Source organism: Psychrobacter sp. AT9 (genome assembly GCF_047272965.1).
Taxonomy (GTDB): Bacteria; Pseudomonadota; Gammaproteobacteria; order Pseudomonadales; family Moraxellaceae; genus Psychrobacter; species Psychrobacter glaciei.
Window position 1 is genome coordinate 1,441,247 of sequence record NZ_JBKOTW010000001.1, and the last position, 115,343, is coordinate 1,556,589.

At 43.0% G+C, this 115,343-nt stretch carries 80 protein-coding genes, 3 pseudogenes and 1 other annotated feature (2 of these 84 running past the window's edge); of the genes and pseudogenes, 42 read left to right on the forward strand and 41 right to left on the reverse strand.

Annotation, left to right across the window (positions count from 1 at the left end; all coding sequences use genetic code 11):
• The 5 genes from hisC to ACMFL8_RS06215 form a co-directional block, all read left to right on the forward strand.
• Window positions 1–1,054 carry the 3' portion of a histidinol-phosphate transaminase gene (gene hisC / locus ACMFL8_RS06195; protein WP_413190389.1) on the forward strand. 77 nt of this gene lie to the left of the window's left edge, so the window shows 1,054 of its 1,131 coding nt (coding positions 78–1,131); its start codon lies beyond the left edge, outside the window; the stop codon is at window positions 1,052–1,054.
• Between the two features lie 157 nt (window positions 1,055–1,211).
• On the forward strand, window positions 1,212–3,503 hold the full coding sequence (locus ACMFL8_RS06200) for a bifunctional prephenate dehydrogenase/3-phosphoshikimate 1-carboxyvinyltransferase (RefSeq protein ID WP_413191377.1): 2,292 nt from the start codon (window positions 1,212–1,214) through the stop codon (window positions 3,501–3,503).
• Window positions 3,504–3,764: 261 nt separating this feature from the next.
• On the forward strand, window positions 3,765–4,727 hold the full coding sequence (gene rarD / locus ACMFL8_RS06205) for an EamA family transporter RarD (RefSeq protein WP_189585068.1): 963 nt from the start codon (window positions 3,765–3,767) through the stop codon (window positions 4,725–4,727).
• 50 nt (window positions 4,728–4,777) lie between these two features.
• Window positions 4,778–5,215, forward strand: coding sequence for a dihydroneopterin aldolase (gene folB / locus ACMFL8_RS06210; protein WP_413190390.1), 438 nt, complete (start codon window positions 4,778–4,780; stop codon window positions 5,213–5,215).
• A gap of 67 nt (window positions 5,216–5,282) precedes the next feature.
• Window positions 5,283–5,738, forward strand: coding sequence for a 2-amino-4-hydroxy-6-hydroxymethyldihydropteridine diphosphokinase (locus ACMFL8_RS06215; protein ID WP_413190391.1), 456 nt, complete (start codon window positions 5,283–5,285; stop codon window positions 5,736–5,738).
• A gap of 40 nt (window positions 5,739–5,778) precedes the next feature.
• Here ACMFL8_RS06215 and ACMFL8_RS06220 read toward each other — a convergent pair.
• Window positions 5,779–5,859: pseudogene (locus ACMFL8_RS06220) on the reverse strand (IS5/IS1182 family transposase); the annotation flags it as partial.
• Window positions 5,860–6,169: 310 nt separating this feature from the next.
• Here ACMFL8_RS06220 and ACMFL8_RS06225 point away from each other — a divergent pair.
• Both ACMFL8_RS06225 and ACMFL8_RS06230 read left to right on the forward strand, forming a co-directional pair.
• Window positions 6,170–11,266: an ESPR-type extended signal peptide-containing protein gene (locus tag ACMFL8_RS06225; RefSeq protein ID WP_413190392.1), complete on the forward strand. Its 5,097-nt coding sequence runs from the start codon at window positions 6,170–6,172 to the stop codon at window positions 11,264–11,266.
• Between the two features lie 194 nt (window positions 11,267–11,460).
• The gene (locus ACMFL8_RS06230) at window positions 11,461–11,826 is read left to right on the forward strand and encodes a transposase (protein WP_413190393.1); all 366 of its coding nucleotides are present in this window, start codon (window positions 11,461–11,463) and stop codon (window positions 11,824–11,826) included.
• Between the two features lie 611 nt (window positions 11,827–12,437).
• Here the strand turns inward: ACMFL8_RS06230 and cysE are convergent.
• The 9 genes from cysE to ACMFL8_RS06275 form a co-directional block, all read right to left on the reverse strand.
• Window positions 12,438–13,349: a serine O-acetyltransferase gene (gene cysE / locus ACMFL8_RS06235; RefSeq protein WP_413190394.1), complete on the reverse strand. Its 912-nt coding sequence runs from the start codon at window positions 13,347–13,349 to the stop codon at window positions 12,438–12,440.
• 195 nt (window positions 13,350–13,544) lie between these two features.
• Entirely contained in the window at window positions 13,545–14,411 is an 867-nt protein-coding gene (locus tag ACMFL8_RS06240; protein WP_413190395.1) for an RNA methyltransferase, read from the reverse strand.
• Window positions 14,411–14,791, reverse strand: a complete 381-nt coding sequence (locus ACMFL8_RS06245; protein WP_413190396.1) for an Hpt domain-containing protein — start codon at window positions 14,789–14,791, stop codon at window positions 14,411–14,413. Before ACMFL8_RS06245 ends, ACMFL8_RS06240 begins: the two co-directional genes overlap by 1 nt.
• A gap of 72 nt (window positions 14,792–14,863) precedes the next feature.
• Window positions 14,864–18,601, reverse strand: coding sequence for a DNA polymerase III subunit alpha (gene dnaE / locus ACMFL8_RS06250; protein ID WP_413190397.1), 3,738 nt, complete (start codon window positions 18,599–18,601; stop codon window positions 14,864–14,866).
• A 289-nt stretch (window positions 18,602–18,890) separates the two neighbouring features.
• Window positions 18,891–20,339, reverse strand: a complete 1,449-nt coding sequence (locus tag ACMFL8_RS06255; protein WP_413190398.1) for an alanine/glycine:cation symporter family protein — start codon at window positions 20,337–20,339, stop codon at window positions 18,891–18,893.
• Between the two features lie 89 nt (window positions 20,340–20,428).
• Entirely contained in the window at window positions 20,429–21,925 is a 1,497-nt protein-coding gene (locus ACMFL8_RS06260; RefSeq protein ID WP_413190399.1) for an aldehyde dehydrogenase, read from the reverse strand.
• 106 nt (window positions 21,926–22,031) lie between these two features.
• Entirely contained in the window at window positions 22,032–22,913 is an 882-nt protein-coding gene (gene dapA, locus ACMFL8_RS06265; protein ID WP_413190400.1) for a 4-hydroxy-tetrahydrodipicolinate synthase, read from the reverse strand.
• Window positions 22,914–23,017: 104 nt separating this feature from the next.
• The gene (locus ACMFL8_RS06270; RefSeq protein ID WP_413190401.1) at window positions 23,018–24,265 is read right to left on the reverse strand and encodes an NAD(P)/FAD-dependent oxidoreductase; all 1,248 of its coding nucleotides are present in this window, start codon (window positions 24,263–24,265) and stop codon (window positions 23,018–23,020) included.
• A gap of 130 nt (window positions 24,266–24,395) precedes the next feature.
• A complete protein-coding gene (locus ACMFL8_RS06275; protein WP_413190402.1) occupies window positions 24,396–25,418 on the reverse strand; it encodes a proline racemase family protein in 1,023 nt (340 codons plus the stop codon).
• 303 nt (window positions 25,419–25,721) lie between these two features.
• Here ACMFL8_RS06275 and ACMFL8_RS06280 point away from each other — a divergent pair, with 303 nt between their 5' ends.
• The 6 genes from ACMFL8_RS06280 to ACMFL8_RS06305 all read left to right on the forward strand — a co-directional run bounded on the left by ACMFL8_RS06280 (window position 25,722) and on the right by ACMFL8_RS06305 (window position 33,818).
• Window positions 25,722–26,015: a hypothetical protein gene (locus ACMFL8_RS06280; RefSeq protein ID WP_413190403.1), complete on the forward strand. Its 294-nt coding sequence runs from the start codon at window positions 25,722–25,724 to the stop codon at window positions 26,013–26,015.
• A gap of 91 nt (window positions 26,016–26,106) precedes the next feature.
• Entirely contained in the window at window positions 26,107–26,922 is an 816-nt protein-coding gene (locus ACMFL8_RS06285; RefSeq protein WP_413190404.1) for a TnsA endonuclease N-terminal domain-containing protein, read from the forward strand.
• Window positions 26,906–29,008 (forward strand): Mu transposase C-terminal domain-containing protein, encoded by a 2,103-nt coding sequence (locus ACMFL8_RS06290; protein ID WP_413190405.1) that lies wholly within the window; start codon window positions 26,906–26,908, stop codon window positions 29,006–29,008. Before ACMFL8_RS06285 ends, ACMFL8_RS06290 begins: the two co-directional genes overlap by 17 nt.
• Before the next feature lie 22 nt (window positions 29,009–29,030).
• The gene (locus tag ACMFL8_RS06295) at window positions 29,031–30,704 is read left to right on the forward strand and encodes an AAA family ATPase (RefSeq protein WP_413190406.1); all 1,674 of its coding nucleotides are present in this window, start codon (window positions 29,031–29,033) and stop codon (window positions 30,702–30,704) included.
• Window position 30,705: 1 nt separating this feature from the next.
• Window positions 30,706–32,253: a TnsD family Tn7-like transposition protein gene (locus tag ACMFL8_RS06300; protein ID WP_413190407.1), complete on the forward strand. Its 1,548-nt coding sequence runs from the start codon at window positions 30,706–30,708 to the stop codon at window positions 32,251–32,253.
• Window positions 32,250–33,818 carry a Tn7-like element transposition protein TnsE gene (locus tag ACMFL8_RS06305; protein WP_413190408.1) on the forward strand — a complete coding sequence of 523 codons (1,569 nt, stop codon included), beginning with the start codon at window positions 32,250–32,252 and terminating at the stop codon, window positions 33,816–33,818. The genes ACMFL8_RS06300 and ACMFL8_RS06305 overlap by 4 nt, the downstream gene beginning before the upstream one ends.
• 43 nt (window positions 33,819–33,861) lie before the next feature.
• On the opposite strand, the gene ACMFL8_RS06310 is transcribed toward ACMFL8_RS06305, so the two are convergent.
• From ACMFL8_RS06310 to ACMFL8_RS06320, 3 genes are all read right to left on the reverse strand, one after another.
• The gene (locus tag ACMFL8_RS06310; RefSeq protein WP_413190409.1) at window positions 33,862–34,482 is read right to left on the reverse strand and encodes an AbiV family abortive infection protein; all 621 of its coding nucleotides are present in this window, start codon (window positions 34,480–34,482) and stop codon (window positions 33,862–33,864) included.
• A gap of 136 nt (window positions 34,483–34,618) precedes the next feature.
• Window positions 34,619–35,548: a TIR domain-containing protein gene (locus ACMFL8_RS06315; RefSeq protein WP_413190410.1), complete on the reverse strand. Its 930-nt coding sequence runs from the start codon at window positions 35,546–35,548 to the stop codon at window positions 34,619–34,621.
• Entirely contained in the window at window positions 35,538–35,840 is a 303-nt protein-coding gene (locus ACMFL8_RS06320; RefSeq protein WP_413190411.1) for a hypothetical protein, read from the reverse strand. The genes ACMFL8_RS06315 and ACMFL8_RS06320 overlap by 11 nt, the downstream gene beginning before the upstream one ends.
• 202 nt (window positions 35,841–36,042) lie before the next feature.
• Here ACMFL8_RS06320 and ACMFL8_RS06325 point away from each other — a divergent pair, with 202 nt between their 5' ends.
• The 4 genes and pseudogenes from ACMFL8_RS06325 to ACMFL8_RS06340 form a co-directional block, all read left to right on the forward strand.
• Window positions 36,043–38,073, forward strand: a complete 2,031-nt coding sequence (locus tag ACMFL8_RS06325; RefSeq protein WP_413190412.1) for a site-specific DNA-methyltransferase — start codon at window positions 36,043–36,045, stop codon at window positions 38,071–38,073.
• A 47-nt stretch (window positions 38,074–38,120) separates the two neighbouring features.
• Window positions 38,121–41,075, forward strand: coding sequence for a type III restriction-modification system endonuclease (locus tag ACMFL8_RS06330; protein ID WP_413190413.1), 2,955 nt, complete (start codon window positions 38,121–38,123; stop codon window positions 41,073–41,075).
• Window positions 41,076–41,148: 73 nt separating this feature from the next.
• On the forward strand, window positions 41,149–43,911 hold the full coding sequence (locus ACMFL8_RS06335) for a TrlF family AAA-like ATPase (RefSeq protein WP_413190414.1): 2,763 nt from the start codon (window positions 41,149–41,151) through the stop codon (window positions 43,909–43,911).
• A 169-nt stretch (window positions 43,912–44,080) separates the two neighbouring features.
• Window positions 44,081–44,850: pseudogene (locus ACMFL8_RS06340) on the forward strand (IS3 family transposase); the annotation flags it as partial.
• Window positions 44,356–44,472: a sequence feature (AL1L pseudoknot), on the forward strand. (Overlaps the previous pseudogene by 117 nt.)
• Window positions 44,851–45,173: 323 nt before the next feature.
• Here ACMFL8_RS06340 and ACMFL8_RS06345 read toward each other — a convergent pair.
• Entirely contained in the window at window positions 45,174–45,743 is a 570-nt protein-coding gene (locus ACMFL8_RS06345; protein ID WP_413190415.1) for a transposase, read from the reverse strand.
• 507 nt (window positions 45,744–46,250) lie between these two features.
• Here ACMFL8_RS06345 and ACMFL8_RS06350 point away from each other — a divergent pair.
• The 6 genes and pseudogenes from ACMFL8_RS06350 (at window position 46,251) to ACMFL8_RS06375 (ending at window position 52,050) form a co-directional block, all read left to right on the forward strand.
• On the forward strand, window positions 46,251–47,777 hold the full coding sequence (locus ACMFL8_RS06350; RefSeq protein ID WP_413190416.1) for an aldehyde dehydrogenase family protein: 1,527 nt from the start codon (window positions 46,251–46,253) through the stop codon (window positions 47,775–47,777).
• A 97-nt stretch (window positions 47,778–47,874) separates the two neighbouring features.
• Entirely contained in the window at window positions 47,875–48,903 is a 1,029-nt protein-coding gene (gene adhP / locus ACMFL8_RS06355; RefSeq protein ID WP_413190417.1) for an alcohol dehydrogenase AdhP, read from the forward strand.
• A 184-nt stretch (window positions 48,904–49,087) separates the two neighbouring features.
• On the forward strand, window positions 49,088–49,414 hold the full coding sequence (locus ACMFL8_RS06360; RefSeq protein ID WP_060995664.1) for a DUF779 domain-containing protein: 327 nt from the start codon (window positions 49,088–49,090) through the stop codon (window positions 49,412–49,414).
• 262 nt (window positions 49,415–49,676) lie between these two features.
• Window positions 49,677–50,645, forward strand: coding sequence for an IS4 family transposase (locus tag ACMFL8_RS06365; RefSeq protein WP_227523112.1), 969 nt, complete (start codon window positions 49,677–49,679; stop codon window positions 50,643–50,645).
• A 22-nt stretch (window positions 50,646–50,667) separates the two neighbouring features.
• A pseudogene (locus ACMFL8_RS06370) lies at window positions 50,668–51,123 on the forward strand (DDE-type integrase/transposase/recombinase); the annotation flags it as partial.
• Between the two features lie 381 nt (window positions 51,124–51,504).
• A complete protein-coding gene (locus ACMFL8_RS06375; RefSeq protein ID WP_413190418.1) occupies window positions 51,505–52,050 on the forward strand; it encodes a helix-turn-helix domain-containing protein in 546 nt (181 codons plus the stop codon).
• 10 nt (window positions 52,051–52,060) lie between these two features.
• Here ACMFL8_RS06375 and ggt read toward each other — a convergent pair whose 3' ends face one another.
• Window positions 52,061–54,007, reverse strand: a complete 1,947-nt coding sequence (gene ggt / locus ACMFL8_RS06380; RefSeq protein WP_413190419.1) for a gamma-glutamyltransferase — start codon at window positions 54,005–54,007, stop codon at window positions 52,061–52,063.
• A 261-nt stretch (window positions 54,008–54,268) separates the two neighbouring features.
• On the opposite strand from ggt, the gene ACMFL8_RS06385 reads away from it, so the two are divergent.
• The 3 genes from ACMFL8_RS06385 to ACMFL8_RS06395 are packed head-to-tail and all read left to right on the forward strand — an operon-like array spanning window position 54,269 to window position 58,955.
• Window positions 54,269–56,344 carry a hypothetical protein gene (locus ACMFL8_RS06385; RefSeq protein WP_413190420.1) on the forward strand — a complete coding sequence of 692 codons (2,076 nt, stop codon included), beginning with the start codon at window positions 54,269–54,271 and terminating at the stop codon, window positions 56,342–56,344.
• A gap of 44 nt (window positions 56,345–56,388) precedes the next feature.
• On the forward strand, window positions 56,389–58,026 hold the full coding sequence (locus tag ACMFL8_RS06390) for a hypothetical protein (RefSeq protein WP_413190421.1): 1,638 nt from the start codon (window positions 56,389–56,391) through the stop codon (window positions 58,024–58,026).
• 44 nt (window positions 58,027–58,070) lie between these two features.
• The gene (locus tag ACMFL8_RS06395) at window positions 58,071–58,955 is read left to right on the forward strand and encodes an exonuclease domain-containing protein (RefSeq protein ID WP_413190422.1); all 885 of its coding nucleotides are present in this window, start codon (window positions 58,071–58,073) and stop codon (window positions 58,953–58,955) included.
• Between the two features lie 121 nt (window positions 58,956–59,076).
• On the opposite strand, the gene ACMFL8_RS06400 is transcribed toward ACMFL8_RS06395, so the two are convergent.
• Window positions 59,077–59,613 (reverse strand): Spy/CpxP family protein refolding chaperone, encoded by a 537-nt coding sequence (locus ACMFL8_RS06400; protein ID WP_413190423.1) that lies wholly within the window; start codon window positions 59,611–59,613, stop codon window positions 59,077–59,079.
• A gap of 267 nt (window positions 59,614–59,880) precedes the next feature.
• Here ACMFL8_RS06400 and ACMFL8_RS06405 point away from each other — a divergent pair, with 267 nt between their 5' ends.
• The 6 genes from ACMFL8_RS06405 (at window position 59,881) to ACMFL8_RS06430 (ending at window position 71,250) form a co-directional block, all read left to right on the forward strand.
• The gene (locus ACMFL8_RS06405; RefSeq protein WP_189585106.1) at window positions 59,881–60,579 is read left to right on the forward strand and encodes a response regulator transcription factor; all 699 of its coding nucleotides are present in this window, start codon (window positions 59,881–59,883) and stop codon (window positions 60,577–60,579) included.
• A gap of 14 nt (window positions 60,580–60,593) precedes the next feature.
• Window positions 60,594–62,195 (forward strand): sensor histidine kinase, encoded by a 1,602-nt coding sequence (locus tag ACMFL8_RS06410; protein WP_413190424.1) that lies wholly within the window; start codon window positions 60,594–60,596, stop codon window positions 62,193–62,195.
• Between the two features lie 429 nt (window positions 62,196–62,624).
• Window positions 62,625–68,633, forward strand: a complete 6,009-nt coding sequence (locus ACMFL8_RS06415) for an ESPR-type extended signal peptide-containing protein (RefSeq protein ID WP_413190425.1) — start codon at window positions 62,625–62,627, stop codon at window positions 68,631–68,633.
• Window positions 68,634–68,897: 264 nt separating this feature from the next.
• A complete protein-coding gene (locus ACMFL8_RS06420; protein WP_413190426.1) occupies window positions 68,898–69,962 on the forward strand; it encodes an energy transducer TonB in 1,065 nt (354 codons plus the stop codon).
• 257 nt (window positions 69,963–70,219) lie between these two features.
• Window positions 70,220–70,810 carry a MotA/TolQ/ExbB proton channel family protein gene (locus ACMFL8_RS06425; protein ID WP_352309963.1) on the forward strand — a complete coding sequence of 197 codons (591 nt, stop codon included), beginning with the start codon at window positions 70,220–70,222 and terminating at the stop codon, window positions 70,808–70,810.
• A gap of 38 nt (window positions 70,811–70,848) precedes the next feature.
• Window positions 70,849–71,250: an ExbD/TolR family protein gene (locus tag ACMFL8_RS06430; protein WP_413190427.1), complete on the forward strand. Its 402-nt coding sequence runs from the start codon at window positions 70,849–70,851 to the stop codon at window positions 71,248–71,250.
• Window positions 71,251–71,519: 269 nt separating this feature from the next.
• Here ACMFL8_RS06430 and ACMFL8_RS06435 read toward each other — a convergent pair whose 3' ends face one another.
• The 5 genes from ACMFL8_RS06435 to maiA form a co-directional block, all read right to left on the reverse strand.
• Window positions 71,520–72,677 carry a HupE/UreJ family protein gene (locus tag ACMFL8_RS06435; protein WP_413190428.1) on the reverse strand — a complete coding sequence of 386 codons (1,158 nt, stop codon included), beginning with the start codon at window positions 72,675–72,677 and terminating at the stop codon, window positions 71,520–71,522.
• On the reverse strand, window positions 72,674–73,918 hold the full coding sequence (locus ACMFL8_RS06440) for a tetratricopeptide repeat protein (RefSeq protein ID WP_413190429.1): 1,245 nt from the start codon (window positions 73,916–73,918) through the stop codon (window positions 72,674–72,676). Before ACMFL8_RS06440 ends, ACMFL8_RS06435 begins: the two co-directional genes overlap by 4 nt.
• A 76-nt stretch (window positions 73,919–73,994) precedes the next feature.
• Complete coding sequence (locus ACMFL8_RS06445; protein ID WP_210540578.1) at window positions 73,995–74,276, reverse strand: hypothetical protein; 282 nt, start codon at window positions 74,274–74,276, stop codon at window positions 73,995–73,997.
• 27 nt (window positions 74,277–74,303) lie between these two features.
• Entirely contained in the window at window positions 74,304–75,809 is a 1,506-nt protein-coding gene (locus tag ACMFL8_RS06450; RefSeq protein WP_413190430.1) for a DUF4331 domain-containing protein, read from the reverse strand.
• Window positions 75,810–76,582: 773 nt separating this feature from the next.
• The gene (gene maiA, locus ACMFL8_RS06455; protein WP_413191378.1) at window positions 76,583–77,230 is read right to left on the reverse strand and encodes a maleylacetoacetate isomerase; all 648 of its coding nucleotides are present in this window, start codon (window positions 77,228–77,230) and stop codon (window positions 76,583–76,585) included.
• A 130-nt stretch (window positions 77,231–77,360) separates the two neighbouring features.
• Between maiA and ACMFL8_RS06460 the strand changes: the two genes are divergently transcribed.
• Window positions 77,361–78,215 carry an IclR family transcriptional regulator gene (locus tag ACMFL8_RS06460; RefSeq protein ID WP_413190431.1) on the forward strand — a complete coding sequence of 285 codons (855 nt, stop codon included), beginning with the start codon at window positions 77,361–77,363 and terminating at the stop codon, window positions 78,213–78,215.
• Between the two features lie 79 nt (window positions 78,216–78,294).
• Here ACMFL8_RS06460 and ACMFL8_RS06465 read toward each other — a convergent pair whose 3' ends face one another.
• From ACMFL8_RS06465 to ACMFL8_RS06485, 5 genes are all read right to left on the reverse strand, one after another.
• Entirely contained in the window at window positions 78,295–79,347 is a 1,053-nt protein-coding gene (locus ACMFL8_RS06465) for a TRAP transporter substrate-binding protein (protein ID WP_413190432.1), read from the reverse strand.
• 35 nt (window positions 79,348–79,382) lie between these two features.
• Window positions 79,383–79,958 (reverse strand): VOC family protein, encoded by a 576-nt coding sequence (locus ACMFL8_RS06470; RefSeq protein WP_010197491.1) that lies wholly within the window; start codon window positions 79,956–79,958, stop codon window positions 79,383–79,385.
• 124 nt (window positions 79,959–80,082) lie between these two features.
• Entirely contained in the window at window positions 80,083–81,384 is a 1,302-nt protein-coding gene (gene fahA, locus ACMFL8_RS06475; protein WP_413190433.1) for a fumarylacetoacetase, read from the reverse strand.
• A gap of 273 nt (window positions 81,385–81,657) precedes the next feature.
• Window positions 81,658–82,854 carry an aromatic amino acid transaminase gene (locus ACMFL8_RS06480; RefSeq protein ID WP_413190434.1) on the reverse strand — a complete coding sequence of 399 codons (1,197 nt, stop codon included), beginning with the start codon at window positions 82,852–82,854 and terminating at the stop codon, window positions 81,658–81,660.
• A gap of 259 nt (window positions 82,855–83,113) precedes the next feature.
• Complete coding sequence (locus tag ACMFL8_RS06485) at window positions 83,114–84,043, reverse strand: LysR family transcriptional regulator (RefSeq protein WP_240216024.1); 930 nt, start codon at window positions 84,041–84,043, stop codon at window positions 83,114–83,116.
• 170 nt (window positions 84,044–84,213) lie between these two features.
• Between ACMFL8_RS06485 and hppD the strand changes: the two genes are divergently transcribed.
• The 5 genes from hppD (at window position 84,214) to ppc (ending at window position 91,908) form a co-directional block, all read left to right on the forward strand.
• Window positions 84,214–85,314 carry a 4-hydroxyphenylpyruvate dioxygenase gene (gene hppD, locus ACMFL8_RS06490; protein WP_189585156.1) on the forward strand — a complete coding sequence of 367 codons (1,101 nt, stop codon included), beginning with the start codon at window positions 84,214–84,216 and terminating at the stop codon, window positions 85,312–85,314.
• A 173-nt stretch (window positions 85,315–85,487) separates the two neighbouring features.
• Complete coding sequence (gene phhA, locus ACMFL8_RS06495) at window positions 85,488–86,450, forward strand: phenylalanine 4-monooxygenase (protein WP_413190435.1); 963 nt, start codon at window positions 85,488–85,490, stop codon at window positions 86,448–86,450.
• A 281-nt stretch (window positions 86,451–86,731) separates the two neighbouring features.
• A complete protein-coding gene (locus tag ACMFL8_RS06500; RefSeq protein ID WP_413190436.1) occupies window positions 86,732–87,073 on the forward strand; it encodes a 4a-hydroxytetrahydrobiopterin dehydratase in 342 nt (113 codons plus the stop codon).
• 92 nt (window positions 87,074–87,165) lie between these two features.
• Complete coding sequence (locus ACMFL8_RS06505; protein ID WP_413190437.1) at window positions 87,166–88,554, forward strand: Na+/H+ antiporter NhaC family protein; 1,389 nt, start codon at window positions 87,166–87,168, stop codon at window positions 88,552–88,554.
• 573 nt (window positions 88,555–89,127) lie between these two features.
• On the forward strand, window positions 89,128–91,908 hold the full coding sequence (ppc, locus tag ACMFL8_RS06510) for a phosphoenolpyruvate carboxylase (protein ID WP_413190438.1): 2,781 nt from the start codon (window positions 89,128–89,130) through the stop codon (window positions 91,906–91,908).
• A gap of 187 nt (window positions 91,909–92,095) precedes the next feature.
• Here the strand turns inward: ppc and ACMFL8_RS06515 are convergent, their stop codons facing one another.
• Window positions 92,096–92,629, reverse strand: a complete 534-nt coding sequence (locus ACMFL8_RS06515) for a peroxiredoxin-like family protein (RefSeq protein WP_010197534.1) — start codon at window positions 92,627–92,629, stop codon at window positions 92,096–92,098.
• 279 nt (window positions 92,630–92,908) lie between these two features.
• On the opposite strand from ACMFL8_RS06515, the gene ACMFL8_RS06520 reads away from it, so the two are divergent.
• A complete protein-coding gene (locus ACMFL8_RS06520; protein ID WP_194619714.1) occupies window positions 92,909–93,517 on the forward strand; it encodes a TetR/AcrR family transcriptional regulator in 609 nt (202 codons plus the stop codon).
• Window positions 93,518–93,691: 174 nt separating this feature from the next.
• Here the strand turns inward: ACMFL8_RS06520 and ACMFL8_RS06525 are convergent, their stop codons facing one another.
• The 14 genes from ACMFL8_RS06525 to nirB form a co-directional block, all read right to left on the reverse strand.
• Window positions 93,692–94,345, reverse strand: a complete 654-nt coding sequence (locus ACMFL8_RS06525) for a DsbA family oxidoreductase (RefSeq protein ID WP_413190439.1) — start codon at window positions 94,343–94,345, stop codon at window positions 93,692–93,694.
• 521 nt (window positions 94,346–94,866) lie between these two features.
• On the reverse strand, window positions 94,867–95,673 hold the full coding sequence (locus ACMFL8_RS06530; protein ID WP_413190440.1) for a sterol desaturase family protein: 807 nt from the start codon (window positions 95,671–95,673) through the stop codon (window positions 94,867–94,869).
• 24 nt (window positions 95,674–95,697) lie between these two features.
• Window positions 95,698–96,339, reverse strand: coding sequence for a CDP-alcohol phosphatidyltransferase family protein (locus ACMFL8_RS06535; RefSeq protein WP_189585181.1), 642 nt, complete (start codon window positions 96,337–96,339; stop codon window positions 95,698–95,700).
• 49 nt (window positions 96,340–96,388) lie between these two features.
• A complete protein-coding gene (locus ACMFL8_RS06540; protein ID WP_413190441.1) occupies window positions 96,389–97,033 on the reverse strand; it encodes an ATP-binding cassette domain-containing protein in 645 nt (214 codons plus the stop codon).
• A gap of 87 nt (window positions 97,034–97,120) precedes the next feature.
• The gene (locus ACMFL8_RS06545; RefSeq protein ID WP_413190442.1) at window positions 97,121–98,890 is read right to left on the reverse strand and encodes an ABC transporter permease; all 1,770 of its coding nucleotides are present in this window, start codon (window positions 98,888–98,890) and stop codon (window positions 97,121–97,123) included.
• Window positions 98,887–100,194 (reverse strand): ABC transporter substrate-binding protein, encoded by a 1,308-nt coding sequence (locus ACMFL8_RS06550; protein ID WP_413190443.1) that lies wholly within the window; start codon window positions 100,192–100,194, stop codon window positions 98,887–98,889. The genes ACMFL8_RS06545 and ACMFL8_RS06550 overlap by 4 nt, the downstream gene beginning before the upstream one ends.
• Before the next feature lie 51 nt (window positions 100,195–100,245).
• Window positions 100,246–102,432 carry an FAD-dependent oxidoreductase gene (locus tag ACMFL8_RS06555; protein ID WP_413190444.1) on the reverse strand — a complete coding sequence of 729 codons (2,187 nt, stop codon included), beginning with the start codon at window positions 102,430–102,432 and terminating at the stop codon, window positions 100,246–100,248.
• Between the two features lie 178 nt (window positions 102,433–102,610).
• The gene (locus ACMFL8_RS06560) at window positions 102,611–103,021 is read right to left on the reverse strand and encodes a hypothetical protein (RefSeq protein WP_194619700.1); all 411 of its coding nucleotides are present in this window, start codon (window positions 103,019–103,021) and stop codon (window positions 102,611–102,613) included.
• A 239-nt stretch (window positions 103,022–103,260) separates the two neighbouring features.
• On the reverse strand, window positions 103,261–104,043 hold the full coding sequence (locus ACMFL8_RS06565) for an SDR family oxidoreductase (protein WP_413190445.1): 783 nt from the start codon (window positions 104,041–104,043) through the stop codon (window positions 103,261–103,263).
• 34 nt (window positions 104,044–104,077) lie between these two features.
• Window positions 104,078–105,010 (reverse strand): SDR family oxidoreductase, encoded by a 933-nt coding sequence (locus ACMFL8_RS06570; RefSeq protein ID WP_413190446.1) that lies wholly within the window; start codon window positions 105,008–105,010, stop codon window positions 104,078–104,080.
• The gene (locus tag ACMFL8_RS06575) at window positions 105,003–105,896 is read right to left on the reverse strand and encodes a bile acid:sodium symporter family protein (protein WP_413190447.1); all 894 of its coding nucleotides are present in this window, start codon (window positions 105,894–105,896) and stop codon (window positions 105,003–105,005) included. The genes ACMFL8_RS06570 and ACMFL8_RS06575 overlap by 8 nt, the downstream gene beginning before the upstream one ends.
• On the reverse strand, window positions 105,893–107,296 hold the full coding sequence (locus ACMFL8_RS06580) for a flavin-containing monooxygenase (RefSeq protein WP_413190448.1): 1,404 nt from the start codon (window positions 107,294–107,296) through the stop codon (window positions 105,893–105,895). Before ACMFL8_RS06580 ends, ACMFL8_RS06575 begins: the two co-directional genes overlap by 4 nt.
• A gap of 320 nt (window positions 107,297–107,616) precedes the next feature.
• Complete coding sequence (nirD, locus tag ACMFL8_RS06585) at window positions 107,617–107,976, reverse strand: nitrite reductase small subunit NirD (RefSeq protein ID WP_413190449.1); 360 nt, start codon at window positions 107,974–107,976, stop codon at window positions 107,617–107,619.
• 162 nt (window positions 107,977–108,138) lie between these two features.
• Entirely contained in the window at window positions 108,139–110,748 is a 2,610-nt protein-coding gene (gene nirB, locus ACMFL8_RS06590) for a nitrite reductase large subunit NirB (protein ID WP_413190450.1), read from the reverse strand.
• A 594-nt stretch (window positions 110,749–111,342) separates the two neighbouring features.
• Here nirB and ACMFL8_RS06595 point away from each other — a divergent pair.
• The 3 genes from ACMFL8_RS06595 to ACMFL8_RS06605 form a co-directional block, all read left to right on the forward strand.
• Complete coding sequence (locus tag ACMFL8_RS06595) at window positions 111,343–112,854, forward strand: NarK family nitrate/nitrite MFS transporter (protein ID WP_149408266.1); 1,512 nt, start codon at window positions 111,343–111,345, stop codon at window positions 112,852–112,854.
• A 2-nt stretch (window positions 112,855–112,856) separates the two neighbouring features.
• Window positions 112,857–114,938, forward strand: a complete 2,082-nt coding sequence (locus ACMFL8_RS06600; RefSeq protein WP_413190451.1) for a protein kinase domain-containing protein — start codon at window positions 112,857–112,859, stop codon at window positions 114,936–114,938.
• Between the two features lie 76 nt (window positions 114,939–115,014).
• A protein-coding gene (locus tag ACMFL8_RS06605; RefSeq protein WP_413190452.1) for an NAD(P)/FAD-dependent oxidoreductase crosses the window boundary here: on the forward strand, window positions 115,015–115,343 show its beginning. Its footprint extends 1,132 nt past the window's final position; only the first 329 of its 1,461 coding nucleotides appear in the window; the start codon lies at window positions 115,015–115,017; the stop codon falls past the right edge of the window.

Genomic DNA, 115,343 nt, shown 5'->3' on the forward strand with positions numbered 1-115,343 from the left:
TTATCAAACGGGCAAGCCGATTGAAGAGTTGACTCGCGAGTACGGCATCTCAGATGTGGTGAAGCTTGCTAGCAACGAGAATCCAATGGGCTGCTCACCGCGAGTGACGTTGGCAGTGACAGAGCAGCTCGGTCAGCTGGCGCGTTATCCTGATGGCAATGGTTATTATCTAAAGCAAGCACTGGCTGACTTCAATGATGTCAATATCGATCAGATTACATTGGGCAATGGCTCTGACGACTTGCTCGATATCTTGGCGCGTAGTTTTGTGGGTGCCAATGATGCTATCGTTTATAGTCAGTATGCCTTTGTGGTCTATTCGATGCTGGCAAAAATGCAAGGTGCTACAGATATCGAAGTGCCCGCCCATCGATTCGGTCATGATTTAAAGGCCATGAGTCAAGCGGTTCAAGACAACCCTAATACCAAGATTGTCTTTATTGCCAATCCTAACAACCCAACTGGGACACAGCTTGAGCATAAAGAGCTGCGCCAGTTTGTTGCCAGTGTGCCAAGCTCGGTATTGGTGGTATTGGATGAAGCCTATATCGAATACAGCCCTGAAAGTAATAATAGGGCACTCATAGATCAATTTGACAATGTGATCATCGTCCGTACTTTCTCTAAGGCTTATGGACTAGCAGGTCTGCGGGTTGGCTATGCGCTAAGCTCGGTAGCAGTGGCAGAGTTATTAAACCGTATTCGTCAGCCATTTAACGTCAGTCGAATTGGGTTAGCGGCGGCGGCAGCAGCACTTGCTGATCAAGATTTTATCGAAAAAACTCGTCTGATGAATGATGAGCAAATGCGCTGGCTAGAGAAGCAGTTTGACGCATTAGGGTTGGGTTTTATTAAATCACATGCCAACTTTATAATGGTAGAGATGGATGATGAAGATGCGCTATTGATCAATCAGGCGTTGCTCGAGCAAGGGGTCATCGTACGGCCACTGGTAGGTTACGGCTTACCCACTTGGTTGCGCATTACGGTAGGCGTCGCAGAAGATAACATGCGCTTGATTGATACCTTGCGTTCTATCTTGACCGATGATTAAGCGCATCAATAGATGTTTTTTCAGTCAAGTTAATGATCTTAATTAGCCATTAAATTTTATAACGCTAAGATTGGCTTTACCCAAACTTATCCTAGTGTGTTCAACGAGAAAAGCCGTGAGTAGTCAGAAAAAAAATAAACGTCAACCGTCTCCAAATATTCAGCTACCTATGTTTAGACAAGTTTGCGTGATTGGGCTTGGTCTTATTGGCGCCAGTTTTGCGCAAGCCATTAAAGACAGTGGCTTAAGTGAGCGTCTAGTAGCGGCAGACAGGCATGTACCCAGTATTACTGAAGCCATTGAGCATGGTTTGTTAGATGCTGGTAGTGCTAACCTACAAGACGTCATCGGTGGCAGTGATTTAATTATCATTGCAGTCCCAGTACAGGCCGTCGAAGCAGTATTTGTTGACATTAAACAGGCAATGGATGACGAGCAGCTTGCCACTGATTGCATCATGACGGATGTCTGTAGTACTAAGGTCAACATCATTGATGCAGCCAGGACAGTATTTGGCTCGCTGCCGACAGGACTGGTGCCCGCGCATCCGATTGCTGGGGCTGAAAATTCAGGGTATCATGCTCGCCGCGCCAATTTATTTGTCAATCATAGCGTGATTATCTGTGAGCTACCTACCACAAGCAATGTAGCCATCACCAAGCTGCGGCTACTATGGGAAGCGGTGGGCGCAAATGTTATATCGATGGATGCTAATCACCATGATCGCATATTGGCGCACACCAGTCATTTGCCGCATTTGCTTGCCTTTAATTTGGTTGAGCAGTTGGCAAGCCATGATGATAATTTAGATATGTTTCGTTATGCAGCAGGTGGATTTCGTGATTTTACTCGTATCGCTGCTAGCGACCCTAAAATGTGGCACGATATATTTTTTGCCAATCAAAGCGCCATTGTGAGCGCCCTTGATGAGTATGGTGTCTACTTACAGACTATGCGCCAGCTTATCATTGATAAAGATTCAACCGCCCTGATGGGACTTTTGGGCCGCGCGCAAGCCGCACGGCGACATTTTGGCCATATGTTAGCCAGCACCCCTTATACGGATACTTCTGCCATGTCAGCTTCTTATATTATTACGCCTAGCAATACTGTCTCTGGCACCATTGCCATCCCTGGTGACAAATCCATCTCGCATCGCAGCATCATGCTGGGCAGTCTTGCCACAGGCGTGACGAATGTTACAGGATTTTTGGAAGGGGAGGATGCGCTTGCCACATTGCAGGCGTTCCGTGATATGGGTGTGAGCATTGAAGGCCCTGATAAAGGAAGATTAACCATTCATGGTGTTGGTATGAATGGCTTAAAGCCAAGCAAGACACCTTTATATATGGGCAATTCAGGCACCAGCATGCGCCTGCTGTCGGGTATCTTGGCGGCACAATCATTTGATAGTGTGTTGACGGGTGATACTAGCTTAAATAAACGCCCGATGGAACGGGTGGCAGCGCCGCTACGCACCATGGGTGCTGTGATTCAAAGTACAGGTCATAGTGGCACGGCACCGCTCAGTATCACTGGTCGTGATACGGTCGGCAAGCCACTCCAAGGCGTTGAATATGACATGCCAGTCGCGTCTGCACAGGTGAAGTCTTGCTTGCTGTTAGCAGGACTGTGGGCAGAAGGTACGACAACGGTCACACAGCCTGAAGTCAGTCGTGACCATACCGAACGTATGCTATCCGCCTTTGGTTATCCGGTGACCGTTGATGGCAATCGTATCAGCGTTGAAGGCGGCGGTACATTGACAGGTGGTGATATCGCTGTGCCTGCTGACATATCCTCTGCGGCCTTCTTTATGGTAGCCGCTGCTATCAGTCAAGGTAGTGAGCTGACCTTGACGCAAGTGGGTATCAACCCGACACGTACGGGTATTATTGATATCTTAAAGCTCATGCAAGCAGATATTAGCTTGAGTAATGAAACTCACGTTGGCGGCGAGCCAGTCGCTGATATTACGATTCGTGGTTCAAACTTGGTCGGTATTGAGATACCAGAGCATCTCGTACCGCTAGCGATTGATGAATTCCCTGTATTGTTCATTGCTGCCAGCTGTGCGCAAGGTCGTACGGTGTTAACTGGTGCTAAAGAGTTGCGCGTTAAAGAATCTGATCGTATTGCAGTGATGGCAGAAGGGCTACATACGCTCGGCATCGACTGTACCGTTACGGATGATGGACTAATCATCGAAGGTCAAGGTATTGGAAGTGAGAATGGTGATGTCAATAATAGCCAGCCTGTATTCGGTGGCGGTCACATTACGTCTCACCATGACCATCGTATTGCCATGAGTTTCTCTGTTGCCAGTCTGCGTGCCTCAAAGCAAATTACCATCGAAGGGGTTGAGACGGTCAATACCAGCTTCCCAGGATTTGCTGAACTTGCCAACCAAATTGGTATGTCTATCGAAGTGGATGCTGGCGCTGAATAAATCATTGAGTGCTGATTAATATTCTTCTATGATTTGCACTGTAAAATATAAACAGATGGTGGCTAGCTGATCAAATAGCCACATTAGCCTAAAAACTTAATCTAACATCGTTAGCAATGTACTCATGTCACTATTGGCATGAGTACATTGCTTTTTAATTTATAATCTCACTGTAGTAACCCTGCGTTCTCGCCACTAAATCGATAATAATACTCAGAATTAGGTGAGGGCGCGCTTTGCTCTAAAAAGTTGTCCTATATTATGACTACCCAAAATGTCATCAAAAAACCCGTTGCCCCGATAACCACAACCAGACGCGGCATTATCACTGCGCTTATTGCGTTTTTTATCTGGGGCGGATTTCCGTTATACTTCAAACAATTATCCGATTATGATGCGACTGAGATCATTGGTCATCGCATCATATGGACATTCCTATGTCTATTGATTGTGCTAGTAGTCACTAAGCGCTGGCAATGGATTGAAACGCTCAAACAAAACCCAAGATGGATAGCGCTGTCATTGATATCTGGTTTGATTATCGCAACTAACTGGCTGACCTATGTATGGGCGGTCAATCATGACCGTATTCTTGAGGCCAGTTTAGGATACTTTATAGGGCCATTGGTAGGTGTTGCGCTATCGATGATTCTATTCAAAGAGCGCTTACGACCTTTGCAGTGGGTGGCTATTGGATTTGCACTCTTGTCTGTCGTGATCCAAGTGGTGATGATTGGCAGTCTGCCGTGGATATCATTGATTTTGGCATTTAGCTTTAGTACTTATGGCACTATTCAACGGCAAACCCCGTTGACAGCTGTCGATGCGATGTTTGTCGAAACAGCGATGCTAGTACCTTTATGTCTTTGGTGGTTTTGGCAGTCCGATGTGGTCAGTCATCAACTGAGCTTTTGGTTTAGCTCAAACATCTGGCTACTGATGATCGCAGGGCCGATTACGTTGATACCGTTATTATTGTTTAATAAATCTACCAAACTCGTCGCTTATAGTATTCTAAGTTTTATGAATTATTTAACGCCGACCTTTATTTTCTTCTTGGCAGTGTTTTATTATAACGAGCCATTTGATTTAAAACGCTTGGCAGTCTTTGGCTTGATTTGGCTAGGCTTGCTGTTATTCAGCATTGACTTATGGCGTCATCGTCCAAGTAAAGCGTTAAAAGCCGCGCGTCTGCGTGAAGAGGCTTTGAAACAAGTTAAATAAAGTTTGAATTGAATCTCTGAATTAAAAATGTAGCAAACAAGGATGGAAGCATGTTTCATACTGAATCTGATGTGGTATTTGTAAAAGGTTTAAAAGTCGAAGCCGTTATCGGTGTTTACGCGTGGGAGCGGGCGATCACGCAGCCGCTGCTGATTGATATTGCGCTTGAAACCGATATTAGCCGTGCTGCTGTATCAGATGATGTCAATGATGCGCTAAATTATAAAGCGGTCTGCGATGATGTCAGCGCGTGGTGCAAAGATATTCAAGCAAAACTGCTTGAGCATTTGGCTGGGCAAATTTCTGATAAGCTGCTTGCAAAATACGCTTGTCATAAAATAACGTTAAGCGTTGCCAAGCCGACTGCTATTGCGCAAGCGGATGCAGTTGGCGTTCAAATCACGCGCTATGCGTCAACGTCAACAGATGAGCTAGCTATCAAAGAAGCTGCCAAAGAAGCTAATAATAGCCAAGCCGATGATGTATAAAACATCGATGCATTTGAATTTGGAAAGGCTAACACAATGCGCACCTGAGACTTTGCAGGCGCAGCCCGTGGTAGATATAATAGTAGCGCTGGGTAGCAATTATCAAGCCGAAAAATATCTGCCACTTGCTCTAGAGTGTTTGGCAACGCTAGGTCAGATACGGCTATCTACTGCTTTTCAAAACCCTGATTTCACCGCAACCTTAGAACAACCAAAACCTGATTACACCAATCAATGTGTACATCTCATACTAGCAACACCGATGAGTCTGCATCAACTACAGCAAACCTTTAAAAACCTTGAAGGAGATTGTAATAGATGTCGACAGACTGATTCGAACCAAGTACGGCGAGTGACAATGGATATTGATATTTTGCTAATCAAGTTGGCTGAAGAAAAAAATAGCCTAAGCAAGAGGTATATCTCTAAACCAACGTCTAATTGGACTGTAATGGCCGATCGCTATCCATTTAAAGCACATGAGGGAGCAGGGATTAAAGAGCTTGCAGTGATTGGTGTTTGAAGCGGCTGAAATGCTATTCAAGTATGAGACCTGCTTGCCAATGTAAAATGACTGGCGCTTTTAAGGTATGTCGCTTCTTTTTTCCACTGTAGTAGTCGCTTTGGTTTTTTGGTTGTTCAATGCCTATTCATGCATCATCAAATATGCCCTAATATAGGTGGTTCTTTTATTGCAGTCTATTTTAGGTGGTCTATTAATAGGTTTTTGGCACCTTTTAGGTGGTTCCGATAGGGTATACCCTATTTTCCTAGTAATAGTTCAGTAACTTCTATCCAAAAATTATTTAATATTCAAAAAAATCACAACCCTATCTCAAAATATAACTATAACTAACAGTAACTTACCGTTCATCGGAATATTGTAATAAAACTTTACATATATATTGATAATAAAGTTTAATAAGCCAAAATAACCAAAATTTTGGACTAACCATGAACCACGTATTCAAAAAAATCTGGAGCAAGTCACTAGGCTGTATCGTAGTGGTCGCTGAAAACGCCAAGAGCGCAGGCAAAACTAATAATATCTCAGGCAGCGTAGCGCCGATTAGCAACCAAAGTCAGCTACCCCAATTAGCGCTAAAAGCATTGGTCGTGAGTATCATGGCGGTAGGTAGCGTTAATACTTGGGCAGGCGTGGTCTGTACGACGACAGGTACGACTGCATTCCCAGCTTCGACAGCAACTGGTGAAGACTCAGTATCTTGTGGTTTAAATAACAAAGCTTCTAGTTCAAACACAAGTGCTGTGGGTATTCAAAACACAGCTTCTGGTCAACGCGCCAGCGCTATAGGTATTCTAAATATCGCTTCTGCTCGGGGTAGCAGTGCGTTAGGTAATAATAACGAAGCTTCAGCTGAGTTAAGTAGCGTATTCGGTAGTAACAGCCAAGCCACCGCTACAGGTGCCACTGCAATCGGCAATGACTCACTAGCAGATGTAGCTAATACCGTTTCAGTCGGTAAAGCAGGCTTCGAGAAGCGCATTACTAATGTCGCTACCGCCGTCAATGCTACCGATGCTGCTAATAAAGCTTATGTCGATAGTTCAATCAATAAAGATAACTTCGCTAGTAATGCTAGCGATGCCGCTTTAGGCTCAGCGAGTGGCGGGGCTTACGTCACTCAGACTACTAATGGACGTATTACTAGCGTCGCAGGCATCACAGTCACTACCGCTGCCACAAGTGCAGGCACTAGCATAAACGATATCGACTCCTTTACCGTAAATGGTGTCCAAGTCACTGACGCAACCAAAATAGCCGCGTTCAAAAATGCCGCTAGCAAAGGCGGCAATATCGCTATTGGTAACGGACGTACAGCGGTAGGGGTGAAAAACGTAGCGACTCAAGCAAATAGCAATGCAGTTGGCTCTAACAACCAAGCCTCTGCTGCAAATAGTAATGCAGTTGGCACATTCAATATTGCATCGGCCAATAACAGCAGTGCAGTCGGTTATGCCAACACCGCTATCGCTGATAACAGCAGCGTATTTGGTAGTAACAGCCAAGCCACCGCGAATAATGCCACTGCTATCGGTAATAACTCATTAGCAGATGTGGCTAATACCGTCTCAGTCGGTCGCGCAGGTAACGAGAAACGCATCACCAATGTCGCTGATGCTACTAACGCTACTGACGCCACTAATAAGCGCTATGTCGATGGTAAGTTTGTCGGTACAGGCCAAAATAGCGTATCGGTAGGACTAGATAATACTGCGAGTAACAATCAAAGTGTGGCTTTAGGTAGTGATAATATTGCTTCTGGTCAGTTTAGCAGCGCAGTAGGTAACTCAAACGTTAGTGTAAAAGAGTATAGCAGTGCATTAGGTTCTATTAATACGGCTTTTGGTGTGTACAGCAATGCAATAGGTGTTTTCAATTCCGCTACAGGTAATGAAAGTAGTGCCATTGGCTTCAACAATAAGTCTGAGTCTAGAGAAAGTAGCGCTATAGGATATCAAAACACATCATCTGGTGTATCTAGTAGCGCGGTTGGTTATAAGAACAAAGCTTTTGCTGAGCTAAGTAGCGTTTTCGGTAGTAACAGCCAAGCCACCGCTGCAAATGCGACTGCTATCGGTAATAACTCATTAGCAGATGTCGAAAATACGATCTCAGTCGGTCGTGCAGGCTTCGAGAAACGCATCACCAATGTCGCTGATGCTACTAATGCTACCGACGCCACTAATAAGCGCTATGTCGACAGCGCTTTATCTACTGCTATCGCCGCCTCAACGGTGACCGATAATTTCGCTAATACATCATCCAATACCGCATTAGGCTCTACCTCTGGCGTTGCTTACCAGACTAAAACAGATGCTAATGGCAAAATAACAGAAGTGGCTGGCATCACCGTAACAACGACGGGTGCAGGTACGAGCATCAATGATATCGACTCCTTTACTACAAATGGTCAAGTGGTCACTGATGCTACTAAAGTCGCTGCCTTCAAAAACGCCGCTAGTAAAGGTGGTAATACTGCCATAGGAGATATCAGTACTGCCATAGGTTCTAATAATACCGCTTCAGGTAATCGTAGTATTGCGGTGGGACAATCTAATACATCATCTAAATTGTATAGCAATGCCATAGGTTCTAATAATACCGCTTCAGGTAATGGTAGTATTGCGGTAGGTGTTTTTAATACGGCTTCAGGTGGTAGTAGTAGTGCGGTGGGTAGTAGGAACGAGGCTTCTGGTGTTGCTAGCAGCGCCGTCGGCTTCAATAATAAAGCTTCGGCTGAGTTAAGCAGCGTATTTGGTAGTAACAGCCAAGCCACCGCGAATAATGCCACTGCTATCGGTAATAACTCACTAGCAGATGTGGCTAATACCGTCTCAGTCGGTCGCGCAGGTAACGAGAAACGCATCACCAATGTCGCTGATGCTACTAACGCTACTGACGCCACTAATAAGCGCTATGTCGATGGTAAGTTTGTCGGTACAGGCGCAGGTAGCGTATCGGTAGGACTAAATAATACTGCGAGTAATAACCAAAGTGTGGCTTTAGGTTCTGATAATGAAGCATCAGATTTCGCAAGTAGTGCTGTAGGTTTTGGAAACGTAGCGTCGGGTATAACTAGTAATGCCTTTGGATTTCGAAATACGGCAGCAGCTGAAAACAGCAGCGTATTTGGATTTGGAAATGAAGGGTTGGGTAAGGGTAGTAGTGCCATAGGTTTTGGAAATAGAGCTTCGGGTGAGGGTAGTATCGCCGTAGGTTTTCTCAACACAGCGTCGGGTGAGGGTAGCAGCATATTTGGTAGCAATAGTACAGCCACGGCAAAGAATGCGACTGCCATCGGTAATGATTCGATTGCAAATGAAGTCAATACGATCTCTGTCGGTCGTGCGGGCGTTGAAAAGCGCATTACCAATGTCGCCACTGCTACTAACGCTACCGACGCCGCTAATAAACAATATGTGGATAATGTTAGTACAACAGTAGCTGGTATTAATACTCGTGTTGGCACTAACGAGACGGCTATCACAACTGTAGGCAATCGCGTTGGCGTCAATGAAACTGCTATCACTAACGTAAACACTCGCGTAACGGGCGTTGATGATCGCGTCACTGGCATTAATACTCGCGTTGGTGCTAGTGAGACGGCTATTACAGGTATTGGTACACGCATTGACGGTGTAGATACGACGGTAGCTGGTATTAATAACCGTGTTGGCACTAACGAGACCGCTATCACTGGCATTGGTACACGCATTGATGGGGTTGATACGACGGTAGCTGGTATTAATACTCGTGTCGGTACTAACGAAACCAATATAACTAACATTGGCAATCGTGTTACTACTAACGAAACCGCTATCACTAGCGTAAACACTCGTATAACGGGTGTTGATGATCGCGTCACTGGTATTAATAACCGTGTTGGCACTAACGAGACCGCTATCACTGGTATTGATACACGCATTGATGGGGTAGATACGACGGTAGCTGGTATCAATACTCGTGTCGGTACTAACGAAACCAATATAACTAACATTAGCAATCGGGTTAACACTAATGAAACGGCTATCACTAGCGTAAACACTCGTATAACGGGTGTTGATGATCGCGTCACTGGTATTAATACTCGCGTTGGCACCAATGAAACAGCAATTACTGGTATTGGCACACGCATTGATGGGGTTGATACTGCTGTTGCGGCTGTCGGTAACCGTGTCAGTGCTAATGAGACAGCTATTACGGCTGTAGACAATCGGGTCAATACCGCCGAAACCGCTATCAATGGGATTAATAATCGCGTCAAAGAAAACCGTACTGATATCGACAATCTAAAGACCAATGTAAGCGGTCTTGCAAATGCCGTTGTGTACGATGATGCTACCAAAGATACTTTAACTCTAGTAGGTGCTAACGGCACGAAAGTGACCAATGTTACCGATGCGACTTTGAGTACTACCTCCACCGATGCAGTCAACGGTAAGCAGCTATTTGCGACTAATCAAAGAGCCATACAAGATGCCGCTACCGCTCAGGCATATACCAATCAGAGTGCAGCAGATACGCTAACCGCTGCAAACACCTTTACCAATCAAAGATCTACGGATACTTTAGCGTCAGCGCAAACTTTTACTAATCAAAAAGCAGTAGAGGCGGTCAACACCTCTAGAGCCTACACCGATGATAAATCAGCGGCTGCCGTGACGGAGTCTAAAGATTATGTGGACACTCAAGTAGCTAGCATACAACAAGGTCAGGCACAAAGTAGCAAGTACATCAGAGTGAATTCAACTGAGACATCAGCAGAGGCTAGTGGCAGCAATGCAGTTGCTTTGGGACCAAACGCATCAGCGCAAGGTAATCAATCCATCGCTATGGGTGATGGCGCAGTAGCCAGTGGCAATCAAGCCATTAGTATCGGTACGGGTAACCAAGTCACTGGTAATCGCTCAGGGGCTATAGGCGACCCAAGCGTAGTCAGTGGTAATAATAGCTACAGCTTAGGTAATGATAATACCGTCTCAGGCGACAATACTTTTGTCGTAGGCAATAACGTCAATACTGCTGCTAAAAACGCGGTTGTATTGGGTAATAACTCAGCATCCACCCGTGATAATACGGTCTCTGTTGGCTCAGCGACCAATCAGCGTCAAGTCACTAATGTCGCTGCAGGTACAGCCGATACAGATGCTGTCAACGTGGTGCAATTACAATCAGCACAGAACAACGCCGTAGCGACCTCCAAAACCTATACGGATAGCAAATTGGCTGGCTTTAATGAGTCGTTCAACAATTATGTGAGCGATAATGAAAGTCGTTTTCGTGAAGTCGATGAACGCTTTGATCGTCAAGGCGCTATGAGTGCTGCGATGTTGAATATGGCGACCAGCACCTCAGGCTTGCAAGGACAGAATCGTGTCGGTGTAGGCGTAGGCTTACAAGGGAATGAGCAGGCGGTATCATTAGGCTATCAGCGAGTCTTAAACCCAAATGCTAGCGTTAGCTTAGGCGGTGCCTTTACCAAAGATGAAAGCTCAGGTGGCGTCGGTTTTGGCTTTAGCTGGTAAGCTATAGAGAATAGACAATTTAAAAAAGGGACTCTTCCAAAAAAGAGCCCTTTCCCAAATTCTGTATCATTGCTTATAATTCACTAACAGGAGAATAAGCAATGACTACTTAAACTGACATCAAAGTACTGGCTGAGCAAATAGCTAGCAGCATGAACAGCTTTGATGACGTCAAAGACTTTCAAAAGTAGCTCATGCAATCGTGTATCGACACTGACCTTGAAGCTGAGATGGAAAACTACCTTGGCTATTCTAACTATGAAAAAGCTATAGAACCAAATAAGCGTAATGGGCACACTAAAAAAACCGTCCGCAGTGATACCGACGAGCTTGAAATGTTTATCCCAAGAGACCGCGACAGCAGTTTTGAGCCTGTACACGTTAGTAAGCCTCAAACCCATATCTCAGGTCTTGATGATAAAACTGTATTCTTTTACGCCAAAGTTCAAACGACCACTGAGATTGTTGATATTATTAAAGACATATACGACGTTGATATATCAAGCTCTCTTGTCTTAAGAGTCGCAGATAACGTATCAAAGGATATCACTGCTTGGTAGAACAGGTCTCTAAGCAATGTTTATCCCATCGCCTATTTGAACTGCATTGTCGTCAAAGTACGCTAAAATAAGCAAATCATCAATAAGGACATTTTATCTATGGCGCTGATATTCTTGAGATAGCAGGGGCTAACCTTGCGCATTTCGAAGTAATCTGGGGCGATAAATACCTACTAGAACTTAAAATAGTCTCAGTAGCAGCCTGTTGAATGTATTGCTAATCTGCTAGATTCCAGTGTGAGTAGCTGGCATAGACGTATCGAGTACGAGACCTTTATAGCGCATCGATCACGAGTATAATATGTATACTATGAAGTACACTGTGACTATTTTAGTAAGTTAAAATGCTGACAACATGATTCTACAGCTTTATATTCAAACCCTCACTAGGAAATCCACCCATCATTCCCATAACAAACGTTATGTCCATTAGCCACTACCTTCTGCTTTTTAGCATGAATTTTATCCTTTATCCATTACGCCAAAATATCTCAAAATAAAAGCTGGGCAATATAAATGCCCAGCCTACATCATATCAGTTAACACAACTTTAGCGCCTTTCTTGATGTATAACGCGCCCGTACCTTTTGTGTTCTCAGCAAATATCTCAGCTATTTTTCCTCATCATTAATGTCATCTACATCAGCACGATCAATCACATCTAAATCTTCTAAGCACAGTTTATCGTATTGTTTTTTGCAAAAATCAGGATCGATCTGGCACATTGCTGATTGTAATTGGTCTAGGCGGTTTTCTGATTGCTGAATGTGTTCGAGCATTTTAGCAAAGGCTTCAGCGACAGGGTCTTGTGAAGAAGGGTCTATACCATAAGCTTGAAAGGCTGTGGCACGTGCGGCACTGGTCGTATTGCTTTCAATATTGTCTTTATTTATCTTACCCGTTTGAGCCGCTTTTTCTTGTTGTTTGGCATCTTGCACTTTGGTCGCAATAGGATTGCCTTTTTCATCATGATAGTCTGAAATCATACGAGCCGCACTACCGACCATCGTGGCGTTTGCTGGTACGGGTTTGACGACCACGGCATTGGAGCCAATTTTAGCATTTTTGCCAACAGTAAACGGCCCCAATACTTTTGCCCCAGCACCGACCGTCACGCCATCTTCTAGGGTAGGGTGACGCTTGCCGTTATTTTGCGAAACGCCGCCGAGGGTGACGCCATGATAAAGCGTGACATCATTGCCGATTTCTGCCGTTTCACCAATAACCACACCAACGCCATGATCAATAAAAAAGCGCTTACCGATTTTGGCAGCCGGATGGATTTCAATGCCGGTGATGATGCGCGAGCCGTAAGAAATAACGCGAGCTGCCAGCTTTTGGTCATGTTGCCACAGATAATGCGCACCGCGATGCAAAATAAGTGCATGGATGCCAGGGTAAGTCAGTAATACTTCTACGCTATTACGCGCTGCAGGATCACGGGTAAATACCGCATCAATATCTTCTGTTAGGTCTTTTTTGATGCTGGCAAGAGATTTGAACAGTTTGGCTGGCAATGACATAGAGCGTCCTATCTATTCGTCGGTAGAGTGTCGTTGCTAAAACAGCGATGCCTCTAATCTGTGGTCGTAAAGTTCGGATAATAAGGAATACATGTTTTCGCTAAGCTTCTGCAAGTTATAACAGCTTTATACTGCAAAATATAGTAAAAAGCTGTCAAATAAAGGTGAGCTGATAAACAATAACAATGATTTGTTTTAGTCTTTTGAGAGTTTGGCAATCAAAGCGCTCAATAGCTGATACTCTTTTTGATCAAGCTGTAAACGCGAGCCAAGTCTAGACAGTCGTGAGGGCAACGATTTTAAATGCTCGCTATTTGCTAGACCACGGTGCACCATCAGGTCAGTGGTACGCTGAGTAAGCTGTTGCAACTGCTGCTGAGTAATAGCAGGCTCATCCCATTGCTGACGTAAATGCACATCAAGTGTTGGTTGAGTAGTAGCACTCAAATTATTATCTAAATCATTTGCTGTCTGAATATGCGTTTGGGCATAAGCAAAAATAAAGCTGGCAATCACTTGCACGGCTGAGGCGACATTTAAAACAGGATAAGCAGGATTGGCATCGATTTGAATATGATAATCAGCACAAGCCAACTCTTCGTTGGTTAGACCACGATCTTCACGTCCAAACAAGATAGCGATGTTTGGTTTATCGTTTCTATGAGCGCTTTGGTTATCGTCGGTATGGTTGCTTGTAGTAAAAGCAGATTGTTTATCAAGAAAATCGCACATGATTTTGGCGGCTTGCGTGGGTGTCACCACAGGGCGCGGTAAGTGACGGCTGCGACTGCTGGCCGCGAATACCAACTGACAGTCTCCAATAGCAGACTCTAGTGTGGGCGCTATCAAAGCTGATGACAATACCTCACTGCCGCCTGCTGAATGAGAAACACTGGTTTCATCGATTGGCAGTTTGGGATCTACAACGGTTAAACGCGACAGACCCATAGTATGCATTGCCCGTGCTGCCGAGCCAATATTGGCAGGCAAAGTCGTATTGACCATAACCACTTGTAGGCAATCAAGGTAGTCATTTACTGCTCGTGCAGAGTCGTTACTCATTATTGTCCCAATCTCTGATTAATTTCTTGTTCAGCACGGTGTAATGCAATGGCAATCTCTTCAATAAGTACAGCTTGCTCACCGACACGGCGTTCACGGCAGCGCTCTTGTAATTGACAGCTCAAACTTATCAGCTGAGTGGTGCCCAAGTTGGCACTAGCGCCTTTTAGAGCGTGAGCTATTTCAAAGCCAGCGACATCATCGCTTTGTTGTTGAGCCGTTCGCAAGTTTGTGATGCGCTGTTTACTATCAGTGATATAAACCTGTATCAAATCGGCAAAATCTTCTTCTAGCAAGTCACGCATGTCTTCGAACTGTTCGTGATTGATAATCTCTTCGTCAGTTTGCCCAATCATATTATTATTTGTGGTTTTGTCCATGGTTACTGTCCAATTTTTAAAAGTTAAAGCAATAAGATTACTATAATGAAGTTTTGAAAAGTAAGGTACGTCTTAGCTGTAATGGAAATGTAAGTTGTCTTCGCTCAGCATGTTTTTTAACTGCTGCAAATTATCATCGTTAGGGTAGACGCGCCAATGCTCGGATAGCCCCACATTAGCGATGCCAAATTCCTCATAAATGCTCAGTCCCAGTGGCAGACAATTATCATTAATGGAGGCGTCAGTATTGCTCAAAGCATTATTGGCATAACTTTGACCAGCATGGTTTTGATGGATACCGTTCTGAAGCACATCTTGGTTCATGTCATTTTCTAGCGCCAATAAATCATTGCCATTTTCATCAAACAGACTTCCGCCCATTGCAGCATCGTAACCACTATTGCCATTGAAGCTGCCACTTTGCTCGTCTTGCTCGTTGTCATAAGACATTTTTGGTGCTGGAATAATACTGGCTTGTGCAGACTTAAGTAACGGTTGCAGACGTGTCAGTAAATTAATATCGCTACCATGAATCTTAATACTGATCTTCTTCATCCATCTTAAACGTGCATCTACCATACTCATCGCATTATCAAGGCGCGCAAACAGGCGTCCATCACGCTCACGGATGCTGCCTTTAATGATGACGACTTCATCGATTTTCAACTGTTCTTTGACACGATTAAAGCGCTCTGCATAACAGCTGACTTCCAGTCTTGAGGTTCCATCATCTAAGATAATCACATTACGATTGCCAAAGTTGGCGATATCGATAATTAAGCCTGCAAAATAGCAGCTGCCGTTATAGCCAGTATCCGTTAGCTTATCGAGACGTGCACCTGAGGTATAGCGTTTAATTTCCTCTAAGTATTCATTGATTGGGTGTCCAGTTAAGTACAATCCTAACGTGTTCTTTTCCGCTTTTAGGCGGTGTTTGTCACCCCAAATTAGCTCTGGGGTCATCACCAACGGTGGCGCGGCGACGACACCATCCATTTCACCAAACAAATCCATCATACCGATTTCACGATTTTGACGGTCTTGTTCCGCAGCTTGCACGGCGCTTGGCAACTGACTCATTAACGCACCGCGAATCTCGTAAGCTTCATCGGCTGGTAAGTCAGGTCGCAAAGTTGCCGCGAAATCATCAAAACAGCCAGCGTTTATCAGTCCTTCAAGGGTGCGCTTGTTGACCTTTTTGATGTCGACGCGGCGGCAAAAGTCATACAAGTCTTTGAATGGGCCTTCACGTCTTCGTGCATCAACGATAGATTCAACCGCACCTTCGCCAACGCCTTTAATAGCCCCCAAACCATAAATAATATTGGTCGGGGTATCAGCGACGAAATGCCACTCACTGCGATTCACCGACGGATTAACGACGGTTAACTCAAAGTTTTCACGGCAATCGTTGATAAAGAACACGACGTTATCGGTGTTGTTCATATCTGAGGTCAATACCGCCGCCATAAATTCGGCAGGGTAGTACTGTTTTAGATACGCGGTCTGATAAGCAAGCACGCCATATGCCGCAGAATGCGAGCGGTTAAAACCATAACCGGCGAACTTTTCCATCAGGTCAAACACACCGCCTGATGTGACTTCATCAATACCTTGTGCGGTGGCACCAGTAATGAAAATATCGCGCTGTTTGGCCATCTCTTCAGGTTTCTTTTTACCCATCGCCCGGCGTAGCATATCTGCACCGCCCAAGCTATAGCCTGCCATCACCTGTGAGATTTGCATGACCTGTTCTTGATAGACGATAACGCCATTGGTATTTTCTAAAATCGGCTCAAGATTGGGATGATCATAAATGACTTCCTCACGACCATGCTTACGGTCGATATACATCTCTACCATGCCTGCATCGAGCGGACCCGGACGATAGAGCGCACACATGGCGATCACATCTTCAATGTTGGTCGGTTGTAATTTCGCCAGATACTTTTTCATACCCATACTTTCTAACTGAAAGACAGCAGTGGTCTTGGCATCTTGCAAGAGCTTATAGGCTTTAGCATCATCTAACGGCAGGTCTTCTAACACTAACGCATCTTTGCCTTCTTTTGCACGGCGCAGGTTGATATTTCTGACAGCAGCATCAATCACGGTCAAGTTACGCAGACCCAAAAAGTCAAACTTTACCAGCCCAACAGCTTCAACGTCATCTTTATCAAATTGGCTGACGCGGTGACCTTCATCATCACAATAAATGGCGCTAAAATCCGTGATTCTGTGCGGTGCAATCAATACGCCGCCGGCATGTTTACCCACGTTCCGGCAAATACCTTCAAGCTTGATAGCCATCTCCCATACTTCGATGGCATCTTCATAATCCATATTATCAGGATTGGAAATTAAGTCTTTCAGTTGTGGCTCTTGCTCAAGCGCTTGACTGAGTGTGATCCCCGGTGTTTTGGGAATAAGTTTAGACATTTTACTGGCAAGAAAGTAGGATTTACTTTGCGCGCGCGCCACATCTCGTACTACTGCTTTTGCCGCCATGGTACCAAAAGTGATAATCTGCGAAACCGCTTCACGCCCATAAGTTTGCGCGACATAATCAATAACGCGGTCACGACCTTCAATACAAAAGTCAATATCGAAATCGGGCATTGAGACACGTTCAGGATTTAAGAAGCGCTCAAATAGTAGATCGTAATGGATAGGGTCAAGGTCGGTAATATTTAACGCATAAGCGACTAGCGAGCCAGCACCAGAACCACGACCGGGTCCAACGGGTACACCATTGGCTTTTGCCCAACGGATAAAGTCCATTACGATCAGGAAGTAACCGGGGAAGCCCATCGATAAGATAACTTCCAGCTCGTATTCTAAGCGTTCATCATACTTTTGGCGGAAGTCGCTCCAATGTTCAGTACGCTCGGCGACAGGGAAGAGCTTATCTAATCGATTATTAAGGCCACGTACTGACTCCGCGCGGAAAAACGTTTCAATCGTCTCATCTTCAGGCACAGGAAAGTCGGGCAGGACATTAATACCCAGCGTCAAGGTCACATTACAGCGAGTTGCTAAGCGCAAGGTGTTATCAATTACCTGCGGAATATCAGCAAATAGCTGTTCCATCTGCGCTTGGGTTTTTAGGTACTGTGCATCGGAATAAGTTTGCGGACGATTTTGGTCGGCAAGCACGTAGGAGCCTGCGATACAGACACGTGCTTCGTGGGCATCAAAATCATCTTGCTTTAAGAAGCGCACGTCATTATGGGCAATAATGGGGATATTGTGCTTAGCACCTGAGTGAATAGCTGCCTGAATAAAAGTGTCTTCGCCTGAGCGATTGGTGCGCTTGATGGCAAAATATAAGCGATTACCAAACTTTGCTTGCCACTCTGTCAGCAGCTCGTCGGCTTTTTCTGGCATGGAGCCGACCAATGCCTGACCCACATCTGACTTTTCGGTGAGGAGCACGATCACGCCAGCGGCATGTTCTAAAATATGGCTACGCTTGACGACCGGCACCCCATGATTGGCATCGTTGGCGCGCCCTTCGGTAAAGCCGAGCGAGACGATACGAGTGATGTTTTGGTAGCCCTCGTTGTCCATTGCGAGCAGGGTGAGTCGTGTGTCTTCATTTTCCATGATGACTTCGCTGCCGATAATTGGCTTGATACCAGCACCTAAGCAGGCACGATAGAACTTTACCGTGGCATAGAGGTTGGACAAATCAGTTAATGCGAGCGCGCGCTGATTATCAGCCGCAGCGGCTTTCACTAGCGGCTTGATGCGCACGATAGAATCGGTAATCGAATATTCGCTGTGAATGCCAAGGTGTACAAATGCCATAGAGGACTCTTACTAGTACGATCAAAGGGGAATTAGCTACTAAGGAAATAAATTTATTATTATCAATGCTTTATGTTGACTTTTGGAAGAGAATAAGACGTCGATAGCCATATTTATTCATTTTAGATTTAGCTGTTAATAATAGCATTATTCGGCGCAGACAACCACTGATTCAGGGGTGTAAAATTGAATTGAGTGTTTTTGACCATAGGTTTCATTATACAAAAAACCCTTCTATATCATGGTGATATAGAAGGGTTTTTTGTATAAGATAGCACTGATAGTTTAATTAACGCTTATCATATTTATCACTATAGGCTATCCAGAAGTCTGCGTTTTCAACGCCTGCTTTTCTAGGATCAAAGACAGGATCGAGTCCCAGCTTCATTTGCTCGTCGTAGTCTTTTAGCACTTTTAGCGCCGTTTTACTGAGTAATACGATGGCGATGAAGTTAAGGTAACACATACTGCCAAAACCAATATCACCTAGCGCCCACATCACGCCAACAGACTGCATGCTACCGGTAAAGCAAACTATTAAGAATATTATTTTTAATAATGGTTTTAAAACAGGGTAGCGCAATTTACTGTCTAAGTATACTAGCGTGGTCTCAGCAATATAGTAATAAGCAATCAAGCAGGTAAAGGCAAACAAGAAGATGGCGATAGCGACAAAGCCACTTCCATATTGGCTAAACACCGTCGAGACAGCGGCTTGGGTAAATGCCGTGCCCGCTTCGATACCTGGCATATTTTCGACCAGAGTCAAGCCCTCTTCTGGAATGACATTATACATGCCTGTCGATAAAATCATTAGGGCGGTTGCAGTACAGACGAGCACAGTGTCAATGTAGATAGAAAAACTCTGTACTAAGCCTTGCTTGGCAGGATGAGAAACCTCTGCAGCTGCTGAGCTGAAAGTTGCTTCGCCTGCACCAGCAACGTTAGAGAATACCGCACGGCGAACACCCCAAGATATGGCTAGACCGACGATACCGCCAAACACAGCATCCATACCAAACGCGCTTTTGAAAATCAAGGCGAACATAGCAGGTAGGTTTGAGGCATTGAAGGCTAAGACGATAACCATCATCAAGATGTAACCAATGGCCATGAAAGGCACAACTTTACCAGCAAAACTGGCGATTCGTTTCACACCACCAAAGATAATAACAGCTAGCATAGCGACGATAATTAACCCTGTCACAGCAGGTGAGATGTTAAAGGCGGTATCGAAAGAATCAGCGATGGTATTGGCTTGTACGCCGGGCACCAAAACGCCATAAGAAAGACAAGTCACCGTAGCTACTAAAATAGCAAAGGGTTTCATCTTGAGTCCGCGCTCGATATAAAAGGGTGAGCCGCCACGATACTGGTCATCAACGGTATGCTTATAAACCTGTGCAAGGGTAGACTCAATAAAGGCGCTAGCACCGCCAAGCAGACCCATGACGATCATCCAAAAAACGGCACCAGGACCACCCGCTGCGATAGCGGTGGCTACCCCTGCAATATTACCAACACCAATGCGCCCAGATAACGCCATACAAAAGGCTTGGAATGAGCTAATGCCTTGGGTTGAGGTTTGTTTGTCAAACAACAGCCTAACCATTTCTTTGAGATAGCGAAACTGGACACCGCGAGTCATCACGGTAAAATAAATGCCGACACTGAGTGCCAAATAAACTAACGCATCGCTCCATATATAGCCGACGATGGTATTAATAATCGCTTCCATGGCCTTACTTCCCTGTAAATATGTGACTAAAGGCTTAAATCATTTAAGCTGTTGTTTTAATCGATGACTGTGCTGACTGAATACGTTTGTTAATTGACCAGCCAAATGGTTTTGGTCTGCGCGTATTGTGCTAAGGCTTCTAAACCATTATCACGGCCGCCAAACCCTGATTGCTTATAGCCGCCAAATGGCGTGGTGATATCACCTTCTGAAAAACCATTAATAGAGACCGTGCCTGCTTTGATGGACGATGCCACACGATAAGCGCGCTTGATGTTCTGTGTATAAAAAGAAGCGGCGAGTCCATAATTGGTTTCATTGGCTAGTTTGATGGCTTCTTCTTCCGTCTCAAAGCTCGTCACCGCAAGCAAGGGTCCAAAGACTTCTTCTTTAAACAAAGTCATGTCAGCGCTGACATCATCAAAAATAGTCGGCTCGATATACCAGCCACTGCCTAAATCTTCACGAATGTTGCCACCTGCAACGATCGTTGCACCTTCCTCTTTAGCGATTCGCAGATAATGACAAACCTTATCAAAATGCGCTTTTTCAATCATAGGGCCAATAGTCGTGTCGACATCGTAAGGGGAGCCGACCTTCCAATCTTTCAGACCGTTTTTTAGTTGCTCAAGTAACGCTCGTTTTTGACTGCTGTGGACTAATAAGCGTGAGCCGCAGCTACAGTTTTCACTCATATTCCAAAACGCGGCTGATAAGATATTGTTAATCGCAGCGTCATCGAGTACGGCATCATCAAAGACGATTTGTGGGCTTTTACCACCGCATTCTAAGACGATTTCTTTTAGATTGCTTTGGGCCGAATACTGTAAGAACAGACGTCCGACCTCAGTCGAGCCAGTGAACGACACCATGTCAACATCCATATGTTGACCAAGCGCCGCGCCGACATTTTCACCAAGACCGCAGACCATTTGCAGCGCTTCTCTGGGCACGCCAGCTTCATAGGCAAGCTCAGTTAAACGGTAGGCAGATAAAGAGGTCAGCTCAGCGGGTTTGACAATAACGGAGTTACCCATAATAAGAGCAGGGGCGACTTTCCAAGCGTACATTTGGGCTGGGAAGTTCCAAGGTAATACCGCACCAACGACACCAATGGGCTCTTGCACGATAAGTCCTAAAGCTGCGCTACCTGTCGGCGCGACTTTGCCAAATACCTTATCAGCGGCCTCGGCATACCATTCAAAAGTTTCAATAGTCGCTGGCATGTCAGTGTTTAAGCATTCGGTAATCGGCTTGCCCGCATCCACACAATCTAATGCTGCCAGCTCCTCGACGTGCTCATGCATGAGTGCACACCAGCGCTGCATAATAGCCTTGCGCTCAGCAGGAGCCAGACGCCGCCATTCACCGTTTTCAAAAGCATCGCGAGCGACTTGCACGGCAGTATCGACATCATCGCTAGTACCTGACGCAATTTGACCGATAACACTATTATCAATGGGCGTGTAATTGTCTAAAGTAGCTTCTGATAAGCCATCTGCTGCTATTAAGTGACCCGCCCATAATTGCTGCTGTTTTGCTGCTTCAAATACTTGTTGTTTGGTGGCTTGTTCTTTAGTGCTCATTTTTCTAATCCTTATCTGCTAAATTTGATGCCATCGATTGGAGATTTGAATACGGCATCAAACTTAGCATTGGTTATCCTTAACATTGTTTTTACTGAGCTGAGTGCTATTTAGACAGTAGGGCTAAAAACTCTGCTTTTTCGTCTTCTGGCATGTCAGTTAGAGGCACGCGAACTGAACCAACATCCATACTGCCTTTTAAGCAGCCCGCTTTGGCTTTTTGGTTGTAGTTGCCAGATTCCATAGAATGAATAGCAGGATAAATCTCACTCATGATTTGCTTGGCTTTATCCCAGTCCCCTTGCTGAGTGGCGTTAAATAATGCAACTTGCTCTGCTGGGAAAACGTTGGCTGCGCCTGCAATCCAGCTTTTTGCACCCCAAAAGAAGAAATCAACGGGCTGATCATCACAGCCACAAACCACATCAAAGTCATCAAAATCAGCTTGCAGCATGCGTAGCGCATGACTAAAGTCGCCGCTGCTTTCTTTTACGCCGATGATATTGGGGTGTTTAGCTAGATGAGCAACAGTGTCAAATTCAATGGCAACGCCAACACGATCAGGGAAGTTGTACATAATAATCGGCAGCTCACTAGCATCCGCGACTTTTTCGAAGTGAGCGATGATGCCATCTTGCTCAGGTAAGCTATAAGGGGTGGCAGACAGCATAAGGCCGTCATAACCTAAGGCTTTGGCTTGTGCGGCAAGCTCAATAGAGTGGTCAGTCGATAAGCTGTTGATACCAGCAATCAGAGTGACTTTATTTTCAGCGCCTTTATTTTTTGCGGCTTCAGCGATAGTGGTTAATACCAGCTCACGCTCCGCTGCCGAAAACGTATAGTATTCCCCTGTGGTACCGCAAGCGACGATACCTGCTACGCCTTTGTCAATAAAGGCTTTGACCAGTGTCGTTAATTTTTGCGCATCAACGTTACCGTTATTGTCGAAAGGGGTGACGATTGGGACTAAAATTCCATTTATGTTCATGAGACTATCCTTATTGGGATTGATATTGTTGGTGATTTAATGGGTAATGATTCAATGATGAATCGGTTGATTTTTGCTTGGTTCATAAATTTTTAATAAGCTGCTTATTTAAAGCGGGCAAGTTGATACGGTTTTGGATCAATCGTATGGTCTTCATCAAAATAGTATTCGGCAATCATTTGCGCACTAACGACAGCTTGCGTTAAACCTAAATGCTGATGCCCAAAGCTTAAAAAGACGCGCTCGATTTTGTCGATGACTGGTAAGGAGTCTGCGGTCGATGGACGAAACCCCATCCATGACACGCTATCGCTAGCATCTAACGGCGCTTTTAACATAGGCTGCGCATGTTTTAATAGCATATGTGCTCGCTGCATATTGGCAGGCGCGTCCAGTCCTGCGTACTCCACCGTACCCGCCAAACGTAGGCCGTCTTGCATCGGGGTCATGACAAAGCGTCGATCCAAACTCGATACGGGAATCTGTAAGCGCGCGCTTTCATGAGGTAGCATTAAGTGATAACCACGTTCGGTATCTAAAGGGATGTTGACGCCCGTTAATTGCTTGGCCAAGGCTTTAGAGTGGGCGCCTGCTGCTAGCAGCACTTTGGACGATGTCATGTCACCTTGACTGGTGGTCAAATGAATACCATCTGCATCATTGGTCGCTGCAAGGACGCGACAATGTTCAATGACATGACCACCCAATTGTCTAAAGGTATCGTGAAGCTGATTAATAACGGCTTTTAAATTGGTGATATGTCCTGTATTTGGGAAAAATAATGCCGCTAACTGGTTCTCTTGTAAGGCAGGCTCACGCTCTAATAAATCCTCTTTGCTCAGCAGCTCATTGCTCACATCAATGTCATTGAGACGCTTACCGTGTGCTGTTAGTAGCTCAAGGCTACTAGGCTTTTCAATCGTTAATAACGAACCCTTTACTTGCACCCATTCTTCCAATTGCCATTGATTGGCAAAACCTTGCCATGCTTGCAGGCTATTTTTATTTAAGCTTAACAATGCTTGATGAATCCGCTCAAATGGCTCAGGGCGCATATTCATTAGCAACTGCATCGCCCAAGGCATCAAACGCGGCAGATAGCGCCAGTCTATGCGCAGCGGTCCAGTCGGATTCAATAACATGGCGGGTACATGACGGAGCATGCTGGCATCAGCAATGGGGAATACTTGCTCGATAGCGATATGACCGGCGTTACCTAATGATGCGCCTTGACCCACTTCATTGGCGTCCAGCAGTGCGACCTTTACGCCTCGCGCTTGCAACGTCACCGCAGCCGCTAAACCGATAATGCCGCCACCAATGATATGTAAGTCGACGTTTGAGGTAGTCATAATTTTTCTCGTTTACGTTCGTCGATTAAGCACTCTTGATAGTGTTTACGCGTTTATCAATAAATATGTCACTTAATAAGTTAAGCCACTTCATAAATCAGGTTATTTCATAAATAATGCTGAGAGCTCATTAAGACGGGATGCCCCATTTAAAAGGATCGTCTTCTTGCACAATGAGTGTGGTTTCGGCACAAACATAAGCATGACCACGAATCGTTGGGATAATGGTCTGTGCAGGATAAGCCGTACCAGCTGCATTATTGAGCTTAGTACTAAGATCGGTATTCAACTCAGTATTAAGCTCAGTTGCATGCTGATAACTGCCAGTGAATACGCTGCCGACTATGCCTTGTTGCTGCCAAAGTTGTTCAGGTGCTAGACGGTTGTCAGCCGCTAAGCAGGCAAGCTTGGCACTAGTACCGGTACCACAAGGGGAGCGATCGTAAGCTGAACCTGGACACAAAACGAAGTTTTTACTATCGACTTGGTCATCATCGCTATCGGCAAACAACTCGATGTGGTCAATCTCGCCGCCGTTTTTGCCGGTGATATTAGCAGCGATTAGTGCTTGCTTAATTTGCATGGTTACTTGAGTCAATTTTTCGACATTATTTGCTTGAATGTCTTGTCCATGCTCACTGACTAAAAAGAACCAATTGCCACCCCAAGCGATGTCGCCACGGATAAGCCCTAATTCAGGAACGTGAACGTCAACTTGTTTTTTATAACGGTAAGAAGGGACGTTTTGTACACTACAGCTGCCATCATCATGTAAGGTTGCTTTAACCAGACCCACGGGAGTCTCTAGCCAGTGCACGCCTGCCGATATCTTTCGTTGATAAGCCAATGAGACAATAACGCCAATCGTACCGTGCCCGCACATGCCTAAATAACCAGCATTGTTAAAGAAAATAACGCTCGCTGTGGCTTTAGGATTGGTAGCAGGGAAAAGTAACGCACCGACAAGAACATCATTGCCGCGTGGCTCTAAGATGATACTTTGGCGTAGATGATCGAAGTTTTGTTTGAAGTATTGCAGCTTATCTTGAAGAGTGTCGCCGACGAGTTCAGGGAAGCCGTCATAGACCATACGAGTGGGCTCGCCGCCCGTATGCGAGTCAATAATTTCAAAATTAAATAATATAGAAGACATGACCGACGCCCTAATTCATCCGTGAAAAAGTTATATTCCGCTTTTTATGCATGAGACCTAATGGTTTTAATTTAACAGCCAATAGTTGGTTGTTATTTGCTGAGGTCTATATATAGAGTGGACTTTTTTACAGAGAGCGTCTTGCTGTTTTTTCATGGATAAATGCGTATTTCTGCATAGTGGCTCGGTGTACACTAGAGAAGTCTTTGCCTAAAAATTGGTAATAATAGATATACGCGACATAGCCTGCGAGTTATGGATATTTGGCTGAATGTAAAATTGATATGACAGGGATGAGATGCGATGACTGAGGTAATAACAGATGTAATAGAAGATACCGCGCTTGCTATGCTTACCACGTCATTGCAGCAGAGTATGACTGTCTATCGTCCTGATAGCCGTGAGGCTTTTATCGGTAATGTCTCATTATTACTGCCGCTGCTGAATACTTTGACCAATGTGGTGTTTTTTGTGAAAGATGAGCAGGCGCGGTATCAGCTGGCAAACAAAACCTTGTTAAAACGCTGTCAGTTGAGTCAGCACGAAGATATCGTAGGGTTTACCTGTCAGCGAGTAATAGAGTATCATCCTGAGTAATAAAGATTCATCCTAAGTAATAAAGTATCATCCTGTTGACTCAACTATTAACCCCTGCTATTGTTTAATACAATAATAGCAGGGGTTTTTTATGCTCTCCAAAAAGCAACAAAAATGGATTAAAGAAAAACGAGGTCATGGTGAGCTATCCAACTACAAACCGTGGATAAAAATCTCTGACATATCTTCATCTGGCCGTTCTCATAGAGTTTTTGGTCATAAAACGCGGCGAACCCATCATTTGATGTCAGATTTAGAACTAGCTGTTTTTCTGACCCTTGAATGGAGTTCTGATATAACTGACATACGTGAGCAGTTTCCTTTAAATCCTGAAGATACTCAAAAGCTTGCTAGCTCAATCAAAGCTAAACACCCTAGTATTAGAGGCGATATACACGTAATGACTTCGGATTTCTATGTGGTCACCTTAAATCCATCTCATAAGCAATTTGTCCTTCAAGCAAAATACTCAAAAGATCTTAATGACATCAGAGTTATAGAAAAATTAGAAATAGAACGTCGTTATTGGCAGAGTAAAGGTGTTTCTTGGCAAATAATTACAGAAAAAGATATTCCTTTAGAAGTTCAAAACAATATTAAATGGCTGTATCCAGAGTCCAACCTAGACAATTATTTAGACATACACTCTAAGATAGGCTTTTATGCAGAGCAAATACAAAAAAATTCAGACGATACAATAGTAGATTTATGCAAAAAAATTGATAGTGCATATCATCATGAACTTGGTCAGTCTTTAAATGAGCTCAGAAAGCTATTAGCTCAAAGGTTTCTCACTTTCGATATACGTATTGATTTTAGAAAGCTTAGGTGTAGAGATCTGAATTTAGCCGAGTCTGAGAGTTGGAAAGTGATAGCAGAGGATCTCCCGCATGTTTCGAATCAATGATGTTTATCATAACCAAGGTAAGAGATATAGAGTTTTAAAAAAAACTTCTGAAGACACGATAGTTTGGATAGATATTGATGAGGCTAAAGCACTGCCTGAACTAATATCATTACAAGTTTTAGTCGACTTGATAGAAGAAGGAGAATGCTACTTAACAGATGACCCCTATGAATATTTGCTGTTACAGTCGCCATCAGATGCGTCGACTGCACAAGTCAATAGAGATAGTAACTATCAGTTGATACAACCAGTCGTTTTAAATGAATTTTATTATTTACCAGAAGTACGTTCCAAATTGATCAATGATATTGTAGATACTGGGAAATGTACTAACCAAACTCTTTATCGCCTTATTAGAAAATATTGGCAGAGGGGACAAATACCTAATGCACTGCTTCCAGACTACAAAAACTCTGGAGCGAGAGGTAAAAAACGTATTGCTAAAGAAAAAAAGCTTGGCAGACCTAGGATTCACAAACAGGGTGCAACCGCTATAATTAATGAGAATGTTGAAAGGTTGTTCTCAATTGTCATCAATAAATATCTCTTAAATGATAGTAAACATACAGTTGTTTATGCCTACCGACAATTTAAAACTATGTATCGTTCTTTAAACTCAGACGTTAAAGAAGAAGATTTTCCTAGTATCTGGCAGTTTAAGTATTTTTATAATAAGAACTTTACTTCCGTTCAAAAACTTAAAGCCAGATATAATAAAATCAGTTATAACAAAGATGTGAGACAGTTAAGCTCGACTGTTAACACTCAAGTTCTTGGTCCTGGTTCACGGTATGAGATCGACGCTACTATTGCAGATATTTATCTAGTATCTGATTCAGGTAGACAGAGTATTGTAGGTCGTCCAGTTATTTACTTCGTTACAGATGTGTTTAGCCGCATGGTAGCAGGTTTTTATATTGGATTTGAAAACCCTTCCTATGCCACGAGTATTCAAGCCTTAGAGATGGCAGTAGCGGATAAACAAAGTTATTGTAAAAATTATGGTATTAATATCACAGCTGATGATTGGCCATGTATAGGCTTGCCAGATGCAATTCTCGCAGATCGTGGAGAGTTACTAGGTCATCAAATTGAGACCTTGGAAAAAAGCTTTTCAGTTCGAATAGAGAACACCCCTCCTTATCGTGGCGACTTAAAACCTATTGTGGAGCGTTACTTTAAAACCATGCAGGCAAAGTTCAAACCATTTGCACCAGGAGTAGTCACAGGGGTTAAAGAGAAGAAAAAAGGTGGCAAAGACTATCGACTAGATGCTGCTTTGACAATTTCAGATTTCAAAAAAATTATTATTAATTCAATTTTGATGCATAACAATGCTCATCAATTAAGTCACTATGATAGAGATAGTGATATGCCGTCTGACTTACCTTTAGTTCCTATTGAATTATGGAATTGGGGGCTACAACATCGAACAGGTAGGCTGCGTGCTGTCTCAGCGGATGCTTTATACATAGCGCTATTACCTCGAAAAAAAGCCACCATTTCAGATTTAGGTATCAAGCTTTTTGGTAATTACTATATTTGTGCTGAAATAAGAGAAAAAGGCTGGCTTCATCGGAAAAACACAATCAATAGACCTAAGTCGATTAAAGTTGCTTACGATCCTTTAGATGCGAATACAATTTTTATCTTTTATGAACAAGATAGCCTCAATTATTGGAAAGCCCATTTATCCGATAGATCAAGAGAGTTTAAGGGCTGTAGTTTTTGGGAAGTGTGGCAAATACAAGAAGAGCAGAAAAAAACAGCTGCTAATCAGGAGCTTAAAAGTAGTTTCGCATTAGAAACCCTTGAACGAGAAAATGAAAAAATCATAAAAGAAGCTATTAAGGCTAAACCAACAGCATTTAAAAGCAAGTCAGCTCAGTTAGCTAATATTAATGATAACAGAAGATTAGCTAAAGATAAGGAGCGACAGGACAGGCAGAGAAATAAGTTTAAAAAAGGTGAGTTAATTCAACTGCCTACGACCAAAAAAATCACGAAAAGTCAAACTGAATTTGATGATGAAGAGCTAGCGCTTAAGTTCCCAGTTTATCATGATGTTTTATCTGAAGATGACTGATTATAGAATGTTGGAGACAGTAATGATTAATGCAGTTTATAAAGAAAGCTTTGGTTCTTATAAAGGGAATCCATTCATTGAAGCACTGCCTGACATTCTAGAGCCAGAACAAGTGGTCAAAAAACTTAAAGGTAATATAAAGCTCAATCATTCTGACTGTCAGGCTTCCTCTTCTATTCGAGCACATTTGATATCTCAAATGATGGGACTGTTTTTTCAGCCTATCAACCGTCATATTGATCTTGAGAAGAAGTTATCAATAATGATTCGTGAAGGGTATGTTGGACGCAATCCTAAAGACGGCTCTTTAAATACTCATCTTCAAAATGGCTATGAGCGTTTAATGTCTGGTGAGGACGATGTGATTAGGTTTCCTACAGCGACTTCTACAGCTCGTAGCTTGGCATTTATAGGCTGCTCAGGTAGTGGTAAAACGACTACCCTTAATAAAATTCTATCGACCTACCCTCAAGTCATTTATCATTCAGACTTGAACTTTACTCAAATTGTCTACCTAAGAGTAGATTGTCCACATGATGGTTCACTTAAAAGCCTATGTCTTCATTTTTTTAGAGCAATCGACCAAGCTTTAGACTCTAATTATGAAAAAAAGTATGCGCTAAAACGACATAGTATTGAAACTTTATTGAATTTGATGCGTCAGATATCTAATCATCATGCTATAGGACTGTTAGTAATAGACGAAATACAGCATCTCAGTGTTAATAAATCTGGCGGTGCTGAGAAAATGTTAAATTTTTTTGTGACGCTAGTAAATACTGTAGGTCTTCCTGTCGTTATGGTTGGAACACCAAAAGCTAGATTTATATTTGAAGGAGACCTAAGATCAGCTCGACGTGGAGCAGGTTTTGGCTCAGTTTTTTGGGAGCAGATGGCACAAGAACCAAATATAGTTTTAGCAGATGGTAAAATATACAAATCTGAATGGAACAGGTTTACGGATAATTTGTGGAAGTATCAATGGTTGAAAAAAGCAGATGTTGTCTTATCTGATGATGTAAGAAATCGTTGGTATGATCTATCACAAGGCATTTTAGATATCGTAGTTAAGCTTTTTGTACTAGCTCAACTCAGAGCCATAGATTCAGGGATAGAGCGTATTACGGTTAAACTACTGCAGACCACTTATGATGAAGATCTAAGACCCATCCATCCTATGATAGAAGCCTTACAATCTGGTAGATCAGATAAAATTGCCGAGTTTTCAGATCTAGTAGTACCCGACATTGATAAAAAGCTATTGCAGCTTCAAAGTAAGCTACATCAAAAGAAGTCTGAGTTCGATGAGGTATCAGAATATCAGGGGTGCGAACTAAGCATTAGATTACATCGTATGTTAGTCGATATGGGGAAAGACTCCGCTGTACTAGTTCCTACAGTTAAAAAGGCAGTTTCTGAGCTACCTGAAGCCTCTATGCCCGAGTTGATGTCTATTATTTTAGAATGGTCGAAAGAGGTTGAAGTTGGAAACAGCAATTTAAAAGATGACTCTCAAACGATTAATCGTACAAAGAAATCGAATTATATCAAACCAAAGGATTGGCATACGCTTGATTCTGAAGATTTACGTTATCAGTTCACTCAAAAGGAAAAAGATAATTCATTTTATGAGCACTTAAAAGATTCTACATCGCTAATATTTGATATTAACGACTGGCTACCTAAGGTGAGTTAGTATGATTAATCTTCCTATGCCATACCCTCAAGAATTGATCTATAGCACAGTTGCTAGGTATAAGATTAGAGCTGGATTGATTAGTCCAAAGCAGTTATTAGATGATGTTTTTGAAGATAGAGGAGTAGTTGCAACTGTTGATTTGCCATGCCATTTATCTAAAATAGCGAATCACTATCCTCATAACCGTTTTAATCTGAATTATATTGCATATCAGCATACGCTTTTTCCTTTGTATGCTCCTTTTATCCCTGAGTCTAGGCGACAAGAATGTTTGAGATGGATGGCTAATCATTCGCAAGGCGCTATTCACTTAGCAATAGGGAATAATGCATCAAGACTGCCCTCAGTAAAACATATCCGTTACTGCCCACAATGTTTTAATGAGCAGTTTAAAGATTATGGTGAATGGTATTGGTCACGTATGTGGCAAATTCCAGGCATAACTTTTTGTAGCAAGCATGGATCATTAGCGGATTCTTCAGTTGAATATCGTCCTAACTCCCGTCATGATTTTATTGCCCCTACTCCACATAACTGTAATATAAATCCACAAGGAAGTGTCAATGAAGATAATAGGTTCCTCATTTCTAAAATATCTGAGCTTTTATCCTTAGCTGAACAATCTTCTCCGACTTTTGAGCAGTGGACTGCTTTTTACCACGGTTTAGCTCGATCTAGTAACTGTATAAGAGGGTCTAAACATATCGATCATCTTCGTATAATAGAAAAGGTGGAAAATAGATGGTCATTCGAGCTTTTGGAAACGAACAATCTTCATAGACTTAACAGTGAAACAGGTTGGCTTCGCGGTATTTTTCGTAAACATCGTAAATCGTTCAGTTATCTTGAACATATTATCGCTATTAGTTCATTATTGGAGCAAGAATGGACTTTTGAAGAAATAATAATGCAGGTGAAAAGCCAGAAAACCACCCTATCTGGTAAAATTACAAAAGCGAAAAATACCATAAAGCCTGACAGTGAATTGGTAAAGTCAAATCGAAACCTATGGTTAGACTTGATTAAAGAACACCAATCGATTAAAGAAGCTAGAAAAGTTAATAAAGCTCTTTATGCATGGCTATATCGTAACGATAAGACATGGTTTATTAATACAAACAAAAACTACCATCAACGTCACATACCTAAAGGGTTCACTGTAGATTGGCAAAAGCGAGATAGCGAGTTTGTGAGGTCTTTGATCAAAATAAACGATCACACATGTTTCGACTTAACATTACCTCGTAAATCAAAAAAGTGGTGGATGAATCAAACTGATTCAGTCTCAATGATTGAGAAGAATCAAGATAAGCTACCTTTAGTCTCAGCATTTTTGGACAGATATAGTGAAGACGTTAGTAACTATCAAATAAGACGGTTAAGCCAGGTATTAATTGATAGTATATCGAACAATCAAACTTTACAGCGCTGGGAGATATTACGACTGGCTAAATTGAGTGATGAGCGAATTACTCCTGAGTCTAGTAGGTTTCTAGAGCATGCATACAGTATTACAAATATGCGAATAAACAAGGTGAGTATATGATCGCTAAAGGTTTCCCTGAAGACTCGAAAATAATGTACGTTGCTAATATTTTCAAGTTTAAACACTTGAAGACATGGAATCTTGAGCTATACGTAACAAGCACTAGGCAAAATCAAATATTACATACCAGGCTATCAAATCTACCAGCTCTCGCGAAAAGAAGGGTCATAAACCCTTCAGATGGGCAGTCTCGTAAAGGTGGCTACCCATTTGTTTTGAGTAATGTCTCTATTGCTAATTGGCAAGTAGGCATTGATTCAGAAAGCGGCGGTAATACCTTTGTGTTTGACTATATCAGACCAGATGAGTCAACAGTAACGATCCATATACCTCAGATTGAGTTTGCACGAGTGTTATTTTTTCATAATGCCTATCTTGCTCGAAACTGTATTGATCACGGATTACTCAGTAGAGAGTTTTGGATTCAAGACATGCCAGATGATTCAGTATTGGTAAATGTTTTGCCTATAAGCTCTCTACCTTTAAAAACTTTTGATCACGAAGGACAGAGACGCTTACTGGCTTGGATACTAATAGATGAAAATGCGCGTTCTTCTTATGAAAGTATTGCCAAAAATTTTATTGAAGAAGTTCAGGAAACTGAAGACAAGAAAACATGGTGCTTTAAATTTAGTCCGCCACGGCTTGATAACCTCTCACTAGACACTAGAGGTTGGATGCACAAGGATACTGGCAATTACTATGTTCATGAAATTATAGGGATCAGTAATATTTTCTCCTCTTTGCCCAAAAAAGTGCCATTTTATAGTGAGAAATTCAAAGCTGGTACGAGAGGCGGCGGTACAAGTAACGTAGCTAAGCCAAATGGTTCAGTAAGTAGTGATACTATTGATGATCAGCAAGAAGCAGATATTGACACTAAACCGAAAACGATAGAGGTGCCAACAACATCCTTTAGCTTTGCAACTCCAATAGAAACTCGAAAGGTTGTCAAAAAAAGAGTTCCAGGCGCACAAGGAGCAGAAACTGAAGATTATGATGAGTTAGTAGAACTAGATCTTGGTACAGATGAGGCCACAATTGACGGTACTGCATGCCAAGCGGACTTCTCTGGGCTTGATGATGACAGCGATTTTTTAGAACTGTATATGCAACGATTTGAAGCCTTTAAGCTACTAATCAAGATGTTATCAGAACGACATAAGACTGACTGTACTGAAAAACTACATTTTTTACCTGCTGTTGGGCGCTCTAGGCTACATAGAACGATGGACGGCAATAGACGGTCTTTACTTGAAGTAAGAGTCAAAACTGACACTTCTCATTTCGTCATTTTAGAGATAGATACTACTGACAACTATAAGCCAATATCGACCTTAATAATAAAAATCAATGATTTAGATTACTGGGACGATCATATGGATGAGTTTCTGAGCTTAGTTGTTAAGAGATCACTGCGTTGGCCTAAGGCCAGTTATTTAAAAAAGTTTGACGATGTGCATACCTTGAACCATCCTAAAGGTATGCTCGAACTTACTGAAAGTAGTGACGATTTTATACGATGGCAAAAGCGATTGGATACGGTTCTAGGTTTAGCTGAATAATTGCGGATGCTTAATATAAAAAACGAGCATAATTATATAGTTTTCATTGAATGAGTATTTTTGTCACTCTTAAAAAAATCTCATCAGTTTCATCACTCGCTATAGAAGCAACAGCCGTCATACCCCAAAATAATTCACCAAATAGCTCAATAGCTATCAGTAGGTGTTCAGCTGATAAATTAATGCTTATGAAGCTAGAGGGTATATGCAAACCTTCATTAGTTCGACTAAAATACAACGACTTTTCTCTAAGAGCTGAGTATTTCCCTGTCTCATAATTCATTATTATCTCTTCAACTCTCTCTTTACCAATACTGTTATATAAACGTTCAGAAGATAGAAATAAAGGGTCGATAGAGATCCTATGCTTTTTGCCATGATTAAAGAGAGGGTCTTTCGATCGCTTCACTCTCTGCTTCGTTTCTGGCTTTCCTCTTGAGCGCATGTGACCAGCGTGCACTTTGGCAATTTCCTCGAATACAGTAATAGATAAAAATAGCGAAGGTGCTGCACTGTCAGCCATTAATAAGGTATATGAAGCTTTTATCAAATCAAAGATATGCATAATAGCAGCGTTATACTCATCTCTACTATGTAGTCCTATATAACCATCAGAAATTGATAGAGATGCTTCGTATGCTATATGGTGACCTGTACTTTTCACTACGTGACTCCCTGTTAATGAATATCCATAACAATTGCAAAGCCTTCGATAGCTTTCGGTACTTAGCTATAGCAAAATGTATAAGCCGCCTGAGCCTGGGAGTGGTTCTAGACAGCTTATTTCCGAGATGAGAGACTTACCCTAAGGACTTTAAAAGCTTGTTACTATCTAGATCATAACCTGCTTCACTCAGCTCTTTTGATAGTACCTGCTTCCAAGCACCAGCATTATCTAACTGGTTCCAAATAACACCGCTAAAATCTGTCGGAATGTCTAAGTCACCTGATTTGAATGCACATACTTTATGCCGTCCGAGCTTCCCCATAAAATAACCTAACTCTAGAATCACATTTTGACGTGCTCGAGGTTGGTAATTATCTGCATTTTTCGATTTACCCATATCATCTGGAGTCAGTAATATAATTGCAAACCCTACATCTGCATAATGCTCAATTTTTTCAATAATCGTTTTATTACCACTTGCCTGTTCATGAAGAACAATAGCTTCAAAGTCATTTTTTTCTAGAAAACGCGCCATCATTTCTTTTGCATGATCGTCATGCCCATGAACGACAAATACTTTTCTATTAGATTGAGCTACAGCGTTAGCATCATATGTCTTAAGCTCAGGCTCTATTTTGCTATTTGAAGCAACATATTCTTTGTAGTCGCGCACAAATGGAATGATTAATCCTCTAACTAAATTATGAATACAAGAGATTATTTTATTATCGCGGCTACTAAAAAACTCGTATGCAAAATTTGACGCATAACTTGTATCATCACCTAGTTTTTGAACTAATGCATACTTTAGCCCCAGGTCTTTTTTATCATTACCAGTCCACTGTAGCTTGCTAGTGCCAAACATCCCTTGCTGAGTGGCATAGCTTGCCTCTAGAAATTGTTCTAAATCAATATTTTGAGTAAGTGCTTCATTAAAAGGTTGCAAGTCATCATGGCGCAATAGCTGAGCTAGCTTTTCAAGTAAGCCTTCATAAGTTTGGTTCTGTGATGCTTGGAGATCTAACACGGTATTATCGATTTTTTTGAATAGATCAACGGCCATTTTTATTCTCCTCGCTATCAGCCTGTATTCTTGCTTCACTTGCTTTATCTATAATCATTTGTCTATAGGCTGCCTTGATGCCGTCAGCCATGTCAATAGCCACGGGGTTTGAAGCGTAATTTTCGAACTTTTTATCAACCATGTTTTCCATTTCAACGATAGCTAACTCAATGCTTTCAGCACTTTCAGCATCGAACTGTATGCTTCCTAGTTCACCTTCAAGCTCATCGGTCACTTTGCCCAACTCACTTAATGTCTTGTTCAATTGATCCAGCCCTTTTATCTCAAGCATCTTATCTACTCCTATTTCATGACTATCGGTTTTTATAAAGTTATAATAGCAGGTTAGCTGATTAACAATTCACATTAGCCGAGCATATGCGACAATATGTGTCGTTTGAAATATTTGGCTCATTGTTTGGATAGAATGACTTTGTCATAATGCCAAAGCAGTTTTATAAGTGCTCCTTTTACCTTACACCTTAGGAAGTATCATGACCAACCTGTCTACCGAAACCCTCTTTGATGAAACTGAAACGGCAAATAGCAAACAAATTGCTATTTTAAAGAAGCATTTTCCTCAATGTTTTGACAAGGATGGTCACTTTCAGCCTGAAAAGATGATGGAAGTCGTAAAAGCCAACGAAGTAGATATGGTCAAGGAATCATATAGCCTAAATTGGCTTGGTAAAGCCTATGCTAGGCTGTTAACCAACTTACCGCCTCAAAAGCTACTAAAACCTGATACAACGCATAACGAGAGGGCTGAAAACAGTGATAGCGGTAATATACTGATTAAAGGCGATAACCTTGAAGTATTAAAGCATTTGGTCAATGGCTACCGTGAAAAAATCAAGATGATATACATTGACCCTCCTTACAATACAGGGTCAGATGGTTTTGCATATCAGGACAGCTTTAAATTCTCAATTAATGATTTAAGTCGTCTTGCAGATATTGATAAGATAGAAGCGGAGCGTGTTCTTAGCTTTAATGCTAAAGGTTCGAATAGCCATAGTGCTTGGTTAACTTTTATGTACCCAAGACTGTATATTGCACGTGAGTTATTACACGAAGAAGGAGTGATTTTCATTTCAATTGATGATAATGAAGTCAATCAGTTGAAGTTGGTTTGTGACGAAGTCTTTGGTGAGTCTAATCACCTAGGTACAATAATTCATAATAAATTGAATTCTAAAAGTGACACTTTGAATATTCAAAAGAATCACGATTACCTAATATGTTATAGAAAGTCATCAGTTAATGATTTATCTCTTGTTGATCAAGAAATTGTAGAGAAAGAAGTATATCAAGAAGAGAACGAGTTTTACCTCCTCAATGATCCTATTACGACAAGAGGCGAAGGTGGGACATTAAATAAACGTAAAAATTTAGGTTACACAGTCTATTACAACCCGCAATCAGGTGATTTTCTGGGGGTATCTGACTATGATATTGAACTAGCTTTAATCTCTAATGATGAGGACGAGATATACTCAGATAATCTTGACTTGATTTCAAAAGGTTATATTAAAATTAGACCTCCAAAAGTTAGAGGTAAATTAGGAGTATGGACTTGGGATATTACTAAGTTTAATTCCGAAAAAGATAATATTTTGATTAAAGAAACTAAAAATGGTTACACAGTCAGAAAAAGGACATTTGTCAGTAAGAATGATGTTAAATCTCGAGAAGGAAAGTTTTATATTAAAACTACTAAAGATAGTAATACTCGAAGTATTTTAGAGTTTTCGACTAATGATGGAACTACGCAGTTAGCAGATGTACTTGGCAAAACTGATATGTTCAGCAATCCAAAAAATGTTAATTTCCTCAAGTATATTTTTGGTCTTATTCAAGGCAATGATTTCATAGCTGTGGATTTTTTTGCAGGATCAGGTTCATCCCTACAAGCAATCCAAGAACTAAATACTGATGATAATGGTAAAAGGCAATTTATTGCTGTTCAAATAGATGAACCATGTAAGCCTGATTCAACTGCACTAGAAGCAGGCTACAGCACTATTTTCGATATCACTAAAGCCCGCATCATAAAAGCAGCCGAAAAAATTGCTAGCGAGAACGAAAAACACCAAGGTGATTTAGGTTTCAAGATTTATGAGACCACTAATGACTTCCGTCCTAGCGTAGATGACGAATTGCAAGTGAGTAATGAAAGCCTGTTTGACGATATGGTATTAAGTGACGAGCAGTATCAAGCACTGCTGACGACATGGATGCTTTACGATAACAATGAGCTAACTGCAGACATTATAAGTGTAGACTTGCAGGGCTATAACGCCAAGCTGATTAATAAGAACCTATATCTAATCGCCTCTGACTTTGGCACTCAAAATTTGAAGTGCTTGTTAGATAAGTTAGATGAGGATAAAAGTTTTGCGCCAGATAGAATCATAGTCAATGGCTACAACTTCGATACCGCCATGCAAATGGAGTTAAACGAAGCCATCAAAAGCTATCAAAACAAAAAGAAGATCACGATCAATATTATTGTTAGATACTAAATTTTTGATAGCTATTTTCTTTTTTAACTTCATATACGAGAGTGACTATGGCAGGCTTTAACTTTGAACCAAATCTACCTCACCAAGAAAAGGCGATTACTGCGTTAATAAAGTCGTTTTTGAACGTAGAGTTCCATCCTTCAAGCGACTATATCATCAGCCAGTATATCAATCCTAAGATTAGCTTTAACTCTAGCGTACTAGCTAGTGATATCAAGCAAACTCAACAAGAGAACGGTATATTTGGCACAGAAAAGTGCAGTGATGATCTTGTGTTTGATATCTCAATGGAGACAGGGACAGGTAAAACCTATACCTATACCAAAACCATGTATGAGCTTAACAAAATCTATGGACTGTTCAAGTTTATCGTCGTCGTGCCCACTCTTTCTATCAAAGCTGGTACAGTAAACTTCTTAAAAAGTGACGCTTTACGTGAGCACTTTCGCCATGATTTTCAAGGTGAATATCATGATAAGCAAATCGTCACTTATGTGGTTGAGAGCAAAAAAAGTAAGAAAGGCAAAAGATCGTATATGCCAGAGTCTGTGACTCAGTTTGTCAATGCCAGTCACGGTGATAAGAGTAAAATTCACGTCTTGGTGATCAACCAAGGCATGATTAACTCACCCACTATTCAAGAAGAAAGATTTGATCGCGCACTGCTTGGAGAGAAATATGATCGCGCCATCGATGCGCTAGCAGGGGTCAATCCTGTCGTTATCATAGACGAGCCGCATAAGTTTCCACAAACTGGTAAAACTTGGAAAAGTATATCGAACTTAAAAGCACAGTTCACGCTACGCTATGGTGCAACTTTCAACGATGAGTATAAAAACCTCATTTACCATCTAACTGCTGTTGATGCCTTTAACCAAGACCTAGTCAAAGGGGTCACCGCCTATGTTGAAAGTTTATCAGGCAATGACAATGCCAAGCTCACCTTAAAGTCATTAGACGGCAAAGAAGCCGAGTTTGAACTTAGCGAGAATGGTACTAAGACCCCCTATATACTTGGGAATAATGATTCACTTTCGAGTATTCACTCGGCGATACATAGCTTAAATATCGAAAAATTGAATAAAACTACTTTGGTTCTTAGTAACGGTATTGAGCTTAAAAAAGGCGAGAGTATCAACCCATACTCTTATCTTGAGTCTCTTCAAGACAGTATGATTCAAAAGGCTATCAAAGAGCACTTTAAACTGGAGCGAGAGCTGCTTACTCGCAGTCCGCGCATCAAACCGTTAACGCTGTTCTTTATTGATGATATCGAGGGGTATAGAGACGGTAATGAGCTTGCTGGCAGTTTAAAAACACAATTTGAGACTTGGGTACTAGCAATAGCTAAGTCCTATCTTGCTAAAGAAACAGATCCATTCTATAAGCAGTATTTACAGCGGACTATTAAAGATATCAGTCTGACCCATGGTGGCTACTTCTCAAAAGACAACACAGGTAATGACGAAAAAATCGAAGCTGAGATTAACGAAATTTTGCATGATAAAGAAAGTTTATTGTCACTAGATAATCCAAGGCGCTTTATCTTTTCTAAATGGACGTTGCGTGAGGGATGGGATAATCCAAACGTGTTTCAAATCTGTAAGCTTCGATCCAGTGGTAGTACGACCTCTAAACTACAAGAAGTTGGTCGAGGCTTGCGATTGCCTGTCAATGAGCATATGGCAAGAGAGAAGACCGATGACTTCCGTTTAAACTATTATGTCGACTTTACGGAAAAGGATTTTGTAGAGGAGCTAACTCAAGAAATCAATGATACCTCTGCTTCAGAAGTAGTGCCAGAAGAACTGAATAATGAGTTAGTTGAGCAAATCAAAAATCATTATGAAGTGAGTAAAAGAGAGCTCAGTAATCAACTTTATGACCAAAACTTAATTGATGATGACGAGAAATTCTTAGAAGGTGGTTATCAAGCCCTTAAAGACCTCTATCCTGATGCCTTCGGTCAAGCACTTAAAAAGGGCAAGATTGAGAATAAGTCTAAAGAAGATACAAAAGCTAAAACCAAAGTTAGACTTGGTAAGTATGAAGAGCTTAAAGAGTTATGGGAGCTGATTAACCAGCGCGCTATTTTAGAATATCAGTTTGAAGATGAAGGTAATTTTTATGAAAAGCTACTTATGGACTATCTCAAGCAAGAAATTACCGCTAATAACTTTAGTAAGACTGGGCTCGTAACGAAAGTATCGAAGCTTCATATCCACAATAACCAAGCTGGTTATCAGAGTGTATATGACGATGAAGAAGACTTTGCAAAAATAAGCACCATGAGTTATGGTAGTTTCTTACGTCAGTTATCTGAAAAAACATATATAAAACTGCCAACCTTGCATAAAGCGTTTGTTACTCTCAAACATCTAAAAGACGAAGGTGAACAGGGTCTTGATATTAATGACTACTTGAACATCCAAACTATCCGTAAGTTTGCTGATGGGATAAAGCTGTATCTGTTCCAAAATGCTATGCAAAAATTTGAGATAGGCTATAACATCATATCTAATCAGGTTCATCCTACTAGCTATACAGACTCTAAGGGCGTACCTTTAGATGAGTTAAAATCAGGTCAGCTAGGTGTTCATTATGATAATGGTAAGCCCGATGATGCTTATCTTTTTGAGGATGTGTTTTATGACTCACCTTTAGAGATGCAGAACATTAAAGACCAAGTTACACAGGTTACAGTATTCAGTAAAATTCCTAGAAACTCCATTAGAATACCAATATCAGGAGGTGGTACTTACTCACCTGACTTCGCTTATGTGGTTGAAACTGATAAAGGCCAAACGCTCAATTTAATCATTGAAACTAAAGATACCAGTTCATCTGATAGTCTAAGAGCAGAGGAAAACCGCAAGATTAAACATGCTGAGCGGTTGTTTAATCAAATGGAGGCAGATGGGCTTAGCGTGAGCTTTAGTACCCAGTTTCAAGATGATTTGGTAAAGGATATTATTAAGAAGGCGTTGGATTGGGCTAAATAGAGGAAGATGCGTCAATAATGAGAGCAAACTAAATAATAACCGTAACATTTCATTGGGTAATAAGGACGTTAACATGTATCGAGGTTCAGAATGGGGTCGTTGGGATTTACATGTTCATACAAAAGGAACTGCCAAAAACGATCAATTTGGTGATATAACTTTTGAGGATTTTTGTGTCGAACTGTTTAAAAAGGCCCTAGAGAAAGAAATTAAAGTGATAGGAATTACTGATTATTTTAATGTTGAAAATTATAAAAAAGTTAAGCAGTTTCAGAAAGAAGTACATACCAATCAGAGCTTTAGTGATATAGAAAAAGATAGAATCGACAAGATTTTCTTAATACCGAATATTGAATTAAGAATAACACCTAGCACCGATAAGGGAGGGCTGATTAATCTACATCTCCTATTAGATCCAGACCATTGCGCAATTTACGAGTCACAGTTTGCCAGACTATTAAAATTTACATACTCTGATACCAAGACTTATAGCCTTGATAGGAATGATCTAATACGCTTGGGAAAAGATGTAGATAATAATTATCTATTGGATGATGGAGTAGCACTTAAAAAAGGAGTTAGTAATTTTATATTAAACCCATCTGACATAATAAATGCGTTTAAAGAAATGCCAACCTTTAAAGATAGTTGTATTATTACGGTCGCTAATTCCAATAAGGATGGTAATTCATCATATCAAGGTCATGAAAGGTTTTTTCAACAGTCAGAAAATGCTACTTTGAGTAAGCTTCGAGAATCAATCTATAAACTATCTGATGTTATCTTTTCATCAAACCCTAAAGATATAGATTTTTTCCTTGGTAAGGAAAGTGAAGACAAAGATGAGTTTTTAAAAAAACTTGGCTCATTTAAACCTTGTATTCATGGTAGTGATGCACATAATTTTGACAAATTGTTTGAACCTGACAAACAGCGATATTGTTGGATTAAGTCTGAACCATCTTTTGAAGGTCTGAAACAAATATTACATGAACCTGAAACTCGTGTATATATAGGTTTAAATAGACCAGAACCTAAAACAGATTATGAAGTGATTGATAGAATTAAAATTAGTCATGAAAATATAGCTACTAAAGTTCTTTATTTGAACCCAAACCTTAATACTATTATTGGCGGCCGTTCTTCTGGCAAATCTACACTAGTAAAGTGTATCGCTAACAAGGTTGCCCCTAATGCTTTGGAAAATGGTGAACCAGAAAACCATATTAAAGAAATTTCAGATCACATAAGAATATTTTGGCAAGATGGCAATGAAGACGATACAAGGTCAATAGACTATTTTTATCAAGGTCATATGTTCTATAAAACACACGAAGAAGGTATTGAAAGTATAGTTAAAGATATATTATTCCAATTAAATCCTAAAACCTATGAAGATAGTGACAAAAAAATTGCAGGATTAAGACAACAGAATTCTAGTCAGCTTTCGAACTATTTTAGCAATCAAGAGCTTATTAATCAAAAGCTTGAACAATCCAATAATATTGGTAATAAAACTGATGTTTTACAGCAGATTGATAGATTAGATCAATTAATAAACAGGTATAGTGTTGGAAGCTATACTCAGGAAGAGCTTGAGAAACATAGCAGTAAACAAGACACTTTAAAAGAACTAGAACGTCATCTTACCACTCTCGAAAGTACTATAGAGGACATGGATAACCTCTGCGCAAAAGTTGTATTAGAAATTAGCAATCCATTTTTAGATAATCCTTTTTATCAGTATATAAAAGACACTATAGAAGAAAAGCTTACCAATATTGAGACGTTTGCTGAGAATCAAGTGGAAGAGTTAAAGCAAGGAGCTAAACTAGCTCTGGACACTCAGAATGATTATTATGTTAAGAAAATTTCTTTAATAAATGCAGATAGCAAGTTTAACCAAATAGAGCAATACCTAAAAGCTACTGAGTCCATAAAACCGTTAATAATTCAGAAATCTTTCGAAAATCAAAAGCTTGAAAATATTCTACAACTAGAAGGCGAAATTAGTGGAATTAGCAATGAATCTAGTATAATTTTAACTAATGCTCGTGCTAACTGGAAGTTAATCAATAAAGAGCCTCTGCTTCTAACTAAAGAGATTGAAGTGCTTGAGGATAATAGCTTAGAAATATCACCTACACCAAAATTTCAGAGTGATAAATTTAGTGAATTTATAGTTAAGTATATTAATCAGCAACCAGAAAAGGCACAAAATATTGCAAACTCACAATTTTTTGATGTGGAAGGTTTACTATCGGGCTTTGATGAAATTAGTGAGGCACTAAATAGTAGATTAATTAAGCTGAAATCAGGGTTTACAGAAGAAAATTTTTATTCGGAGTTTTTAACTACGACTTGGTTTAAGCTTAGCTATGATGTTCTATACGAAGGTGATAGTTATACTGAGATGTCTCAAGGCAAAAAAGCTTTTGTAGTTTTAAAGCTGAGTCTAGATTGTAGCGAAAGAAAGTGTCCGATAATAATAGATCAACCCGAAGACGATTTAGATAATAGAGCGATTTATACAGAGTTAGTAAAGTATATTAAAGATAAAAAATCCCAAAGACAAATTATCTTAGTAACGCATAATGCAAATGTGGTTGTTAATGCTGATAGCGAGCAAATTATAGTTGCTAATCAGCATGGATCTAAAACACCTAATAAAAGTAATAAAAAATTCGAATATAAGTCTGGAAGTATTGAATCAAGCGTTAAATCAAAATTTGAGGATTCGATTTTAGAATCTAAAACCATAAAAGAGCATATTTGTGAAATTCTTGAAGGGGGGGATATTGCCTTCAAATTAAGAGAAAAAAAATATAATTTTTGATTTATTGAGAGGGTTATGAAACACTAGGTTTGCTATCTGATTATGTATCGATAACTAGCCTAGTTCTTCTGAGAATATGATGTCAAATTAAATCCTTTATATCCACCTCTAGTGCGTCATGAACCGCCCCGGGATTGTCGGAGACTCAACATTCTGAGAGAATACGACAATGAAAACACGAAACTACACTCCTGAGATTAAAGAACGCGCCGTCCGTATGCTGATCGAAGCAGCAAACGACTATCCCTCCATCTGGTCAGCGATTCAAGCCATTGCCCCTAAGATTGGCTGCACACCTGAAACCCTGAGATCGTGACATAAAAAACACATCAATCAAACCATTCCTGCAAATGTGCAAGCTCAAAGTCAAGAGCAGCGTATTAAGGATCTCGAGCGCGAAAATAGAGAGCTTAAGCAAGCCAACGAAATTATACGTAAGGCTGCGGCTTTTTTCGCCCAGGCGGAGCTCGACCGTCCACCCAAGTAAAGATCAGTTTTATTGATGATAACAAAACTAAGTATAGGGTCGAGCGGATCTGTAGAGTCCTACCGATTGCCCCGTCAACTTATTATCGTGCTCAAGACTTAAGCGACAACCCACACAAGCGTTCACTACGCAGTCAGCATGACGACTTTTACATCAGCGAAATCAAACGTATCTGGCAGGACAGCAAATGCCGTTACGGTGCGCGTAAAGTATGGCAGCAGATGAAAGCTGACGGGTTAAAGGTTGCTTGGTGTACCGTCGAGCGTTTAATGAGTCAGCACGGCCTACAAGATATCTGGCGCGGTAAGGGTAAAATAACAACTCACAGCTGTGATGATCAAAAGCGTGCTGATGACTTGGTTAATCGTAACTTTAGCGCTCAGCGCCCTAACCAGCTCTGGGTGGCAGACTTTACTTATATCAAGACATTGAGCGGTTGGGTATATACCGCTTCTCTGCACACGACAAAAAAATCATCCCCACCCGATTTTCATAGGTTTAGGGGTTAAAAAGCTAACTAACTGTCGAAATACAGTCTTATCATTGTTAAAGAACACCAAGTGAAGGCCCTCAATCAACACATCCAGGCCAAGCGCAAACAAACTGGCTTGAGGTCGAGCGTTTGACTTTAACTTGCGCTTTAACGGCTTATCTTTGTCTTTATAAATACCGACATGATAAGCCCAACAAAATGCTAAGGCGTTCACTGCGACTAATTTACTGACCCGATCAAGATGGGTTAAGTGGGTATCTTCAAGATTAAAGCCACGGCCCTTTAGACAAGCAAATAAAGTCTCAATCTCCCAACGCTTAGCTTAGCATAGCTTGTCATCGCATCCACTGTTTCTAGTTGATTGGTGGCCACAATCACTAAACCATAGTCTTTATCACGCTTGGCAAATACTCGAACCAAACAACCATCGACAGTCAGTATTCGTCCATGTCGATATGTTTCTTGATGGCTAACATGGCGTAATAACTCTTTAATCTGTACCAACTTGCCATGATGATTCTTAACTTTACTGTTCTTCTTAATCCGTATGGCAAAGGGTATGTGATTATTGGTGAGCCAGTTAAACCATTTTTCGCCAACAAACTCTCTGTCTGCTACTATCATCTCAAGGTTATCTTTGCCAAATTGTTTGATAAACCGCTCAATAAGTTCACAGCGTTCAAGATGGTTTGTATTACCTCGCTTATCTAGCATTTGCCAGTATAAGGGGATGGCTATCCCTTTATATACCACCCCTAGCATAAAGATGTTGAGGTTACTTTTACCCCATTTCCAGTTGGTGCGGTCAATGGTTAAGGTGAGTTTGCCTAGCCCAAATAGTCGATATATCATTAAAGCCAGTTGATCGTAGTCTATCCTCGCTTCGGCAAAAAATCGCTGTAGTCTGCGATAGTGACTGTCGGTCTTGCCACCCTTAGGAAGGTGTCTTGCTATTTTTTTTAAGATTACTGCTTTGAGCAGTAATCAGGGCTATTATCATTAGGCTCAAACATGTGATTCTTGCCTTGTTCATACTCAGGTTTTGGGTTAAAGTTTCACTAAGTCTGTTAAAGTTTGGCATGGTCTGATTCGTCTTAAAAATTACTATTATGCCTTTGCTTTAACAGACTTTTTTGTTTTTTTGTCGTGTGCAGAGCCTAAATTTATGAAACAACCTGATTTGCTTTACTAAAAGTACCTATCTATATGTATAAAAGTTCAGTAGGATAGACTGTCAACCTGATCAGGAAGATCCAGCAAAACCGTGCAAGTGACTTTATAGATATGACCTCAAAAGATCATATATCAAAGGCTTGAACGTTTATTTGCTTTATAAATTAATACAACAAGGAGTCGTTAATGCTACACGCCTATCCCAATACAGAAAACAGCCCCGTCCAATTCCGCGAAAAATATGACAACTTTATCAATGGTGAGTGGGTCGCACCAGCCGATGGAGAATACTTTGACAACACCAGCCCCATTGACGGTAAAGTCATCTGCCAAGTCGCCCGTTCAAAAGAAGCGGATATTGAAAAAGCCTTAGACGCTGCTCATGCTGCCAAAGACGCTTGGGGCAAAACCAGTGTCGCTGAACGTGCCAATCTACTGCTCAAAATTGCAGATAAGATGGAAGCCAATTTAGAAGCCATCGCCATTGCCGAAACGTATGAAAACGGCAAGCCTGTACGTGAAACCCTAGCAGCAGACATTCCATTAGCTGTCGATCACTTTCGCTATTTTGCCAGTGCCATTCGTGCACAAGAAGGCGGCATCAGTCAAATTGATGATGACACGGTTGCTTATCACTTCCATGAGCCACTTGGTGTCGTCGGCCAAATTATCCCATGGAACTTTCCGATCCTCATGGCAGTATGGAAGCTAGCCCCTGCGCTTGCTGCTGGTAACTGTATAGTACTCAAGCCTGCAGAGCAAACGCCTGCCTCTATCCTATTTATGCTAGAGACGATCGGGATTGCTGATATCTTACCAAAAGGTGTCCTCAACGTGGTCAACGGTTTCGGAGTTGAAGCTGGTAAGCCGCTTGCCTCCAATCCACGTATCAATAAAGTTGCCTTTACTGGTGAGACGACTACTGGTCGCCTAATCATGCAGTACGCCAGTGAAAACATCATTCCAGTTACCCTAGAGCTGGGTGGTAAGAGTCCAAATATCTTCTTTGCTGATGTCATGGACGAAGACGATGATTTCTTGGATAAAGCCGTTGAAGGTTTGGTCATGTTTGCCTTAAACCAAGGTGAGATTTGTACCTGTCCGTCGCGTGCGCTGGTACATGAGAGTATTTATGATGAATTTATCAAACGCTGTGTCGAGCGTGTTGAAGCCATCAAAATGGGCAATCCACTAGACACTGACACCATGATTGGTGCCCAAGCCAGCTCAGACCAGTTAGAAAAAATCTTATCTTATCTGGATATCGGTAAAAAAGAAGGCGCAAAAGTCTTGGTTGGCGGCGAGCAAGCCAAACACGATGGCGAGCTTGGCGACGGTTATTATGTGAAACCGACCATCTTTGAAGGCACCAATGATATGCGCGTGTTCCAAGAAGAAATCTTTGGACCAGTACTTGCCGTCACGAAATTTAAAGACGACGAAGAGGCCATGAGCATTGCCAATGATACCTTATATGGTCTTGGTGCTGGAGTCTGGACACGCAGTGTACACAAAGCCTATCGCTTCGGACGTGGCATCCAAGCAGGTCGCGTGTGGACCAACTGCTACCACATCTATCCTTCGCATTCTGCATTTGGTGGCTACAAGCAATCGGGTATCGGCCGCGAAAACCACCTAATGATGCTTGATCATTATCAGCAAACCAAAAACATGCTGGTTTCTTATAGTCCCAAAAAGATGGGCTTCTTTTAAGCCTGTCTGTCACGCACTTTATGGCAGCCACCATAAAATAATGAGTTGGTAGATATGACATCTATCAACTCACCATCCACGATAAGGAGAAAGTAACATGGCTAATAAAATGAAAGCTGCGGTTCTGCATGAGTTCAACCAACCTCTGCAGATTGAAGAAGTTGATATCCCTACCCCAGGTCCTGGTCAAATTGTAGTAAAAATGCAGGCATCAGGTGTCTGTCATACCGACCTGCACGCTGTCGAAGGCGATTGGCCAGTCAAACCAAGCCCCCCGTTTATCCCTGGTCATGAAGGTGTCGGCCTGATCACTGCTGTGGGTGAAGGTGTTAAGCATATTAAAGAAGGCGACCGTGTCGGTGTGCCTTGGCTCTACTCTGCCTGTGGTCACTGTACGCACTGTCTAGGTGGCTGGGAAACCCTGTGCCTAAGTCAAAAGAACTCTGGCTACTCAGTGAATGGTAGCTTTGCAGAATACGTATTGGCAGATGCTGACTATGTTGGCATTATTCCTGAGAGCGTTGACTCTGTTGAGATTGCACCAGTTCTATGTGCGGGTGTGACGGTATATAAAGGTCTGAAAATGACAGACACCAAACCAGGTGATTGGGTCGTCATTTCAGGTATCGGTGGACTTGGTCACATGGCGGTACAGTACGCCATTGCCATGGGACTGAACGTTGCTGCCGTCGATATTGACGATGAAAAGCTCGATTTTGCCAAAAAACTGGGGGCAAAAGTCACCGTCAATGCCAAAAACACCGATCCTGGTGAGTATCTGCAAGAAGAGATCGGCGGTGCTCATGGTGTGCTAGTGACAGCCGTCTCCTCTAAGGCCTTTGATCAAGCGCTGACCATGCTGCGCCGCGGTGGTACTTTAGTCTGTAATGGTCTGCCAACAGGCGACTTCCCTGTCTCTATCTTTGATACGGTACTAAATGGTATTACCATTCGTGGCTCAATCGTTGGTACACGCCTGGACCTACAAGAGTCGCTAGATATGGCAGCGGCAGGTCAAGTAAAAGCGACTGTTGCCGCTGAGCCACTTGAAAACATCAATGACATTTTTGATCGTATGCGTGATGGTAAGATTGAGGGTCGCATCGTCATTGATTACTCTATGTAGACATGTCAATTATTTGAGACATTTTTATTTTTTAGAAATTATCTCGATAATTACGACGTTTGGTCACAAATAACAGGTCGTATCGTTTTCAGCCACATGCTATTAATGATGTGAGTGATGATGATGCGGCCTTTTATATTTTACCGATTAGTTTGGGTAAAAGTTTAAAAATAAGGAGCACGTTATGAAACTTGAAGCGACAGAAGCCTGCGTTGCGTTAATTGAGCTATTAAAGTCCAAACACGGTGACCTGATGTTCCATCAATCTGGCGGCTGCTGCGATGGTAGCTCACCGATGTGTTATCCATTGGGCGAGTTTAAAGTGGGCGGCCAAGACGTGCTCATCGGTGAGCTCGCTGGCTGTCCCTTTTATATGGGTAAAGCGCAGCATAAACTTTGGCAACATACGGATTTAACCATCGATGTGGTCGATGGACGCGGGGCCAGTTTTTCGCTTGAGATACCTGAAGGTAAGCGCTTTATCGTCCGTTCAGAAGTATGTGCGGTGTAAACTACTACTTTATTCACAAGAAGCTATCAGTCTCATATCAGCGCATTTTATGTCTTATTGCTCTGCACACGACAAAAAAACAAAAAAGTCTGTTAAAGCAAAGGCATAATAGTAATTTTTAAGACGAATCAGACCATGCCAAACTTTAACAGACTTAGTGAAACTTTAACCCAAAACCTGAGTATGAACAAGGCAAGAATCACATGTTTGAGCCTAATGATAATAGCCCTGATTACTGCTCAAAGCAGTAATCTTAAAAAAAATAGCAAGACACCTTCCTAAGGGTGGCAAGACCGACAGTCACTATCGCAGACTACAGCGATTTTTTGCCGAAGCGAGGATAGACTACGATCAACTGGCTTTAATGATATATCGACTATTTGGGCTAGGCAAACTCACCTTAACCATTGACCGCACCAACTGGAAATGGGGTAAAAGTAACCTCAACATCTTTATGCTAGGGGTGGTATATAAAGGGATAGCCATCCCCTTATACTGGCAAATGCTAGATAAGCGAGGTAATACAAACCATCTTGAACGCTGTGAACTTATTGAGCGGTTTATCAAACAATTTGGCAAAGATAACCTTGAGATGATAGTAGCAGACAGAGAGTTTGTTGGCGAAAAATGGTTTAACTGGCTCACCAATAATCACATACCCTTTGCCATACGGATTAAGAAGAACAGTAAAGTTAAGAATCATCATGGCAAGTTGGTACAGATTAAAGAGTTATTACGCCATGTTAGCCATCAAGAAACATATCGACATGGACGAATACTGACTGTCGATGGTTGTTTGGTTCGAGTATTTGCCAAGCGTGATAAAGACTATGGTTTAGTGATTGTGGCCACCAATCAACTAGAAACAGTGGATGCGATGACAAGCTATGCTAAGCGTTGGGAGATTGAGACTTTATTTGCTTGTCTAAAGGGCCGTGGCTTTAATCTTGAAGATACCCACTTAACCCATCTTGATCGGGTCAGTAAATTAGTCGCAGTGAACGCCTTAGCATTTTGTTGGGCTTATCATGTCGGTATTTATAAAGACAAAGATAAGCCGTTAAAGCGCAAGTTAAAGTCAAACGCTCGACCTCAAGCCAGTTTGTTTGCGCTTGGCCTGGATGTGTTGATTGAGGGCCTTCACTTGGTGTTCTTTAACAATGATAAGACTGTATTTCGACAGTTAGTTAGCTTTTTAACCCCTAAACCTATGAAAATCGGGTGGGGATGATTTTTTTGTCGTGTGCAGAGATACCGCTTTTATTATTGATGTGTTTGCTCGCGCTATTGTGGACTGGAAAGTATCGAATCGGATGAATACCGATATGGTGATGGCGGCATTAAACCAAGCAATAGCAGATAGAAACTATCCCAAAGATGTCATTCATCACAGTGATCGAGGGGTTCAGTATTTATCCATTCGCTACACGGATAAAATGACAGACTGCGGCGTGATTGATTCTGTTGGTACAACAGGCGATTCATACGACAATGCATTGGCTGAAACGGTCAATGGGCTTTATAAGTCTGAGGTGATTCATTATTTAAAGCAAAACTGGACTGGTGTGAACGATGTTGAACTAGCAACCCTTGAGTGGGTAGATTGGTTCAATAAAACACGACTGCATAGTACGATTGGTTATGTGTCACCTTTTGATTTTGAAAAGCGGTATTATGATAATTTAACCCTGTCAGGCATCGCTGCCTGACTCAAGTATTTTTTGATTATGTATTTGGGATAGAAGATTGTGGTTTTCACTATACTCTCAGTGAGCTATTTAGCCCTTACACACCGAAGCAGGTTCTTGAACAAATGGGTTATTCAACCCTAGGAAGTGCGCAAAGTACTAGATACTCAATCACAATCAATGATTTAAAACTAACTTAAAGTATTCTAAAGTTAATGACTCTAATTTTAAAATTTTTCTAGGATGATACTTTATTACTCCAAAAAGAAGAAGTTTTATTAAAAGCACTTTGCTAGGATGACACTTTATTATTTTCTGTATAAAATGTCGTATAATAAAATCAATAGTTTACGATCCTTTTAGGATGATACTTTATTACTCGCTGACATTACCACAGAAGAGGTGTTTTCTCATCGACAGAGTAGAGATTATATTTTGCAAGATATGAAGGTATTGCGAGAGGGGAAGTCTATCGTTGATAACTTAGAGCTGCACAGTTATGCGTCTGGTCAGTTAGGATGGTGTATTACCAATAAACTACCTATCTATAATAAGAGCCAACAAGTGGTCGCCATGGTTGGGATTTCAGTCGACATTGATGAAGATAATGAGCGCGTTTTACGTAAACACGCGCGCTTGGCTGAAGTCGCTCAGTTTGTACGAGCGCATCTTGATCAAAAAATAAATATCGCACAATTGGCCGACTTGGCTAATTTAAGCGTGTCGCAGCTAGAGCGTACCTTTAAGGCCGTACTGAATATGTCGCCATTACAGTTTGTGCAAAAGCTGCGCTTGGAGTATGCGGTGAAGTTATTGGCTAGTCATGAGGTGTCAGTGACTCAGATATCGTTGAACTGCGGCTACAGCGATCACAGTGCTTTTAGCCGTCAGTTCAAACAATTCACGGGTTTGTCGCCCAGCCAATTTCGCCAAACGCATTTATCATAAAAAAATCAAATCAGTATCCAACCACTGCCGCATCGACGATACGCGGATCAGACGAGCCGTAGACACCATTTGGCGTAATCATAATCGACTGAGTCGAACCCATGGCTGCTTTTGGACTGACCGTATGACCCATTGATTCAAGCTTTTTAACTGTATCAACATTCAGTGCCTTTTCCACTCGAATTTCATCAGGCAACCATTGATCATGAATACGTGGTGCATGAGTGGCTTCAGCAATGTTCATATCATGATCAATGACGTTCGAGATGATTTGGGTAACGGTGGTGATGATGCGACTACCACCGGGGCTACCCGTGACGATATAAGGTTTATTGTCTTTAAAGACCAGCGTTGGGCTCATCGAAGATAGCGGGCGCTTATTGGCTTCAACGGCATTTGCTTCACCGCCTAATAAGCCATAACCATTCGGCACACCGGGCTTGGCAGAGAAATCATCCATTTCATTGTTGAGTAAAATGCCTGTGCCTTCAGCGACGAGACCTGTGCCATAAGAGAAGTTAAGCGTATAAGTATTGGCTATCGCATTGCCGTCTTTATCCACGATAGAGAAATGCGTGGTTTGATCGCTCTCGTAGGGTAGTGGGTTGTTGGCTTTGATGGTAGACGCTGGTGTGGCTTTGTCTGGATTGATTAAGGTGCGTAGTTTATCCGCATAAGCCTCTGAGGTTAAGCCGCTGGCAGGCACATCGATAAAGTCAGAATCACCTAAATACTCTGCGCGATCCGCATAAGCCAACTGCATGGCTTCGGCCATTAGGTGAATGGTTTGCGCGCTGTTTTGACCATAGTCTTTTAACGGATAACCCTCTAAGATATTTAAAATCTGCACGATATGGATACCACCAGAAGACGGTGGCGGCATCGAGACAATCTCATAACCACGATAGTCGCCTTTGACCGGCTCGCGAGCGATGGCTTCATAGTTAGCCAAATCTTGTAAGCTCATGCTACCGCCAGCCTCATTGACCGCTTTGACCAACTTACTTGCGGTTTCCCCTTTATAAAATCCATCTGCACCTTTTGCGGCAATCAGCTTAAGTGATTTTGCCAATTCAGGCTGTTTTAAACGCTCACCGGGTTGATAGGCGCTACCGTCAGGTTTAAAGAATATCTTTTTGGTGCTTGGCCATTTTTGTAAACGATCGCTCAAGGCGGTGAGTGACTCGGACAAGCCAGCCGTGACTTCTATACCGTCCTCAGCCAGTGCAATCGCAGGTGCCATCACTTGCCCGCGACTCATGGTGCCGTGATCTTCTAACGCTTTAAGCAATCCTGCGACCGTCCCTGGCACACCGATGGCTAAACCATGATAACGAGACAAGTCGCTGACTGCATTACCATCTTCATCAAGATACATATCACGCGAGGCGCTACTCGGCGCTTTTTCACGGTAATCGAGAGCCACTGTTTTGCCTTGCTTGGCGTCATAAATCATCATAAAACCACCACCGCCGATATTCCCAGCGCGCGGCAAAGTCACTGCTAAAGCAAAGCCAACCGCGACCCCAGCATCAACGGCATTACCACCGTCTTTTAAAATCTTGAGTCCAATATCAGAGGCGAGCGCTTCTTGGGTGGCGACCATACCGTTCTTTGCCCAAACCGGATGATGAATCGCATCTTCAGAATAAATGGCTTGATCGGCATTGGCGTTGTTAATCGTGGAGGTAAGCGTGTTGGTTTTGGCTCTCGTCACGCGCTGCGTCTCAGATACTACCGTAGGATTATCAGCCATAATAGCGAGATTGATGGCGCTGGTATTAATCGATGTTGGGTTGATGGTAGTTGATTGATTGGTGGTTGGCTCAGCCGCATGAGCAGATAGCGATACTAAAAACGTACTGCTGATTAATAGAATAGCGGTTTTGATTTTTGCTCTTTTTTTAAAGTTATTTTGAGAAGCGTTAATTTTATCTTTTGATATTGGATGTTGCATTGTAAATTCCTTTTTGAGCAAGTGATGACACGTTTGGTCTGTAAAAATAAGACTGTAAAAATGAAGAGGCTGGAGTGTTAGGGCGTGTCCTGATTGACATAATAATTAGCGCTACGTTTTCTAGACAAACAGTCTTATCAAAAATGCTGAAAATTTTTAAGAAATACGTTCTAATCTTACTAAATTGTAACGCATTGTGATATAAATAATAGTGCTAGAATTTATTCATTATTGTCTGTCTATTTATAAGAAGAAATTACTATGTCATCCAACCACACTCATAAACGCGACCAACAGCGTCACTCTGGAATGACTCATCATCAGTCATCTGCCCATAACCATAACAATCATAACAATCATTCATATCAGTCGCGCAAATTAACCTCTATTGCAGGGTGCGCATTACTGCTTGGCAGTACGTTTGGGTTGGCAGGTTGTCAATCAAGCCCTGCGCTATCATCGTCTACGGCATCAAAAAGTATGATGGATTTTAGTACCGCTGATAGCGCGCAGAGCCAAGCCCAAGGACGTGCATTTAATGCCAGCCGCACTGCCAAGTCTGAGCGTTATCAACAATTATTTAACCAAGAAAAACATCCCAATACCGACAATCAAGCCAAATCACATTTACTGGCGGCTATTCGTCAGCATCTGGCAACAGAGCATGTGGCAGTCGCGCAAGCCAATTATCAAGCCGCACCTTTTATTGATCCAGAGAGCATCGATGCAGGCTCTAGTAGCTTGCTTAGAACGATTATAGAGGCCTATGCCTATGAGCCTGACGATGATTATGGTGAAAGTAGTTATGATGAAAGTGCTTATGATGAAAGTGATCATGATGAAAGTGATCATGATGACAGGCAAACTGAGGCTATGGCAGAGTTAGCAGCGGTAAGTATAGAGTCGAATAAATGCAATAAAAATGATGACGATGACGCTTATGAAGTCTGTGTTGTAGAGGATATTAATTATGATGAAGACGGCTATGATGAAGACGGTTACAACGAATATGGCTACAATCGAGAGGGTTACGACAGAGATGGCTATAATGAATATGGCAATGCAGAGGGCGGCATTCTCTCAGGGGTTTCAAACCTAAAGTCTAAAAATCTGTTAAAAAACTATGAAGCCATACAGATGGCAAAACAACAATCAGAGGCTGTAGAAGGTAGCCAATCAGCAACATCTACGGGCGTCATTGGCCAAATGCTGAGTATGTTCCATCGCACGCCTGAACAGATAGCCGCGTCAAATGCCTATCAATATCAAAATTTAAGGTTTAATAGTGTCAGTCAGTACAAACCCAAACAGCGACAACTACAGAGCGTTTATAGCTATGATTATGTGACTCCGACAATTGCCTCATCTGTACAGATACCGCTAGCGTTCGATTTTAATAACAGCAGCATCACGGTAGACCCATCGGCAATCATGCCTATCGTGGCGCTTGTCAATCCTGAAAACACCCCTTTACCTAACCAAATGACCTCACATACCGTTAGCTTTGGTTTGCCAGAGAGTATTACGGCACAGCTACCGCCAGCAGTGCTTTATGATGCCGCCATCGCTGCCATACAGAGCAGCATGTCAGAGCTAGCGCCCGAGCACTTTAGTGCGGTAGATATTCGTAGTGATGCCTTTGCCAAAGAAGTCGGGGCGAGCCGAGCGGTAAAAGTCTATTTTGGCAGCAAGCAAAGCGGTGAGATGATCGGCAAAACCCTAAAATACATGACAAAGTCGCTACAGGATTATGTCGATGCCAATCCACAGAAATATCCTGATGGCGCTATGCTAAAAACCGCGCTGGCGAAAGTGCAGCTATACAATAAAGGCTACCAAAGTGCGGATGTAGGTTCGCTTTTGCAGCTAATTGAAGCCATTGGTCCGATCTCTTTTAATCAGATAAATTACTATTATTTAGACAGCTCAGATCGCCTGCTTGCCAAGCAGCAGCGGATAAATATCGGTGGCGATTTGATGGGCTCTACGACCAGCGTGCTAAACCAAATACGCTATGATAAAAGCAGCTTTAATAACCATGCACTAACACCTTTATTGGCTGAGTCTTTTGGTGCAAATGCTAAAGCGGCTATCGATGGCAATGCATGGATGGCAGAGCAACGCCAACAAAAAGACAGGCTGCAAACGGCACGTTATGCCCGCTATGATTATAGTGGTCGCAGTGGTGATTACGATGATGACGACTATGGCAGCGATTATGCGGATGGTGATAGCAGCTATGAGGCAGCAGAATATGACAGTGTTGATCGTCAAGATGATAATGATATCGAAGACGATGCCGCAGATGATGCTGACAACAGGGTAGACGATCAATAACGCTATCTTGTCATGTTCAAGCCAATATTTATTAAGGATAAAAAATGAAAACAGTACATCAAATCATTGCAAATCATCTTCCGTCAGCGAGCACTGAGTCCGTTTTTAATGGCAATCATTTATTTGTTGGTGCATTGGTCACAGGGGCGCTATTGTTAACGGGTTGCCAATCTACCAATCTTGACCAATCTAACGCGATGACTGCCAAGCAAACGCCAGTGGCAGCCAAGACAGCATTGGCAACGGCGTTACAAAAAAAGCGCCGCCAGTCTTTTAGTTACCATAGTAATCTTGAGATTAGTAACGAGCAGCAGTTTAATAATATAAATACTGAAATAAATGCCAAAGCGCCAGTCGCCTCAGGCTATATCGATGAATACTGCGAAGACACACACGATCAAGCATATGCCGCCTTACTTACTCAAGCAGAAGCGCAAAATAAAGATATTTTGGTGGCAGATTATGACGCTGAGCGAACGACGCTGAAAGACCGCTACCTTGAGTGTACAGATGCCTACGAGGCATGGGTAGACAGCAATTATGATAGTGAGATCACCGTGCCAGCGTCTTACCAACAGTTATTTGACAATTATGATGACCGAACGACAGCGCAAGATGTCAAAAAGGCAAAGCTGCTAGATGCTTATGTGCTAAAGCCATTGTCTCTCAATGCACAAGGCGTCTATCAGCCAATGGCTGGTAAGGCGACGATGTTGGCGAGCGTGCAGTATCACGCGCGCAATCATCAAAGCAGTGTCAATCAGCCTATTTATTTAGATTTGAAAAATGGTAATATTTATCTGTGGGCAGATAATTTTGCGATGTTTAATTCAGAAATGTTAGACGATAAGCTCGGTACAAAATGGCGCAACAAATGGCTAAAGCTAGCCATTAATGATGGCACCTTACCCAAAGGCTTTGGCAGTGAGTTGATAAAAAGCCATTTTGCAGCGTTATATACCACATTTGATGCGGCACCTGTTAGCCAGTTTGATTATGTCGCCCCTAATACGCTAGCTTCGCTCTCTCCCAAGTTACCCGCGCATCAGCTACCAGCAATGCTGGCAAGTAACCAAGTCATTCGCCGTGTACAAAGTGCTGAGAGTTATGAGCAGTTTTATCAAGACTACATGCGCATTGTTTACGAGCGGATTAGTCAGCGATATCCAGAACTGGTCAAAGAAAGCGCGGCTTACGAGATAGGCGACACAAATGCTGATAAATTTACCAGTAAAGCGTTAGTGCAGCAGATGCTAGCAATGATAAAGAGTGGCATGGATAGTGGCAGTGAGACAGTAGAGGAAACAATGGCAGAGGCAAAGGAAAAGATGGCAGAAAGTGCAATGCTAGAGAAAGCAGAGACGCAGCAGTTGTATGGCTTTGATAAGCGTGGTCAGCTCAAATGGCAGCATCTGCGTAGTGAGCTTCCGAGCGAGACTGCTTCCAATAAAAACATGGTCATAGATGTTTTGCAGCAGTATTCTGCTATAAGCGCTACAGACATGGCATTTCCGAATTTACGAAGCGATGTACAAGTGCCCAATGCCAGTAATAGTATTGATATGCGCGAGTATGGTAGCGAGTTGATGCAGTATTATCGTGATGGCAATGGTACTGCGATAGGAAAGATGATGTTTAGTGTCATGCCGATGGCTAAAGAGAAGTTCGGGACGATTGATTAAATAAAATTAAATCAGACTAAATCTACGACATTGAGGACGAGATAGTGAATTTTGTGACCATTGATGTTGAAACTGCAAACAGCGACGTAGGGTCTATTTGTCAAATAGGCTTGGCTAAATATTTGAACGGTAAGTTAAGTGATACCTACTGTACGTTAGTATGTCCTCAGACTTCTTTTAGTCGTCAAAATATAGAAGTGCATGGTATTACCAGTAATATGGTAAAAGATGCGCCGTCTATGTATGACATTTATGGGCAAATATTAAAATTTGTCGGTGAAAATGTTGTCGTTAGCTATACTGACTTTGATCAAAGGGCGTTGACAAAAAGTCTAGAGCTTCACAAATTACCAATACCAGAGCTACAGTGGGTCGATGCCACGGTGTTGGTACGTAAGACGTGTCAGCGTTTTGCGGTCAAAGGTTATAATCTGGCGAATGTCTGTAGAGAATGGAGTTATCAGTTTGACCATCATGACGCGCTAGAAGATGCTAAAGCGTGTGGCTTTATAGTTGTAACCATTCTTAGAGAAAATGGTTTATCAATTCATGATTGGGTAGAAGATAGTAAATACAGTCGCAATTATCCTCAGCAACAACGTGCAAATAGTAGAAACTACCCCAGTAATATCACAAAAGTTGGAGATGAGTCGGGGCAATATGCCGGACTCAATATTTGCTTTACAGGTAACCTTAGTATCAGTCGAGGAGATATTGCTGAGATAGCAGCCAAAAATGGTTTTAATGTCAAAGCGGGTGCTTCGAAGAAATTAGATTATCTCGTGGTTGGTGCTCAAGATTTAACGTTGCTTGCTGGTCATGAAAAAAGCAGTAAGCATCGCAAAGTAGAAGAACTGATTCAGAGTGGTTTAGATATCAAAATTCTTGAAGAAAGCGCCTTCTTACAGTTAATTAAAATATCAAAGTAATGTAAGCCTTAATATGAACACATAAAAAAGCGCACCGTTTATACGATGCGCTTTTTTATGTGTTCATAATCAGTCTTATAGGACATTCAGCATGAATGCAAAATAGCCTATTAATGACTAATTACATGCCTTGATGTGGTTTGCCATGCATTTTACCGTGCTCTGAGCCTTTATGACCTTTCGCCATTTTTTCAGCTTTTAATGTAGCAAGTTTGGCGCGTTGCTCAGCAGTCAATACCTGAGAGATAGCATGTTGAGTCTGTACGCGCTCAATGAAGCGTTGCTTGGTTTTAGCCGCTTGCTGATCAGCTAAGCGATTGACTGCCGCTGTATTTAGAGTGCTGGTATTGGTCAATGCTTGCATTTGTTGATGCATCTGCGCCCGTTCTGCTTTGTTTTTTGTACGGTCAGCTTTACGGTCACCGTGTTGTGCTTGCATGATGGCTTTGATTTGCGCTTGTTGCGTTGCTGTTAGGTCTAGTTGCGACATTGGACCTCTCATGCCGCCTTTTTTCATACCACCTTTTTTCATGCCATCTTTATGCTGCATTTTGCTGGTCGTTGGTGTGGTATCAGTGGTTGCATTAACACTGGTACAAGCCGTTACGGTGAAAATGCTAGACATTGCTAATACTGAGCCCATTAATAATTTTTTCATCATCATTACCTTGATTTATGGTGCATACATTATTGGTTGCGAAAAAGTCAGTTTTTATCTGATCAGCTTATGAATGCTAAGTGTCCCGGATAGCCACTATCCATCACAGCTTGTTATCAGTATTTGTCGCTGATAGACGCTATATTACGACAGTTAAAGGTTACGAACATTTATGAAGTATTAAGAAAGGTAACGTTTATAGCGAATCGATAAGCAATTGACTGATAATATGGCTAATAAAGCGATCCAACGCTCAAGGAGAAAGATGTGCCACACATACTACTAGGCGATGATGACGAAGAGTTGACCCAGTTATTACAAGAATACTTGCACAATCATGGGGTGACATGCGACTGCGTTCACGATGGCGAGGCTGTCATACAAAAACTCAAAACCGCGAGCAATAATGTGCTCAATGGCGCTGCTGCTTATGACTTGCTGGTGCTAGATATTATGATGCCAAAAATCGATGGATTGAGTGTCTTGCGTCAATTGCCCAATATCAGTGATATCCCTGTCATCATGCTGACGGCAAAAGGGGAGGAGATTGATCGTATTATTGGTCTGGAGCTTGGTGCTGATGATTATATTACCAAACCTTGCAATCCTAGAGAACTGCTGGCACGTATCAATGCCGTCATCAAGCGCACCAATGCGGCGGCATCAGAGCATACGCCGTTACCAGAGAGCCGTTTGCATCTGGATCAAAACCAGCGGCTTTGTCAGATAGATGGCATAGAGCTACAAGTGACGGGCACAGAATTTGATTTGTTGGTTGCGCTACTGAAACAAAAAGGCGAGGTGGTAAGCAAAGCATGGCTGTCAGAGCATGTTTTACAACGTGAATTACAGCCGTTCGATCGCAGCCTTGATGTGCATGTCTCGCGACTGCGCAAAAAACTCCAACCTTTTCACGAAGAGCCTATCAAGGCAGTTCGTGGTAAAGGTTATCAGCTGGTGTTGTAATGACGGAATCATCGATGAAGCCTCCAATATTTAAGATACGTATGACCCTGTTTTGGCGTTTGTTTCTAAGCTTATTGGTGACGATTCTGATAACCTCAGTTTTATCCATTATGGTGGAACGTTGGCTGGTCGAAAAAGCACTAACCGCTCGTATGGATGTGCAAATTGATAGTTTATTGGTTAAGCGCCAAGAAATGACTGAGGCGTTACAAATAGGTGATTTAACCACCGTCAGGGAGATGTACCGTCAAGATCGGCGGCTTATGAATCAGATCAGAGTCTATGATGAGCAAGGTGCCATTATATTTCCACGTTATCGTGATAGAGATGGGCGTAGGCAAAAACCTATGAATAGCGATCGACAGGTAATGGGGTATTCATCAATGCTACCAATACAGTCAATGCCTAATGCTGATAATAAAAAACCTGATAATAAAATGTCTGGTAATCAGGATGATAGAGTATTGAATAACGAACCGTCACTTTTAAATCATATCCTGTCACCGATGACCCCGAATGGCGCGAAGATGGCTGATCCTGATAGTCGTCCTGAACTGGCGGACATGACGGTCGTCTTACCAGATGAGCAGGCTGTGATCATACAATTGCGTCCGCATCTACGATTTTCAGACGTCGTAGCGCTGCAACGTGGCAATTTTCCCATACGTTTACTGTTGATTATTGTCTTTAGCATCTTGGTTTGTGTTTGGCTGAGCCGTACATTGACCCAGCGTATTCGCCGTGTGCAAAATACCGTACATCGTATGATTGACGGCGACTATCAAGCCCATCCAAATCTATCAAAAATGGGCGATGATGAATTGGGTTTGCTGGCTAAAGATGTGGCCAAACTCTCAACGCGGTTGGCTGAGAGTGAGCTGGCACGCAAACAGATGCTCAGTGATATCTCGCACGAGCTACGATCGCCACTGGCGCGTCTTGACGTTGCGACTGAGTTGACTCGCGACTTTGCACCGAATGCTAGTCGTTACCTCGACCGTATCGACAAAGAGTCGGCGCGGATGAATGAGTTGATTGAGCAAATCATTCATATTCAATCTCTACAAATGCAGCAATATACGATCGATAATATAGAAAACGAAGCGGTTGATCTCTCTGATATTATCAGTGAAATTGGTCAAGACGTTTGCTTTGAGTTTCAGCATAAAAACGTGCGCTGGCAATGGCAGCCGAGTCATACACGCGTGACAGATTCTTTATCAACGGCTTACTCAGCCACTCCTTGGACTGTGCTTGGTAACCAAGAGCAGCTACATAGCGCGCTTGAAAATGTCATTCGTAATGCTTTTATGCATACTGCCTCCGATTCAACAGTAATTGCTGATATTAAAGAAGTGGAGATGGAGGATAAGAAACCCGCGATTCAAATCAGCATAATGGACGAGGGCGGCGGCGTCGCGGATAAAGATGTAGAGCGTATTTTTCAGCCCTTTGTACGGCTTGATTCGGCTCGTCATCGTGAAACAGGTGGCTATGGTTTGGGATTGGCAATTGTCCATGCGGTTGTGATGGCGCATAAGGGTCAGATTCATGTCTACAATCGCCAAGATGGCTTACAAGGGCTGGTGGTGCAGATAATTTTGCCTAGCAGATAAGAGGATAAATGGTTAAGAAAAATTTTATGGGAAATTTATGTGCTTATCATGCGTTTACAATACAAATAAGCGCATATCCTACCTATACTAAAAGCTAAATTTTTTCAAAAAATGGTCCTAATTTAATGTGAATACTCAAAAATTAAAATTTTATATTCGTTTTTATGAATATAAACGACAAATGGTAATAAATGCCAGACAGACGACATTGTCACTCTCTATATATTCGGTAATACTAATATATAGAGAGTGCTAAAGATTTTACGAGACAAAACGTATTATTCCTTAAACATTCATACAAATAATTTTCTAAAAAAGCTTCGTGATTATCAGTTTATATCCCGTTTTATTTTGTGATATCGACTCTCTGCGATATAGATTTTATCTCTGATTTTTTAAATCTGACAAGTCTGTAAGGGAGTACATATCATGAACCGCATCTATAAAGTCATCTGGAATGAAGCCTTAAATTGCTTTACTGCAGTCGGTGAATATGCAAAGGCGCGTGGCAAATCTTCCAAATCTAGTGTTAGCTCTAACACTGCTATCAACACAACATCTAACCTATCTACAATCAAGACATTACGATTAAGTGCCATAGGCCTTGGGCTATTGGCTGCTGGTTTTGGTATGCAGACGAATGCTACGAGTACAGAAAATCACCATGATGGCGATTATACTCATAGCCATGGTAGTCACGGCGTACATGCCCATACCTCTGGTAACAATAGCCACAACAATAACTCTGATCAAGACAATCCTGAAGGTTCAATAACACTAAACTTCGAAGGTGATAATCCTACAACTATCACACGCAGTAATGGCGAGACACTTAATATTTTAGGTGGTGCAACTGGACCACTGACGGATGGTAACATCGGGGTCTTTGGTATAGGTGATACCTTAACTATCAAATTAGCTGAAAACATCAATCTTGGTGCTGATGGCAGCCTCAAAACTGGTGATACTTTGCTCGATAGCTCTGGGGTCAAGATCACGGCTATCAATGCAGCCAATAACGTTACGCTTAGTAATAACGGTCTTAATAATGGTGGCAATCAAATTACAAACGTCGCCAGTGGTATTGGTAATAATAGCAATGCTGCAAACATCGGTGATCTGAACAATGCAGTCGCAGCTAACAAAACCAAGTACTATAGTGTCAATTCAACAGCTACTGGTAATGCCAATAACGATGGCGCAACCGGACCAAATGCTATGGCTATGGGCGGTAATGCTAGTGCTACTGGCGGACAAGCCATTGCAATTGGTAGCGGTCAAAGTGGACAGCACACGACTGCAAGTGGACAACAGTCTATCGCGATTGGCGCAAACGTTGTATCGAAAGGACATTCATCTATTGCTATAGGCGGTGATGATTTAGATGCTGCCTCAAAAGCAAATATCAATGGTACCTCAGCCTTTACTATCAATGGTGGCGATGTTAATGCTACCTTCGTTTCCTATACGGGTCGAGATCTTGTTGAGACACCTCCTTATATGGTGAACACCGATTCAGGTGGTGCCGCTTCCATAGCTATTGGAGTAAAATCGCTATCTGAAGGCGCACTATCTACCGCTATTGGCGTACAGTCCTCTTCATCTGGTGTTGCGTCTTCTACCTTTGGTATAGGTGCCTCAGCAAGTGAAAAAGGATCAGTCGCACTTGGTGCGGGTGCCCAGTCTAATGCTCAAGAGGGAGTGGCTCTAGGGTCACAATCTGTTGCGAATGTTGCAGGTGGTGCAATTGGCTTTGCTCCCACAAGTGCCAGTATCGCAGACAAAGCAGCTATCACAGCCACTAACAGTACCAGCCTTGGTGCAGTCTCTATAGGTAATGCCAAAGACGGTACTCGTCAGATTGTCAATGTCGCTGCAGGTATAAATAACAGCGATGCAGTGAACGTATCTCAGCTAAAAGCATTAGACACTATCGTTGCTGATATTGATTTTCCTATCCGCTCCAGCATTTCACAGCCATACACCACGTCAGTAACAGGGACTAACGCTCTTGCTGTTGGCTCGAATGCCAATGCAAACGGTAGTAACTCAACCGTTGTTGGAGAGAATGCATTTGGGAACTCAAATTCAACCGTCATCGGTGAAGGCGCAAGATCTTCATTCAACGGCTTTGCTGGTGGTCAAGATGCAAAAGCAGGTGTTAATTCAATTGCGATAGGTCAAAGAGCCACAAACGGAACCAGCGCAAGTCGTGCGGTTGCGATAGGCTACGAAGCCAAAGCAACTGCCAATGACACCGTTGCACTTGGTCTTGATGCGCAAGCTCAGGCTGTAGGTGGTGTTGCGCTAGGTAAAGGTTCTAGAGCAAATGTTTTAAACAGTGTCGCTTTAGGTCAAAACTCTGTTGCAACAGTACAAAGTGGTGCTTCTTTCTTAACCAACGTTGCTGCTGATGCAAATAATGGCACAGTCTCGGTAGGAGCTGTTGGAAGCGAACGTCGTATCGTTAACGTTGCAGGTGGCTCAGCAGATACTGATGCAGTGAATGTATCTCAGCTAAAAGCTGTCACAGACATTGCAAATGAGGGCTGGGATATCAGTGCACAAGGTAACAGTGCTACTGCAAGCAATGTTGGACCTGGTGAAGCAGTTGACTTCAATAGCAAAAACAGCAACATCATCGTCTCTAAAGACTCAACGAGTAATGATGTCTCATTCGAACTCAACAACGATCTTGATCTAGGTAATAACGGTAGCGTAAGCATAGGCAATATCTTTGGTGGCACTCAAGTTAATCGCTTGGGCATGGTTACAGGTGGTCTGGCAATGGGTGGCGTCACTACAGTCAGTGGCGCTGGTGTGACCGTAACAGGTATAAACCCTTTTAATCCGTCTAATGCCACGTTGACCAGTGATGGTCTAACCATTCTGAATGGTCCAAGCATGACCAGATCTGGTGGTATCAATGCTGGCAATAAAAAGATCACAAACGTTAAAGCTGGTACAACTACCACTGACGCGGTGAACTATGGTCAGCTAGAAAGTGTATCAAACGTGTCTGACAGCGCTATGCAGACGGTTATCACTCAAATAGATGGCAATGAGGTTAAAACACTGGATAAAACGAACAATACGGCTAACTTCCTCACAGGAGACAACATCGTTCTTAGTGCTGAAGATGGTGGTATTAAAGTGGCGACAGCAGAGGATGTTACCTTTACCAGTGTTACCGCAGGGGATACCTTGTTGAACACAGGTGGTGTCAGCTTCTTGGGTGGCAGTACGGTTAGACTAAGCAGCATGGGTCTTAATAATGGTGGCAACAGAATCACTGAGGTAGCTGATGCTATTGAGTTAGATGACGCTGTCAACCTCAGTCAGCTAAATGGTGTGACAGAAACAGCTAATAGAGGCTGGGACATCAGTGCACAAGGTAACAGTGCTACTGCAAGCAATGTTGGACCTGGTGAAGCAGTTGACTTCAATAGCAAAAACAGCAACATCATCGTCTCTAAAGACTCAACGAGTAATGATGTCTCATTTGAACTCAATAACGATCTTGATCTAGGAAATAACGGCAGCGTCAGCACAGGTAATATCTTTGGTGGCACTCAAGTTAATCGCCTGGGCATGATCACAGGTGGTCTGGCAATGGGTGGTGTGACTACAGTTAGTGGGCTTGGCGTGACGGTAACCGGTATCAATCCATTGTCTAATGCAACGTTGACCAGCGATGGTCTAAGCATGATCGGTGGCCCAAGCATCACTAAGTCTAATGGTATTAATGCTGGTAATAAGAAAGTGACAAACGTCAAGGCGGGTGTCTTAGATAAAGATGCGGTCAATGTTGGTCAGCTCAACAGTGCATCTGCCGCTGCTAAAACAGAAGTCGCCGCAGGTACTAACGTTGCTGGTGTGGCGAAGTCTACAGGTGGTAATGGTCAAGATGTCTATACCGTTAATGCTGATGGCGTCACTGCTTCAGCAGGGTCTACAGCAGTCACGGTCACAGCTGGTGACAAAGATGAGTTAACCAACATGACCGACTATGCCGTTGACTTAAGTGAAACTAGCAAAGCCAGCTTGGTAAAAGCTGATAGCGCTATGCAGACGGTTATCACTCAAATAAATGGCAATGAGGTTAAAACACTGGATAAAACGGACAATACGGCTAACTTCCTCACAGGAGACAACATCGTTCTTAGTGCTGAAGATGGTGGTATTAAAGTGGCGACAGCAGAGGATGTTACCTTTACCAGTGTTACCGCAGGGGATACCTTGTTGAACACAGGTGGTGTCAGCTTCTTGGGTGGCAGTACAGTTAGACTAAGCAGCATGGGTCTTAACAATGGCGGCAACAGAATCACTGAGGTAGCTGATGGTGAAGATGATACAGATGCCGTTAATATTAGACAGTTGAATGCAACCAACAGCACGGTCGACTTGGGACTGGACTTTACAGGAGACGACACTACCGTTGTTGTCAATCGTAAGTTAGGTCAAACCTTAACAATCCAAGGAGGCGCGACAGAGTTAACTGATAACAACATCGGTGTTGTTGCTGATGAAGAGGGCAATCTAAACGTTAGATTGGCTGAAGATGTAATGCTTGGTAAAAATGGTAGCGTGAGAATGGAAAGCACGGTGCTTAACAATGCAGGCGTCACCATCACTGATGGTCCTAATCAGACCATTACGTTAAGCAACGAAGGTCTTGATAATGGTAATAATAGAATTATCAAAGTTGGTGAAGGAATTGCGCCAACTGATGCCGTAAACTTCGCACAGCTCACAACGACCAATAACGAAATTGCCAAAGGTATTAAAATTGGTGATGGTAATAGCGATAATGATCAGCAATTTGCATTAGGTGATACGATCAATGTCACAGGTGATAGTAACCTTACTACTGTTGCTTCTGCAACTGGCGTTCAAGTTAAACTCAACAACCAGTTGGATTTGGGAGATGAGGGCAGTATGCAAATAGGCAATAGCATTATGAACAACGCAGGCTTTACTTTTATAGATAGTGGCTTAGGTAGAACGGTCACATTGAGTAGCCGTGGTCTAGACAATGGTGGCAACATCATTCGCAATGTTGGTAGAGGTGAGCTGAACTCTGATGCCGTAAACGTCGGGCAATTGAGAGAAGTGACCATTGCCTTGGATCGAGGTTGGGATATCACTGCTCAAGGTGATATTGCTACTCAGGTAAGACAAGGAGATGCTATCGACCTAAATAGTAGAGACGGTAATATCAAAGTGTCTAGAACGTTAGTCAATGATGTGGCTACCTTTGATGCTAGCACAGGTTTACGTGCAGCAGCTATACCTGCCAATGCTAATGACATTAGTTTTGATCTAAGCCCAGATATCACTTTGAACAGTGTCACCACAGGTGATACTACTATCAATGATAATGGACTCACGATTGCGGGTGGTCCAAGCGTCACGAAAAGTGGCATTGATGCGGCTGACACTAAGATTACCAATGTCCAAAATGGTGAAGTAGCTGCAGACAGCCAAGACGCCGTTAATGGTAGTCAACTCTATGCCCAAGGCAGTGGTATCAGCAGCATTATCGGTGGCAACACTGTCTATAATCCTGAAAATGGTACTTTCACTAATAATGATATCGGTGGAACAGGTCAAGGCAATATCGATGGTGCGATTGCTTCTATCAGACAAGGTACGATCGAAATCAATGAAAACGTACAAGTTAATACTACCAACATCACCAGTAATACAACTGATATCACGACCAACACCACAAATATTGCTACTAACACTAGCAATATCGCGACTAACACAACCAATATTACCACCAATACAACCAATATCAACACCAACACGGATAGGCTCGATGCTGGACTCAACTTTGGTGCAGATAGTGGTGATAATATCAACAAACCAGTCGGAGATGAGAGTGTCCTAAGCTTCACAGGTGGTAACAACATAACGACCACCGCAGAGGGCAGTAGCATCAAGTTTGATCTGAACGGTAATATAAGCGTTGATAGTGTCACGGCTGGGACGACAGTCATCAATAGTAATGGCATCACCATGCAAGATGGTCCAAGTATGACTGCTCAAGGTCTATATGCAGGTAATCAACGCATAACTGGTGTTGCCGATGGTATAGAGGCGACAGATGCTGTCAACTACAGTCAGCTTAGTGCACTTGATAGTCGACTCAATAGCAATATGAGCGATCTTGGCTACAGAATCGATGAAGTAGAAGACGACGCAAATGCAGGTATCTCAGCTGCAATGGCAATGTCTGCACTACCTCAGGCCTACATCGCAGGTAAGTCACTGATCGGCGGCGGTGTGAGTACGTACAATGGAGAAAGCGCAGTAGCCATTGGCTTCTCTAAACTCTCTAACGACGGTCGCTGGGTTATCAAAGTGAACGGTACTGCCGACACTCAAGGCAATGTAGGCGGCGCAGTAGGTGCAGGCTTCCATTTTGATTAAAGCGATTTTGTTATAACGATTATGATGAGATAAAAAAAGCAAGACATCAGATGTCTTGCTTTTTTATGGATGAAGAGTAAATATTTAATGCAATGAAGATAATAATCGTATAAATCTTGATTATCATAAAATCATTTTTTTAATCAACTTGCCAAGTTTAAGAAGGTGAGTATATCTATAGGATAGAGAGTGAAAAGTATTAGATCATTCGCTTTCAACTATCCAAGCATTTATTGAAGAAATCGATATACAGGTTTGTTTTTAATGAGTATTCTAATCATCATGATACTACCAAATCCATTCACTCGTCCTCTCAATGCTTGGGTCACCATTTTTGTGGTTGCCTTGCACGGTGCCACGGTATGGGCAATGATGTCTATCGATACCCCGAAACCTCCCGAAATAAAAAATAAACCAGAGACCATTCAACTAGAGCTAATCACATTAGCGTCACCTCCTACCAATAGACCAAGTAAAGAACATCAATCCAGACCTGTCTCGGAAAAAAAGCCCGTCTCTGAGACTCAACCAATCAAACCATTAGAAAAAGTAGTAGCATCTGCTCAGATGTCATCAGCTGCAACATTAAAAGCTGAAACAAAAGAAGCGCCAATACCTTCAACAACAAACACTGACGTGGCTAAAAAACCACCCAATTTAGAAAGAAATCCTGAAAATTCTCTCGAAAACCCCTCATCAGCGTCACCATTGACGACAGTAGAATCAAGAAAAATATCGAATGTATCAGACGACACAGAGCAAGATCTCTCGGCGATGATTCGAGCTGTGACAGCGCAGTTCAACCGTGATCAAGCCAGACAGAAACGTGCACTAGGAAAACAAACCAACCGAAAGCTCGCCGAACAAGAGCAATGGCACATACAAGCAGCCAATGAAGCAATTGCCAACATGCTGAAGTTAGCCGCTGCCCAAGCCGAAAAGCAAGTCACTGATCAGGCCGCTATAGATGAGAAGGCTGATAAAAATAATGAGGTTAATAAAAGTGACGATACAGGCCCGTTTTTGGCAGATTATGGTAGCTGGCTTGATAAGCACGAACCGACGACTAGCTTACCATTGCTAATATGGCGTAGCGTTGATACTGAGCTCGGTGATGTATTTATCGTCATGCTAGAGTTGCATGTCAATAAAGAAGGCTATATTACGGAGGTGCAACTGCTTGAACCCTCAGGCAGTCCAATAATCGATGCAATGGCAACCACGCAAGTTAGGACAGGGCAACTCAATCCACTGCAAAAAGACGGTAAGACAGTTGATGCAATTGTGCCGATGTCATTGGTATATGAGAGACCGACATTTAACAAGTAACATAGAATTTGTAAGGTCTTTCGCCGATGATAATGACAGCAGCTGTTTTTAAATGAACAACACGGTCTATCATCAGATCAATATAAAAAAACGGCAAGTGTAACATCCAGCTGGTATAAGTTTTCCTCACTTGCTGTGTGCTTGGCACTTCAGAGTCTTAGAAAAAATCATCCCAGCAGTATGGTATTTTTTTAAAGTGAATCTACTATAATTACGTTAAGATAGTCACATCAAGATAATTACGTTAAGGAAGATGTATGGATCTTATGGATTATTGGCAATACACAGATATTATTACCAAGGCTTTATTTTTTGCGCTTTTGGCGTTATCGGTTGCCTCTTGGGTCACAGGGATTTTGCGGCTGTATTATAGTCGCCAACTGGCCAAAACTGTCGCGGCTGATTTAGCGCAGCAATTACAAAAACAAGTGCCACCTAGTTTGCAAGCCAGTGCAGAGGAGCGCAGATTGATGACCGAGCAGACTTTATTGCAACTGATTGGTCGTTATCGACATCGGAGTGAGCAAGGATTGCCGCTACTAGGTACGACTGCCGCTATTGCGCCCTTTATTGGATTATTTGGCACGGTATGGGGTATATTTCATGCGCTACGCAGTATCGGTATGAGCGGGCAGGCAGGGCTTGCGCAAGTGGCAGGTCCAGTAGGTGAGGCGCTTATCATGACGGGGCTTGGTCTTGCCGTTGCGATTCCTGCTGTGATTTTTTATAACATTATTGCGCGTATGAATCGTCGAACGTTATTCTTAGCCAATGATATCGCTCATGGTCTCTTAGGTGCATCGATGCGTCCAGCAGTGACGACAGATAAAACGAATACAAATGTTTAGATCCTTGCAATTTATTGGCTATAAAAAAGGAGACACGCATGGCGTTTCATCTAGGAGATGATGACACTCAAGGTTTGAGCGAGATGAACCTGATACCGCTCATCGATATCATGCTGGTGCTGATGATTATCTTTTTAGTGACGGCGACAGTGATGAACCCAACTGTGCCATTGGATCTGCCCAAGACCAGTGCTACGATTAATGATTTGCCTGATAACATATTACAAATCAGTATCAATCAAGATAATGAGCTGTTTTGGGATGAAGAGTCGCTGTCATTGCCGCAACTACAGACACGGTTTGCGCAAGCAGCAAGTGATGGGCTAGATCTTAGTATTCATCTGCGCGCAGACAAAGACACTCGCTACGATATGGTGGCGCAAGTCTTGGCTGCTGCGAGTAATGCAGGTCTTACTAAAGTTGCTTTCGTCAATGAGTAAGCTTTTGGAATATCACCGTAAAAAATACGCCCTACCATCAAGAAGATGCTAGGGCGTGTCATCAATTAGCACATGAATACATTTAGTGGTCTTAAAATGGCTAAATTTAGCCAAACATCGTCAGAAATTTTGCCAATATGTTCATATTAGCGGCTATTTCTTCCTTGTTTGGCTGCAATTTTTCTCATTTTAAGTCTCACAATCTAAATGATGACACGCCCTAGGGTTTATTTTTTGAATCAGGTTAAAAGGAAGAAAACGGCAATCATCTAAAATGCCCGTTCAAAAAACCACCACAGTGCCACTAAAATACTAATCAGCGAACCGATATAAAATATAATCCATTTATAAAATTGTGTGTGACGTAATAGTAGCGCTATTGGAAACACCAAAGCGATAAATACCAACTGTCCCATCTCAATGCCTACGTTGAAACTCAACAACGCTAATACACGTGCACTGGTAGCAAGTGGCAAGTCTACCAATACATTGGCAAAACCAAAACCGTGAATCAGTCCAAAAACAAAGGCCAAATAGACCGCTCGTACCCGTAGTAATGGCACGACATTATTGAGCGCGGCAAAGGCAATAGACAGTGCAATCAAAGATTCGATAAAGCGTGGCGGTATGCTAACGATTTGTAGTGCCGCCAAGCTGAGTGTAATGGAGTGAGCGAGTGTGAACGAAGTCGCAATCCAAAACACTTCAAGCAGCGCCGCTTTTGGCTTAGTGACAGCAATCAATTGTTTCTGTTTGCGCACGTACACCGCAGGAATGAGCAGTACAAATAAGAATAACAGATGATCCCAACCAATCAGCAAGTGGTGTATACCGCTTTTGAGAAAATTAGTCGCGGTAGACATCCAGCCAGTATTTGCCTGCGACCCTAATGGGCTTTGGCCTACTGCCAGCACTTGTAGGGCGGTATCATCATTAGCCTGAGTCAGAATCAATCGGTGGTTGGCATCAATACCTGCCAATATCTGGTAGTCAAGATTATCGATGGGCTGAGTACAGCTTAAGGCAAAATTGCTATATAAATAATTAAACCCGCCACGTGTATTAATGGCTAATGGCGCAAATTTTGTAATTTGACACGCTTGTGCGCTACTTTCTAGTTTTATTTTGGATTGAATCAATTGCTCTATCAGCGATGTCTGTGACTTTACTTCTGCCCAACTGACTTGACTATCTTTGTTTGGATCTATATCAATCAGCAACGCTAAGTCGCGCAGTGAAAGCTCATATTCTGCATCATATTTACTCTCTGCCGTACTCTCTGCCGTACTCTCAGAGTCGCTCAGATTGAGGTTTAAGTAGGCGGTACTAGACTCATGCGCTTGTGCCACTGAACACGTCAGCGCCAGTAACAGCAGCGTCAGGTAACGATAAGTATGACTTCCAATAAGTCTGCGAAGCGCATTCATAAAAGCTTCTCCTTATTCATACCTTGCGTGTTTACGGTTTGCGTGCTTTTGGCTTGAGTGTTGGACGTTTGCGTAGTGGCCACTTGGCAATTTAGACAATTACTGATTTTACCTGAGCGTAGCGCTTGCTCTAGTGCAGGATATTCGAATTGCGTGTCTGTCATAAATTGGCGTATTAGCTTGATGTCTGCTTGGCTGCCAGCTTTGATAGCTGCGCTCGCATAGAGCACGATATCAGCCGTTTCACGCTGCTGTTGCCAATTATCTTGAGCCAATTTTAGTGCTGAGTCTACTTGATTGGCCAGCAAAGCATAAGTCGCTTGTTCGCGCATATGAGCATTTTCTTTGCGTATCTGCCATACCTCAATGCGCTCTTTCATCAAGGCCAAGTTTTTCTGTGCTTGAGGGTCGCCTAATTCCATTTGAGCAGTGATAAGGCGTAGTAGCAAGGCGTCTTTATCCGTATGCTCTCGGAGCATATCGCGCACCTTTTCATACTCACCGATACTCAATAGCCAGTCAGCGCGAGCCATCAGCGCCGGTACGGTTTGATCGTCCATCACGCTAAAAATCTGATTGGTAAGTGAAGTATCTTGGCTACGTAATGCGGCATCTGCTTGCATCAAGTATATCCAGCGAGCAGTTGATGCATCTAACCCAGGTGCGATCGCCGCCAGCCCACTGAGTGTTTGTTTTGCCTGTTCAAGCTGCCCAGTCATGCTCTGTATCTGAGCCTGACAAGCCAGCTCATAAACACGCAATTCAGGATCATCAAGTTTGTTGCAGTAGCTCAAAGCGTCTTTAAACTGACCTTGGACGACCAGTAAAGAAGAAAGAGTCAATAGAGCATCTGGATGAGTCGCTTCTTGTTCTAATATCTGCGTTAATAGCGCTTTTGCTTGAGCAAATTTATGATCTGACTGCAATGCTCGTGCTCGTAGCATTAGCGTATCTATACTCTGGTCTGTGCTCTGATCTAACTGCGCGCGTGCCTGACCCAATGCTCGAGGATCGCCTTGTAGATAGGCACGCTCTAACAATTGACTGGTTTGTGCTGGGGTATTTGTGTGTGTGTCAGTTCGAAAGTCAGCAGCGTTTAGATAGCGCGGCGCTGGGGAATCTGTAGGCAGGGTCGCTAGAATTTGTTGATCGTCTTTTGGTATAAAGGGGGCAGCGTGAAGCAGTTGGCTGCTGAGAGGTAATAACAGTAATAATCCGATAGGGAATTTAATCCAATGCATAAAATATCTCGGCTCAAAACATAAAGAAACACCCAATCAGTAAACTGATTAGGTGCTTGGATAACTTCAGGTCAAACTACAGCGAGGCATTGGCGCCTGATACTGCGACAGGTTCTGCCAAATTGGCTTCAGGCAGCATTACCCGATCAATATCTTGAGGCTCATCAGTGTCGACATTATTACTAGCGTCAATCACAGCAGAGGTATTATTAACGGCTAACTTCGCTTTCGCTTGGTCTGCCGCAACAGCATTATCAACCTGATTTGACGAGTCAAAGTCATTGTTGTCATTATCATTGAAACAACCAGAAAGTGCAGCTGATCCAGTGATCAATACGGCTAACATTATATAGCGCATAGTATTTCTCCTTGGGTTAGATTCAGCTTATCGGCTACCTGGGGTTGGGGTGGTTAGATAAGGAAAGACAGAGTCAAATTCGGTCGCAGGTTTTAGCGCACCATCAGTGAATAGACCTTTACCGGCTTTAGCATCCTCAGGCACACAAGTGACGTCTGCAGGCAATCCAGCATGACATAAAGCACCCATAGACACTCTCAACGCAATGTCAGTGACATCATCACCAGGACGTCTACCGTTTGGAAAACCTGCCACATCTTTAGCATTAGCACTTGGGCGACCATCGTTCTGACCTGGAATAATACTAATCACACCCAAATCGTTTTGATTGGCAGCTGCAACAGCAGGCGTGCTAGTGTTAAGTCGTAACATATCTGCCGGCACTTGTTTTGGATTAGCAGGTTTGTTGATAGTAGGAACACCCGTTAAAAAGGCAGTGATTAAATCTTGACGAGGGAAGTTCGTTGGCGCTACTGCACCCGCATCTCCATACAAAGTTTCAATCAATGCTGGAAGCGTGGGGTACTGGACGTAGGGAGCAAATTTCGCTAAATCGTCTTTTGGCTCTGACGCATTGAATTTATCTTTATCTTTAAGTCCAATAACCACTTCATTGACCAATGGCATACCTAGTCGTGACACTTGCGTCCATGCACCGCCTTTTTTGGCCGTTGTACTGATGCCTGAAGCAGGATTGCCATTTACCAAGGTCGCTTGACGCACGCTAGCCGTTGTCCAAGCACCGATGACAGGATCGTTACCAGTCGCGTTGACTAAGCAAGCTTTAGGGACTTCCATGGCGATAGAGGTAATGTTTTTATCTGCCAGGATGTTAGTACCACCATTACGTGCACCTAATGGGTTTAGGTTGATTAAATCAAACACTCTGCCCAAGTCGATTGCAAAGCTCTCAGCACGTTGACCAACGAATACTTTACCAGTACCACAGCTACCCAAGTTTAACGGTTTAATAAAGCTGCGTGCATAGGTAGGGTAGTCAGCAAACGATTTGGTACCGATATAGTCAAATGGTTTTTTGAAATTGCCCAAATCAGTGCGTGAGCCACTACGGCGATCGCCTTTGACCATCGTGACGTCATAGCTCTCACTGGTTTGTACGTTAGTAGCAACTGAGGCATCACCAGCGTTAGACAAAGGAATGGCGACCTTTTCTGTCGATGGGTTGCCATCTGAGTCGATTTCGATACTGTTTAAGTTTTGGGTAAAGTCGAACTGGAAGGTAATATCTTCGACCGCATCGCCGTTGTTATCGATATGGATTTCATACAAGGCATCGTCGTCTAATGCGAAGTAATTAGGTCCACCGTAAGCGTCTTGTAGCGGTAAATAGTTGGCAATAATCGTGACATAATCGGCTCGATTATTTTCATAACTATTAAACATATAAAAGTCAGTGGCATCGACTTTAGGGGTTTTGGTAATTGAAGGGGCTTCACGGTGACTAGAGGCGACAGCGCTTGCGCTAACGCATAGAGTCATGGCGGCTATTAGAGCCTTTGTGGTGTGTTTCATACGGATCCTTGTAGAAAAACTTAAGTGATAGAGGCTGTGAAAATTTTATAGCATATGAACTTTGATGAATTCAATTAAATTCTAAAGTTTGATTAATTAAATTAAATAGTGTCCTTACCAAGTTCATTTAAACTATACACTGAATTAGCTGATATTATTAGAACTTTTATCGGTTTTATCATACCAGTCGTCGGTTTTTTACAAAAAACTGCTTTGAAAACAATATCAAAGCAGTTGTACTAAAGTCAGTAACTATCGCCTATAATCAGTTCAAAATCAATAGGGTCTATTAAAATAAAACAAGAGGGTGTAGTCAGTGAAAAGTAATATCAATACATCATGCACTGCTGATATCAATTTTCCTTGCTTGCTGTGCCTGCGCAGACAGAGGCTTCGAAAATCAATCCCAGCAATGCTATGTTGTTTTTAAGCTGTGTTTTTTTTACATTGAATCGATTAGGGTCTGTTGAACATTCAAATGTGGAACTGGCAGTGGCTATTTTTTGCCAATACGCAGTGAAATTTTTGACGCCTAGTCATTCTAGGGTAGACAATTTCGCCATGTATTGGCAAAAAATAGTCCTACCCTGAAAGTCTGATGCTAAAATTGCCCCAAACGTTGTTGCAAACCTAGCTAAGGTCTCGACATTATCGTCGGTTTACGCCTAGTTTGGGGCGATTTTAGCATCAGCAGTCCTAATATTTGAATGTTCAACAGACCCTATAGAACCTATTTTGCAACGTGCTTATCCTTTCAATAACGGGTTCGTGATTTATTGAGGCTTAGGGGCATCGGGTTGCATCATAGGGTCGGCATCTGCAAAGGCTTTTAGCGTGCGGCAGTGGGCATCAATAGCGACGATGTTGGGATAAGCGCTCAAATCTACTTTAAAACGGCGAGCGGAAGAAACTTGCGGAATCAAATAACAATCTGCAAAAGTAGGATTGTCACCATAGCAGAATTGTCCGCGATGACTATCCGCTGCCAAACGTGTTTCTAAAGCGGCAAATCCTTCGCTAATCCAGCGATTGCACCATGCAATGACATTTTCCTCGTCTACTGATAACTCATTACGTAAATATTGTAAGATACGGCGATTGTTAAGCGGATGAATGTCGCAACCAATCATGGCACTCAACGCGCGCACATGCATACGTCCAGCCGCATCTTTAGGCAACAGCGCGTACTCAGGATAGACGTCTTCTAACCACTCCAAGATAGCTGGACTTTGGTATAATAGTAAGTCATTAACTTGTAGGACTGGCACCAATCCTTGCGGGTTAATCGCTTTAAAGGCAGTCTCTAACTGTTCATCCTGAGCCAGATTGATCGTGATATCATCGTAATCCAAGCCTTTTAGATTCATGGCGATACGGGTACGGTAAGAGGTGCTACTGCGAAAGTAGCCATAAAGTGTCATCATTATTAATTCCTTTTATTATGATATGTTGTGAATGTTCAACACGCCTTAAAACAAGCGTGATGATGTTAAATCTTCATCCCGACTTTAAATTGACATTTAACTAAGTAAATTATTCATTGAGCAAATCATGCCAGTAGCCAAAACCCTTTTAGATAGTTCTGTCACTAGTAAAAACCAAAGTGGCGTCCAGTCGCTTGAGATTGGGCTATCGATTCTAGATGTGCTGATCGACCGCAATGAGCCTATGATGCTAAAGGATATCGCTGAAGCCATGCAAATGCATCCGGCGAAGTGTCATCGCTATTTAGTCAGCCTCATTCGTAAAGACTATGCTCGTAAGCTCGATGATGGTCGCTATGGTCTTGGCGATAGAGTCAATGCATTGGCATCATTAGGACATACTGGAGTCAACCAAAACAATCTTTTGGCGCGTCTCACGCAGGTTGCTAATGAGATTAAAGACGCCTTAAATTGCGGGGTACAAATCGCCAAATGGTTTAGTGAAGGCCCTATTATCATTCAGTCGGTTGAGCCAGACAGTCCAATCAGTATCATTACTCGCATCGGTTCACGTATGCCACTGACGACATCGGCGACAGGGCAGTTATTTGCCAGTTATCAACCTGATGCCGTCATTCAGCCATTGGTCACAGCTGAATGGCAGACAGACAATGAAGCAATAATTACAGAAAAATGGCAGAATTTCAGTCACTTGCAAGCCAAAATTCGTACTCAAGGCTATGCAACAGTGACGGGCGATATGCTCATGGGCATTAATGCCATTACGATTCCTGTTATCTTACCGCAGCTTGCCAGTAGTGCTGCTAAACCATCTACGAGTAGTGATGAAACTGTTAACGAAGCGCTACCGTTAGAATATGCCATCACTATTATTGGAACCACAGAGCAGTTACCGATGAGTGAGCAACATAACGTGGTTGAGCAAATACTGGCGATAGCACAGCGTTATCAAATAGCGTAGCCAGTATGTGATTCTATAAGCTAACTGGCTATCGCATCAAAAGATTTATTTTCGAACATCATCTAATGATATTCATCCTCTAAACCATACAGGCACTACTGGCCGCTTTTGCTTTTTCGTATACGTTGTCAGCGTCTAGACCAGTGGCATTCACTTCATCAAGGTAATGTTGAGAGCCTTCCATTAATGGGCCTCTCCAATCTGGGTCATTGAGTGGATCAGGGATATCAATCATGATATCGCCTTTTGCTTTGGCAGCGGCCATCGCTTTGGCATTGCTTACGTCAAATACCTTAGAGATATGCGCTGCCAGCGCTGCGCCTGAATTATCATCAATCACTTTTTTGAGGTCATCAGGCAAACTGTTATATTTCTCTTTATTCATACTGATGACAAAGGTGGAGTTATAAAAAGGAATATTGGTGTGCGTGTTGATCAGCTCATCAAGGCGAAACGCTTGAATAGGTTGCCAAGTAAAGCTGAGCCCGTCAATGACACCGCGCTGAAGCGAGGTATAAGTATCACTGGCAGGCATGCCGACAGGTGCAGCTCCAGTCGCTTCGATAATGTGGCTCGCAACCGCAGAAGGTTGGCGAATACGTAGACCTTTCATATCAGCTGGTGTGCGAATCGGCTTGTCAACGGTATGAAGCGCGCCTTGTCCAGTGCCTATCAGCGCTAGCAAGTGAGTGTCTTCGTATTCGTCTTTAATCACACCCTCGTCATATAGTTTATGAAGTATACAGCTCTGCTGCTGTGCAGTATTTGTGATGCCTGGCAACTCTACAATTTGAGTCAAAGGGAATCGTCCTGCTGTATATCCTTGCGCTTGCATACCAATATCTACACTGCCTTTCGCCGTAGCGTCATAAGTAGCACCTGGTTTGCTGAGCGTCGCAGAAGGGTATATCTCAACCTTTAAGCGGCCTTTTGAATCTGCTTCAATTTTCTTCGCCCACGGCTCTAATGCTTCGGTGTTTATGTTGTCAGTGGCAGTCATAAAGTGCGAGAATCGTAACGTCGTCACGTCACCAGCATCTGTAGATGCGTTGCCCGCTTGATCGTTATTGGAGCAACCAGTCATCGCAAGCGAGGCAGCCAAGAGTATTCCTAGAGGGGTTCTTACTTTCATCATCGAATCCTTTCATGATGGTGAGATATGGTTTGCTACTCACCGACAGGGGCGACTTCACGCGCTTCGGCCAACTCTTCACTGTGCAAAAACTGCGTATGTGCTGGCGCGCGTTTGGTACGAGACCACTCATCTAGCATATCTTGCTTGATGGCGTCTGTAATCATAGAAACCTTGTCTTCTGAGGTTGGATCGTCATAGGTCAGCTCTAGACGATGACCATTAGGATCAAAGAAGTAAATAGAATGGAATATACCGTGATTGGTTACGCCAATGACATCAATGCCGCCTTGTTCCAAATGCTCTTTGGCAATCAATAGCTCATTACGGTCTTTGACCTTTAGCGCCAAGTGTTGCACCCAATTCGGGGTATTTGGATCAAAGCCCATTTCAGGTTGGTTGGGTACTTCAAAGAAGGCCAAAACATTGCCACTGCCAGCATTTAAGAAGACATGCATGTATGGATCAAAGGCTTTGGTTGAAGGTACGTGATCTTCTGCGAATGCCAAAATAAAATCCATATTCAAATGCTTTTGATACCATTCGACGGTTTCTTTGGCATCTTTGCAGCGATAAGCCACATGATGGATTTTCTCAATTTGAAAGCTCATATCAAACTCCTTTTGATAGGGCGTAAATTTCATATTAATAGACAAACTGTCAGTACTTATAGACGGTACATCATTGTTGTCTGACAGTTTACATCTACTTTTACGCCTTTTTTATATGCGGTTATTATTTATCAAAATCAAAGCTAAGCGCGGGTAGTACTTTGCCGCGTACTTCACCAAATCCAACACGAATGCCGTCTTTTTCGCTATAGCCTTTCATAATGACGGTGTCGCCATCTTCGATGAAGCTGCGCGTCTCGCCACCATCAAGCGTGACAGGTTTAGTCGCATTCCAAGCAATCTCTAGCATCGAGCCATAAGAGTCTGGCGTTGGCCCTGAAATCGTACCTGAGCCCATCATGTCGCCGACTTCGACTTTGCAGCCAGTGATAGTGTGGTGTGTCAATTGCTGTGCCATTGACCAGTACATATATTTAAAATTGGTCTCACAAAGAACAGTAGCCGTCTCCGCATTTTCAGGCAGTAATTCAACCGATAGATGGATATCAAAGCTGTTATCGCTCACTTTTTCATTTAAATAAGCAAGTGGCTTAGGTTCTTGTGTTGGGCAAGCTGTTTTGAACGGGGCCAGTGCATCCATGGTGACAATCCAAGGGGAAACCTCAGAAGCAAACGTCTTAGCATTGAATGGCCCTAAAGGTACGTATTCCCACTTTTGGATATCTCGGGCTGACCAGTCGTTGAGCAGCACCATGCCAAAGATATGATCAGAGGCCTCATCTACTGCGATTGGTTGACCGATATTATTGCCTTTACCAACGACAAATGCAGTCTCTAACTCAAAATCTAAACGCTTACAGGCAGAAAAAATAGGACGGTCATCAGGGTTGGGCTTTAGCTGGCCTGATGGACGTACGATATCCGTCCCGCTAACGATGACGGTGCTGGCGCGTCCGTTATAGCCAACAGGCATTTCAGTCCAGTTGGGTAGTAGGGCGTTGTTTGGATCGCGGAACATGGTACCGACGTTGGTCGCGTGCTCTTTAGAAGAATAAAAATCGGTAAAGCCGGGCACTCGAACAGGTAAATGCATGGTGACATCTGCTTGCTTAAACAGCGCCTTTTTTTGCAAGTCTGCATTGTCACGCAAGTCGCTATTGTCGCTAGACAGTAACGTTTGAATGGTGGTACGTGCCTGCGTCCAATTGTCTCGACCAGAATCAATAAAAGCGTTTAGCGTAGATTGATCAAAGTATGGTCCACCATCTAAGCTCAATAACCCTTCTGTCTCCAGTACGGACAAATCCAGTACATGCTCACCGATGGCAACACCAGCGCGGCGCTTGTTATTACCAGCAGCGTCTTTGGTATCGCTAAAAATACCGTAGGGGAGATTGTGGATTGAAAAGTCAGAATCAGCGGCGATATCGATAAATGAGGTGAGGCTTGCGTCAATCGTTGACATGATTTGCTCCTTGCTAATATAAATTTATGATTACGTTATAATTAACTACTTACGTATAATGTAATTTATTGATATGTGGATTGCAAGTTTTTTGTGCAATGGCTTGGCGTTATACCTGCTATAAAATTGATATCAGCAGTGCGTGATGTATCGATATTACTTTTCACTGACTGTAGTATTATTTTTACTAATTAGACCAAAATGGAACACAAAAAAAGGCTGAGCAAGTGCTCAGCCTTTTTATCAAACCAAATTTTTAGCCGTGTGATTTAATCAGTCTTTTAAAACCTTTACCATGGCATTGGCCACGTAATCAATGTTGTTGACATTTAAGCCTGCCACACACATACGTGAGTTAGATACCATGTAGATACCAAATTCGGTTTGTAATTGCTCGATTTGCTCAACTGTCAATCCGGTAAAGCTAAACATACCGTTTTGACGAGTAATATAATCAAAACTACGCTCAGGAAGTTTAGACTCTAATACCGACTTGAGCTTTAAGCGCATGGCTTTTATACGGTCGCGCATGCCATAAACCTCACTAACCCACTGCTGGTATAGTGCGTCATCATTCATGACGATATCGACCACACGTCCGCCATGCGATGGGGGACTGGTATAAATACGGCGAACGATGAAATTTAACTGACCAAAGACGCGTTCGGTTTCCTCTACGGTAGGGCAAACGACGGACAGACCGCCGACACGCTCTCCATACAGAGACAAGTTTTTCGAGTAGGAATTGCTCACGAATAATATGAGATCCATATCAACCGCTTTACGGATAGCATAAGCATCACTGTCCATATCCTCGCCAAACCCTTGGTAGGCAATGTCCATAAAGGGAATCAGCTCACGCTGTTTTATCACCTCTAAGACTTTATCCCATTGCGCTTTGGTCAAATCCATGCCTGTTGGATTATGGCAGCAAGGGTGCAACAACACGATATCTTGCTTATTCAAAGTTTCAAAAAAACCGATCATCTCATCGAATTTGATGCTGCTGCTGGCTTTATCGTAGTAGGGATAAGTGCCAACTTCTACATCGCAGCCTTCAAAAATGGCGATATGGTTGCTCCATGTCGGGTCGCTGACATAGCACTTCGACTGCGGGAACCATTGATGAATAAACTCAGCGCCAACTTTTAACGCACCTGAGCCACCGAGGGTCGCTATCGTAGCTACACGACCATCAGTTAGCACTTGAGCGTTTTTACCAAACAGTAAGTCTTGGCAAGCGCTACGATGACCAGGCAATCCTGCCATTGGTAGATATGGACGCGCAGAGATAGGATCTGCGATGCGTTCTTCGGCTGTTTTTACACAGTCCAGTACGGGCAGTACCCCTTCTTCATCGTAATAGATACCGATGCCCAAATTGACTTTATTGGGATTGGGATCAGCAGAAAACTTGTCCATAAGCCCTAGGATAGGGTCACCAGCATAATATTCTACACTTCTAAACATTCTGTATCCTTACAAAAAATATGAGTCGCGAAGCCAAAAAGCATAAATCAAATGGATAATTAACTCAACGTAAGATTTAGTCACATTGACTGACGACAAGCCAAATAATCTATAAAACGCTTAAAAAACACCAACATGCCCTATTTATTTTTTAACTATATTTATGGTTTGCGTCAAGGATTGAATAAACTTGGCTTACGTACTATGAAAATTAAGTGCTATAAAAATCAAGTACCGTGCAAACTAAATATTATGCAAATTAAGGATTGTGCAAACCATCAAAGTGATCGTTAAAATACGTTTGTAAAAATTTCTTGAAAGCAATAGTGGCAGGGGATAGCGCACGTGAGGAGCGTTGATAAATAAAGAACTGTCGCATCTTAACAGGCTGAGACAAAGGTCGCATTTGCAAGCCGTTGGCACTGACCCAATCGATAACCTCAGGCATGTAGGGCAGGCAAAGCGTAATGCCAAATCCTTGACGGGTCATCTCAAGGGCGGTAGACATAAAATTGACCTTATATCGTGCCTGCTGGATATGGCTGGCGATCTGATCGTCCAGTTCCGCTGTCACTTGTTCAATGAAAGGACCTTGCAGTGTGATGAGCGGAATGTCTAGTAAATCCTGCCACGTTATCTCACGTTTTTGTGCCAGCGCATGGCTGTCAGGCATCACCACACAAAATGGCAGCTGATATAACAAATCAGCGTTGACATCGTCATCACTCTCCATAAAGCCAAGCTCAGTACCGACACCCAAATCGACTTCGATGTCTTGAATATGTCTAAGTAAGTTTTCTGCTGAACAGTCCAATAACGACACGCCAATCTCGGGGTGTTGTTTGGAAAACTGAGCGATAACTGCTGGCATGGATGAGGCTGCGAACTGCGAAACGGCCAGTCGTACTTGACCTTGCGCCAAGCTGGTCAAACTACTCGCCTCATTTTCGAAAAGCTGCATCTCATTCAAAATACGCCGTGCTTGCGGCAACAAATGCCGTCCAACTACCGACAAAGACAGCTGACGGGTAGTACGGTCAAATAACACAATACCGAGGCCAGATTCTAATTCTTTAATCAATCCACTAACGGCAGATTGGGTCAAATGCATCTGATCGCTGGCACGAGTAAAGCTACCGTTGTCAGCGACTTGGATGAAAGCGGTGAGTTGGCGAATGCTGATATTCATAAGTAAACCTGATAAATAAATCATAAAAAACAATTAGTCTTATAAATAAACCTAATCTAATATAAATGCATCGTCAATAAGAATTATTGATTGAGAGTATTTTCTCATATTGCTTTCTCGTATTGTTTTTATGATTTTTAGACCACCAATTGAAATTAAGGATGATTACAATGGCAGATTTATTTGAAAATCCAATGGGCTTAAATGGGTTTGATTTTGTTGAATTCGCATCACCTAAACCAGATGCTGTCGAGGCATTATTTAAACAGCTTGGCTTTGCACACGTGGCCAATCATCGCTCAAAGGACGTTGCGCTATACCGTCAAGGTGACATTAATCTTATCCTGAATCGTGAGCCAAAAAGCCAAGCCAGTTACTTTGTAGAAGAGCATGGCGCGGGCGCTTGTAGCATGGGTTTTCGGGTACAAGACTCCAAAAAAGCCTACGAGCGTGCCATCGAGATGGGCGCACAGCCAGTAGACGTGCCAACGGGTGTAATGGAGCTGCGCCTTCCTGCTATCAAAGGTATTGGCGGTTCATTGATATATCTCATCGACCGTTATAAAGATGGTGAATCTATCTATGACGTCGATTTTGAATTTTTTGCTGATGTAGACAGAAACCCTATCGGACATGGCTTTAAAGTCATCGATCATTTAACCCATAACGTTTACCGTGGTCGCATGGCTTATTGGGCAAACTTTTATGAGCGTGTCTTTAACTTCCGAGAAATTCGATTTTTTGACATCAAAGGTGAATATACGGGTTTGACCAGTAAAGCCATGACGGCACCTGATGGCAAAATCCGTATCCCGCTAAATGAAGAAGCCAAGCAGGGCGGTGGTCAGATCGAAGAGTATTTGATGCACTTTAACGGTGAAGGTATTCAGCATATCGCTTTGGCTAGCGATGACTTGTTTGCCAGTATCGATAAGCTAAAAGCGGCTGGCATTCCACTAATGACCGCACCAAATGATACTTATTACCAAATGCTGGGCGAGCGTCTACCGGGTCATGGCGAAACTGTATCTGAGCTACAGATGCGCGGTATCCTGCTCGATGGCACGACTGAGGGTTCTGTCCCACGTCTGCTGTTACAGATTTTCTCTGAAACTATCTTGGGTAGCCCAGTGTTTTTTGAATTCATCCAACGTAAAGGCGATTACGAAGATGGTTTTGGCGAAGGTAACTTCAAAGCCTTGTTTGAATCTATCGAGCGTGACCAAGTGCGGCGCGGCGCGGTTGGTCAGCCACAGACTGAAACGCCATAATTTACGCTACATTTAGAAAAGCTCATAAAAAAACGGGCAGGATGAAAGTAATTTGTCTTGCCCATAATGAGCTCTGCACTTTGTAATGTCGTGAAGCCAATGTGATGGTTCAATCATAATTGAAAGCGACTGACAACATTTAAAGCGCTAACTGTAATAAAAGGAATACAGGCATGGAACGCCTATCACATATAGATTCTCTTAATACTACCATCGGTGCCAATAGTGTCGCTTCTAAAACACCAAACAATGATGCTGCTAGCCACGATGACTCTACGAATAAAAAGAGTGATTCTACTCCGAAAAAACAACCTTATGTGTCGCATCAGCCAGACAGTCATGGTCATATTCACTATAGTGACGATGAAAATGGCATGTGGCAATCGTTACTTGAGCGGCAAGCCGAACAAATACCCAATCGTGCCTGCCCAGCTTATCTAGACGGTTTGAAAAAGCTGGATTTGCCCGCCACCCGTATTCCACAGTTGCATGATATCGATGAGGTATTGCAAGCGACTACTGGTTGGCAAACTGCTGCTGTTCCTGCGTTAATAAGCTTTGGCAAGTTTTTCAAATTGCTTGCCAATAAATCCTTTCCCGTTGCAACTTTTATCCGTCGATTTGATGATATGGATTATATCGAAGAGCCTGATATTTTCCACGAAATCGTTGGACATTGTCCGCTACTGACACACCCTGCATTTGCAACTTTTAATGAGACTTATGGCAAGCTAGGTCTGAATGCCAGTAAAGAAGAAAGATGGTTTTTGGCACGGCTTTATTGGTTTACCATCGAGTTTGGTTTGGTGGGAAAAAACCAAGATAACCGTCGAATCTATGGCGGTGGCATCTTAAGCTCACCATCTGAAACCATTTATGCACTCAATGCTAGTTATGAGCAGCAAGCAGAACATCAGTCTCAACATAAACCCCAGCCTCAACCAGAGCACCGAGCGTTTGACTTGCTTGATGTACTTCGTACTCCTTATCGTATCGATCATATTCAGCCGATTTATTATGTCATTGATGATTTGGATACGTTATTCGATATCGTCAATAGCGACATCATGGGAGTGGTCAAACAAGCCATGTCACTGGGATTGTTTGAGCCAGCTTATGCGACAAAAAACGCTTAGGACGTGTCTTCAATTCACTCGATAGTCATCTGAATGGGCTAAAAATGGCTAAATCTTGCCAAACATCGTCAAATAGCTGGTTAATATCCCGATATTATCTGCACTATTTTTCTTGTTTGACGGCAATTTATCTCATTTTTATCACCATTTTTGAAATGAAGACACGCCCTAATTCATGGTTGGGAAGCACAGCATTATTTGAATTATGCAGCAATAAGAACAGCGTCAACACGGACGTATATTTACTAAAAAAACAACGATCAACATAAAAGGAAATTATAATGACGACATTATCACAAGCCAGCTGCGAAGCCTGCCGTATTGGTGCACCAACAGTTGAGGCTGCTGAGGCAAGCGAGCTATTACAGCAAATTCCAGATTGGTCATTGATTGACGTTGATGGCATCAAACAATTGCAACGCCAATATAAATTTAAAAACTTCGTCAAGGCGATGGCGTTTGCCAATCAATTGGCAGACATCGCTGAAGCAGAAGGGCATCATCCTGGCATCTTGGTAGAGTGGGGCAAAGCCACCGTGACGTGGTGGTCGCATAGTATTAAAGGGTTGCATCGCAATGACTTTGTTATGGCTGCAAAGACCGATAGCCTATTTGGTAAGTGATGAGGGTAGCAATAAGCATTGCAACTCATTAAACTTGCCACACTCAAAGCCAACCTCTATGCCAGATATAGCTGGCAAGCTAAGGACGTGTGATGCCGCCAAAAATATTAACCCAAATTTCGCCTCAACTTGCTTTTATGATTTCTGCCATTGTCATCGCCATCATGGGTGTCACCATGATTGGCTTTGGCTGGGTACCACATTTATCATTGATTCTCGCTATCTGTGTCTTGCTGGGCATAGGTCTGTTCAAAGGATTAAGCTTTGATGATATGCAGTCGCAAATGGCATCAGGTGTCATGCGTGGTATCGGTGCCATTTATCTGTTTTTCTTTATCGGTTTAATGGTCGCCGCCTTGATGATGTCTGGTGCCATTCCAACGCTGATGTATTTTGGCTTTCAGCTGATTTCACCTGAGTATTACTATATCTCTGCCTTTGTGCTGACTTCTATTATCGGTATTGCTTTGGGCAGTAGTTTGACCACTGCCGCGACATTGGGCGTGGCTTTTATTGGGATGAGTAATGCGTTTGATGCCAACGTGGCGATTGCAGCGGGTGCTGTGGTTTCAGGCGCGTTTTTCGGTGATAAAATGTCGCCATTATCGGACACCTGTACCATCGCTTCATCGGTGGTGGGTATTGATTTGTTTGAGCATATTCGCAATATGATGTACACCACGGTACCAGCGTGGATACTGACGGTCATCATTTTTTGGTTTTTCTCAGGTCAGACTGCTGGCTCTGATTTGAGTCAAGTGACTATCTTGCAAGGGCAGTTGATTGAAAGTGGACTGGTACAAGGCTATGCGATATTGCCTTTTGTCGTGCTGGTTGGATTGGCTATCTTTCGCGTCAATGCTATCTATACGATTATCTGTACCATTATTGCGGCACTGATTATTACTTATTTGCACAGCTCACCGAGCTTTGGACAATTAGGTGGTTATCTATTTGCAGGGTATGCGCCCGCTGAATCATTAGAGCTGGGTGAAGTAGGAGGCATGCTATCGCGCGGCGGTGTGCAGAGTATGTTCTTTACCCAAGCGATTGTGATATTGGCACTCAGTCTTGGTGGACTACTAACGGCCTTGGGTATTTTGCCAGCACTGCTGTTAGGGATCAAAGACACATTAACCACATCAGGACGCGCCATATTTGCCGCTGCCATGTCTGCTCTAAGCATCAACGTACTAATTGGTGAGCAGTATTTGAGTATTTTATTATCTGGTACTGCCTTTCGTCCGACGTTCGAGCGTCTGAATTTACATCCTAAGAATCTGTCTCGTACGATTGAAGATGCCGGTACGGTTATTAATCCGCTAGTGCCTTGGAGTGTGTGCGGTGTGTTTATCAGCCAAGCGTTAGGCGTGCCCGTGCTTGATTATCTGCCTTATGCCTTCTTCTGTTATTTGTCGCTACTGTTGACGATATTATTTGGCTTTACAGGGGTGACTATCAGTCGAATAGAGAAGCACTAAATCGAGAAAAAGATAATGATGTTAGGTTCTATTTTTATGAGCTGACTGCTTATGACTATCTCGACATTACATCATAATATCATTGATGACACGCCTCAAATATAGCCTCGTAGTGCAAAGCACACGAGGCTTTTTTAAGTTTTGGGCTGGTATAGTCAGTGAAAAGTAATATCGATATATCAGCAGTATCGTAGCGTTTCTGGGGTATTTTGACTATACATCGTGTTTGAGTGCAATGATGAATAACTCATAAAATCGCTGTGTTAGTGACAGCAATATGCATACAAAGGGATGCAGGGTTTTTTGATCTTATATTGAGTTAACTTCTTGTCATATTTTATATTTTTCGTCTATGAGGACACGCCCTAGTGTGAGTCTGCAATTCTAGAGCTTGGTTATGTTATCGAGGTTCGATAGTTTTGCTATGGTTAATGTGGTAAATTGCTTGGGCAGCTAAAATAATAAAAGTGGATTGTTTATATCAATAAACAGCCATAGGTCAAGCAACTAAAATCATAAATTTACTATGTTACTCATTCATTGGTACTCACTCATTTAATAAGAAGGTTGAAGATGACACTAGATAATAACGTACTACGTAAACGCACCAGCTTGTTGGGTTCATTGCTTGGCGATGCCATTTCTCGCCAATCTGGTGAGCAGACGCTAGATACGATTGAGACGCTGCGTAAAGGCTTTATTCAGCAGCGTCGTGAGCCGAATGAGGCACATAAACAGCAGCTCATTGACTTCATTGCTTCTTTGGACAATCAAACCTTAAAAAACGTCATACGCGGCTTTTCTATCTATTTTTTCTTAGCCAATTTAAGCGAAGAAAACTACTTGCGAGAGCAACGTCACGCGCAGCGCATACAGTCTGAGCAAAGCTGGGAAGGCTCGTTTCGTCGTACGTTGCTTGAGTGTCGTGAGCGTAATATTGAGCCTGCTCAAATGCAAGAGCTGATTGATCAGCTAAAGTTTACGCCTGTATTCACCGCGCATCCTACCGAAGCTCGTCGCCGTACCACGATGAACATCTTACAAAGTCTATTCACGCATAGCGATGCCTTAAACAATTTGACCGAAAACAGTTTTGCTTACGAGCAAGCCAAAGAGCAAACGGCGCAAACGATTGACTTGTTATGGTCATCTGATGAAGTGCGGACGCGTAAGCCATTGGTATATGACGAAATAAATAACGGCTTACACTACTTTAATGCCAGCTTGTTCAATGCCATCCCAAAAGTATATCGTAATATCAAAAAAGCCATTGTTGATATCTATCCGGAGCTGACAGACTATCCGTTACCTGCATTTATGAGCTTTGGTTCGTGGATTGGCGGCGATAGAGATGGCAATCCTTTTGTGACTTTTGAGACCACAGAGCTTGCCGTCTTAATGCATGCGGATACCGTGTTGCGTCACTACCAAGTGCTACTAAAAAAACTGCGTCGCCAGCTCATCCATAGTGATACGACTGTCACCGTTTCACCTGACGTATATGCCAAAATCACCAGTTACGGTGAGCTTGATCAGCGTGTGTTTGATTACAATCTCGATGACTATGGCAATGAGCCTTATCGTCGACTGCTCTCTGTCATCCTTACTAAAGTCAAAGCCACCAATCGCCGCATTCAGAGCAAAGGCACTGATATTGAGGCTGAAAAGGATGCGTATCGCAATCCAGAAGAGTTACTAGAAGACTTGCGCATCATCCGTCATAGCGTGAATACACACGATACGGCACATGCAGACGGGTTATTGCTCGATATGATTCGTTTGGTCAAAACCTGTGGCTTTCATTTAGCAGCGCTCGATATCCGTCAAGAGTCCTCGTACCATAGCGAGGTTATTGCTGATATTTTTGCCAGTGCCTCCAACCTACCAGATTATCAAGCGCTAAGCGAAACCGAACGTCAAGAGTGGCTGACACGCTTACTAGAAAAACCCGGCACGCCGCTCATCTATACTGATAACCTGACAGACAAAACACGTGAGCAGTTGTCACTGATGAATTCAGTAGCAATGTTACGAAAACTTGTTGGCGCTGACACCTTTGGCAGTTATGTAATTTCGATGACCAACAACGCCAGTCAGCTATTAGAAGTATTGCTATTAATGCGGTTTGCAGGCCTATGCAGGCTCGATGATGAAGGTCAATTGTCTGCTGACTTACCAGTGGCACCGTTGTTTGAAACCATTGAAGATCTTAAGAATATCGATAAAATCTTACCTGCCGTGTTAGACAATCCACTGTATCGCGGGTTGCTGCAACACTCAGATAACACTCAAGAAATCATGTTGGGTTATTCAGACTCCTCGAAAGATGGCGGTATTATTACCTCTGCGTGGCAGCTTTATAGCGCACAGCAAACCATTAATAGCATTGCTGAAAAGTATGGCATCAAAACCCGCTTGTTCCATGGTCGTGGTGGTTCAGTGAGCCGGGGTGGTGGGTCAACGCACAAAGCCATTGCTGCGCAACCAGCGGGCACACTGCATGGTCAGATTAAAGTGACTGAGCAAGGTGAAGTTCTCTACGCTAAGTATGCTAATACCGATACTGCAGTATTTGAGCTGACCATGGCAATCACGGGCACACTCAAAGCCTGCTCCTCAAGGTTCGTGGTGCAACCCACTGAGCTGCCAAATTATGAAGACTTGTTTGCACGCTTAGCAGACGCGGGCGAGCAACGTTATCGCGAGCTGACCGATCATACTGAAGGGTTTTATAAATTCTACTCGCAGGTAACCCCAGTACAAGAAATCTCTTTATTAAATATTGGCTCACGCCCAGCCCATCGTAAAAAAGGTCTACCAAGTAAGACGACTTTGCGAGCCATTCCTTGGGTGTTCGGTTGGTCATTAGCACGCTTCACTTTACCTGCTTGGTATGGTGTAGGTAGTGCGCTGCATAGTGTCAAAGCTGACGAAGCACTAATGAAAGAGATGAATAAACACTGGCCGTTTTTTAGCGTATTTATCAGTAATATCGAAATGGCTTTTACCAAAGCCAATATGAATATTGCACAGGCCTATAGCCAATTGTGTGACGATGAGCCATTACGCCAAAAAATCATGACAGCAGTCACCGATGAATACACGCTGACCAATTCAGGCTTAAACTCCTTGCTTGAGCAAGACTCTTTGTTATCCAATCAACAAAACCTTGCGGCATCCCTGCAATGGCGAGACGCTTATCTAGACCCTATTAACTATATACAGATTGAGCTGTTAGAGCGTGCCAGACAACAAGATACGATGGAATATGCTGATCATGATGATATCAACGTAGAAGACCCATTAATCCGTAGTATCAATGCACTGGCAGCGGGCTTACGCAATACCGGTTAGCGCTGCTAAGCATTGATTAAGTTTAGGGTCTGTTGCATTGATCTATGTAAAAAGCCCCTCAAACTATAAAGTTTGAGGGGCTTTTGATGTTTTAAGATATTATCTTTTTCTGCTATCGCGTTTAGGGCGTGTCCTTATTTTAAAATGAGAATATGCCCTAGTAGTAGCCGTGGTATTTTTATGGCTATTAATGCGTGCCGCGAATCGGGTAGTCGTTTCCTCGAATATAAGACAACCCACTGGCAAGCGATTCAAGCTCAGGGCGCGCAAAAGGCGCGTTAGAGATGTCAATGATATGGATGTCTCCTTTGGCATTGATAACGAATACACCAGGCTCTGCAAAAGGATGATCGGTCTCTTTTTCTGAGCGTGGATCAGAGATATAAAGCCCTAGCGTGTTCATCTGCTCAACTGTCAAACCGTAAGCGATTGGGAAGTTGATGTCTAATTCTTCTAGATGGGTTTCTAACTGCTGCTTACTATCAGCTGATACGGCAATGATATCGACACCAGCGTCGGCAAATGACGTTTTGACCGTTTCTAACTGGTTAAGATATTTAGTACAAATCGGGCAGTGCTTGCCTCGATAAACAACCACTAATTTCCAATCGTGACCATTTTCAGGCTTACCCAACGATTGCATTTCACCATCTCGCATTTGTACTTGTAGATCAGGGAATTGAGAACCGGCGCGAAGTTTTTGAGAGTCATTTGATTGCATATTTTTATCCTTTGAGTTTTTATAATAATGTGAATAACGAAAGCTAAAAGATTCGATTATTAAATCAAGCTTCTTATAGTCAGTCAATTATGATTTGTTTAGTGTTTATGAACGAGCTTTACATAAACCCCACCTAACACTCCATTGGAGGCTAGTTGACCTTACTTTAACTGGACTTGAGCAATCATTCAAGTTAAAATTGAATAATTACTCAAACGATACGATATAGCCATACTGACTTCATATAGGAGTCATGGCTTTGAGAAATTGGAAAATATTATGTCACGTACCACGCTATATAATCGTCAAGAAGCCTTAGAACGCGCTATACAGCTGTTCTGGCAAAAGGGCTTTCATGCCACCTCTCTAAAAGATATCGAACAAGTCCTCGATATGCGCCCGGGTAGTATCTATGCTGCATTCGGTAATAAGAATGGACTGTTTCAAGAAGCGCTAGAGCATTACGCCCATGCCGCACTGATGGAGCTTGAACGCGTACTAGCTAGCCATGAGTCACCTTTATTAGGTTTGGCGGCTTATATGCGTCAACTGGGTGGTATCCGCGACCAAAAAATACCAAGTCGGGCCTGTATGTTGGTCAAAAGCTTACTGGAGCTTGGGGCTCGAGAGCAGTCAGCATTAGATAAAGTCGAAAAATTACTGGCTGGCTTGGAGACACGCTTTACGGAATGTTTCGTTGAAGCGCAGCGGCTGGGTGAGATTGATAGTGAGCTTGATGCGGTTAGGCTAGGACGTCGTTTGCAGGCAGAAGTCATGGGACTACGTGCCTTTGCTCAGCGTGATGTCGATAGTGCTGCGGTGCATGCGCTGGCGGAAGACATGGCATCTTCTATAGAAGAGATGCGCAATGACTCTTTTGCTAGCTGAGTATGGTTGCTAGGCTAAAAATCAATCAGCATTGTCCATTCATTTTATAAATGGATAAAACCTAAAAAGGGCTACTCGAAGTTTGAAACTTCAAGTAGCCCTTTTATTTTAAATGAGGACACGCCCTAGTAGCTGCGCTTTAAAAAAGACTGTAGCCCTAACGAGAAATACCAATTACTCTGGCAGTTCTGCTAATTGCTGCAAGATGTTTTTGAAATTCTCAACACCTTGTGCGCCACTCACCAAATGCTTTTGATTAAAAATAACAGAGGGTACGCTTTGAATGCCTTGCTGACGCCACTGCTGCTGGGATTGACGTATCTCTTCAGCAAAGCGTTGATCTGTTAGCACCGCTAAGGCTTCGCTACGATCTAAGCCAATCTCCGCTGCAATATCTGCAAGCACTTCTGTGTCAGCGATATTTCTAGCGTTAGTAAAGTGAGCGGCAAACAGGGCTTGCTTTAAATCATGCATTCGACCTTGTTGATTAGCCCAATGCAATAACTGATGTAAATCAAAGGTATTATAAGTGCGAGTTTCTTCGGTGAAGTTAAACTCAAAACCCACTTCTGCACCAGCCTTAGTCATCATTGCGCGGCTAGCATCAGACTCTTCTTTACTTGATCCATACTTTTTAGCGATATGCTCACGCAAGTTCTGGCCTTCAGGTGGGGTGTCAGGGTTCAGATCAAACGGATGCCAATGAATTTCATGGGCGGTGTTCGTTTGCTTGAGTGCTTCAGCCAATTGTCGATAACCGATGACACACCAAGGGCAAACCACGTCGGATACGATATCTATTCGTAATGGTTTTTCTGAGTTATTCATAGTGATTCCTTATCTTTTTAGTTTTTAATTAGGGTCTGTTGAGTATTCAAATGTGGCACTGGCAGTGGCTATTTTTTAGACAATACGCAGTGAAGTTTTTGACGCCTAGTCATGCTAGGTTAGACAATTTCGCCATGTATTGGCAAAAAATAGCTCTGCCCCTACTTGTATACTTGGGGCTGATGCTAAAATCACCCCAAACGTTGTTGCAAACCTAGCTAAGGTCTCGACATTATCGTCAGTTTACGCCTGATTTGATAAAATGTTTGGTGCGATTTTAGCGATCAGCAGTCCTAATATTTGAATGTTCAACAGACCCTAACCAGCTTTGTGCCATGCATATGTTTGAAAGATACTATCTATTGGCATGTTAGCCAAATAGTTGGTGTATTTCCCGTGACTTTTTGAGCGGCAACGAAGACCGCTTCTAAAATTTGACGTCTGATAAATACGGTATTAAAGACTGCTTGTATTGCCTCGTCATTGACGTTACCACGATCACTAACGATTGATAAAGTAAATCATTTACTTTTAAGTGATTTACCTCTGAATGGCATCGCTAACAATCCCCATAGCGAGGCGTTTTGTTTGGGTGATGGATATTCTTTTAGCCCAATATCGAGCTCATTATCCGGCTTCTGAGCGTCGCTCTTGTAGCTACCGAAGATCTTATCCCACCAAATCACGCTAAACCCATAGTTTGAATTGGTTTCAGACACGCGTTGGCTATGATGGATACGATGTAAAATTTGTGTCATTAATATTAAACGCGCAGGCTTTTCAATGGCAGGCGGCAGACGAATATTGGCATGATTAAACATCGCCAAGCCATTTAAGGCGATTTCAAATATCAATATGGCTACGGCAGGCACACCCAGCGCACTGACGAAGACGAGTTTGACCAATATACTTAAGACAATTTCAATAGGATGAAACCTGAGCCCTGTGCTGGTATCTACGTGAGCATCAGCGTGATGAACTTTGTGCAAGCGCCATAGAATAGGCACTCGGTGGAACAATCGATGCTGCCAATAAATAATGATGTCGAGCACGAGCAAGCTCAATACGATAGACACTAAAATGGATAAATCGAGCATATTGAACAAGCCAATTCCGTGCTGCTGATTATACAGCGCAACCGCCGTTAGACCTATTGGTACGGCCAAACGCGCCACAATTGATGATGCTAGCACCAAGCCAAAGTTAGCCAACCAGCGCTTGTTACTTTTGATCGAGGCTTTACGTGCTGGCATGCGCCATTCAATCAGCATCATGATCATTAATATGCTGAAAAAGAAACCCAGTCGCCACCATATCTCATTCGTCATTGGCTACCTCTTTACTTATTCTGTTTATATGCTGTTTGAATGGCTGTCTGCTTCTAAACGTTTGAGGGTCTGGTAACCGCCATATATACGGGTAAAAATAGTAACAGCGCAGGCAGCCGCAAAAATACTGGCCAGTAAGACAAACTGCTGTGGCCAAATACAAAAGGCGACAAACAATGCGATGGTTTCAGTGCCTTCTGTGAGACCATTCAAATAATAAAAGCTTTTGTATTTAAATTGCGGCTTGTCTAATGCAAATTTTTCAGCAGCAATGGCAAACGCTAAAAAGCTAGAGCCAGTACCAATAAAGGCGGCGAGTAATAATGCCCCTGCAATAGCGTTTTGTTCAGGATTTGCCAAGATAAAGCCAAGCGGTACGGCAGCATAAAATAAAAAGTCGAGGGTAATATCTAAGTAGCCTCCTGCGCTTGAGCTTTGATTGGCATGACGTGCGAGTGCGCCATCTAAGCCATCAAAAATACGATTCAGAGCAATAGCGATAAGTGCGCCAAACCAGAGCTGATTAGCCAGTAATGGTAAAGCTAGCATGCCGATAATAAAACCGACCACTGTCAATTGATCAGCAGTAACGCCGCGCTTATGTAACATGATGACTATGGGCGTTAATATGGGCTTGATGACGGGTGTAATAAACTTATCTAGCATGCAATCACCTTTTTATGTTACCGCTAAAAACTAAAGTTAATAACTAAGATTAATAACTAAGGTTAATGACTTTACCTTCTGCTGCTTCAGCATCACTATGATCATGGGTGACCATGATGGCCGGAAGTTTGCGGGTACGGATTTGATTGAATACTAACTGTTGGGTCTCGGCTCTAAGCTGGGTGTCGAGCTTACTAAAAGGTTCATCGAGTAGGATGGCTTTTGGCTCACTCAATAGAGTGCGTAGTAGGGCAACACGTGCTTGCTGACCGCCAGACAGATTGTCAGGATGGCGATTGCTCATACCTGCTAAACCCACTTGCTCAAGGGCGTGTTCTATTTTCTCAAGACGCTGTCCTTTATTACGCTGCTTATTGTCTTTGGGCATCGCAAAGGCAATATTACCTGCGACCGATAAATGCGAAAATAGCAGAGCATCTTGGTAAAGCACGCCGATATGACGTAAGTGCGTCGGTAGATGGCTTACGTTTTTGTCATTTAGCCAGACGTCACCAGTCGCGGTAAAGCCGTGTGGTAATGTGCCTGTCAGCCAATTTAATAAGCTTGATTTACCACTGCCAGATGGGCCCATAATAGTGAGTATCTCACCGCCTGCAATCTGCTCATCTAAGCTCAGTAATAGCGCGTCTTTTCGATATAATTGTAAGTTTTTTATCTGTAAAGATGATGGCATCAAGAACCCTTTATCTGCATTTTTATAGTAAGTTGTTGTTCAAAACCAGCGTTTTTCGAAACGCATTATTATTCAAAATAAACCATTTTAACGACTGCTATTTCTACCACTTTTAAAGAAATATTTCGGCAATACCCACGCCAATATAAAACCAATTAACGGTAAGGCCATTTGAATGATGGCATACACCGCACTGGTGCGTCTACTGGCACCATTGGCGAGAGTCACAGCTTCTGTGGTGATGGTGGCGATACGTCCACCACCTGCTAATAACGTCGGTAAGTATTGTCCAAAGCTAATCGCTAAACCAAGCGCGATAGCAATTAAAAGAGGTGCAAACAGCTGTGGTAGTTTGACCTGCAAAAATACTTTGGCTGGTGTCGCGCCAAGACTGGCTGCCACATGAGCAAAACGAGGGTCTAGACGTCGATAGCTGCTAGCAAGCGATAAAAACACATAGGGCAGCACGAACAATAAATGCGTAAACGCCACATTAAAAAATGCCGTTTGATTATTGACCAATTGTTGCAACCACACCAAGCCAAATAAAAAGGCAATGCTGGGTACTAACAGCGGTAAATAGATGATTAAACTGGTAAATTTTGAAAGAGGCTTGCTACTTAGTTGTTCGGCTTCTAAGCACAATAAAGCAAGGACGATAGCAAATAAGGTACTTACGATACCGATCGTAAGAGTGTTAAATAGTGGCGTGCCCATTTGCATAAAGGCGCTTTGAAAATGTAATAACACAAACTGCTCGGGCAATACGGCTGGAAAGCGCCAGAAGCCCGCCACTGACCACATAAACAGACCCATGAGTGCCAGTAATATAAAACCAATGACCACAGTGGTCAAAACTGCGGTCATTTTTTGCATTAAGGCATCGGCATAGTTGCGCTTGCCATTAATCAATGATTGATTACAACAAATTTTTATGGCTCTTTCAGCAGCAAGCCACAAAGCGATCAATCCGCCCGTCAACGCCAGCTGTAATAACGCGCCTGCCGAAGCCCGTATACGTAGGTTTAGATCAACATCATTAAACCATTGCATAATCGTGACCGCGAGTGTGGGCGGTGTGTTTGGACCCAATATCAATGGCATCTCAACACTGGCACTGGCATAGGCAAGGACGGCTAAAATAGGCAGACGTAATACGGGGTAGAGGATAGGGAGGACGGCTTTAAAAAAAGCAGTGATGGGGTAATAGCCGAGATTGAGCGCGACTCTATATTGCTGATGCAGCTTTTTACCCAGCTCTGGTTGTGCCAATGCACCTAATGCCATTAATAATAAAAACGGCAGCTCTTTTAAGGTTAAACCCAAAATGATACTAATGCCATAAGGGTCATGTGGAAACATACCATCCGGTGACAATTCCCAACCGCTTAACCACGGTGAAATGAGCCGTGAAAACATGCCAGAAGGCGCAATTAAAAACCCCACCGCAATGGCTGCCGCTGCATGAGGAATAACCAAAATTGGACTCAGCAAACGCTCAATACGAGTGAGCCAAATGCTATTAAAAAACGCTGCCAATATCATCAAGGTCATGACGAAAGCGAGTAGCGTGCTTAGCAATCCAGTAGCGATGCTTAAAGCGACCATTTGGGTAAGACCAGGCGTCTGCCAAAGATCGTTAAAGCCTTGTAGGCTAAAAGTTGTTTGCTCAAGTGCAGGAAGCCAACTAAACGCAGGCAGCAGTACGCTGACCAAACCACCGAGTACTGGCAATATCAGCAGCAGCAACAAAAATTTTGGACTAAAAGATACGATACGCGTAAAGAGGTCTGTCTTATAAGATGCAGGCATTCTAGCGCTTGCACCAGTGGTTTTATCGTTAGAAACGTCACTCATGGGCTGACCCCATAACGTGTCTGCCAGCCTTGCATAATGGCATCAACCCAGCTTGGATGTGGTTCACTGACAGTGCGTTTGATACTATCAAAGGGCAGGGCACTAGGGTGTGGTCGGTTGTTCTTAAATAAAGCTTGTTGTTCAGGGTCGAGTGTAGACTGGACGAGTACCGTTTTATCACCCCATATAGAAGGCGTTTGTTTTTTGGCCTGTGCTTCTGGGCTCATCAAGAAATTTGCGACTAACTGCGCCGCTTGCGGATGGCTGGCATTATAAGGAATGGCCACAAAATGCGTGTTACTTAAGCTGCCATCACTCATTGCATAGCTACGAATACTCTCGGGTAAATCATAACGCTGCACGGCCGCTGGCACTTCAGGTGCAGAAAAAGTAAAGGCCAAGCTCAGCTCGGTATCATCGACCAAACGCCGCATCTGCGCGCCCGTTTGTACAAATTGCTCGCCTTTGCGCCATAGTGTTGGATGCAAGTCATCCAAAAATGTCCATAGCGGATCTAATACCAGATCGGTATTTTGCTCAGTGGCTGGCAGGTTGAGCTGTGCCTTGGTATTTTCACCTGTTTGAGCATCATGTTGTTCGTGCAGCATGACTAAGGCGTATTTTAAAAAGCTCATTCCTAAAAAGTCTGGTGGCTTTGGGTAGCTAAAACGTCCAGGATTTTGTGCTGTCCAATCGACCAGTTCATTCAGCGTCGTTGGTGGCTTATCAGTCGATAAATGGTCGTAATAAAAAGTCAGCGAGGCTTGTCCCCATGGCGCTTCCATGCCATTGGTGGGTACACCAAAATCAAAGTTCACCGTAGGGTTGTTTTCTGGATCGGTAAGGGCAAAGTTAGGTAACTTATTCGCCCATTGCTTGAGCAATAATGAGTTTTCACTCATGGTGGCAAAGTTTGCGCCATTAATCCAGATGAGGTCTACACTGCCTTCATCATTGTTATTGGCTGATTTTTCCGCCAGCACGCGACTGACCGCTTCACTGGTGTCGCTCAGTTTCACATGGACTAAATTGATATTATATTTATCATCTACTTGCTCGGCTGCCCACTGTAGATAGGCGTTGATCTGTGGGTCGCCGCCCCACGCATAGAAATAAACGTCTTGGTTTTTGCCAGTCTCTTGCACTTGTTGCCAGTGCGACAGACTCTTATCATCTGATACAGTGGTAGTAGAGGCGGTACTGGCAGAAATACCCATACAAATACCAAGTGCTATAGCATAGATGCTATAGCGGCTTAGGTTTTTTAAGGTTGATGAGGCTTGCAAGGACTTGATAACGTGCATTTAAGTTTCCGTTATGATGATATATTCTCAGCACAGTTGATAAAAACCCAACTAACCTCGACGCCATGTATGGTACTTTTCAAGCAAGTTTAATACTTTTTCAGGCGCATGATTGCGTTTCCATTCACCAGCCGCGTATTTATTGCCTTCCGCCCATGTCGGGTACATGTGAATGGTGCCGAGTATTTTATTCAGCCCTAAACCATGTTTCATGGCCAGTATAAATTCAGGCATTATATCACCAGCATGCTCAGCGACGATGGTCACGCCAAGTATTTTATCTTTGCCTTTAGGTGTGATGATTTTTATAAAGCCGACATTGGCGCTTTCAGTCACCGCACGATCTAAGTCTTTAAAGTCGTAGCGGGTAATCTCAAAATCAATACCTTTTTCGATAGCTTCCTGCTCATTTAAGCCAACACGTGCGACTTCTGGATCGATAAAGGTTGTCCACGGAATCACGCGATAATCGACCTTGAATTTCTTTAGATGTCCAAACAAACCGTTTACCGCGGCGAACCATGCCTGATGGGAAGCCACATGGGTAAATTGATAAGGGCCGACGACATCACCTGCGGCGTAGATATTAGGATAAAGAGTTTCTAGGTAATCATCGGTATTGATAGTACGTTCCGTTTCGATGCCCAACGCTTCTAGGCCGTAGCCTTCGAGGCGAGCACTACGCCCAACGGCACAAAGCAACTCATCATATTCAATAGCAATCTCTTGCTTATTTTGACTGTCTTGCTTATCTGTATCGTCGTCTAATTGCTCAACGATAATGAATTTTTTACCATCGCGAGTCTCACAGCGAATCGCTTGATGCGAGGTCAAGACATTCACACCACTTTCGACGAGCACTTGCTGCGCAAATTCTGAAACTTCCACGTCTTCTTTTTTCATCAGACGCGCGCCTCTTTCGATTTGAGTCACATTGGAACCCAAGCGGGCAAAGGCTTGTGCGAGCTCAGAGCCGATAGGCCCGCCGCCAAGTACGACGAGCTTTTTCGGTGCTTCTTCCAATTCAGTAAACTTATTCCATAGCGTATCGCTCGTCACATAACCAGTCTCTTCCAAACCTGGCAAGTCTGGGATAAATGGGCGGGCACCAGTGGCGACAACAATGGAACGTGCGGTGAGTCGCTGCGTGCCGCCATCGTTTAGCGCAATTTCTACCGTCCATGGGTCGATAAATTTAGCATAACCTTTTAACACTTCGACACCCAATTCCGTATAACGCTCGACGCTGTCATTTGGCGCGATGTCAGCGATGACTTTATGGATGCGTGTCATGACATTTTTGAATGAAAATTCTGGTTGAATATTATTGAGACCATAGCGTTCGCCATTGCGCATCTGTTCTGCGACTTTCGCACTTTTGATAAGGGCTTTACTGGGTACGCAGCCGTAGTTTAAGCAGTCGCCGCCCATCTCACCTGCTTCAATCAGCGTGACTTTTGCTTTGACGGTGGCCGCGATATAACTGGTGACTAGACCGCCAGCACCCGCACCAATGACAATCATATTGCGATCGAATTTCTTTGGTTTGGTGTAATTTTTATAGACGCGGCGTTTTTTTATCGTATTTAAGATGCTTTTAGCTATCAACGGGAAAAACCCTAGTAGCGCGAATGAGGCAATCAAATTGAAAGATAAGATGCCTGACAAGCTCTCGATTTGTGCCAACTGCGTACCCGCATTGACATAGACGAAAGTACCAGCGAGCATACCTACTTGGCTGACCCAATAGAAGGTCCTTGCCTTAATCGCGGTGACACCCATCAATAGGTTGATTAAGAAAAATGGGAATATTGGAACGAGGCGTAAGGTAAATAGATAAAAGGCCCCTTCTTTTTTTACGCCTGCGTCAATAGAGTCGAGACGTTCGGGGAACCGCTGCTTGATAGAATCGCGCAGTAAATAGCGTGAGGTCAAAAAGGCCAGTGTGGCACCAATACTTGAGGCAAACGAGGCGACCAATAAGCCTTGAACCAAGCCAAACAACGCCCCAGCTGCCAAAGTCATAATGGCAGCGCCAGGTAAAGATAATGCCGTGACTAATATATAGACTAAAAAGAAGCCACCAATAACCAACCATGGTGACTGCGCTTTATATTGGTCGAATTGATCCATCGAGCCCTTTAAACCCTCAAGTGTCAATAATTGGTTGAGGTCAAAGTAAAAAAAGCCAATGACTAACATCAATACGGCTAATATTAAAACTATTTTCTTAATCATGGATTATCCAGCTAAATAATAATGCAAAGGGGTGTGTGAGTGATAAAATCTAAAAAAGTCTTATATACAAACACATAGCGATGTCATCAGTCCTACTATAATCTACTTTTTCGTTATTCGTAGCGATATATTCGTTTTTAGTAAACTATAGTGATATTCAGACTGATTATCAACTTTCTTAGGATAAAGTCGGTGACGTCTTTTTGCCCAATGTTAAGGTGTCATAATCTCTCATTAAGAAAAGCGCTATACAAGCCGCCAACATTGGCCATGCAGCAAAGAACAATAGATTGTCGAAAGGAGTGAGATAGAGACCGAAAGTGGCAAAAGTAGAAACCGCGTGTAGCAATAAGACAATGCCGTATGTCCATTTTTTGAATAAACCCATTACGAACGAGAAGATCAGTATGATTTGTAAGCTACCAATAACGTATACGATACTGGTGCCTAAGCCTTCTAATGCATAAAATTTAGAAAACACATTGGCGGTGTGGTCAGGATTGACAAATTTGTCGAGCGTCCAAAAAAAGAACACAATGAAGACACCTATTCGAAGCAACAGTAAAGACAAAGGGAGATGTTTTGGCATAAGTTATTTCTTTTTAATAAAGTTTGAAAGCGAGTTCAAAATAGGGTGGATTGAAGTGAGGTTTCTACGCCTGTTATTAGAAGGTTTTTATGTGACAGACATGAGTAAGAATTGTTTGCTTTATGTTGAGTGATTGCTCAATTATAGCTGTAAGATGTTACAAAATAATGCAAGGGCGTATTGTGATGGTATTTGGAATACGGCCATTGAAGATAGTGGCGCGTTATCAAAGACTATTTCTAAAGATCTTTTGCAAAACGTTTGCGTACTTGTCGCAAGTAAATACTGGGGGCGATGCGCCATAAGATGCTACCAAAGCGTGAGACAGGTTCGGGCAATATCCAGCGTTTGTGCTGGGTCAAGCCTTTATCAATACGCTCAACCATCCACTCAGCACTGCGAATATTGCCGATGACTGAGCGTGGGTGGTTGGCAGTATGACCATCATGACCGAGCGCATGACTTTCGATAGGCGTGTCTAAGAAGCTCGGATACACCATCAATATATGAATATCATCGACTTCTAACTCTAAGCGCAGTACTTCAAAGAACTGGGTCAGCGCACTTTTAGCAGCGCAATAAGCGGCGCGTCCAGGAACTGGCATCCAGCCTGCCATTGAGCCGATGCAAACAATTTGACCACGAGACTCTCGCAGTAAAGGCAGTGCCGCCATCGTTAGCTCTACTGCGCCTTGCCAATCTACTGCCATGACCTTGCGGAATACTGCTGGGTCAGTCTGATGCGCTGGTGAGCGGTGAGTGATGCCAGCATTATTTACCAGTAGGTCAAGCTGTCCAAAGCGCTCATATAGCTGATCAATAAGTGAGGCAATATCATCAGCTTGGGTGATATCGGTGACGACCATCATGATTCTGTCCGTATCAGTAAACTCAGTTGCTCGTGCACTTAAAGCCTGTGCATCTATATCGATGAGCACTAAGTGATGACCAGCATTATACCAATGACGAGCCATCGCTAAGCCCAGTCCCGATGCGGCGCCAGTAATCAAAGTAACGGTCATAATAAGCTCCTTTATAAAAACAGATTTAATCTCTTTAAGGTTTACGCAGTCCATTGGTGTCGACAAAATAATCAAAAGTTTCAGCGGAAGTTTTAGTCAGTTGATAGCCAAACTCTTCTTTTAGACGACGATTGGCAAGCACCGGACGATAACGCAAAAAGTTAACTTGTTCGGGGCCAGTAGGCTTGCCGCGCCATTTCTCGACTTGTAGTGCTGCTTTGACTAGCCAAACAGGCAGGATTAATAGCGGCTTATTGAGCTTATGTGCAATCTGCTTCATGGTCAGTGCGCCATCACCAGCCATATTGAAGATGCCAGATTTATCTTCTCGAATACCCATCTCCATCGCATTTATGACATCTTGATCCCAAATAAAGACGAAAGGGGAGTCACTGCCTTTGAGCGCAAGAATACGCGGCGCCATGAACAATCCAGTGATTTGGTTGCGGGTGTCAGCACCTAATACAGTACCAGGTCGGAAGATAAGCTGCTGCAACTGCGGATGATTTTGACGAAAATCGCTCAGCAATTCTTCTATTTGTCTCTTATGATCAGAATAAGCGAATTCACGATTGCCTCGCAGCGCATCATGCTCATCGATCCATTCTGGATTGTCTGCATGATAACCATAAGCCGCTCCTGAGCTAGTCACAGTCAGGTGACGAACGCCAGCTTGTACGCAGCACTTCAGGACATTATGAGTGCCGTTAACATCGATATCGAAATCCCGTGCTCGATCTTTTGATGCTTGCAGGATGGAGGCTAAATGAATCACATGAGTGATTTGCTCATCGATAAGCAGCTGAGCTAGGTCGGCATCACGTATATCTAGTATTTTAATCGGGAAGTCTAGGTCTTTACGCGTGCAGATGTCCGTGCCTATGACAGAGTAATGCGCGGATAGTCTATTACCTAATTGATGACCGATATAGCCTGCTGCGCCCGTGATAAGTATGCGTTTAATCATATGGCCTCCGTGCCCAAATTTGTGAAAGTGTCAGGCCTGACACCAGATGCCAGACGCCCCAGAAGGCGGTAATCAGCATCATGCCGCCCGCTTGCGGAAAAAAAGTAAACAGAATGACTAAGCCCAGTCCGGAGTTTTGAATGCCGACTTCCATAGTGACTGCACGGCGATCAGCAACGGGCAGTTTAAGCGCTTTACCCATGCCATAGCCGAGCGATAGTGCCAGTAAATTATGAGCCACCACCAACCAAAAAAAACTGTTAAAACGTTCGATAAATAAGTCAAAATTGTTGGAAAAGGCGATAGCGACAAAAGCTAAAAACACTAGTAATGAGATGATGCGTAACGGTTTTTCGCTACGGGCAACCAGTTTGGGGAATTTGCGACCGGTCAACATACCAATCACTAAAGGCACGGCTAAGACCAAGAGCACTAATAATAAAATGCTACTCGGCTCAAGCGTAATTTGGGTCAGGTATTGCCGCGTATGAGGATTGAGCCAACCATAAAAAGCAAAGTTCAGCGGCGTCAATACGGTAGCTACCAAGCTCGAAACCGCCGTCATACTCACAGAGACGGCGACATTGCCTCGTGCCAGCCAAGTCATGATATTAGAGAAACTACCACCAGGACAAGAAGCCACCAAAATCATCCCTAACGCCAGATCTGGATCGACATTCAATGCCCAAGTAAACAAGCAGGTGGCTAGCGGTAACAGGAAAAACTGTGCAAACAGACCAGCTATAGGCGCAATGGGTGCTAGGATAATACGTTTAAAGTCCTCAAGGCGTAAGGTCAGTGAGACACCAAACATCATTAAAGCCATGATGATATTGAGCATAATTAAGCTGGCAGGATCGAAGACGATCGGTAACGCGCCACTCATACTGACGTATCCGACTGACGCTCTTTTCTATTAAAGATTTTGCGTCTCAAGCGGCGACCTATAGAGGGGTTATTGCCGAAGGTTTTACTATCAATCTCGTGTTCATCTACACCTATTTGCAGTTTAGCGATATGCTCAGCAAGTGTGGCAAGATATTCCTCTTTATTGACATAATAAGCCATTCGCGCGAGCTTGATGTAGTCATAACCACCATCGAGTGTCACGCCACTCAGTGCTCGTTTGACCACATCGAAGTTGTCAGCCGCTGCGCTATTTTGCTCGCGCTGCTTAATATATAACGCGACCAGACGCGCTTGTTGATTGCGACCTTCCCAGCCAAGTCCAGCAGCCTCTACCATACCCATCATAAATAAATTGTCATATTTAGGATGAAAGACATTCATATACAGCTGCGGTGCATGTTGTGTGGCAGGCCAGTTGAGATGCTTACGATCAATAAAAGGATAGTCTAGCAAATAGCCAGTCGCCATCAGAATCAAGTCATAATCACTGCTTTCACCATCGCTGAAGCTCACCGTATGCCCTTTAATACCGCTTATGTCACGCCGCGGCTTAATATCACCATGACCCAAATGGTGGAGCACTAACGAGTTAACGACTGGATGCGACTCGTACATTCGATAGTCAGGATCTGGTAGACCATAGTCCGAAGGCTTGCCAATGATCATACGGATCATCGCTGCATCCATGCGCTGCTTGGCTTGCCGTGGTAGCTTGATTTTGCCACCTAACGTATCGATAGGGCAACCTTTGATAAATTTAGGCAAGAAATAATAGCCACGTCGTAAGCTAATATCTACTGACTTTGCATGATGAACGGCATCTACCGCAATATCAGCACCAGAATTACCGCAGCCGACGATGAGTACGCGCTTATCTTTGAATGCTGAGGGGTTACGATACTCGGAGGAATGCATCAACTGACCGGCGAACTCGCCCGGCAAGGTTGGCATGTTTGGCTTATGTAAAGTGCCATTGGCAATCAGCACCCCATCGAATAGTCGCGACTGCTGCGCGCCATTGCACTCACTGATTATGCGCCAACCATCACCTTCGGGGCTGGTACTGATGACTTGAGTAGAGAATTCATAACGGGATTTGAGGTCAAATTGATCGGCAAAGTCTTGGAAGTATTGGCGCAGCTCGCTATGGTGTGGGTAGCAGGCAACAGAGTCGCGCATGGGGTACGCTTTGAACTCGGTCATCTGTTTGGAGGATATCAGATGGGCTGTTTCGTACATGGTGCTATGAGGGTTATCAATATCCCATAGGCCACCTACATCACTGTGCAGCTCAAAACCAACGAAAGGAATATTAAGTTTTTGGAGATTACGGGCGGTGGCTAGTCCCATTGGACCGGCACCAATGACAGCATACATATTTGTTCCCTCAAATTTATGATCGTATTGCACCCATCCTAATTGGGTATGAGCATTATATTAGTCTATGTCGTTAGGCCGTTCAAGAATAAGGTTAGAGAAATAATAACTATCAAGGTCTGTACCACCACTCTCATCAGCGATACGGGTTTGGATGCCGTTATTTTATTACGGACTGTCATGACCTTTCATAAAATTATTAAACATAACAAACAACAAAACAGCCTTTAAATCTTAGATTTAAAGGCTGTTTAAGACTATTGAGAGAACGATAAGATATATAGCTGGCTCACCATAAAAGTGCTACGGCTCTAACCTATCTAACTCTGAAAATTATATTTGACCACCACATTGCTCCCATCATGATCAACCTTATAAGTGTTGAGTATGATACTTTCATCATCTAAACATTGGCCTGTTACCAGATTAAAGCGCTGCTTATAAATAGGCGAGGCCACATACAGCACTGCTTCACTAAGACCAGCCGCGTTGGTAATGGTAGTGCCACCGATTAAACCTCTAGACAATACATTGGCCTGACTAAAAGGGTCATAATTATCAAGCGCGAACAGCTTAGTTTCTTTGGTGCGAAAGATAGCCACTTGTTTGCCATCTATGAGCGCACAAACACCAGTCTCAGGAAGAATGTCTTCTAATCTACAAACCGTATATTGAGTCATTGGGTTATCCTTATTCGTATATTATCGGAGAGTATAGGCAGTCCTAGATAAATCAGAGACGGTGTTAGGCTAGCTCGATCGACTATTGATAGTGCTGTCATTCGCCTTCCTCGTCTATTAATTGTCTCTTCATTATCTTAAACCGACTATCTTGGGCGTTGATTAAGCCAGCTCAGTCACTAGGATTTGAGTTTTTTCAGTATCGGTTGCGGGGCGAATTTGCTCGCGCTCGGTGACAAAGACCACATTGTCATCCCCTTGCTCACTATTGACGAAATGACGGAAACGTTTGAGCTTTTCGCTATCGGTGATGGTGGCTTTCCACTCACACACATAGTTGTCGATCAGCAGTTGCATCTGTGCTTCTAGCTCTTCAGCGATGCCTAAGCTGTCTTCAATAATGACTGCTTGTAGATATTCCAATCCACCTTCTAAGCTCTCACGCCATTTTGAAGTTCGTTGGAGTTTATCCGCTGTTTTTATATAAAACATAATAATGCGATCGATGTATTTGATGACCGTGTCGCTATCAAGATCGGTGGCAAACAACTCGCCATGACGCGGGGTCATACCACCATTACCACAGACAAATAAATTCCAACCATTTTCGGTGGCGATAATGCCAAAGTCCTTGCTTTGTGCCTCTGCACACTCGCGTGTACATCCGGACACGCCCATCTTTATCTTATGCGGTGAACGTACTCCTTTATAACGATCTTCTAAGGTGAGTGCCAAGCCGACACTGTCATCGACACCGTAGCGACACCAGTTATTACCCACGCACGATTTAACAGTACGCAACGACTTACCATAAGCATGACCAGTCTCAAAGCCGGCTTGCACCAATTGTGTCCAGATATCAGGTAGTTGGTCTAGACGTGCACCAAATAGATCCACGCGTTGACCACCTGTGATTTTGGTATACAAATTAAATTCTTTAGCGACTTGTCCGAGGATGATCAGCTTATCAGCGGTGATTTCACCACCCGGCACACGAGGTACGACAGAATAGGTGCCGTCTTTTTGGATGTTGCCTAGATAATAGTCATTGCTGTCTTGCAACGGTGTCAGTTCAGGCTTGAGCACATAATCATTCCAGCATGAGGCCAAGATGGAGGCGACCGTAGGTTTGCAAATCTCACAGCCATGACCGTTACCATGCTCATCCAACAGAGCATCGAAGGTTCTAATACCATGGACACGAATCAAGCTATAGAGCTCTTGACGGGTATAGGCAAAGTGCTCACATAAGTCGTTATTGACCTCAAACCCAAGGGTCGTTAACTGGTAGCTTAAAGTGTCTTTCACCATAGGCGCACAGCCACCACATCCTGTACCTGCACTGGTACAAGACTTCACTTCGGCAATGGAGTACGCACCGTTTTCAACCGCCGCGCAAATATCGCCTTTGGTGACGTTGTAGCATGAGCAAATCGTTGCACTATCTGGTAAATTTTCTATACCCATTTTCGGTTTTTCAACGTTGGGTAGTATGAGGCTTTCAGGGTGGGCAGGTAGGTCGATATCGTTGAGATATAGCTGTAATAGATTGTTATAGTCTTCGGTATCACCGACCAATACTGCGCCAAGCAAGCGTTTATTATCAGGCGTCGTGACCAGCTTCTTATAAATGCCCTCAGCAGGGTTCTGGTACAAATAGCTCAAGCTGTCCGCGCTGTTGCCATGGGCGTCGCCAATACTACCAACATCGACGCCCATCAGTTTGAGCTTGGTGCTCATATCAGCGCCCGTAAAGGTTTGCGAATGATCTCCTGTGATTTGTGCCGCGCAAATACTCGCCATGCTGTAGCCTGGTGCTACTAAGCCAAATATCTTGTTATCCCACACCGCGCATTCGCCGATAGCGTAGACATGCGCAACATTGGTGCGGCATTGTTCGTCAATTAAAATACCACCTCGTGCACCTATCTCAATGCCGCACTCAGGATTGTTTTTGATAATGCCATCTTGCGGACGAATACCCGCACTAAAAACGATCATATCGGTATCAAGCGAGGTATCATCGGTGAATTGCATGGTTAAGTGACACTGATCTTCACTGGTGTTATTTCTGTTTTTTGACAGGGCATCGGTATTGTCAATAATGGCTTGGGTATTCTTGCCAGTTAATACTTTGACCCCAAGGGCTTCAATTTTTCGTTTTAAAATCTCACCGCCAGCAGCATCAAGCTGAACACCCATCAATTGTGGGGCGAACTCTACAACATAAGTTTCTAACCCTAAAGTGACCAGTGCTTTTGCTGCCTCAAGTCCCAGCAGTCCACCACCCACGACCACGCCCTTTCTGACTGTTGGGCGCTCAGCAATGGCAAGAATGTCATCTAAATCGGCAATGGTTCGGTATACGTGGCAATGCGGATGTTCACGTCCTGGAATGGGTGGTACAAACGGATAGGAGCCTGTCGCCAGCACCAGCTCACTATATTCAATCTGCTCGCCAGCTTCAGTGATGATGTATTGGTTGGTCGCATCGATATCTACAATGCGCTGATTCAGGTGCAATTGAATTTGGGCAGCGGCATAGGCGCTCAAATCAACCAAATTTAACTTACTGATATCTTTATGCTCAAAATAGCTCGATAAATACACACGATCATAAGCCGGACGGTCTTCTTCTGCAAACACATGAATCTCAAATTTCTCATGTAGCCCTTGCTCTATGGATCGCTCAACGAAATGGTGCCCGACCATACCGTTGCCAATCACCACTAACTTAGCTTTATTTGTTGTACTCACTATAGTGCTGCTCATGCGCTTATCCTTAGTAATGGGGTTGTCTAAATATCGTGATCTAAACGTTATGATGGTTAGCAATATTTAGTGCCTACACCAATTACACCTTCAATAACTGTGCCAAGCACTGTTATATAGCGCTTTGTATTTAAGGGGATTGCTAAAAAATTCAGACGAATACGTATGACGCTCATCGCGTATTTACAAGGTCGCAAGGCATTTATGAGGAGGTTGATGATGATGGTAAATAAAACATTAATCGATCATTTGGCAATGAGGTGATAAGTATTGATGCACTAAAGTGGACAGAATCATGCACCAATTTGATTGCATTTATAATGAGGAGCATTTTTTTATGTTTCTCAATGATACAAGGGCATCATGTTTTTTAAGATATGAATCGGCTTGTGATAGTCGCCTGTAAGTCTGCTATTACAAAGCATTGACGCTTTCACCAAAGACGATGGCTTGCCTCCACAATGATTTTTATGACGGCAAATGGCACAGCCATTGCACCCCCTTAAGTGTTCTAACTGATCATTCTGTTTAACATAACTTGTTCTTATGACTTTTTATGTTGGCCCTAAAGTTTGCCATTTAAGGAAATTGCTTATGTCGTCATCGCCACCATCGAACCCCGCTGTGCCAACTAAAAACAAGCTTAATATCTTATCTTTTACAGGTAAGAATAAAATTCTCCATCTTGGTTGGATGGCTTTTTTTCTGACCTTTTTTGTGTGGTTTAACCACGCGCCTTTTTTATCCGCGATTGGGGAGACGCTTAACCTTACTAAAGATCAAATCAAAACCTTATTGATACTAAACGTTGCCTTGACGATTCCAGCTCGAGTCATTATCGGTATGCTAACCGATCGTTTTGGCCCGCGCCTCGTCTATACCGCCATTTTGGCGATTGGCGCCATTCCCTGTTTTACTTTTGCCTTTGCGCAAGACTACAACACGCTAGCGTTGTCTCGGTTCTTACTGGGTTTTGTGGGTGCAGGGTTTGTGGTGGGTATTCGTCTAATGAGTGATTGGTTCCCTGCAAATGAGCTGGGTACGGCTGAAGGTATTTATGGCGGTTGGGGCAATTTTGGTTCCGCTGCTGCTGCCTTGCTATTACCGACAGTGGCTATCATCGCTGCCGCTATAGTTGGTGGTGATGAGGGCTGGCGTTATGCGACGGCTACTTCAGGGGTGGTCATGATGCTTTACAGTGTGATTTTTTATAAGATGGTGCGAGACACGCCAAAGGGTGCGACGTATTTTAAACCCAAAAAATCTGGTGCGATGATGGTGACTTCAGCAGGTGACTTTTGGCTGATGATGGCGTTTAAGCTGCCAATGTATTTGGCCTTGGCTCTTTTGGGATGGAAATTATCGCCCGCTGGTGTCAGCTTGCTTAGTCAGGACAGCGTGACTATCGTCTATATCGGATTGGTCGTTTTATATATTTATGAGTTTGTGAGTAGTTATCGCTTTAATAAAGAGATATTTACTACGCCAGTTCCAAAAGCACATCAGTATGATTTTAAGCAAGTCGGTATCTTAAATATTCTCTACTTTGCTACTTTTGGCTCAGAGCTGGCGGTGGTGTCTATGTTGCCGCTTTTTTATCAAGAGACATTTAGCCTATCGATTGTGATGGCAGGGGTATTGGCATCAAGCTATGCATTTATGAATCTGATGTCACGTCCGGGCGGCGGTTGGCTCAGTGACAAGTATGGACGCAAGATTACGCTGCTGATTTTGACTGCGGGTTTAGCCGTCGGTTATTTATTGATGGGAATCGTTGATTCAACATGGCCGATTGCGTTGGCATTGTTAATCACGATGTTTTGCTCATTCTTTGTACAGGCAGGCGAGGGCGCAGTGTTTGCGGTCATTCCACTGATTAAGCGTAGTATGACTGGACAATTCGCTGGCATGACTGGTGCTTATGGCAATGTTGGTTCGGTCGTTTATTTAACCGTACTGAGTCTCGTCTCCTATCAGGTATTTTTCTTTGTGATCGCTGCCACCGCAGTGGTTGGCTTCTTAGCACTATTCTTTTTGAAAGAGCCTGAAGGCGTTATCATCGAAGAGATGCCAGATGGCAGCTTTGCTCAAATTAAAGTGAGCTAAGTATGAAAAAGGGCAGCACACAAGACTTTAAGACCACTGACAAAACCAGTCACCATAGTGCGGATAATGCACTATGGTTGCTTGATTTTTATACCATGCAAGGGCGCAAATCCGAAAATCAAGACAGCTTGCTGATAACAACATGCTTGCCGTATGGACAGTCCACAGCAACCATCAACGGCGGCGTTCAATGTCCTCATGCGCCTTTATTGGTGCTGATGGCGGATGGTGTCAGTGCCTGTCAGTTCCCTAAACAAGCCAGTCAATTGGTCGTCAATACCATCACGCATCACCTTACTTTAGCGCTTGAAAATCTGGTGAGGACAGAGTACGAGTCGGTATCAAAAAATGAGTCACAAGCCAATGGTCAAAAGGCGCCGATAAGCTTTGATGATAATCAAATTGCTATATTGATTAAGGAGGCGGTAAACAAAACCAATGATGTGCTCTACTTCCCGCAAGTCTACGAGCGAGTACCACCGCTGTTATCGACCTTATCAGGCCTACTGTGTATCGGTGACCGTATCCATCTGTTTCATACGGGCGATTCACGTATTTACCGTATAGGTATGGATAGCATGGCGGTGCTTACTAAGGATCACCGCATCCATCGTGGGCAAGATAAAGGTGCGCTGTCGGCTGCTGTCGGCGCTGATACACGAATTCAGTTACAGCAATCGGTATTTACATTGCATCAAAACGAGTGCTTAGCGCTAATGACTGATGGCGTCTATGAATCTATTACTGCCTCAGAGCTTCAGTTTGAACTGTGTGCCGCCGCAAAGGCGCTAGTTCAATCGACGACTATGACTGATCGAAACGCTATCGACCAACAGATAAGTGATGTTGGTATCGGTATCGGTGAAAGCTTAGATATCAGTAAAAGCTTATGCGAGCAAGCGTTTAGCGAAGGCAGTTACGATAACCTAAGTATGATGATGCTCGGTATGAATACAACAGTGCTCCATAAGCAAACGTTTAAGGCACAAATTTATAAGACAGGCGACAATACTAGCTCTCACGATATTCATCGTTATCAGTTGCCAACGGGTTTGGAGATTGGTGCGCAGATTGACGGTTTTACTATCAAGAACATTATAGCCCGTACTGCTCGTAGTGAAGTGTATTTGGTAGAAGATAGCAACCATCATGCCTTTGTCATAAAGTCGCCAAGCCTTGATACGATTACCGATGGGTACTATCTGCGCGAGTTTTTAAAAGAGCGAAAAATAGGGTTGAGCTTATCTAAGCACAGCCGTGCTGGCGAGCCTGCTTACAATCAAGCGGACCCTAATGATTTGTCGAGCGATAACAGCCTTATCAGCATCAAAACCAATCAAAGCGCGAGCTCAGCGCTGAGTTCTTCAGGATTGCTACGTTATTACCCCGTACCAGCGAGTAGTACTTATTTATACCATCTAACCGAATATATTGAGGGCGAGAGCCTCAGAGATTTTATGGATCGCCATGCCCCTTGCGACATATGGCAGACATATGATTTGTTAACCAAAATAGGCATGGCGGTTCGGGTGATGCATCGCAACTATCTATTGCATCAAGACATCAAGCCGGAAAACATCCTATTGACCACCTCAGGCGCGGTCAAGTTGATTGATTTTGGTTCGGCTAGCTCTTTAATACTCAAAGACAGCACTCGACCACCGAACGGTGATTTGCACTACGCTGCACCAGAATATTACAGCGATGCACCAAAAGGAGTTTATTCTGATTTATTTTCCATAGCCGTAATCGGTTATGAGCTACTAACCAATGAGTTGCCGTTTAGTTCGCAAGATTTGATGAGTTCACATCAAGCAAGTCATACGTTGACGCTGCCTACTCAATCATTACGTCAGCACCGCGTACCCACTGCTAGCCAGCAAGCGTTAATGCGTGCGCTGCATTCCAACACCCAAGCTAGATACCAAGCAATTGGTGAGTTTTTACAAGATTTTAACCCCGATAACACCAGCAACATCCGCGACCCTGAGCCGCTTATCATACGCCATCCATTACTGGTATGGCACAGCATTTGCTTCATTCAGTTTGTCATCATCTTATCACTGCTGGCTTATTTTCTATAAGTTTGCTTCAACAAAAACATGATATGACACGCCATTTATTTAATGCTGCACGTTGCGGCTAAGGGATGCTCTTCTTATGTCGCCTTTTGTACCACACCTTAATGCACAGTCAACAGTAGTCAATAGCCAAAATCCTAAAATAGCGTCAACGCTACCTTCGAGTGCTGGTATCGTCATTATTGGTGCTGGCATGGCAGGCAGCCGTTTTGCTATTGAGTTGGCTCGTGCCCAACAGCAAGACAGACTGGAAAACCCTCACATTCATCTGCCAATTACGCTTATTAGTAAAGAACCACAAGTCGGCTACAACCGAATTATGCTATCGCCTGTACTGTCAGGAGACTCTATATTTGAAGATACTTATCTATACGAGCAATCAGAGTATCAACAGCTGGGTATCATTGT

Excerpts from the sequence above, each read along its gene's own strand:
- ACMFL8_RS06525 (WP_413190439.1), bottom strand. The coding sequence starts at position 94,345 with ATGAATAACTCAGAAAAACCATTACGAATAGATATCGTATCCGACGTG.
- ggt (WP_413190419.1), bottom strand. The coding sequence starts at position 54,007 with ATGCAACATCCAATATCAAAAGATAAAATTAACGCTTCTCAAAATAAC.
- ACMFL8_RS06290 (WP_413190405.1), top strand. The coding sequence starts at position 26,906 with ATGTTTCGAATCAATGATGTTTATCATAACCAAGGTAAGAGATATAGA.
- ACMFL8_RS06595 (WP_149408266.1), top strand. The coding sequence starts at position 111,343 with ATGTCGTCATCGCCACCATCGAACCCCGCTGTGCCAACTAAAAACAAG.
- folB (WP_413190390.1), top strand. The coding sequence starts at position 4,778 with ATGTTTCATACTGAATCTGATGTGGTATTTGTAAAAGGTTTAAAAGTC.
- ACMFL8_RS06255 (WP_413190398.1), bottom strand. The coding sequence starts at position 20,339 with ATGGAAGCGATTATTAATACCATCGTCGGCTATATATGGAGCGATGCG.
- ACMFL8_RS06580 (WP_413190448.1), bottom strand. The coding sequence starts at position 107,296 with ATGTATGCTGTCATTGGTGCCGGTCCAATGGGACTAGCCACCGCCCGT.
- ACMFL8_RS06335 (WP_413190414.1), top strand. The coding sequence starts at position 41,149 with ATGTATCGAGGTTCAGAATGGGGTCGTTGGGATTTACATGTTCATACA.
- ACMFL8_RS06480 (WP_413190434.1), bottom strand. The coding sequence starts at position 82,854 with ATGTTTAGAAGTGTAGAATATTATGCTGGTGACCCTATCCTAGGGCTT.
- ACMFL8_RS06315 (WP_413190410.1), bottom strand. The coding sequence starts at position 35,548 with ATGGCCGTTGATCTATTCAAAAAAATCGATAATACCGTGTTAGATCTC.
- ACMFL8_RS06240 (WP_413190395.1), bottom strand. The coding sequence starts at position 14,411 with ATGAGTAACGACTCTGCACGAGCAGTAAATGACTACCTTGATTGCCTA.
- ACMFL8_RS06305 (WP_413190408.1), top strand. The coding sequence starts at position 32,250 with ATGATCGCTAAAGGTTTCCCTGAAGACTCGAAAATAATGTACGTTGCT.
- adhP (WP_413190417.1), top strand. The coding sequence starts at position 47,875 with ATGGCTAATAAAATGAAAGCTGCGGTTCTGCATGAGTTCAACCAACCT.
- ACMFL8_RS06440 (WP_413190429.1), bottom strand. The coding sequence starts at position 73,918 with ATGCATTGGATTAAATTCCCTATCGGATTATTACTGTTATTACCTCTC.
- ACMFL8_RS06260 (WP_413190399.1), bottom strand. The coding sequence starts at position 21,925 with ATGAGCACTAAAGAACAAGCCACCAAACAACAAGTATTTGAAGCAGCA.
- nirD (WP_413190449.1), bottom strand. The coding sequence starts at position 107,976 with ATGACTCAATATACGGTTTGTAGATTAGAAGACATTCTTCCTGAGACT.
- ACMFL8_RS06420 (WP_413190426.1), top strand. The coding sequence starts at position 68,898 with ATGAGTATTCTAATCATCATGATACTACCAAATCCATTCACTCGTCCT.
- ACMFL8_RS06430 (WP_413190427.1), top strand. The coding sequence starts at position 70,849 with ATGGCGTTTCATCTAGGAGATGATGACACTCAAGGTTTGAGCGAGATG.
- cysE (WP_413190394.1), bottom strand. The coding sequence starts at position 13,349 with ATGTCATTGCCAGCCAAACTGTTCAAATCTCTTGCCAGCATCAAAAAA.
- ACMFL8_RS06465 (WP_413190432.1), bottom strand. The coding sequence starts at position 79,347 with ATGAAAGTAAGAACCCCTCTAGGAATACTCTTGGCTGCCTCGCTTGCG.
- ACMFL8_RS06535 (WP_189585181.1), bottom strand. The coding sequence starts at position 96,339 with ATGCTAGATAAGTTTATTACACCCGTCATCAAGCCCATATTAACGCCC.
- ACMFL8_RS06555 (WP_413190444.1), bottom strand. The coding sequence starts at position 102,432 with ATGATTAAGAAAATAGTTTTAATATTAGCCGTATTGATGTTAGTCATT.
- fahA (WP_413190433.1), bottom strand. The coding sequence starts at position 81,384 with ATGTCAACGATTGACGCAAGCCTCACCTCATTTATCGATATCGCCGCT.
- ACMFL8_RS06530 (WP_413190440.1), bottom strand. The coding sequence starts at position 95,673 with ATGACGAATGAGATATGGTGGCGACTGGGTTTCTTTTTCAGCATATTA.
- ACMFL8_RS06520 (WP_194619714.1), top strand. The coding sequence starts at position 92,909 with ATGTCACGTACCACGCTATATAATCGTCAAGAAGCCTTAGAACGCGCT.
- ACMFL8_RS06345 (WP_413190415.1), bottom strand. The coding sequence starts at position 45,743 with ATGATATATCGACTATTTGGGCTAGGCAAACTCACCTTAACCATTGAC.
- ACMFL8_RS06280 (WP_413190403.1), top strand. The coding sequence starts at position 25,722 with ATGACTGAGGTAATAACAGATGTAATAGAAGATACCGCGCTTGCTATG.
- ACMFL8_RS06450 (WP_413190430.1), bottom strand. The coding sequence starts at position 75,809 with ATGAAACACACCACAAAGGCTCTAATAGCCGCCATGACTCTATGCGTT.
- ACMFL8_RS06300 (WP_413190407.1), top strand. The coding sequence starts at position 30,706 with ATGATTAATCTTCCTATGCCATACCCTCAAGAATTGATCTATAGCACA.
- ACMFL8_RS06225 (WP_413190392.1), top strand. The coding sequence starts at position 6,170 with ATGAACCACGTATTCAAAAAAATCTGGAGCAAGTCACTAGGCTGTATC.
- ACMFL8_RS06560 (WP_194619700.1), bottom strand. The coding sequence starts at position 103,021 with ATGCCAAAACATCTCCCTTTGTCTTTACTGTTGCTTCGAATAGGTGTC.
- ACMFL8_RS06330 (WP_413190413.1), top strand. The coding sequence starts at position 38,121 with ATGGCAGGCTTTAACTTTGAACCAAATCTACCTCACCAAGAAAAGGCG.
- rarD (WP_189585068.1), top strand. The coding sequence starts at position 3,765 with ATGACTACCCAAAATGTCATCAAAAAACCCGTTGCCCCGATAACCACA.
- nirB (WP_413190450.1), bottom strand. The coding sequence starts at position 110,748 with ATGAGCAGCACTATAGTGAGTACAACAAATAAAGCTAAGTTAGTGGTG.
- dnaE (WP_413190397.1), bottom strand. The coding sequence starts at position 18,601 with ATGGCATTTGTACACCTTGGCATTCACAGCGAATATTCGATTACCGAT.
- ACMFL8_RS06500 (WP_413190436.1), top strand. The coding sequence starts at position 86,732 with ATGACGACATTATCACAAGCCAGCTGCGAAGCCTGCCGTATTGGTGCA.
- ACMFL8_RS06285 (WP_413190404.1), top strand. The coding sequence starts at position 26,107 with ATGCTCTCCAAAAAGCAACAAAAATGGATTAAAGAAAAACGAGGTCAT.
- ACMFL8_RS06425 (WP_352309963.1), top strand. The coding sequence starts at position 70,220 with ATGGATCTTATGGATTATTGGCAATACACAGATATTATTACCAAGGCT.
- ACMFL8_RS06550 (WP_413190443.1), bottom strand. The coding sequence starts at position 100,194 with ATGCACGTTATCAAGTCCTTGCAAGCCTCATCAACCTTAAAAAACCTA.
- ACMFL8_RS06545 (WP_413190442.1), bottom strand. The coding sequence starts at position 98,890 with ATGAGTGACGTTTCTAACGATAAAACCACTGGTGCAAGCGCTAGAATG.
- ACMFL8_RS06320 (WP_413190411.1), bottom strand. The coding sequence starts at position 35,840 with ATGCTTGAGATAAAAGGGCTGGATCAATTGAACAAGACATTAAGTGAG.
- ACMFL8_RS06600 (WP_413190451.1), top strand. The coding sequence starts at position 112,857 with ATGAAAAAGGGCAGCACACAAGACTTTAAGACCACTGACAAAACCAGT.
- ACMFL8_RS06415 (WP_413190425.1), top strand. The coding sequence starts at position 62,625 with ATGAACCGCATCTATAAAGTCATCTGGAATGAAGCCTTAAATTGCTTT.
- ACMFL8_RS06470 (WP_010197491.1), bottom strand. The coding sequence starts at position 79,958 with ATGAGCTTTCAAATTGAGAAAATCCATCATGTGGCTTATCGCTGCAAA.
- ACMFL8_RS06410 (WP_413190424.1), top strand. The coding sequence starts at position 60,594 with ATGAAGCCTCCAATATTTAAGATACGTATGACCCTGTTTTGGCGTTTG.
- ACMFL8_RS06435 (WP_413190428.1), bottom strand. The coding sequence starts at position 72,677 with ATGAATGCGCTTCGCAGACTTATTGGAAGTCATACTTATCGTTACCTG.
- maiA (WP_413191378.1), bottom strand. The coding sequence starts at position 77,230 with ATGACACTTTATGGCTACTTTCGCAGTAGCACCTCTTACCGTACCCGT.
- ACMFL8_RS06505 (WP_413190437.1), top strand. The coding sequence starts at position 87,166 with ATGCCGCCAAAAATATTAACCCAAATTTCGCCTCAACTTGCTTTTATG.
- dapA (WP_413190400.1), bottom strand. The coding sequence starts at position 22,913 with ATGAACATAAATGGAATTTTAGTCCCAATCGTCACCCCTTTCGACAAT.
- ACMFL8_RS06230 (WP_413190393.1), top strand. The coding sequence starts at position 11,461 with ATGCAATCGTGTATCGACACTGACCTTGAAGCTGAGATGGAAAACTAC.
- ACMFL8_RS06445 (WP_210540578.1), bottom strand. The coding sequence starts at position 74,276 with ATGCGCTATATAATGTTAGCCGTATTGATCACTGGATCAGCTGCACTT.
- ACMFL8_RS06460 (WP_413190431.1), top strand. The coding sequence starts at position 77,361 with ATGCCAGTAGCCAAAACCCTTTTAGATAGTTCTGTCACTAGTAAAAAC.
- ACMFL8_RS06390 (WP_413190421.1), top strand. The coding sequence starts at position 56,389 with ATGAAAACAGTACATCAAATCATTGCAAATCATCTTCCGTCAGCGAGC.
- ACMFL8_RS06400 (WP_413190423.1), bottom strand. The coding sequence starts at position 59,613 with ATGAAAAAATTATTAATGGGCTCAGTATTAGCAATGTCTAGCATTTTC.
- ACMFL8_RS06295 (WP_413190406.1), top strand. The coding sequence starts at position 29,031 with ATGATTAATGCAGTTTATAAAGAAAGCTTTGGTTCTTATAAAGGGAAT.
- ACMFL8_RS06570 (WP_413190446.1), bottom strand. The coding sequence starts at position 105,010 with ATGATTAAACGCATACTTATCACGGGCGCAGCAGGCTATATCGGTCAT.
- ACMFL8_RS06245 (WP_413190396.1), bottom strand. The coding sequence starts at position 14,791 with ATGGACAAAACCACAAATAATAATATGATTGGGCAAACTGACGAAGAG.
- ACMFL8_RS06485 (WP_240216024.1), bottom strand. The coding sequence starts at position 84,043 with ATGAATATCAGCATTCGCCAACTCACCGCTTTCATCCAAGTCGCTGAC.
- ACMFL8_RS06270 (WP_413190401.1), bottom strand. The coding sequence starts at position 24,265 with ATGACTACCTCAAACGTCGACTTACATATCATTGGTGGCGGCATTATC.
- ACMFL8_RS06385 (WP_413190420.1), top strand. The coding sequence starts at position 54,269 with ATGTCATCCAACCACACTCATAAACGCGACCAACAGCGTCACTCTGGA.
- ACMFL8_RS06540 (WP_413190441.1), bottom strand. The coding sequence starts at position 97,033 with ATGCCATCATCTTTACAGATAAAAAACTTACAATTATATCGAAAAGAC.
- phhA (WP_413190435.1), top strand. The coding sequence starts at position 85,488 with ATGGAACGCCTATCACATATAGATTCTCTTAATACTACCATCGGTGCC.
- ACMFL8_RS06275 (WP_413190402.1), bottom strand. The coding sequence starts at position 25,418 with ATGTCTTCTATATTATTTAATTTTGAAATTATTGACTCGCATACGGGC.
- ACMFL8_RS06565 (WP_413190445.1), bottom strand. The coding sequence starts at position 104,043 with ATGACCGTTACTTTGATTACTGGCGCCGCATCGGGACTGGGCTTAGCG.
- ACMFL8_RS06350 (WP_413190416.1), top strand. The coding sequence starts at position 46,251 with ATGCTACACGCCTATCCCAATACAGAAAACAGCCCCGTCCAATTCCGC.
- ACMFL8_RS06515 (WP_010197534.1), bottom strand. The coding sequence starts at position 92,629 with ATGCAATCAAATGACTCTCAAAAACTTCGCGCCGGTTCTCAATTCCCT.
- ACMFL8_RS06575 (WP_413190447.1), bottom strand. The coding sequence starts at position 105,896 with ATGAGTGGCGCGTTACCGATCGTCTTCGATCCTGCCAGCTTAATTATG.
- hppD (WP_189585156.1), top strand. The coding sequence starts at position 84,214 with ATGGCAGATTTATTTGAAAATCCAATGGGCTTAAATGGGTTTGATTTT.
- ppc (WP_413190438.1), top strand. The coding sequence starts at position 89,128 with ATGACACTAGATAATAACGTACTACGTAAACGCACCAGCTTGTTGGGT.
- ACMFL8_RS06325 (WP_413190412.1), top strand. The coding sequence starts at position 36,043 with ATGACCAACCTGTCTACCGAAACCCTCTTTGATGAAACTGAAACGGCA.
- ACMFL8_RS06360 (WP_060995664.1), top strand. The coding sequence starts at position 49,088 with ATGAAACTTGAAGCGACAGAAGCCTGCGTTGCGTTAATTGAGCTATTA.